The organism is Streptomyces sp. NPDC001914, from assembly GCF_042891215.1.
Taxonomy (GTDB): domain Bacteria; phylum Actinomycetota; class Actinomycetes; order Streptomycetales; family Streptomycetaceae; genus Streptomyces.
Genome location: NZ_JBIASW010000001.1, coordinates 425155 through 539115, shown reverse-complemented (window position 1 = coordinate 539115; position 113961 = coordinate 425155). Strand labels below are relative to the sequence as shown.

Below are 113961 nucleotides of genomic sequence, written 5' to 3'. Positions count from 1 at the left end.
CCAGGGACTGGCTGCCGACGGCGGGCGCGATCTCGTCCGCCACGAGCTGCACCACGTCCTGCACGCCCGCCGCCTCCGTCAGCGCGCTCGCCAGGCTCAGCACATGGGAGATGGTCACCAGGCGGGGGCTGCCGTCGCGCCGCTGCGGTCCGGCCCGCGTCATCTCCGACACCGGCCGGGCCCGCGAGATCCGCACGCTCAGCCCGCTCGTACTCGGATACAGCCGGAACGACAGCCACTCGCCCGGCGGACGCAGCGCGACGAAGGAGGTCACGTGCTGGCTGATCAGCGCCGCCCGGTAGCGGTCCTCGTAGACCGGGTCGTTCAGCCAGGGCACGGCCGCCCACAACTGGGTGCCCAGCAGAGCGCTGACGGGCACCCCGAGCAGCTCGGCCGTCGCCGTGTTGGCGAAGCCGACCCGCCCGTGCAGGTCGAGGGAGCACAGTCCGTACGGCAGGCGCCCTACCATCCGCGCGGCCTCCACCGAGCCGAGCGTGCCGGCCGGCGCCATCGGGGACGGCGTGAGCAGGTCCGGCTCCGGGTGCAGCGGGCGGTTCTCCGCGACGGCCCGCTCCAGCCGCAGAGCGAGCCGGTCGCAGGCCGCCGTGAGGCGATCGCGCTCCCGGTCGGAGAGGTCCGGCGGATGCGAGCCGGGCCAGGTCACGTAGACGGCGCCGTACACCGTGGCCGGCGTCGCCACCGGAAGCGCGACGAGGGCGAAGGGATACGGGAGAACCACCGCGATCCGCGGAAACCTGCGGGCCATCTCCTGCTCGCCACCCACCCAGACCAGCCGCCGCCCCCGTACCGCCTCGGCGACCGGGATCGGCGCGTTGAGCCCCACGCGCTCCCACGGCGCGGCGAAGGCCCGCGGCAGTCCCGCGGACACCGTCATCTCCAGCACGGGCTCGTGGGCGGACAGCAGATAGACGGCTCCCGAGTGGGCGTCCACGTCGTCGAGCATCGCGGCCAGCGCCAGCGACAGCAGCGGACGTCCCACGGGGGCCGGCCGACCGGCCGGCGCCTGCGCGGTCTCCTGTCCGTCGGACACGGCGACCACCTCCTCGCGGGGCCGTCCACGACCTCCGCCCTTCCAGGGGACAAGGCTCCTCCCTGTGGGCCGATCGCGCACGGCGAGCGGGCCCGTCCACCCCGGCGGGCCGCCGGGCCGGCGATCCGCGTGCCGGACGGCCCGGACGTGAACCGTCACCTCTGTCGTGAGCGCTGTCGTCGGAGCACCGTGTGAAACACCTGAACCCCGGCGGATTCGATTTCGTTCGATCGGCCGTCCCGCACGGCCTTCACCGCAGGCCCGACGCGTTCGGAACGGTCACAGGGGCTGCGCCCGAGCCCGGGAAGCGCTGTAATGACGGCGTGGTCAGTGAGGGTGCTGCGGAACGCGGAACGAGAACGTCGCGTGCCGAACTCGCCCTGAAGACGCTCACCGCGGATCTCGACCCGCGCGAACGGCTGCACCGCCTGCTGGAGCAGGCACTCGTCTTCACCGGTGCGACCGTGGCCGCCGTGTACTCACCGAGTGTGAGGGGCGGTGAACTGCATCTGGCCGAGTCCGCGGGGGTGCCCAGGACGCTGTACGGGCTCCGCGACAGCTACCCCCTGTCCGGCGGCTCCCCGGCCGCCGAGGCCCTGCGCACGGGACAGCCGTGCTGGCTCGGACCGGATGAGCTGGCCCGCTGCGCCGACGCCCGGCGACTGGCCTCCCAGGACTTCTCACTGGCCGTCCTGCCGCTGCGGGACGACGGCTGCCTGGTCGCCGTCAGCGACGATCCCGCCGGCTTCGGCGACGAGGACCGCGCCTGCCTCGGGCTCATCGCCGAAGCCGTCGTCGTCCCGCCCGCGCCGCCGCCCGACACGGCGGCGGACCTGCCCGCCAGCTCGTTCAGCCTCGCCATGGACACCGGACACGTCGAGGTCGACCACGACGTGCTCGAACTGTTCGGACTGTCCGCCACCGCCTTCGACGGCAAGGTCGAGACCCTGCTCTCGATGGCCGTGCCCGAGGACCTTCCGGCCCTGATGTCCGCGGTCGAACCGGACCACACCTCCGTCGGCGACCGCGAGCTGGAGTTCCGTATCCTCCAGCCGTCCGGCGATCACAAGTGGCTCCGGCTGCGCGCCCGGCTGCTGCCCTCCGCCGAGGGCCGCCCCGCACGGCTCGTGGGCACCGTCTCCGACGCCTCCAAGCTGCGCTCCGGCCTGAACGACGTGGGCCGCGTCCAGCGCCTCGCCGCGTCCCTCGCGACCGCCGGCACCGTCCGCGACGTCGGCCAGGCCGTCGTGGCCGCCCTGCGCAAGCCCCTCCAGGCCGACCGGATCGCCGTCGCCGAACTGGAGGGCGACCGCCTCGTCGTCACGCTCCTGGACCCGCCGCAGCCCGAGTTCTGGCCCGAACTGTGGCGCAGCGAATGGCGCTCGGAGTGGCCCGACGCCCCCGTCCGGGCCATGCCCACGCTCGCCGCGGCGCTGAGCGAGGGGCGGCCCGCGATCTGGCCCGCCGGCGCGGAGCTGGAGTCCGCGCTCGCCGAGGTAGGCCCCGGCGGCCTCGCCGTCCTGCCGCTGCCCGCGGGCGGCCGCATGGCGGGCGCCTGCCTGATCGGCTGGGACACCCCGCACGAGTTCGGTCCCGAGGAGCGGGCACTGCTCACCGCCTCCGCCGGCCTCGCCGGGCAGGCGCTGGTGCGCGCCCACGCCTTCGACGCCGAGCACGAACTGATCGGCATGCTCCAGCGGACCCTGCTGCCGCGCCGGCTGCCCCGGCTGCCCGGCGCGGTCGCCGTCGCCCGCTATCTGCCCACCACCTCCGGCCTGGACGTCGGCGGCGACTGGTACGACGTCATCCCGCTTCCCGACAACCACGTAGCCCTCGTCATCGGTGACGTCCAGGGGCACAACGCCTCCGCCGCGACCGTCATGGGCCAGATGCGCACCGCCCTGCGCGCCTACGCCGTCGAGGGCCACCCGCCGGACGTGGTGGTCTCGCACGCCAACCGGCTCCTGCTCGACCTGGAGACCGACCTCTTCGCCACCTGCTGCTATGTCGACATCGACATGGAGGAGGGGTCCGCCTGGTATGTACGTGCAGGACATATCCCGCCCGTGCTGCGTCACCCGAACGGCCGTACCGACGTCCCCGAGTCGGAGACCGGGCCGCCCCTCGGCGTCATCCGGCAGGCCGACTTCCCGATGAGCCCGCTCAGGCTCCAGCCCGGCACCATCGTCGCGCTGACCACCGACGGTCTGGTCGAGTCCGTCGAGGTCGACATCGAGGACGGCCTGAAACGTCTCGCCGAGGGCCTGGCGGGCTCCGACCCCGCCCACCTCGGTCTCGTCGCCGACGAACTGCTCACCAGCGCCAACCGCAGCGACGACGTGGCCCTCCTGCTGATGCGGTACGACGGCATGGAGGTGCTGCCGCTCCGCGAGAGCTGGACCGTGTGGCGCGTCCCCGAAGCGGTCCGGCACGCCCGCCGCTACACCCGGCGGGCCCTGCGGAGCTGGGGTGTCGGCGCGCACACGGACGCCGCCCTGCTGATCGTCTCGGAGCTCGTCACCAACGCCCTGGTGCACACCGACGGCCAGGTCAGGCTCGACCTCACCCTCGTCAACCACCGCCTGCGCATCGCCGTCGCCGACAACTCGCCCCGCACGCCGATCAAGCCGACCAGCATCGGCTGGGAGGCCACAGGAGGGCGGGGGATCCTGCTGGTCGAGGCGATGTCGGCGACCTGGGGCACGGTCCCGGTGAGCGGCGGCAAGCAGGTCTGGAGCGAGATCGCGCTCGACTGACGAGGTGCACGGGATCGGGCCGGACCGGCGAAGTGCAGGAGATCGTGCCGGACCGACGGGGTGCACGAGATGGGGCGCCGGACCGGCGAGGTGCAGGAGATGGGGCCGGCCCGACGGGGTGCAGGAGATGGGGTCGGACCGATGGGGTGCAGGAGATCGGGCCGGACCGGCGAGGTGAACGAGATCGTGCTCGACCGACGAGGTGGAACCGTGCGGCTGCTGCTCATGTCCGACACCCACCTGCCCAAGCGCGCCCGGGAACTCCCCGCCGCGCTGCTCGCCGAGCTCCCCTCGGCCGACGTCGTGATCCACGCCGGGGACTGGGTGGACACCGCCACCCTCGACCTGCTGGAGGCCCGGTCCCGGCGGGTCGTCGGGGTGTACGGCAACAACGACGGTCCGGCTCTGCGGGCCCGCCTTCCCGAGGTCGCCCGTGCCGAGCTGGGCGGCCTGCGGTTCGGCGTCGTCCACGAGACCGGCTCCGCGCAGGGCCGCGAACAGCGCTGCGCGCGGCGTTTCCCCGACCTCGACGTCCTGGTGTTCGGCCACAGCCACATCCCGTGGGACACCACGGCGCCGACCGGCCTGCGGCTGCTCAACCCCGGCTCCCCGACCGACCGCCGCCGCGAGCCGCACTGCACGTACATGACCGCGACGGCGGCCGACGGCCGGCTCACCGAGGTGACGCTCCACCGGCTGCCCCCGCGCACCGGCTGATCCCGCGCCCACCGGGCCGCACGCGGGTCACCCGGGGCGGGCCCTCGCCGTCGTGGCCGGGGAGCTCGCCGACGCCCTCGGGCACGCGGGGCGGGTCGCCGGCGGCCGGGGGCGGCGCTGCTCACCGCGGATGGATCGCCCCGCCCCTGGCCGTCAGGGGCAGCCCGCTGCCGCCCCAGCGCAGCGCGACGATCTCCGCGGCCACGGACACGGCCACCTCCTCGGGCGTACGGGCTCCGAGGTCGAGGCCGACGGGGGAGCGCAGCCGGGACAGCTCGCGCTCCGGCACGCCGGCCGCGCGCAGCCGCTCCATGCGGTCGTCGTGGGTGCGCCGGCTGCCCATCGCCCCGATGTACGCGGCCGGGCGGCGCAGCGCCTCCTCCAGCAGCGGCACGTCGAACTTGGGGTCGTGCGTCAGGACGCAGATCACCGTGCGCGCGTCGGTCGTCGTGCCGCTCAGGTAGTGGTGCGGCCAGTCCACGACGACCTCCACGGCCGCCGGGAAGCGCTCGGGCGTGGCGAACACCGGGCGGGCGTCGCACACCGTGACGCGGTAGCCGAGGAAGGCCCCGATGCGGGCCACGGCGGACGCGTAGTCGATCGCGCCGAAGACGAGCATGCGCGGCGGCGGTGCGAAGGAGTGCAGGAAAACGGTGACGGCGTCCTCGCGCCGCTCACCGTGCGGCCCGTAGTGCCGGCGCCCCGTCGTCCCCTGGGCCAGCTCCCCCCAGGCGTCGGCGACGACGGCGACGTCCAGCCCCCGGGCCCCGAGCGACCCGACGACCCCGACACCCGCCCCCTGCGGTCCGCCCGGCACCCCCTCCGCCCCACCCGCCCCGCCCGGGCCAGAGGCCATACCGCCCGGCCCTGCCGCACTGCCGACTCCTGCCGGGTCGACCGGTTCTGCCGCCCTGTCCAGACCGCCGGACCCGGCCGGGCCGGATGCCGCACCGCCGGGGCCGGTTGTGCCGTCCGGTCGTGCCGTGCCGCCCAGGCCTGCCGGGCTGCTCGGGCCCGCCGCCCCGTCCGGACTGCCGGACCCGGCCGGGTCGGAGGCCGCACCGCTGGGACCCGCCGTGCCGTCCGGTCGTGCCGTGCCGCCCAGGCCTGCCGGGCTGCTCGGGCCCGCCGCCCCGTCCGGACCGCCGGACCCGGCCGGGCCCGAGGCCTCATCGCCGGGTCCTGCCGTGCCGCTCGGTCTTGCCGTGCCGCCCGGTCCCGCCGGGCCGACCGAACCCGCCGCCCCGTCCAGACCGCCGGACCCGGCCGGGCCAGAGCCCGCGCCGCCCGGACCCGCCCCGCCGCCCGCGCCGCCCGGGCCGCCCGGGTCTGCCGGACTCGCCGGGCCGACCGGACTCGCCGGGCCGACCGGACCCGCCGCGCCCGCCTGCCCCGTGGTGGTCGTCGAGCCGGGCGTCCCGGTTCCGGCCGGGGGCTCGTAGGGCCGGACGGCCAGCGTCGCGCCTCGTGGCGCCGGGCCGTCCAGTACGGTCGCCAGCGTCACCGGGCGGCCCGCCGCCACCGACTCGGCCACCGCGCCGAAGGCCGGATCATCGGCGGCCGACACCCGGCGGATCAGCAGGGTGATCTCCCCGCCGCAGGTCAGGCCGACGGCGAAGGCGTCCTCGTCGCTGTACCCGAACGTCTCCAGGCGCGCCTCGCCCGATGCGATCACCTCCCGGGCCAGCTCGAAGACCGCGCCCTCGACACAGCCGCCGGACACACTGCCCACGACCTCGTCCCCGGGCCCCACCGCCATGGCCGCGCCCGGTTCGCGGGGCGCGCTGTCGCCGACCGCCACCACCGTGGCCAGTCCGAAGGACGATCCGGCCGCGTACCACGCGTGGAGCGCGGGGAGGATGTCACGCATCGTCCGCTCCTCTCGCGTACGGCCACGCCTCTCGGGTCACCTTCAAGGATCCGCCCCGCGACGAGTTTTCGTTGAGCGTTAATACGTTGCCGTCCCGGCCGGCCGCCTGCTGCACTGGCGGCGACACGTTCACCGGAACCGAGGAGCAGCACATGCGCGCACCGTTCATGTCCACCCAGGAAGGAATCTCTCTCATCTCAAAGGACATGACACCCGGTGCATATGCTCAACCTGGGAATCCTGGCGCACGTAGACGCCGGTAAGACGAGCCTGACCGAGCGGCTCCTGCACACGGTCGGGGTCATCGACGAGATCGGCAGCGTCGACGACGGGAACACCCGGACCGATTTCCTCGCGCTGGAGCGGCAGCGCGGCATCACCATCAAATCCGCGGTCGTCTCCTTCGCGATCGACGACCTCACCGTCAACCTGATCGACACCCCCGGTCACCCGGACTTCATCGCCGAGGTGGAACGGGTCCTCGGCGTGCTCGACGGCGTCGTCCTCGTGGTCTCGGCCGTGGAGGGCGTGCAGGCGCAGACGCGCGTGCTGATGCGGACGCTCCAGCGGCTGCGCATTCCCACGCTGATCTTCGTGAACAAGATCGACCGCCGCGGAGCCCGGCACGAGGAGACCCTGGCCAGGATCTCCGAACGCCTCACCCCGGCGGTCGTCCCGATGGGCGAGCCCGGCGAACTGGGCACGCCCGCCGCTCGCTTCGCGCCCTACTCCGCCGCCCGGCTGCGGCCGCGCCTGCTCGACCCCCTCGCCGCGCACGACGACGAGCTGCTGGCCGCGTACGTCGAGGACGGGGTGTCGTACGGACGTCTGCGCGCCGCGCTCGTCCGGCAGACCGGGCAGGCCCTGGTGCACCCCGTCTTCTTCGGATCGGCGATGACGGGCGCGGGCGTCACCGATCTGATCGCCGGGATCCGCGAGCTGCTGCCGGTGGCGACGGCGGACGCCGACGGGCCGCTGTCGGGCACCGTCTTCAAGGTCGAACGAGGGGCCGCCGGGGAGAAGATCGCCTACGCGCGGATGTTCTCGGGAACCCTGCGGACCCGCGACCGCCTGACCCTGCGCGACGGCGAGGAGGGGAAGGTCACCGCGATCAGCGTCTTCGACCAGGGCTCGGCGGTCCGTGAGGCGTCCGTGAGCGCGGGACGCATCGGCAAGCTCTGGGGACTCGGCGCCGTACGGATCGGCGACACCATCGGCGACCCCCGGCTCTCGCCGGCCGGTGGACACCACTTCGCCCCGCCGACCCTGGAGACCGTCGTCTCGCCCGGCCGCCCGGCCGACCGGGGCGCCCTGCACACGGCTCTCACCCAACTCGCCGAGCAGGACCCGCTGATCGGCCTGCGGCACGACGAACTGCGCGGGGAGATCTCCGTGTCGCTCTACGGCGAGGTGCAGAAGGAAGTCCTTCAGGCGACCCTGGCCGACGAGTTCGGCGTCGACGTCCTGTTCCGCGAGACGACCCCGCTCTGTGTCGAACGGCCCCTGGGCACCGGCGCGGCGGTCGAGTTCAACAAGAAGGACCCCAATCCCTTCCTCGCGACCGTCGGCCTGCGCGTCGAGCCGGCGCCGGTCGGCTCCGGCACGGACTTCCGGCTGGAGGTGGAGCTCGGATCGATGCCGTACGCGTTCTTCAAGGCGGTCGAGGACACCGTCGAGGAGACGCTGGGACAGGGACTGCACGGCTGGCAGGTCACCGACTGCGTCGTCACGATGACGCACTCGGGCTATTCGCCGCGCCAGAGCCACGCCCACCAGGGCTTCGACAAGAGCATGTCCAGCACGGGCGCCGATTTCAGGGGTCTTACCCCGCTGGTGCTGACCGCCGCCCTGCGCGCGGCCGGGACCCAGGTGTACGAGCCGATGCACCGCTTCCGTCTGGAGGTGCCGGCGGACACCCTCGGCGCCGTGCTGTCCCTGCTGGCCGGACAGCGGGCCGTGCCGCGGACCACCAGGATCGACGGGGCCTCGTGCGTGCTGGAGGGGGTCCTCCCCGTGGTGCGCTCGCACGAGCTCGAACAGCGGCTCCCGGGGCCGACGCGAGGAGAGGGCGAGCTGGAATGCGCCTTCGACCACTACGCCCCGGTGGCACGGGACGTGATCCCGGACCGCCCCCGGACCGATCTGAACCCGCTGGACCGCAAGGAGTATCTGCTGAACCTGACGCGCAGGGTCGGAGGTTGAGCCGGCCGGCCGCGTCCCCGGCCGGCGCGCCGAGGCGGGTGAAACGCGAAACTTACTCATGAGTCAGAGGTGTTGACGGCTCCTGACCTTCGCAGGATGTTGTGGACATGCCAATACTGCGTGCGCGTCTCTTCGGCGTCCTCGTACTCCTCACCGGTCTCCTCACGGCGGCGGGCACCCGGCCCGCCGCCGCGGACGGACTCCCCGACTCCCTCTGGTTCGACCAGCCGGCCGCCGCAACCCTCACGGTCGCGAACGGCCGCTTCACCGACGGCCTCGGGCGCGAGGTCGTGCTGCGCGGCTACAACGTCTCCGGCGAGACGAAGCTGGAGGAGAACGGCGGACTGCCCTTCGCCTCGGTCGCCGACGCGGTGAGGTCCGCGAGGGCGCTGCGTGCCCTGGGCGGCGGCAACTCCGTCCGCTTCCTGCTGTCGTGGGCGCACGCCGAACCGGTCCGCGGTCAGGTCGACGACGCCTATCTCGCGGCGGCCACCGACCAGATGCGCGCCTTCCTCGACGCGGGCGTCCGCGTCTTCCCCGACTTCCACCAGGACCTCTACTCCCGCCACCTCTTCAACCCGGGAAGCTGGTACTCGGGCGACGGCGCCCCCAAGTGGGCGGTGACCGCCGGTGGTTACCCGCAGGAGTCCTGCGGCATCTGCCTCTTCTGGGGCCAGAACATCACCCAGAACAACGCCGTCAAGGCCGCGCAGTACGACTTCTGGCACAACTCCTACGGGCTCCAGGACGCGTTCCTCACCACGGCCCAGGCCACCATGACGTACGTCCGCGAGCACCTCACCGCGGCCGAGTTCGCGGGAGTCGCGGGCTTCGACCCGTACAACGAGCCCTACGCGGGCAGTTACGACGCGGGCCAGACCAGCCGCACCTGGGAGCGCGACCTGCTCTGGCCGTTCTACGGCAGGTTCCGGGCCCGCATGGACGCGGCCGGCTGGCAGGACAAGCCCGCCTTCGTGGAGCCGAACCTCTTCTGGAACGCCAACATCTCCTCCCAGAAGCAGGAGGGCGGACTGCTCGACGCGGGCCCCTTCGGATCGCGCTATGTGTTCAACACCCACTTCTACGACCAGAAGGCCATCTCGGGCATCCTCATGTGGGGCAAGGCGTCGGACGGCCAGTACGCGAGCGACTTCGCCGCCGTCCGGGACCGGGCCTCGGCCGCCGGGACGACGGCGGTCGTCGGCGAGTTCGGCCATCCGCTCTCCGGAACGGTCTCGGACAAGGCCCCGACCGTCGACAAGGCCATGTACCAGGCCCTCGACTCCCGTCTGCCCGGCTCCGGTTGGTGGACCGGGGCGGCCTCCTCGGGACCGGTCCTGTCCGCTGCCCAGTGGCAGTGGGACATCTACAGCGGCCGTCACCACGAGCTGATGAACGACAACCCGGACAAGGTGCGGACCTCGGGTGACGCCTGGAACGACGAGGACCTCTCCGCCGTGCGCCTCGACGACTCGGGCACGGCCGTGCTGCGCCAGGACGCCCGGCTCCTGGACCGCATCTACCCCGGTGCCACGGCGGGCGCGGCCCTCGCCTTCACCTATGAGGACCGCTCCCGCGACGGCTCCACCACGCTGACCTGGAACCCGGTCCCCTCGACGCTTCCCCAGGTCTCCCGGCTGGTCGGAACGGGTCAGTACGGCCTGCTCGTCTGGCGCTCCGGCGGCGGCTCCGCCCCGACGGAACTCCATCTGCCGGCCTCGTTCCCCACCTCGGCCACGACGGTGGTGTCCGATCTCGGCGCGCTGGTCTCCCCGCCCGCCTACACCTCGGCCACGCCCGTCGCCGTGGCCCCCGAGCCGGGCGGCACCGGAAGCCGCCGCCTCCTGCTCACCGCCTCCGGCCCGGGAACCGTGCACTACGCGCTGGTCACGAACGGGGCGAGCGCCCCGTCCGCCGCGCTGCTGGACGGGGCCCGGTCCGAACTCGCCGCCTGGGCCGCCGCGCGGTTCGGCTGAACGCCCGTCAGCTGCCGTTTGTAACGGTCCAGTTCGCCTCGACATGGCCGAGCCTGACCCGCTGGGGGTGGTCGCCGACCGGCACCGACACGGTCTTCTGCCCGGTGGCGAAGTCGATGGCGGTGACCTGGTCGGCGCCGCTCTCGGAGACGACGCAGTTCTTGCCGTCTCCGCTCACGGTCGCCCAGTACGGCTTGGAGGCGGGGATCAGCGGCCCTTCCTGGAGGGTCGCGCGGTCGACGACCGTGGCGTAGTCGTCCATGGTCCCCGCGACGCACAACGCCGTGCCCGACGGGTTCATCGAAAGGCCGTGGTGGCGCGAGTCGTTGACCCAGGTCGTGCGGTCGCTGCTGGTGGCCGGGTTCTTCGGGAGGGTCTTCACCCGGGTGATCCTGTCGGTGGCCACGTCGTACTCCAGGAAGCCGTTGAAGAACGACACCTGGAAGTAGAGCTTGGACTCGTCCGGCGAGAAGACGGCCGGGCGCACGGCGTCCGAGTAGTCCCTGAGACCGATGGCGTCCAGGCGCTGGCGCATGTCGATCACCTTCACCTGCCGGAAGGTGGCCGCGTCCACGACCGTGATCTTCCGGTCGCCCTTCGTCCAGTCCAGCCAGGGCTCGTCGAGAGCGGTGGTCACGTCACCGATGGCCATGTTCCAGATGTACTTGCCGTCGTGGGTGAAGATGTTCTCGTGCGGCTTGTCGCCGGTGGCGAACGAGCCGAGCTGGCTGCCCGTCGTGATGTCGAGCACGTGCACGGTGTTCGCGGTGGACGCCGACACCGCGACCCGGGTGCCGTCGGGCGAGACGGCCATGTGGTCCGAACGGTAACCCGACACGGGGAAACGCCAGTTGATCCGTCCGGTGGCGAGGTCGATCGAGACCACGTCGGCGAAGCTCGGGCGCGAGACCACCACTGACCTGCCGTCCGGCGTGGAGTACATGTCGTCGACGAACTGGTCGTGTCCCTCGCCGACACCGTTGCGGATGCCCATGAAGTAGACCCACTTGATCGGATCGGCGTTGATCGCCGCCATCCGCTCCGCCTTGTCCGGGATGACGTCGATCCGGCCGACCTTCGCGAAGTCGCCGGTGGACTTGATGACGTCGGCGGTGCCTTCCCAGTTGTTGCCGACGAACATCACCTCGCGCAGGCCGGTGTCGGCGGCCCGGGCGCCGGCCGCGGAGGCGGCGGTCGCCGTGCCGCCGAGGGTGAGCGTGAGGGCCGCGGCGAGCGTGCAGAGGTGTCTGACTCTGAGCACGGACATGGAGGGTCCCTGTCGTAGTGGGGGCGTGCGGGGCAGGACACGGTGATCCGGGGGTGTGCGTCGTGCGCGCGAGGTGCAGCGTGGCGAGAGCATGACAAGCGGAAATCTGAACATGCGCGCTTTCAAAGTGTACTTACTGGAAAGTAAGGACTGGGAGACCTTCTCCACAAGGGCGGTGCACGAGAAAATCGCCGAAGGGGCGAACGCCGGTTCGGTCCGGCGCCGAGGGAGGAACGTGTGGCGGGCAGGCTCAGACAGCCCACCGGCCGATACGGCGGCAGGACGGCCGAGGAACGGCAGGCGGAGCGCCGTCGTCGCTTCCTCGACGCGGGGCTCGAACTGTTCGGTGCCGGTCCCGGATACCGGTCCACGACCGTGGCGGCCCTCAGCGAGGCGGCCGGCCTGTCCACGCGCCAGTTCTACGAGGCGTTCCGCAGCCTCGAGGACGTCCTGGCGGCCCTGCACCTCCAGGTCAACGACTGGGCCGAGCAGGCCGCCCTCGACGCACTCGGCGAGGCCCGCGACCTGCCGCTCGCCGAACGCGTCACCGTCCTCTTCCGCGCCTACGCGGCGAACGTGACGAGCGATCCGCGCCGCCTCCGCATCACCTTCGTCGAGATCATCGGCGTGAGCGCGCGGCTGGAGCAGCAGCGGCTCGCCCGCCGGGCCCGCTGGGTGGAGTTCATCTGCGGCGAGGCGGCGGCCGCCGTCGCTCGCGGGGAGGCGGCCCCGCGCGACTACCGGCTGGCCGCCACCGCCTTCATCGGCAGCGTGAACGGCCTGCTGCACGACTGGAACGCCGGCTGGGTGGACGCGACCCTGGACGAGGTGGTGGAGGAACTGGTCCGCCAGCTCCTGGCGATCCTGCGCCCCGCGGGATGGGGCGCGGACGGCGCCAGTAGCCCGTAGGCGGCCGTGGCGGATCTCGACCCTCACCGGGGCCGCGGGGCCGCGGGGCCACGGAGCCACGGGGGTGGCAGGAGCTGCCAGAGTCGGGGGAGAAGCCATCGCCGCCGGGACCACCACAGCCACAAGGGCCCGCCGTCACCGCCGAGGCCCCCGAACCACCGCCCGGGCCCTCGGGGTGGCTGGGGTGTTCGAGGCGGCGGGTATCGCCGGGGCGGTGGCGGGCCCGGGCTCTTCAGAGGTGGCAGGAGTGTTCGAGGCGGGCGGAGTGCCGCCAGGACGGCTGCGTGCTCGTGCTGCTCGGGGGTGGCCGGGTATTCGGGGCGGGTGGAGTGCCGCCGGGGCGGTGGCGTGCCCGGGCCCTCGGGGTGGCCGGGTGTTCGAGGCGGCGGGTAGCGCCAGGGTGGTGGCGGGCCCGGGCTCTTCAGGAGTGGCCGGGTGTTCGGGGCGGGCGGGGTGCCGCCGGGGCGGTGGCGGGCCCAGGCCCTTCGGGGGTGGCCGGGGTGGTCGAGGCTGTGGGTAGCGCCAGGGTGGTGGCGTTGCCCGGGCCCGTCAGGAGTGGCCGGGGTGTTCGAGGCGGGTGAGTGTCTCCGCGACCGGGGCCACCCCGTCCTCCGTGCGAAGGCGTTCCGCCAGGGCCCGCGCGTTCCGGCGGTACGCGGGATCCGTGGTCGCCCGGACCAGGGCCGGCGCCAGCCGCTCGGCGCGCAGTCCGCGCGGCGACAGGACGCCCGGCGCGACCCCGAGCGCGACGAGCCGCGCCGCCCAGAATCCCTCGTCGAACTGGACCGGCACGGGCACGGCGGGCACTCCGGCCCGCAGCCCCGCCCCGGTCGTTCCGGCCCCGGCGTGATGCACCACCGCCGCCGTCCGGGGGAAGAGCACGGAGTGCGGCACCTCGCCGACGGTGAACATGTCGTCGCCGGAAGCGTGCAGCTCTCCCCACCCCCGCTGGATCACTCCGCGCAGCCCGGCCGCCCGCAGGGCCCGCACGATCTCCCCGCTCAGCCGCCCGGGATCGGGGACGGTCGCGCTGCCGAGGCCCACGAAGACCGGAGCGGGTCCCGCGTCCAGGAAGTCCTCCAGCGCGGAGGGGAGCCGGGCGTCCTCGCTGGTGTACGGCCACCAGTAGCCGGAGACGTCGAGCCCGCGTCTCCAGTCCGGCGGCCGGGGCACCACCAGGGGACTGAACCCATGATGCACCGGCCAGGCCCGCCGCTCACGGGCGCGCCGGGCCGCGACGGTTCCCACGGGCGGCAGGCCGAACTCCTTGCGCAGGCCCCGTACCGTCTCCGCGAAGACCCGCTCGACGGCCAGGTTCACCCCGTACCCGGCGGCCCGGTTGACCGTGGGACCCCAGGAGCTGGCACCGGCCACCGGGGGTGCGAACTGCCTGGTCGGCGCCAGTGGCTGGAGGTGCACGCCCATGCTGGGCAGCCCCAGTCCCTCGGCGACGGCGTAGCCGAGCGGTTCCAGCGAACCGGACAGCAGGAGGACGTCGCCCGCCCGGGCGGCCGCGACCATGCCGTCGGTCAGCCGCCCGGCGAGCGACCGGGCCAGCCCGGCCAGCCTGACGATCTTCCCCGCGCCCGTGACGCTCCGGTGCAGCCGCCGCCCCCGCCCGGACTCCAGCTCGGCCCGCGGATCGACGGGCAGCGGGTGGAACCCCACCCCGGAACCCGTCACCAGGTCCGCGAAGCATCCGTGCGTCACCAGGGTCACCTCGTGCCCGGCCCGCACCAGGCCGTGCCCCAGTCCGGTGAACGGCGCCACGTCGCCCCGCGAACCCGCGGTCATGATCGCTACTCGCACGAGATCCAGTATGGCGAGGTTCGCGCTCCGGTGGCCCGACCCCGGCACGGCCGGGCACGAGGATTCTCAACAAACCGGCCATGGCGCAAAGTTGCTCTGGCTCGTCATCATGGCGAATGATCGAATCGGCGCTCGAACAATTCAGTGGTGGGGGTGGACTGCGTGCGAGCGAAGTCGTACATGGATCTGCATCGGGACATGGCCGCGGACATCGCGGCGGAGCGGAACGCCGCGCTCGACATGCTGGGACCGTCGGCCCTGTCCGTCCGGGCGGCGGTCGCCGAGCTACTGGAGCACCGGACCTTCGCCTACCCCCATTCCGTGCTGCCGATGATCGTCCACGCCGCGGAGACCGGGGAGCCCGGACCGGCCGTTCCGCTGGCCGTCGTCCATGAACTGTGGTGGACCTCCGCGTGCTACCTGGACGACCTCGCCGACGGCCAGGCTGTGTTCGCCGCCGGTGGTCTCCGCGAGAGCGAGGCGCTGCTCGCCACGGTCGTCAGCGGAATTCCCCTTCCGCTGCTCGTCGTTCAGTCGCCGCGGATACCGGAGAAGGTCCGCGGCCCGCTGTCGGCCGAGATCGTGAGCTGCTGGATCGACGCGACCGAGGGGCAGTTGAGGGACCTGCGCGCGGATCTGGGGGCGGCCACGCGCGACGCCGTCGTCACGGCGTATCTGGGGAAGTCCGGCGCGCCCTACAGCATGGTCACCGCCATGGCGGCGCGACTGGCCGGCTGCCCGGACGAAAGAGTCGACCTCTGGCGGGAGTTCGGCAACGTCTTCGGCATCCTGTGGCAGCTCTTCAACGACCAGCAGGACATCCTGACCGGCCGCAACGAAGACCTCGCGAACGGGACGGTCACCTACCTGCTGGCGTGCGCGCTGGAGGACGCCGGGCCCGCTGCCGCGGGCCGCCTCCTCGAACTGCACGCCGCCGGTCGCCGCTCGCCCGACGCCTGGGCGGAACTCACCGGCATCCTGCTCTCCCCGGACGTGCTGCGCCGGTACGAGGAGGACATCAGCGTCTTCACCGAACGGGCTCACCACCTCCTGCGCGAACTCGGGGGCGACCCGGCCTATTCGGCGGTGCTGCACGACTTCGTGGACCGGGCCTCCCCGATGCTTCTCAGGTCGGTGGAGCCAGCCGCCCGGGCGGTCACGCCCCGGCTCTGACCGCGACGTCGCGGCCCGGACGCCGGCCCGCGCGCGAGGCCGTGAGTCAGCGAGGCCGTGAGTCAGGGAGGCCGTGAGTCAGCGGGGCCGGATGCGCAGCCGGCGGGGGGACCGGGGCGCCGGAGGGCGCGGCTGAGAACGCGCGGTCCGCAGGAGCGAGTCCAGCAGGGAGGCGGACACCCGCAGGCCCGCCGCACGGACTCCCGTACGGCGGCGAGAGCGGTCGGGACGGGAACGACCCATCGCCGCGCCCGCGGAGAAGGTCCAGGTCAGACGAGACGTGACCTGGACCTTCGGCCAGTTTCTCCCTACTCGTCCCATGCCTGTACCAGCGTCTGTTCGACGATCTTGCCGTCGCGCAACGACATCATCGACGTGCTCATGACCCGCACCCCGTCCGCGTACACGCACGTCTCGGTGTAGGCGACGTGGTCGCCCTGGACGACGCACTGGTCCATCTTGTGCGTCATGTCCCGGCTGTAGACGTCGTTGAGCATCTCGGCGATCTCGGCGCGGCCGTGCTTGACCATCGGGTGACTGGGCTGGGTGTTGCGGTCGACGATGCGCAGTTCCGCGTCGTCCGCGTAGAGCGACAGCAGATCTGCCGCAGTGTGTCCTTCAATGCCCCGGCGCAGCGCCTCGGTGTCGAAGGCGGGGGCTGCCGCTGTGCCCATGGTGACCTCCTCGGGAAGGCGCGGACCGGCCACGAGCCGACCGCGAAGCGCCTCAGTATCGAGCGTCCTCCGCCTCGCGGCCCACGGCAAACGCAGGCGCCCGATGCGCCTCTCGGGTGAGCGCGGGTGCCGGGCCGTGTCCGCCCCGGGGCCGCGGCCGTTGCTGATTGCATGATCTCAACACGACGTATCGTCGCCGCCGTTGGTCTCGCCGTCGGCGTCACGGGGCTTGCCGCGCCGATGGCGGCGGCCGCGGGCTCCGAGGCTCACGACGCCGGCAAGGTGAGCCCCATGGCCACGCTCGACTCGCTCGCGACGAGCGACATCCCCGCCGCACACCAGGGCCAGCTGCCGATGCCCTCCCGCCAGCTCGCGGGACTGAACGGACTGTACGAGCTGAACCAGCTGCACCAGGTGACCGACCTCGCCGCCCCGGTGACCGGCCTGCTCCCGGGCATCCAGGCCTAGAACCTGTCCGGCCCTTCCCGTCCGCCCCGCGACGTCATGCCCGCACTCCCGGGCGCGGGCGACGACGGCCGCGGCCGAGGGCCGTCGGCCGGCAGCCGTGGGGTCTCCGGCGGAACCGTGACGTTCCGCCGGAGCCCCGGGCATGGCGGGGCGGACCTGGTGCCCTCGCGGATCACCCCGTCTCCACCCGTCCGCGTACCGCCGTGCGGAACGCGATGGGGGCCTGGCCGGCGCGCTGGTGGAAGTACTTGGCGAAGTTCGTGGCGCTGGAGAAGCCGAGCCGGTCGGCGATGCGGGCGGCGGCCAGGTCGGTGTGCGCGAGCAGCCTCTTGGCCTCCAGGATCACCCGGCGGTCGATGAACTCCTTGGCGCCGATCCCCGCCGATTCGAGGGCGGCCCGGGACAGGGTGCGGGCCGAGTAGCCGAGGGTGAGGGCGTAGTCGTCCACGCGCCGGGTGCGCACGAAGTCCCGCTCGACGGCCGCGCGGAAGCGAAGAAAGGTTTCGCTTGTTCCGGTGGCCGGGGTGTCGGCCCCCTCCAGATGGGCCAGGCGCAGGATCAGCACGTCCAGCAGATGACGCAGTACGGTGCCGTGCGCGTCGCGGGGCAGCCGCCCGGGTGCCCGGAACTCGTGCTCCAGGTGCTCGGTCGCCACCCGCAGCGAGGCGGCCGCCCCGTCCCGCGGGGTGCGCAGCACGCGCGCGTGCGGATCGTCGAGCCGGGCGGCGCGGACGGCGGCCACGCCGGGGAAGTCCCGCTGGAAGGCGATCAGGGTCCCCTCGGCCCGCGTGAGATCTCCCCACTGCAGGACCTGCCCCGGGCGCGTCCACAGCCAGGAGTCCCGCCCGACGTCATGGGCGGTGAAGTCCACGGTCTGGCGCAGGCTGCCGGAGACCAGCGTCAGCACCTGGTGGAAGCCGGGGCGCTGCGGGACGCCGAGGTCGGTGCCCTCGGCACGGGTCCGGGCGCGCAGCGCGGCCAGCGAGATCACCTCCAGGCCGGCGGGCGGGCCGGCGGGGGCCGCGGAGATGATCCCGGGGAGGGGCCGCCGGGCCGGGTCTCGGTTCTTGACCATGATCAGTCGCCTGCGTATCCGGGTGGGACGTGCTCGCCGCCCGGCCGGAGCCGGCCGTGCGCGGACGACCGCCCCCGGGGCGGAAAGAAGGGCATCACGATAGAGGAGAGCCGGAGCGTCGCCAAGGAAACCCCGCGGATTTCTCCGTCGCGGCGCGGCGCGGTGACGGCCCGGCGGTCACCCCGCGCCGGTCACGGCCCGGCGGTCATCCCGCGGCCGCGAGGTGGCCCGGCGGTCACCCCGCGGTCGCGAGGAACTGGGTGGCGGCCAGTTCGGCGTAGAGCGGATCCGCCGCGACGAGTTCGCGGTGGGTGCCCACGGCGCGGACGCGGCCCGCGTCCATCACGACGATGCGGTCGGCCGTCGTGACGGTGGACAGCCGGTGCGCGACGACCAGCACCGTGGTCGTACGGGCCACATCGGCGACCGTGTCGCGCAGCGCCGCCTCGTTGACCGCGTCGAGCTGCGAGGTGGCCTCGTCCAGGAGCAGCAGCCGGGGGCGGCGCAGCAGGGCCCGTGCGATGGCGACGCGCTGGCGCTCGCCGCCGGACAGCTTGGTGCCGCGATGCCCGACGAGGGTGTCCAGGCCGTTCGGCAGCCGGGACACGAGGCCGTCGAGGCGGGTCGTCCTCAGCACCCGTGCCAGTTCGCCCTCCTCGGCCCCCGGATCCCCGAGCAGGAGGTTGTCGCGCAGCGAGCCGGACAGCACCGGCGCGTCCTGCTCGACGTACCCGATGGCGGACCGGAGCCGGGGCAGCTCCCACTCCTCCAGCGCGCGGCCGTCCACGCTGATGACTCCCGCCTCGGGCTCGTAGAACCGCTCGATGAGCGAGAACACGGTGGTCTTGCCCGCGCCGGACGGACCGACGAACGCGGTGAGGCCCCGGGCCGGGACGGCGAACGTCACACCGTGGTGGACGTACGGCAGATCGTCGGCGTAGCGGAAGCGGACGTCCTCGAAGGCGAGCGTCGCGGGTTCCGCGCCCGGTGCCGGCAGCGGGGCGGGCGGGGCGGCGGGTTCGGCGGGCAGCCGCAGCGCCTCCTGGATACGGGCGAGCGCGGCGGCACCGGCCTGGTACTGCGTGACCGCGCCGACCACCTGCTGGATCGGTGACATCAGGTAGAACACGTACAGCAGGAAGGCGACCAGGGTGCCCACGTCGATGGCGCCGGTCGCGACCCGGGCGCCGCCCACCGCGAGGACCGTGATGAAGGCGACCTGCATCGCCAGACCGGCCGTGTTCCCGGCGGCCGCCGACCAGCGGGCCGCCCGCACGCTCTGCCGCCAGGACTCCTCGGCCGCCTCGTGGACGTTCCGCTCCTCACGGTCCTCGGCGCCCGACGCCTTGATCGTCCGCAGCGCGCCGAGGGTCCGCTCCAGGGAGGCCCCCATCACCCCGACCGCGTCCTGGGCCCGTCTGCTCGCCCGGTTGATGCGCGGCAGGATCACGCCGAGCACCGATCCCGCGCACAGCACCACACCCAGCGTGACGCCGAGGAGTACCGGGTCGACCAGGCCCATCATCACCACCGTCGCGACGAGAGTGAGGCCGCCGGTGCCGAGGCCGACCAGCGAATCGGTCGTGACCTCGCGCAGCAGGGTCGTGTCGGAGGTGATGCGCGCCATCAGGTCGCCGGGCTCGCTGCGGTCCACGGCGGGTATGCGCAGCCGCAGCAGATACGAGGAGAGCGTCCGCCGCGCGCCCAGCACCACCGACTCGGCGGTGCGCCGCAGAACGTACGAACCCAGCGCGCCCACGGCCGCGTTGGTCACGACCAGGGCCGCCATGCCGAGCAGGGCCCGTCCGATCGGGCGGTCGTGCGACAGGTCGTCGATGAGCCCGCGCGCCACCAGCGGCAGCAGCAGACCGGTGGCCCCGGTCGCGAGTGCCAGCAGCGCGCCCCCGAACAGGGCTCGGCGGTGCGGTCGTACGTACCCGAGCAGCAGGTGCCACGCGGGCACCTCGGGCTCGGCCTCGGTCAGGCTCACGGTGCTCCTCGCGGGAGTGGGGACGGGCACTCAGGCTACGTCGGCGGCCCGGACGGACCGGTCCCGACTGCCCCCGCTCCGCGCCGACTTCAGGACACGCGTTCCTCCAGTGCCGCGAGGGTGGCGTCGAGGTCCGCCGGACGGGGCCGGTTGTGCGGGAGCTTCGCGAGCATCGCGGCCATGCCGCAGGTGTCCGTGAGCGCCGAGAAGACCAGGCCGCCCGCGACGCCGGCGGAGAGCAACCGCCAGCCGGGGCGCAGGAGTCCGAGGCCGAGACCGGTGAGGACGACGGTGCCGGCGGTGAACCGGACCTGGCGTTCCATGGACCAGCCGGCCCGTGCGGTGGCGGCCGGGCGGTGCAGTGCGTGCCCGCGCTCCGCCCAGGCGCCGGTGCCGCCGGTGAGTGTGGCCGCCGCCACGCCGTGCTCGGCCAGCAGGGCGCAGGCGTTCGCCGAGCGGTTGCCGGAGGCGCAGACCATGAGCAGTCCGGTACGGGCCTTGCCGAGCGCGGGCAGCGCGTGGCGGAGCCGGTCCAGCGGGACGTTCAGGGCGCCCGGCAGGTGGCCGGAGGCGTACTCGCCGGGGGTCCGGACGTCGATGACGGTCAGCTCGCCGAGGCGGGCGCGGGCCTGGTCGACGTCGAGGGAGACGGGGGTGTTCATGGGGAGTGTCATCCTTGCTCTTCGGAGGTACCCCGCGAGGGCGGAGTAAGATACCCCTAGGGGTATGGACTGAGGAGTGTTCGTGGAACTGGAACTCGCGGGTGACGAGCTGAAGTCGGTGCTGAACCGGCTGCGCCGGGCGCAGGGACAGATCTCCGGCGTGATCCGGATGATCGAGGAGGGGCGCGACTGTGAGGACGTGGTCACCCAGCTTGCCGCCGCCTCCCGCGCCCTGGACCGGGCCGGTTTCGCGATCATCGCCACCGGACTCCAGCAGTGTCTGACCGACGTCGAGAAGGGCGCGGCGAACGGTGAGACCAGCGAGCAGATGCGGGCCCGGCTGGAGAAGCTCTTCCTGTCGCTCGCCTGAGCCTCACAGCACGACGTCCAGCAGCATCAGCGCCGCCACGGCCAGCAGGGCCCAGGCGAAGATCCGCTGAAGCGTGCCGCCGGACAGCCGGGCCGCGAGCCGCTTGCCGTCCCACGCGCCGAGGACGGCGGCCGCCGCGAACGGCGCGACGACCGCCCAGTCGATTCGCTGGGCCGATCCCGCGCGGGCGAGCAGCGCGGCGAGCGAGTTGGCCGTGATCACCAGCAGGCTGGTGCCGACGGCGGCCCGCATCCGCAGACCCACGACGTTCACCAGGGCCGGCACGGCGAGGAAGCCGCCGCCCACCCCCAGGACCCCGGTCACCGCGCCGAGGCCGGCGCCGGTCCCGGTGATCCGGCCGGTCCCCGCGGGCGCGGCTCCCGCCCCGCCGGCCGCCGGCCGGAGCATCCGGAACGCCGCCAGGCCTGCGATCAGCGCGAACGCGCCGGTCAGCACGGCCGGCGGCAGCAGTCCGGAGACCGCCCCGCCCAGTGCCGCGGGGACCAGCCCCGCCAGCGCGAACAGCGCTCCGGCACGCCAGCGGACGGTGCCCTCCCGGGCGTGCGCCGACAGCGCGGTCGCCGAGGTGAGGGTGACGATGACCAGACTCGCGGTGGTGGCCGCCGAGGGCGTGAAGCCGAGCAGGTAGATCAGGGCCGGCACGGTCAGCACACTGCCGCCCCCGCCCAGCGCCCCGAGTGCGATCCCGGTCACGGCCCCGGCGACGAGCGCGAGGATCAGAACACTCACGCCGAGGAATCCTCGAACACGCCGCCTGCGGCACCGGGGCCGTCGGGAGTGGGAGCCACCGGACCGGAGACGGCCGTGGGGGCGACGGGGCCGGCGGAGGCTGCGGGGGTGACCAGGCCCAAGAGAGCGCCGTGTTCGTCGTCGGGAGCGCCGGCGGCAGCGGGAGTCGCCGGGCCCGTGGAGGCCGCGACGGTGGCCGGGTCCGCGGGAGCGCCTGAGGCGGCGGCGCTGTGGGCCGGGTCGGTGGATCGTGTCATCGGCAGGCCGGATGTGGCCGCCGTGGCGAAGGTGTCGTCGATGGCCACGACGTCGCGGCCCGTCGCGTCGAGGAGTGAGGCGGCGACGGCGGCCCGCATGCCTCCGGCGCAGTGCACCCAGACGGTTCCGTCGGGTATCTCGCCGAGCCGGTCGCGCACCTCGTGGACGGGGATGTGCACCGACCCCGCGATGTGCTCGCCGGCCCGCTCGGAGTCACGTCGTACGTCCAGGACCACGGTCTCGCCGGGGGCGTACACCTCGGCCAGTTCGGCGAAGCCCGCGCGCCGGAAGGCGCGCGGCCGTTCCCCCTCGCGCAGCCAGTCGGCCGGCGAGCCGACCGCCGCCGCGGCCGGACGGTCCACGCCGACCTGCACCAGCTCGCGCTGCGCGCGGGCGAGCTGCTGCGGGGACTCGGCGAGCAGGGTGACCGGCTTGCCCCAGGGCAGCAGCCAGGCCAGATAGACGGCGAGCTGCCCGTCCGCCTCGAAGTTGACCGCTCCGGCGACATGCCCCGCCGCGAACGCGATCCGGCTGCGGAGGTCCACGACCCATTCGCCGGCCGCGAGCCGCGCGGCGATCTCACCCGCGTCCGCGGGCGCGGGCGGGGTCAGATCGACGGGGGCAGGGCCCCCGGCGTTGGCGGGGCCCATGTGGGCGTAGTACGCGGGCACGTCGTCGAGGGCGGCCAGCAGGTCCGCGACGAACGTGTCGACGTCCTTGACCAGGGCCTCGTTGCCGGCGCGCTCGCGCCCGACGGTGGTCGTGTCGCCGTCGGCGGTCCCGGCGGAGCAGAAGCTGCCGAAGCCATGGGTGGGCAGGACGGCGGTGTCGTCGGGCAGCTCCGCGGCGAGCCGGTGCGCCGACGCGTGCTGCGCCCGGGCCAGCTCCCCGGTCAGCCGCGGCTCCACCAGGTCGGGCCGGCCGACCGTGCCGATGAGCAGGGAGCCGCCGGTGAAGGCCGCGACGGCCCGCCCGTCCTCCCGGAGGACGTACGAGGTGTGGTGCGGGGTGTGGCCGGGTGTGGCCAGCGCCTCCAGGGTCAGCCCGGCGTCCACGCGGACGCTGTCGCCGTCGGCCACGGGCACCCGCTCGAACGCGACACGGGCACCGGCCGGGACCAGGTACGCGGCCCCGGTGAGCCGGGCCAGCTCCAGGCCGCCGCTCACGTAGTCGTTGTGCAGGTGCGTCTCGACGACGTACGCGATCCGCACGCCCCGCCGGGCCGCCGCGGTGATCATCCGCTCTACGTCCCTGGGCGGGTCGACGGCGACGGCGGTGTGCGGACCGCCGGCCAGATAGCTCCGGTTGCCCAGGCCCGCCACCTCGATGGTGTCGACGAAGAACACGGCAGCACTCCTCTCCCGCGGGAAGCCCGAAGGCTTCGCGGCTCGGTGAAAATTACCCCCGGGGGTATTTCAACCGTAGCAGAGGTACCCCCGGGGGTATCTGGGAGGAGGTGCCGGTGTGCCTCCGGGGGTATCCGCGGCGAGGTGCCGGGGTGCCCTCGGGGGTCTCGGAGACGAGGCGCCGGTGCGCCCCGGTGCCGGGCGAGGGCCGCGGGCGGTGGCGCGGCCGGTGGGCGCGAGTGACCGTCCGCGGCGCCCGGACCGGAGCCGCCGCGGGCCACCTGGCCTTCTACCGGCTGGTCACCCCGTAGGGTCGGTCGATGGAAGGTCCATCCAGCGAAGGGCTTACTCACATGGCGCAGGAAGTACGGGGCGTGATCGCACCGGGCAAGAACGAGCCGGTGCGCGTCGAGACCATCGTCGTGCCCGATCCGGGGCCCGGCGAGGCCGTGGTGAAGATCCAGGCCTGCGGGGTCTGCCACACGGACCTGCACTACAAGCAGGGCGGCATCAACGACGACTTCCCGTTCCTGCTCGGCCACGAGGCGGCCGGAGTGGTGGAGTCGGTCGGCGCCGGTGTCACCGACGTGGCACCCGGCGACTTCGTGATCCTCAACTGGCGTGCGGTGTGCGGACAGTGCCGCGCTTGTCTGCGCGGGCGCCCCTGGTACTGCTTCAACACCCACAACGCCAAGCAGAAGATGACCCTCAAGGACGGCACCGAACTGTCCCCGGCCCTCGGCATCGGCGCCTTCGCCGAGAAGACGCTGGTCGCGGCCGGACAGTGCACCAAGGTCGACCCGGCGGTCTCCCCGGCGGTCGCCGGACTGCTCGGCTGCGGAGTGATGGCCGGCATCGGGGCCGCCATCAACACCGGCAACGTCGGCCGGGGCGACACCGTCGCCGTCATCGGCTGCGGCGGCGTCGGCGACGCGGCGATCGCGGGCTCCCGGCTCGCCGGCGCGGCGAAGATCATCGCCGTGGACATCGACGACCGCAAGCTCACGACCGCCGAGAAGCTCGGCGCGACGCACACCGTCAACTCCCGTTCGACGGACCCCGTCGAGGCGATCCGGGAACTCACCGGCGGCTTCGGCGCCGACGTCGTCATCGAGGCGGTGGGCCGCCCCGAGACGTACAAGCAGGCCTTCTACGCCCGCGACCTCGCCGGCACCGTCGTCCTGGTCGGCGTGCCCACCCCCGACATGAAGCTCGAACTCCCGCTGATCGACGTCTTCGGCCGCGGCGGCGCGCTCAAGTCGTCCTGGTACGGCGACTGTCTGCCCTCCCGCGACTTCCCGATGCTGATCGACCTGCACCTCCAAGGACGCCTGGACCTGGGCGCGTTCGTGAGCGAGACGATCGCCCTGGACGACATCGAGGCGGCCTTCGAACGGATGCACCACGGCGACGTGCTGCGCTCGGTGGTGATGCTCTGATGACCGCGCGCATCGAACACCTGGTCACCTCGGGCACGTTCGAGCTCGACGGCGGAACCTGGGAGGTCGACAACAACGTCTGGATCGTGGGCGACGACCACGAGGCCGTCGTGATCGACGCCGCGCACGACGCCGACGCCATCGCGAAGGCGGTCGGCGACCGCCGCCTGCGCGGGATCGTGTGCACCCACGCCCACAACGACCACATCGACGCCGCCCCCGCCCTCGCGGAGCGCACCGGAGCCACCATCTGGCTCCACCCGGACGACCTGCCGCTGTGGAAGCTCACCCACCCCGACCGCATGCCCGACGCCTGGCTCCAGGACGGGCAGGTGATCGAGGCCGCGGGCACCGACCTGACCGTGCTGCACACCCCGGGCCACGCCCCCGGTGCGGTCTGCCTCTACGACCCGGGCCTCGGCACGCTCTTCTCCGGCGACACCCTCTTCCAGGGCGGCCCGGGGGCGACCGGCCGGTCCTACTCCCACTTCCCGACGATCATCGAGTCCATCCGCGACCGGCTGCTCACCCTGCCCGCCGACACGGTTGTCCGCACGGGACACGGCGAGACGACCACCATCGGAGCGGAGGCCCCGCACCTTCAGGCGTGGATCGCGCGCGGTCACTGAGGCCCGTCGCCCTACGGCGGTCGCGTCCGTCCGTCCGTTTCCGCCGCGCGGCGGAACGGCGGCGACGCCACACACATACCTGACAGAAGATGTCCGGCTTCCGCGAGACGCTCGGAGAAGCCACGGGCGAGCGCCCGTGGACGCTACGGCGCACGGAGGTCGGACATGTCAGGGCCGTTGGAAGGCACGCTGAGGGACAGGGTCGCACTGGTGGCGGGCGCGACCCGGGGCGCGGGCCGCGGGATCGCCGTGGAACTCGGCGCGGCCGGCGCCACCGTCTACGTGACCGGCCGCAGCACCCGTGAACGCCGCTCGGAGTACGACCGCCCCGAGACCATCGAGGACACCGCGGACCTGGTCACCGCCGCCGGCGGGCGGGGCATCGCGGTCCCCACCGACCACCTCGTCTCCGCCGAGGTGGCCGCGCTCGTGGAACGGATCGCGGACGAACAGGGCCGGCTCGACATCCTGGTCAACGACATCTGGGGCGGCGAGAAGCTCTTCGAGTGGGACGCGCCCGTGTGGGAGCACGACCTCGACAACGGACGCAGGATGCTCCGGCTCGCCATCGAGACCCACGCGATCACCAGCCACCACGCGCTGCCCCTGCTGCTGCGGCGTCCGGGCGGCCTGGTCGTCGAGATGACCGACGGCACCGCGGAGTACAACCGGGACACCTACCGTGTCTCCTTCTTCTACGACATCGCCAAGTCCGCCGTCCTGCGCATGGCGTTCGCCCTCGGGCACGAACTGGGCCCGCGCGGCGCCACCGCCGTCGCGCTCACCCCCGGCTGGCTGCGCTCGGAGATGATGCTCGAGGCCTTCGGCGTGACCGAGGAGAACTGGCACGACGCCGAGGAGAACCAGCCGCACTTCGCCATCTCCGAGACGCCGTTCTACGTGGGGCGCGCCGTCGCCGCGCTGGCCGCCGACCCCGAACGCGCACGCTGGAACGGGCAGTCCCTCTCCAGCGGTCGACTCGCCGGGGTGTACGGCTTCACCGACCGGGACGGCAGCAGGCCGGACGCCTGGCGCTACATGGTCGAGGTGCAGGACAAGGGGAAGCCGGCGGACGTCACCGGCTACCGCTGACGAACCACCCGTGAGTGCCGGCCTCTGTCGCTGCGACGATCATGGAGGTACCTTCCCAGCCATGACAGCGATGAGGCGCTTCGAGGGGTACGGGGTCCTGATCACCGGCGCGGCCCGCGGGATCGGCGCGGCCACCGCGCACCGCCTGGCCGCGGAAGGCGCTCAGGTCCTCGTCACCGACGTGGACCCGGCCGCGGCCGAGGAGACCGCCGCCGCACTGCGCGAACTCGGCTCGGTGGCCGAGGCGTTCACCTGCGACGTGGGACAACGGACCCAGGTAGAGGCGGCCGTGGCGTACGCCGTGGACGCCTTCGGCTCGCTCGACGTCCTGGTCAACAACGCCTACCGGTGCACCCCCGACGCCCCGCTCTTCGAGGACGAGAGCGACGAGGACTGGGCCGCCGACCTCGACGTCACCCTGACCGGCGCCTACCGGTGCGCCCGCGCCGCGCTCCCGCACCTGGTCGCCTCCGGACGCGGGGCCATCGTCACGATCGGCTCCGTCAACGGCATCCAGGACTTCGGCAACCACGCCTACAGCGCGGCCAAGGCGGGGCTCATGTCGCTCACCCGCACCCTCGCCGGCCACGCCGCCGACCGGGGAGTGCGGGTCAACCTGGTGGCCCCGGGCACGATCCGCACCACGGCCTGGGAGGGGCGCGAGGACGATCTCGCCTCCGCGGCCCGGCTGTTGTATCCGCTCGGCCGGGTCGGCGAGCCGGAGGACATCGCCGCCGCCGTCGCCTTCCTCGCCTCCGGTGACGCCGCCTGGATCACCGGCACGACCCTGTGCGTCGACGGCGGCCTGCTGGGTGTCAACAAGGGGTTCCGGCAGGTGGTCGGGGGAGTGGACGAGGACGGAAGCTGAGGCGGGCGGCAGGTGTGGTGCCGGTCCGTCCCGCGCCCTTCCTGACAGGATGGCCGCATGGAACGTGTACTTGGAATCGGCGGATACTTCCTGCGCGCCTCCGACCCGGCGGCCCTGAGCGCCTGGTACCGCGACAGTCTGGGCCTGGACGCCGACGAGAACGGCCTGTGGCGCCCGGAGGCCGGGCCGACCGTGTTCGCGGCCTTCGAGTCGGGAACCGACTACTTTGGGTCCCCCGCGCAGCAGACCATGCTCAACTTCCGTGTCCGCGACCTGGACGCGATGCTCGCGCAACTGCGCGCCCGGGGAGCGGAGGTGGCGGAGGAGACCCAGGACATGGACGGCGTCGGCCGCTTCGGCTGGGTCACCGACCCGGAGGGCAACCGCATCGAACTGTGGCAGCCCGCCTGACCCGAGCACGAGCCGACGCACCCCCTTCCTCCGGAACACCGCCGCCGGGAGCCCCCGGCGGCCGGTGGAGGCCGCCGGCCGCTCGGGCGCGTCGGCGCACGGTCCCGGCCGGGTGGGCGCCGTACGGCCGGGGGCCTCGAAAGCTCATGCCCGCGAGGCCGGGCCAACTCCGGCGCGGGCCGTCACCGGTGTGGCTCCGTGCCGTGCCGCTCGATGGCCGCGAACACCCGGTCCGTGTCCGCCTCGGACGTACGCCAGTTGCTGAACGCGGCGCGCAGCGCGTGCGTGCCGTCGTAGTACGTCGGTGTCACGAAGGCCTCGCCCGAGGCGGCGACCGCGTCGGCCAGGGCCCGCACGCGGCCCTCCGTCGGGTCGTCGGCGAGCGTGAAGCACACGACGTTCAGCCGCACCGGAGCAAGGAGCCGCAACGTAGGGGCACCGGCGATCCGTTCACCCAGCCGCCGGGCGAGCGCGACGTTCCGCTCGACGATCTCCCGATGCCCCTCGCGCCCGTAGGCGGCCAGCGAGAACCAGGCCGGGAGCGCGCGCAGCCGGCGTGAGTTCTCCGGCGTCAGGTGCAGGAAGTCGGGGTCGCCGCCCGGGAGTCCCAGGTAGGGCGAGGCGTTGTGGAACACCCGGACCTGGAGGTCCTGGCGACGGGTGAACTGGACGGCCGCGTCGTAGGGGACGTTGAGCCACTTGTGCAGGTCGACACAGACGGAGTCGGCCTCGTCCAGGCCGGCCACCAACGGGGAGTGCGCGGGCGACAGCGCGGCGAACCCGCCGAACGCCGCGTCGACGTGCAGCCAGAAGTCATGGCGTTCCCGGAGCGCGGCGATGGCCCGCAGATCGTCGAAGTCGACGGTGTTCACCGTCCCGGCGTTCGCCACGACGACGGCCGGACGCCCGTCGAGCGCGCCGAGCGCGGCATCGAGACGCTCGACGTCGACGGCCTCACGGTTGCCGGGCAGCACCGGCACCCCGCGCAGGCTGCCCCGCCCGAGGCCGAGCACGGACAGGGCCTTGGTGACGCTCGAATGGGGACTGCCCGACAGCACGTCCACCGGACCGAGCGCGCCGACTCCCTCCTGCGCGACCGACACGCCCCGGCGCTCGCCGAGCCACTCCCGCGCGATCGCGAGCCCGACCGTGTTCGCGACCGTCGCACCGCTCACGAACGCCCCGCGATGCTCCTCGCCGAGCCCGAACAGCTCACGCAGCCAGGCCAGCGTCTCGTGCTCCAGCGCGCTCGCGAAGGATCCGGCGGCGCCCGAGACGTTCTGGTCGTAGGCGCTGGTCAGCCAGTCCCCGGCGAGCGAGGCGGGCGTCGCGCCGCCCGTGACGAAGCCGAGGTAGCGCGGACCCGCGGAGCCGGAGAACCCGGGTGCCCAGCGCCCGGCGAACCGGGCCAGGGCTCCTTCGGCACCGGCGCCCTCGGCCGGAAGCGGGTCGGGTGCGGGCGCCTTGCCGAGCCGGGCGACGGGACGGCCGTCGAGGCCGCTCACCTCTCGGACCGCGAAGTCCCGGGCGGTCTGCAGGAGTTCGGGGAGCCGGTCGAGGTCGTCGGAGAGCGTCGAGTGCATGGCGGCAGCCTAAGAGGCACAGAGGCAGAAAGAGCGGTCCAATTCGGAGAAACCGGACTGATTCGCGGGGCGCCCGCAGTAGTGTCCGACAGGCCGGGTGTGCCGGCTCGCCGCCGGGGGACCGGAGCCGTCGCAGCGAGGAATGTCACGGTTTCGTGCCTGTCTGCCCGGCCGTACAACGCAATACCCTCTAGGGCGGTCTAGCAGAGCAGACACGAAGAAGAACACGAACAGGAAGGTCCGCCATGGGGGACATCGGCAGGCGGGGAGCCGTAGCGCTCGGACTCACGGGACTGGTGGCGCCGCTCACGCTCGCGCTGGGCGCGACGCCCGCGCAGGCCGCGAGCTGCACGACGGCCGCCGGCCCGTATCAGAAGCAGGTGGAGAAGTTCCTCGGGCGGCCCGTGGACGGCCGGCAGTCCACCGCGGACTGCAAGGCGATCCAGGCCTTCCAGAACAAGCACGGCATAACCCCGAACATCGGGTACGCGGGCCCCGTCACCTGGGGCGTGATGGATCTCATGAACAAGCAGAAGGCCGTGGGGACCAACCCCAACCGGGAGGGCAAGTGCCCGGTCAACAAGGGCCGGATCGCCTGCGTCAACCTCACGCTCCAGCTCAGCTGGATCCAGGACGGCAGCCGCCTCGTCTACGGTCCGGTCCCGGTCCGCACCGGCCGGAACGGCTACGAGACCCGCACCGGCCTGAAGAAGATCTACTGGCGTGACATCGACCACGTCTCGACCATCTACAACGTGGCCATGCCGTACAGCCAGTTCTTCGACGGCGGCCAGGCCTTCCACTCGGTGGGCCTCAGCATGTGGAACCCGCCCGGCTCGCACGGCTGCGTCAACATGACCCCGACGACGGCCAAGAAGTACTGGTCGCTGCTCAGGAACGGTGACGACGTCTACGTGTACGGCCGCAAGCCCGGCACGTGAGCGAGTGACGAGCTTCACGGTCCGTTATGTCGCCCGGTGGGTCTTTACTCACATCATCTTCACGTCAAGGGCCGTATGCTTCACGGCATGTGCACCACTCTTGACAACGAGACTCAGCGATCCGCTGCCGAAGTCAACGAGGAGATCCGGGCGCTCTGGTTCCGGGCAGGTGGGTCGCTGAACATGGACGAGCGGCGCGAGTATCAGCGCCTCGTCCTGGAGTGGGCGAAGGCCGCCCCGTCGTCCTCGGCGACCCGGGCCGCCTGACCCTTCGCGTCCGACGGGGCTCCCCTTCCACGGGAGCCCTCGCCTCGCACTTCGGCACAGGCCTTCGACGACCCGGACCCGGACACCCGGCTCCGGGTCCGAAGCGCTCAGCCCCAGCTCTGTGAATACTGCCGCCGGTAGGCGTTGCGGTCCTTCTCGGTCCGGATGAACCGGGTCGCCACCAGCGCGATGACACTTCCCCCGATGACCAGCAGGCCGGGGCCGACGTTCTGCGGGTCGATGAGCGCGGCGACGAACGTCGAGGCCGTCCCCGTGCCACCCACCGCCTCCACCGCGCCCGGAGCCGCCGCGCCCGGCGCCCCTCCCGGCGAGGCCATCGCCGAGGCCGTCGCCGACGGGGCGGCGGACGACTGGGCCGCACCACCGGCGCCCTGCGCCGGCTGACCCGCGAGGGTCACACCCAGCGCGGTCAGCGCCTTGGTGACGGGCTGGAAGAACGTCGTACCACCGCTCTGGCAGTCCCCGTTGCCGCCCGACGTCACCCCGAGCGCGATGCCCTCGGAGAACAACGGGCCGCCGCTGTCGCCCGGTTCGGCGCACACCGTGGTCTCGACGAGCCCGGTGACCGTGCCCTCCGGGTAGTTGACCGTCGCGTTGAGCGCGGTCACCTTGCCGTCGTGCAGTCCGCTGGTGCTGCCGCTGCGGAAGACCCGCTGGCCCACGGTCGGATCGGCGGCTCCGGTGATCCGTACGCCGTTGCCGCCGCCGATGGCCACGACGTTGCTCGCGTCCGAGGGCTGACGGCCGTTGTCGTACTGGATCAGCGAGAAGTCACTGCCGGGGAACGCCGTCGTGACGGTGCGGCCCTCCTGCTGGCGGCCCGTGTTGTCGGAGAACCAGATCGATCCCTCGGGGCCGCAGTGTCCGGCCGTGAGGATGAACTCACCTTGCGGGCTGGTCACGTTGAAGCCCGCCGAGCAGCGCCCGCCGGTCGAGAAGATCGCCTGCGCGCCGTTCACCCGGGTGGTGAACGTGCCCTGGGTCCGCTGCATCCGCACCGAGTCGCCGATGCCGTCGGCCAGCTTCGTCATGCGCGACCAGTCGGTGGCGGAGACCGTGCTGTCGGCCTGCACCACCACCTCGTTCTTCGTGTAGTCGACAGCCCACGCCGTACCCGGCACCCGGGGAGCCGAACTCAGCGTCTGCGTAGCGGACTTGAGGTCCTGCATGCTGTGCGTGACGACCTTCGGCCGGGCACCGGCCCGCTTCACCGCGTCCGCGGCGTCCGCGTCGGTGACCGCCACGACCGGACGCCCGTCCGCGGCTATCCAGTTGCCGGCCGTCCGGGAGGTACCCAGCCGGGACACGAGACCGGCCCCCGTGTCCGCCGCGGCCTGCGCCGGATTCGCCGTGGCGCGCGACGCGTCGGACGGTTCGCTCGCCACGGCGCGCGTCACCATGAACCCTCCGCAGAGCAGCCCGCCGACGGCCGCGAGTCGCGCCCCCCGTTGGACGATCCGTCGTCGTGCGTGCCTCATGCGTGGGCTCCCGAAACCGTACGGAGCGGCGACACCGCCGCCGAAGGCCCCGGTCGAGGGCCCTCCCCTCATACGTGCGCCCCGGCCCGGTTGTTCACCGCCGTCGGGAGCTGTGGCGGAGGTGGCCGGTTCGCGTCGGGAGCGACCGCGTCAGAGGCGTGCGCGGGTCCGGGCGGCCACCTCGTCCCGGGTCAGATACACATCCGTACGCTCGAAGTCGCGGAGGGTTCCCTTGCGGTCCGCGAGGAAGCCGGTGCGGACGAAGTCGTCGCCCGCGACGGCGTTGAGCAGCCAGTTGGCACCCGTACGGAACCGGGCGGAGCCCGTTCGCAGCGCGTACAGGTGGTATCCGCGGGCCACGAGCTGAGCGGGCGCGCCCTTGAGGCCGATGCCGAGCGGCTTGGACACGGCGTCGTGGCCGCCGAGGTCGACGACCAGCCCGAGGTCCCTGTGCCGGTAGGGCAGGGTGGGTTCACCGCGCAGCTTCGCCGCCAGGACCTTGGCCGCGTGGCGGCCCTGCCGGGCCGCGTGCTGCGCGGTCGGCGGGCAGGGAGAGCCGTCGCCCTTGGCCAGGTCGGGCACCGCCGCCGCGTCGCCCAGTGCGAACACCCCGTCAAGTCCCGGCACCCTGAAGTCGGGTTCGGCGACGAGCCGTCCGCGCACGGTCTCCGCGCCCAGCGAGTCGACGAGCGGACTCGCCGCCACGCCCGCGGTCCACACCAGCGTCCGCGACGGCAGCACCCGCCCGTCGGTGAGGGTGACCTCGTCCTTGGTGACCGAGGCGACGGACGTGCCCAGCGAGATCCGTACGCCGCGCTTGCTGAGCATCTCCAGCGCGCTCGCGCTCAGCTTGTCGCCGAGCTCGGGCAGCAGCTTCGGTGCGAGGTCGACCAGATGCCACTTGATGAGGCCGGGGTCGATCCGGGGGTGGTAGCGCTTGACCGCGGCGCTGGTCAGGCGCTGGAGGCAGGCCGCCGTCTCGGTGCCCGCGTATCCGCCGCCGACCACCACGAACTGGAGGCGCGCGGCCTGCTCGTCGTAGTCCGGCGTGGCCGCCGCCAGGTCGAGCTGGGCGATCACGTGGTCGCGCAGATAGGCGGCCTGGGCGAGCGTCTTCATACCGCGCGCCTCCTCCGCCAGCCCGGGGATGTCGAAGGTGCGGGTCACGCTTCCCGGAGTGAGCACCAGGTAGTCGTAGCGCAGGTCGACGAGTTCCCCGGTGATCTTCCGGACGACGCACACCTTGGCCTCGGGATCGACACCGATCACTCCGCCGGGCACCAGAGCGGTGCGCTGCAGGATGCGGCGCAGCGAGGGCGCGACGGACTGCGGGGTGACGACGCCGGCGGCGACATGGGGCAGCAGCGGCAGGTAGAGCTGATAGTCCGTGGGGCTGATCAGGGTGACCCGGGCCTCGCCGGGGGTCAGCGTCCGTTCGAGGCTTCTGGCGGCCTCGACCCCGGCGAAACCGGCGCCGACGATGACGATGTTCGGTCCTTGCATCAGAGCAGCCTCTTTCCACTGGTGTCAGCCGCGAGCCCAGGCTCACACGGGTCGCGGACGTGTGCCACTGCACCGCCGCGTACCCCGAAGCGCGCGAAGCACGATCTCTACCGATCGGTAACTACCTCTTCCCCCTCCGTACACGGGCTGCCAGGATCATTTCCGCCACGGCGACGGTCGCAGGCACCGTCGCCGTTTCGATGCGTGGGTTGGACCGACTCACGTGTTCCGACCGACAGATGTGAAATGGGGACAGGCATGACACGACGTGGTGTGGTGCGGCGGATAGGCGCGGTGTCGGCGGTTGTGGCACTCGGTATCGGGGGGACGGTCGGCGCGGCCGGTTCCGCCGCCGCGGCCCCGGCCCAGGTGGTCGCGAGCGTCTCCGCGAAGGCCGGTGTCGACTACGCCACCTGGCAGAACGACGTCCAGGCCGTCATCGACCAGGCGGTGCCGTACGTCGAGCAGCGGACGGCGAACGCCGGCGGCCAGAAGCTCGCGGTCGTCTTCGACATCGACAACACCGCGCTGGAGACGGACTTCCACCCCTGGTACGAACTGCCCACCCCGGCGGTCAGGGCCTCGCTGGCACTCGCCCGCTACGCGCACTCCCGTGGCGTGGCCGTCTTCTTCGTGACCGCCCGTCCGGGCATCATCGCCGGCGAGACGAAGTGGAACCTGAAGTGCGCCGGCTATCCGGTCGACGGACTCTACGTCCGTGACCTCCCGGACCTCTTCGACGAGGTCAGCACGTACAAGACGGGCAAGCGCGCCGAGATCGAGTCCCTCGGCTACACGATCATCGCCAACGTCGGCAACAACACCACCGACCTGGTCGGCGGGCACGCGGAGCGCACCTTCAAGCTGCCGGACTACGACGGCAAGCTGTCCTGACCGGGACGGCTCGGCCACCGCGGGGGCCGCGGACCGGCGCGCTTAGACTTCGGCCATGGACGAGGTCTCGCTGGACACGCTCGGATCGGGCAAGTACCTGCTGATCACCAGCTATCGCAAAAACGGCACGGGGGTCGCCACGCCCGTGTGGGTGGTGCGGGACGGTGCGGCGCTCGGCGCCTGGACCGTCGCGGACAGCTGGAAGGTCAAGCGCATCCGTAACCGGGCCGACGTCCTGGTCGGTCCGTGCGACGTGCGCGGCAGGCCGACGGGTGAGCCGGTCCCCGCCACGGCCGAGATCCTCGACGCGGCGGAGACGGCCCGCTACCGCAAGCTCCTCGCCCGCAAGTACGGGCTGATGGGCCGTCTCACCCTGTTCGGCAGCCGGCTGCGCCGCGGCCAGAGCGGCACGGTCGGCATCCGGATCACCCTGTCCTCGTGACGCCGTGACGCCGTGACGCCGTGACGCCGTGACGCCGTGACGCCCGTGACCCCGTGACATCCGGGGTCCGCCGTGCCCTTCCGCCGCGGACCAGGTCACTCCCGTCAGGCCGGCACGCCGGCCTGACGGGCAGTCGATTCCGCCGGCGCGAACCATGATGTCCTCCGCCGCGGCGGACCTGCCCGACCGCGAGGTCGCCACCGAAGGTGTCGTTCACGACCTGGGCGGCGGCCCGGCACCTCGGCCCCGGCACTCGACCCCGGCGCCTCGGCCCCGGTACCGCGTCCCGGGCGGGAGTTGGCCGGATGTGTGCTGCCGGAAGCGTTGACTAGAAAGCGCTTACCGTTTACGTTCCCGTTCAACAGCGTGACCCGTGCGTGACATCTCGTATACGAGACATCAGATCTCCGAGCCGCACCACCAGGGAAAGTGGCACCGCTCAAGCTCCCGTTGGACCCGTGGATGTCATGTCGCGCGCTCCGCGCCGTTCAGGTACAGGTACAGCATCCGAGTACATGTCCAGAGTCGCCTCTGAAGGGACACCCCCACATGCGTAGGCGTTCCCCACGCAAGCGCTTCCGTCTCGCCCTGCTGACGACCGGCGCCGCCACCCTGGCCGTCACCACGGCACTCGTGCTGCCGCAGTCGGCCGGAGCCGCCGAGACCGCGCCGGTCGGCTTCGGTGCCGGGACCACCGGTGGCGGCGGCGCGACCGCCGTCACCGTCACGACACTCGCCGCCTTCAAGACCGCCGTCACCGGTGACACGGCCAAGGTCGTGAAGGTCAACGGGCTGATCCCGCTCAGCGGGCAGGTCGACATCGGCTCCAACACCACGGTCCTGGGCGTCGGTTCGGCCTCAGGGTTCACCGGCGGCGGACTGCGCCTGAAGAAGGTCACCAACGTCGTCGTCCGCAACCTGAACATCAGCAAGCCGGTCGCGCCCGCCGACGGCATCACCGTGCAGGCCTCGACGAAGGTGTGGATCGACCACAACGCCTTCTCGTCCGACCGGAACCACGGCAAGGACTACTACGACGGCCTGCTCGACATCACCCACGCCTCCGACTACGTCACCGTGTCCTGGAACACCTTCAAGGACCACTACAAGGGCTCGCTCGTCGGCCACAGTGACAACAACACCAGTGAGGACACCGGGCACTTGCGGGTGACGTACCACCACAACTGGTTCAACAACGTCAACTCCCGTATCCCCAGCCTGCGTTTCGGCACCGGACACTTCTACGACAACTACGTCGTCGGCGCCGACACCGCGGTGCACTCCCGCATGGGCGCCCAGATGTTCGTCGAGAACAACGTCTTCCGGAGCACGGCGGTCGCCGTCACCACGAACCGCGACAGCGACGTGGACGGCTACGCCAACCTCAGCGGCAACGACCTCGGCGGAGCCACGACCGAGATCTCGCGGACCGGCACGTTCACGAAGCCGCCCTACGGCTACACCGCCGAACCAGCCTCGGCCGTCGTCGCCTCGGTCACCTCCGGCGCGGGCGCCGGAAAGCTCTGACGGATCCCGCCACGCAGTCGGATCCCCCCGCGCAGACGGATTCCCCCACACACACAGGAAGAAGGCATCGGGACATGACGTCATCAGCACGTCGGCGCGCCGGGCGGCGCGCCCTCACCGGCACCCTCGCCGCACTCGGCCTCACGGTCGCCACGGTGATGGCCGACGGCGCCCTGACACCGGCGAGCGCCGCCACCTGGCCCACCGCGACCGGCAGTCAGGCCGTCTCCTCCACCATCTCGGTCTCGGGCACCAAGGACTACGGGATGAAGCGCCTGTACGGAACGGGCGACCTGGGCACGGGCGGCCAGGACGAGGACCAGGGACCGATCCTGGAACTGGCCGCGGGAGCGGTCCTGAAGAATGTCATCATCGGCTCGCCCGCGGCCGACGGCATTCACTGCCTGGGCAGTTGCACCCTCCAGAACGTCTGGTGGGAGGACGTCGGCGAGGACGCGGCGACCTTCCTCGGCTCCTCGTCGTCCAACGCCTACACCGTCAGCGGCGGTGGCGCGAAGGAGGCCAGTGACAAGGTGTTCCAGTTCAACGGCGCCGGGACACTGGACGTGTCGAACTTCGCCGTGCAGACCTTCGGCACGTTCGTCCGGTCCTGCGGCAACTGCAGGACGCAGTACAAGCGGACCGTCAACCTCAGCAACATCGAGGCGACCTACAAGGGGAGCAGGCTCGTCGGCATCAACACCAACTACGGCGACAGCGCGACCCTGAAGTCCATCAGGATCGTCGGGGACAGCAGCAAGAAGATCGTCCCCTGCCAGAAGTACATCGGCAACAACACCGGCGCCGAGCCGAGCAAGAACGGCAGCGGCCCCGACGGCACCTACTGCAAGTACGCGACGTCCGACATCACCTACGGCTGACGTTCGCTCCCGGCGGCTGAACGGCCCGGTCCCGCAAGCCGGTTCGTTCAGCCGCCCACCCTGTCGTGCCCGGACTCCCTCGGCCTCCCTAGGCCCTGGATCCGGTGTCCGCCGGCGTGCCCCTGCGGACGTGCAGGACACTGCCGTCCAGCGGCAGAGGTGTCCGGTCGACCAGCGTGAGGCCCGCGTCGGCGAAGAGCCGGGCGTAGTGGTCGGCGCGCCGCTCGCGGCCCCCCACGTTGCACATCATGTGCAGGTCCCAGGCCGTCGCCAGGGAGGCCGAGCCGTCGTCGGGCAGGACCCGTTCGACGACGAGCAGATCGGCGCTCTCGTCCATCGCGCGGGCGCAGTGGCGCAGGATCTCGCGGCAGCGGTCGTCGTCCCAGTCGTGCAGGACGCGGGACAGGACGTACACGTCGCCGCCCGTGGGAACGTCCGCGAAGTCGCCCGCCCGGAAGGCGCACCGGTCCGTGTGCCCGGCGGCGCCGAGAAGGCGGCGGGCGGCCTCGACGGTGTGCGGACGCTCCAGCAGGAAGCCGTGCAGCCGGGGATGCGCGGAAAGGATGCGGCCGAGCAGTTCCCCGTTGCCGCCCGCGACGTCGACCACCGTCGCCCCCTCCGCCGCGGCCTGCAGGACCGGGTGGGCGGGGAGCGGGTCGAACATCCGTGAACCGGCCGCCATCGACCGGTCGAAGAGGTCGGCGAGCCGGGGATCGCGGGCGAAGTAGTCGAAGTGGTTCTCGCCGAAGCGCTGCTCGAAGGCGACCTGTCCGGTGCGGACGGTGTGCTCCAGCCCGGCGAAGGACTCGTAGAACGGTCCCCCGTACATCAGGGCCAGCGGCCGCAAGGACCCCTCGGCGTCCTTGCGCAGCAGGGCGCCGGTGTCCGTGAGCCGGAAGCCGGCGCGGTCCTCGCTCACCACTCCCAGCATGGTGAGGTAGCGCAGCAGGGTGGTCAGGTTCGGCGCGAGGGCACCGGTGTCCCGCGCCAGTTCCGACACGTCGACGCTCCGATCCCCGCTCAGCGCCTCGGCCACCTCCAGCCGCGCGAACGCGGTCAGGGCCTGCGTCGTCCACGCCCCGGTCAGCAGGTGCAGCAGGCTTTCGGCGGGCTGCCGCCGACGGTACTCGTCGAGGTGGTCGGCGAGGACGTCGCGGTGGTCGCCGGGGACGTACAGCTCCACGCGCCGGTACCCGGCCTTGGCCTCGGCGGGGGCGCCGAAGTAGAACACCGTGCCGTTCTCGTGGGGGTTGTAGCCGCCGCCGTCGGGGGTGGCGCCGTACCGTCCGAAGGTCGCGCACAGACCCCGCAGCACCAGCGGGTCCGCTTCCCCGACCTCGAAGGCGACGTGCGCCTCGTGCTGCAGCTCCCGCTCGTGCGCGGCGACGGCGGCGAGGTCCGAACCCGGCGGCACGGCCAGGGTGAACAGTTCGACCATCCGCCGCTCCCCGTCCAGGCACGCGACCGCGGGGCGCAGCACGCCGACGTCGAGCTGTGCCGCGGAGCGCTTGTGCCGTACGGCGAGACGCTCGCGCACGACGACGCTCGGCCGCGGCGGCGCGTCCAGGACGAGCCCGCAGTCGGCCAGCATGGCCGTCAGCGCCGCCTCGTCGGGCGGGAAGACGAGCAGCGCCGCGTGGGAGAAGGCGCAGCGCTCCACGACGCTCCGCAGCTCCGGGCCGTCGAGGCCGGGAAGCAGCAGCGGGAGCAGCGTGGCGGTGTCCTGCTGCCTGACGAAGTCGACCGTCGCGCGCAGGCGGGACGTTTCGCCCGACAATGCCGTGATCATTGTGGGGGATCCTCATTCCGGGGTTCGGATGGACGCATGCGGATGCAGGAGGGGGCGGAGCGGTGCGGCCGACGGGCGCCTATACGCCGACGTAGTGCTCGGCGAACCAGTTCTGCCGGCTGCGCGAGGTGCGCAGCGAGGTCAGGCGGGACCGGCGCAGGGAGTTGAGGAACAGCGACTCGCCGTCCGTTCCGGACGGGCCGTGCAGCAGCCCGATCATCCAGTGCGAGAACTCCTGCGCACGCCAGATGTGGGTCAGGCACCGCGCCGAGTAGGCGTCGAGGCCCTCGGAGTTCCCGGTGGTGAGGTCGTCGGTCAGGGCCCGTGCCAGGAGCGCCGCTCCGAGGACCGCGAGATTGGCGCCCTTCGCGGCGGACGGGCTGATCAGTGCGGCGGCGTCGCCGACGAGGAACAGCGCGCCGTGGCGCAGTGGTTCGAGCACGTCGGACTCCAGGCCGACGACGGAACGCTCGGCGACACGCCCGCGGCGCAGCGGGCCGTAGTCCCGCGCCCGCATCCGCAGGTCCAGCTCGTCCCAGATCCGTTCGTCGGACCAGGCGTCGGTCTCAGTGCCGCGCTCGCACTGGAGGTAGTAGCGGGTGACCTCGCTGGTGCGGGCCATGTGCCCGGCGAACCCGCGCTCGTGGACGGCGTACCCGACGGCGTCCAGGCTGGGCGGTGCCTCGGCGAGCAGACCGAGCCAGCTCACGCCGTGATCGCGGTGGTGGCGGACCGCGCCGGCCGGCAGGGAACGCCGTGCCGCGCCGTGCCGCCCGTCGCAGCCGGCCACGTACCGCGCCCGCCACGCTCCGGGCCGCCCGTCGGCCTCGCGCACGGCCACCTTGGGCCGTTCACCGTCGGCGTCGCGCACGGCCACGGCCTCGGTGCCGAAACGGATCCGTCCCCCGCGTGACAGGAACCGCGCGAGCAGGTCGGTCACCAGCTCCTGCTGGGGGTAGACGGTGTGCTGCTCCCGCTGCCCCAGACCGCTGTAGTCGAGACGGAACCGGCCGTCCTCGGTGCGGAACTCGCAGGTGCCGTGGAGCCGTCCGCGCCGGTGCAGCCCTTCGGACAGGCCGTGCCGGTCCAGGATCCGTACGGTTTCGGGTGCCAGGAATCCGGCGCGTGCCCGTGTCTCCACGTGCGCGCGCTCGGCCCGTTCCAGGACGACGCAGTCGATCCCGCGGTCCACGAGGATGTTGCCGAGCACGAGCCCGGCGGGCCCGGCCCCGAGGACGACCACATCGGCCGTGGGGCATGCCGGTCGCCGCTGACTGTTCCCGTCTGTCACGGAACCAGATACTAAGGAGCGTCAAGTGTTCGGTCGTACCGAAATCACCTGAATGCCAGACTTGAACGGCAAAGCCGTCCGGCCGTTCTCAACTCCAGGCGCTGTACGGGCCGTCGAGGAGCTGGAACACCGGCTGCCGGCGCACCGGGTCCTGGGCGGTGGAGAGCTGGACGCGGTCCCCGCTGTGGACGGCGGCGGGCGAACCCATGACCCGGCCCCGGACCGTGAAGCCCTCCGCCATCTCGATGAGGGAAACGTTGCGGGCGGCCGGGGTGTTGCGGTGGATCACCGTCGAGTGGCGTACGACGCCCGTGCCGGCGCTCGCCTCCGTGCGCAGGTCGCTGCCCGCGCACACGGGACACAGAAGGCGGTTGTACATGGCGGTGGCGCACCAGTGGCACCGCTGGAAGAGCAGTACGTCCCCGGCGCGTTCCGCCGAAGCGGTGTCCAGGCGCTCACCGGGACCGGCGTCGAGCACGTCCGTCGAGGCGTCGAGGCCCGGGTGAAGGGCGATTCCTGGGTGGTACACGATGGCATCTCCCTGCGCTCGGCCGGAATCTGATGTGCCCGGAACGCCGTGCACGACCACAGGTTATGGCACTGAGTGCCACACGTAAAGGCACTCCGTACCCTCAACTGAAATGAAGAGTGCCAGGGGTCGATCCCTGCTCAGCCCCGTGCGAAGGCCGACTCGATCTCCTGGACCACGCGCCACATGGGCGCCCCGCGACGCGAGACCACGACCACCACGTCCTCCGGTTGCTCGCGCGCCGGCTCGACGGGCACGGATCCGAACGTGTCCTGCACATAGCCGAGAGCCTTGTCGACGGCCAGTTCGGCGTCCCCGGTCCCGTCCGAACGCAGCCAGGAGCGCAGGGCGTTGTTGTGCGCGGCGACCACGGCCGCGGCGACGACGTCGGCGCGCAGGGTGTCCGCGCTGCCCCCCGCGGGGAGTCCGCGCAGATACTCCGCGAGGGCGCGCTCGTAGCGCCAGACGACCGAGAGTTCGTACGCCCGCAGGCCCGGCACCTTCCTGGTGAGGCGGTAGCGCTGGACGGAGAACGTCGGGTTCTCCGCGTACATGCGCAGCACCAGCCGGGCGGCGTCGCAGACGCGCTGCACCGGGTCCTGGGCGCCGGCGTCCTCGGCGAGGAACGCCGTCATGTCGGCCAGGCACCGCTCGTGGTCGGGGAAGACCACGTCCTCCTTGGACGGGAAGTAGCGGAAGAACGAACGCCGGCCGACCCCGGCGAGGGCGACGATGTCGTCGACGGTGGTCTCCTCGTAGCCGCGTTCCAGGAAGAGCTGGAAAGCGGCCCCCACCAGGGCGTCCCGCATCGGCGGTTTGACGGTGGTCGCGTCGGCGGGTTCGCGGCGCCCCGGTGCCTCGTTCATGGTCGGAAACTAGCACCGAAGCCCAGGTGGTGGCACTCGGTGCACGCCGGGGAGGGAACTGAGTTCCCTGGCCTTCCTCTCCCGGCGCGCGCACCGGGCTCGCCTCCCGATCGTGCGGCCCGCCCTCGGAGCGTGGCGTTCCCCATGTGGCTGATTCGTACACATGGGTGAACTCCCGCTGGAGGCAGTCAAGTTGACAGCCCATGGGCGGTGATCGACTATGAGGTCGAGCCATGGCCCGCCGCGTCATCACCCCCGGATGACGCGGCACGAAGAGCCTCGGCACTCGTTCCCGCACGAGTGCCGGGGCTCGATGTGTTCCCGCCGGTCCCGTCCTTCGAGGCGTCCGGGCCCGCCGGAGTACCGGTCAGCGGTCGTTGCAGGTCGCCGAGAAAATGTCGTCGCCCGCCAGGTGCCCGTTCCGGTGGGCCTGCAGGGCGACGCTCACCAGGGTCAGCAGGAGGTCGATGTCCGAGTCGACCTCGAGATGGATGGTCACCCAGCGGGAACCGGGCACCATGCGGACGGCCGTCGAGGTCCTGAGGTGGTCCTCGAAGCGTCGGATGGCCCGCTCGGTGAGGTGCAGGTCGACGTCGTGTTCGGAGTGGAAATGGACGATCTCGCACTGCGCCGCACACAGTGCGCGTCCCGTGCCGCAACTCGGCGGGGACTCCGCGAGGTCCGGCCACCCGGCCAGCCGCGTCATGGCTCTGGAGGCCAAGGTCATGCGCCCATCATGACGAGCACACTTCCCGGCCACCAGGACTTGGCGCGGATGTCATCCCTGCGCCGTCGGGGAATGTCCGGTTTTCGCCTGGTAATTGAGGACGCTTCAACCATTCACCCCGGGAACCCGGCCGGGACCGGTCCGCCTCACGCCATCCAGAAGAAGACGGCGGTCATCCGTTTGTCCTCCATGGTCGTCCCGCAGTAACCGGTGGCGCTGTGCATCAGATTGGCGCTGTAGAGGAGCAGCCGGTTGTAGCGGTGCGGGACGCGGACGTCCTCGACGAAGGAGTCCGGCGGGACGAAACGCGTACCCAGGGCCTCGACCAGATTGTTGTGCGGTGCGACGACGACGTTGCCGCCCAGCCGGCCACCGGGCAGGGACTGCCGGAAGAAGGCCGTGCCGCAGTCCTTGGGGACGTTGGGGTTGAGATAGAGCACCGCCGCGTAGCGGCACAGGGCGCGGGAATCAGTGTGCGGGCGCGGCTCGCCCTCGTCCTTGCCGACGACCTGGACGCAGTTGTGGTCGAGCGTGGCACCCGAGGGGGTCGACTCCTGCCACAGTTTCGCGGCACCGGTGGCCTTGCGCACCAGCCGTTCCACGTGGGCGAGTTCACCGGGTTCCAGCCCCGGCACCGTCCGCAGACCCGGCCAGCTCTCCGAGGTGTACGGGTGGCCCTTGGCCCAGTCGTCCCGGTCGACGCACCGGGCGCGTACGGCGTCCGGGTCGGGCAGCACGTCGTCGAAGACCCAGTAGTCCCGGTCACGGGTGGGTCTGCGGTAGGGGAGGACCGGCAAAGCGGCTGGCCGCGGGGGGTGTGGGGGCATGCGGCCGACCATATAGACGCATCCGTCAGCGATCTCCACGGAACGGGTCAACCTTCCGCCAACTCGGTTCATGGATAGGCCAATTCGGTTCATGAATCCGCCAAGAGGCGGGGCCGGCGGTGATCACCGGGACGCGGTTCGCGTGAACGCCCCCGCCCGCGCCCGCGTATCACTGCACAGGGACGGCGGGAGACCGCGTGTACGGAAGGAGAGCAGTGTGTCGACACGGCCCGAACGCGGGAGGTCCACCGGGCGCTCCGTGATCGAACCCACGCACGTCGAGCGCCGCCGCCGCTCCGAGTCCCTGGCGAAGCTGCTCCGGCAGGTGCGCGAGAAGGAGGGGATGACGGACGAAGCGGACGACGGCTTCGGGCCGGTTCCCGCTCCGGTGCCTCCCGTCCGGATCCTGCCCCTCCTGCAAGAGGAGGACGAGACCGAGGAACTGCCCCCGGTCCCGGGAGGCGAGGACTACACCGCCGACAACCCGCCGGCGTACGCGGCCGACACGGCCGCGGGAACGGCCGCCGGTGACGGAGTCCCGTACGAGAAGAGCACCGGAGGCGCCCACGGACCGGCGCGCGGCGTGGGTCTGCGCCGTGCCGCGATCGCGCTCGCCGTCGCGGCGGCGGGCCTGACCGGCTTCGCCCTCGCCCTCCTGGTGCCGGGGGCCGCCCGGGGCGACGCGTCCGGGACGGCCGCAGGGCACTCCTCCGCGTCACCGGCCGGCGGGGCCGCCGACCGACCCGTGGACCCGGACGGCGCCGGCACGCTCCGGGAGGGGGACAGCGGACCGGACGTGACGGCGCTTCAGCAGCGCCTGCTCCGCATCCCGGACGTGTACGACCACGGCAGCACCAGCGGCACGTACGACAGCGCGCTCACCGCGGCCGTCGCCCGCTTCCAGCTCTGGTACGGCATCCGCGGCGACGAGTCCGGCGTCTACGGCGACGACACCCGGGCCGACCTGGAATCCAGGACGGCGGCCCCCTGAGACGGCCGGGGCGGCGGCGCGGTGACGGTCGCTCCCTCCGCCCCGGCCTCCCCACACGCCCGTACCCGGCCCCGCGACGTCCGCGAGACGGCCCGCCGCTGTCGGCTCCCGCGACGTCCGCGAAGCCCCCCCGCTCCCGGCCCCCGCGCCGACAGCACCTCCGGTCTCACCGAACCTCTGGTCTCACCGAATCAGCCCTCACCGAATCTGCCCTCACCGAACCTCCGGTCCGCCCGCGGCCGTTCCGACGACCGCCGGACCGACCACGAGGTCCGCGCGGTCCCGGGTCGCGGCGACCAGCTCGGCGTTGCGCTGATCCGTCCCGAGCACCCACGCGACCGCCGTCTCGTGGTCCTTCCCGAACTCCTCGTGGCGCGCGACCAGCCGCCGGATGCGGTCCGTCTCGTCGAGCTCGCAGAACCACACCTCGTCGAGCTGGGCGCGGGCCCGCGCCCACGCGGCCTCGCGCAGCAGCAGGTAGTTCCCCTCGGTGACGACCAGACGGGCCGCCCGGGGAACCGCGAGGGCTCCCGCCAGGGGCTGTTCGAGGACCCGCTCGAAACCGGGCGCGTAGACGAGCTCCTCCTCGTCCTCGCGCAGCCTGCGCAGCAGCGCCGCGTACCCCGCCGGGTCGAACGTGTCCGGAGCCCCCTTCCGGTCCCGGCGTCCCAGCCGGTCCAGTTCGGCGTCCGCGAGATGGAACCCGTCCATCGGCACGTGCGCGACACGGAAGGGAGCGACCTCGCCGAGCCGCCCCACCAGCCGCTCGGCGAGCGTCGTCTTGCCCGCCCCGGGAGCGCCGGCGATCCCGAGAAGGGCGCGGCGGCCGGGCCGTACGAGCGCGGCGGCCCGCTCCACCAGATCGTCGAAGGACGGACCCGCCCCGGTCATACGAGCCCGGACAGGGGTGCGGGGGCGGCGATTTCCATGCCCCCAGTATCGACGAGGGTCCCTGGGCCAGGGCGGTGATGTGGCGCTCGCCACCCGCTGGAGACGCATCCCGGGGGCAGACTCCTCGTATGACTGAGCTCGGCCTGCCGAAACAGATCCTGGCCTGCCTCTTCGACCTCGACGGGGTCATCACGAAGACCGCCGTCGTCCACGCGGCCGCCTGGAAAAGGACGTTCGACGACTTCCTGCGGCAACGCGAGGGCGACGGATTCCGTCCCTTCGACGACGCCGACTACGCCGCCCACGTGGACGGCCTGCCACGCGCCGACGGCGTACGGTCCTTCCTCGCCTCGCGCGGCATCGAACTCCCCGAGGGAACCCCCGGCGACCCGCCGGACAGGGGCACCGTCCACGGACTCGGCAACCGCAAGAACGCGCTGCTCCTCGACATGATCCGCACCGAGGGGGTCGAGGCCTACGACGGCACCCTGCGCTACATCGAGGCCGTCCGGGCGCGCGGCCTGCGCACCGCGGTCGTCTCCTCCAGCGCCAACTGCCGTGACGTCCTGCGCTCGGTGGGGGCGGAGGACCTCTTCGACGTACGCGTCGACGGCGTCGTCGCGGCCGAACGGCGCCTGCCGGGCAAGCCGCGCCCCGACACCTTCCTGGCCGCCGCCAAGGACCTCGGCGTCGTGCCCTCCGAGGCGGCCGTCTTCGAGGACGCCCTCGCCGGCATGGACGCGGGCCGCTCCGGCCACTTCGGGTACGTCGTCGGCGTGGACCGCGTGGGCCAGGGCGACGCCCTGCGCGCCCACGGCGCCGACATCGTCGTACGGGATCTGGACGAACTGGGGGAGCGCCCGTGATCACCCACTCCTCGTACGGAGTCGAACCCTGGGCCCTGCGCGAGAGCGAACTGCACCTCGGACTGCTGCCCCAGAGCGAGTCCGTCTTCGCCCTCGCCAACGGCCACATCGGCTGGCGCGGCAACCTGGACGAGGGCGAACCCCACGGGCTGCCCGGCACCTACCTCGGCGGCGTCCACGAGACACATCCGCTGCCCTACGCCGAGGCGGGCTACGGCTACCCGGAGTCCGGGCAGACCGTCATCAACGTCACCAACGGCAAGATCGTCCGGCTGCTCGTCGACGACGAGCCCTTCGACCTGCGCTACGGACGGCTGCGCTCCCACGAGCGCGTCCTCGACCTGCGCACCGGGCTGCTCACCCGCACCTGCGAGTGGACCTCACCGGCGGGCTCCACGGTCCGGGTCCGCTCCACCCGGCTCGTCTCCTTCACCCAGCGGGCGATCGGCGCCGTCGCCTACGAGGTGGAGGCCGTCGACGGCCGGACCAGGGTGGTCGTCCAGTCGGAACTGGTCGCCAACGAACAACTGCCCGGCCGCGACGGCGACCCGCGGGCGGCGATCGCCCTGGAGTCGCCGCTGGAGGCGGAGGAACACTTCGCGGCGGGAGGCCGGCTGCGGCTCGTGCACCGCACCCGGCGCAGCGCCCTGCGGGTCGCCGCGGCCGCGGACCACACGGTCCACGGCCCGGAGGGGACCACCCTGAGCAGCGAGAGCAGCGACGACGTCGCCCGCCTCACGGTCACCTCCGTGCTGGAGCCGGGCCGGACCCTGCGCCTGGAGAAGCTCGTCTCCTACGGCTGGTCCGGCAACCGCTCCCTGCCCGCCCTGCGCGACCAGGCCGACGCGGCCCTCGCCGCCGCCCGGCACAGCGGCTGGCGGCAGCTCGTCGACGACCAGCGCGCCTACCTCGACGACTTCTGGGCACGCGCCGACGTCGAGGTGGACGGCGACGAGGAGATCCAGCAGGCCGTCCGCTTCGCCCTCTTCCACGTGCTCCAGGCCGGCGCCCGCGCCGAGCAGCGCGCCATACCCGCCAAGGGCCTGACCGGCTCCGGCTACGACGGCCACGCCTTCTGGGACACCGAGACCTTCGTCCTGCCGCTGCTCACCTACACCTCGCCCGGCGCCGTCGCCGAGGCACTGCGCTGGCGCCAGAACACCCTGGACGCCGCCCGTGAACGCGCCGCACAACTCGGTCTGCGCGGGGCCGCGTTCCCGTGGCGGACCATAGCGGGCTCGGAGGGCTCGGCGTACTGGCCGGCCGGCACCGCCGCCTTCCACGTGAACGCCGACATCGCCGACGCCGTCGTCCGCTACACGGCCGCCACGGGCGACACCCGCTTCGAACACGACACCGGCGTCGAGCTGCTGACCGAGACGGCACGGCTGTGGCGTTCCCTGGGACACCACGACCACCAGGGGAGGTTCCACATCGACGGGGTGACGGGGCCCGACGAGTACAGCGCCGTCGCCGACGACAACACGTACACCAACCTGATGGCCCGTGCGAACCTCCTGGCCGCCGCCGACGCCGTCGAGCGGTACCCCCGGCGGGCCGCCGAGCTCGGCGTCGACGAGGAGGAGAGCGCGGCCTGGCGCGACGCGGCCGAGGCCATGCACATCCCGTACAACCACGACCTGGGCGTCCACGAGCAGCACGCCGGCTTCACCCGTTACCAGCGGTGGGACTTCGCGGCCACCCGCCCCGACCAGTACCCGCTGATGCTGCACTTCCCCTACTTCGACATCTACCGCAAGCAGGTCGTCAAACAGGCCGACCTGGTGCTCGCCCTCTACAAGTGCAGCCCCTTCTTCGACGAGGAGCACAAGGCCCGCAACTTCGCCTACTACGAGCCCCTCACCGTCCGCGACTCCTCCCTGTCGGCCTGCTGCCAGGCCGTGATCGCCGCCGAGACCGGCCATCCCGGCCTCGCCTACGACTACCTGGTCGAGGCCGCGCTGATGGATCTGCAGGACCTGGAGCACAACACCCGCGACGGACTGCACATCGCCTCGCTCGCCGGGACCTGGACGGCCCTGGTCGCCGGCTTCGGCGGGCTGCGCCACCACGGGGACACCCTGGAGTTCGCGCCCCGGCTGCCCGAACGCCTCAGCCGCCTCGCCTTCTCCCTGGAGGTCCTCGGCCGCCGGCTGCGCGTGGAGATCGGACAGGACGCCGCCACCTACACGCTCGCGTCCGGTGACCCGCTGGAGATCAGCCACCACCGCGAACCCGTCACCGTCGACGCCGACAAGCCCCGCAGCCTGCCCATCCCGGCACCGAGGCTGCGTCCCGCCCCCGACCAGCCGCCGCACCGGCGGCCGAACCCCCGGGGGTGAGACGCGGCGCCGACCCCCGGTCCGTCAGTCGCGGGTGACGGAGGGCGCGATGTCCTCGTGCCGCTCGGCGGGCGCCGTGCCGGGAGCGGCCGTGCGCGCGGCGGACCTGGCCGCGGACGTGCCGCAGAAAGCGGGCTCCAGGACGCGGTACATGGTGTTGAGCACCGTGGTGTTGTTCGAGGTGTTGGCCAGGGCGGTGAGACTGCGCTTGCCGTCCTTCGTGGTGAAGGCGTACGTGTAGTAGCCCTGCACGGTGCCGGTGTGCCCGTACACGGAGATCCCGCACGACAGCTCGCGGCGGCGCAGCCCGAGGCCGTAGGACGTGGTGCTGTTGACCCGGGTCCACTTCGTCATCTGGGTGAGCTGGGCGGCGGACATGAGCTTGCCGCGCAGCAGCGCGGAGAAGAAGACGTCCAGGTCGTGCGGTGTGGAGATGATGGCGCCCGCGCTCTGCGCCCAGGAGGCCGTCTGCTTGGTGGAGTTCACCAGGGACCCCGCGGTCGTGTCCGACGTGAGGTAGCCCTGGGCGTGCCGGCCCGGGATCGTGGTGGCCGGGTGGACGTAGAAGGTGTCGGCCAGGTTCAGCGGGGTGAAGATGCGCTTCTGGTACTCGGTGGCGACGGTGTGCCCGGTCAGCTTCTCGATCAGCATCCCGGCGACGATGAAGTTGGTGTTCGAGTACGAGTAGGCGGCCCCCGGCGCGTTGGTGCGCGGCTTCTGCAGCGACAGCCGCACCAGGTCCCGGTAGCCGAACACCTTGTTGCGGACGGCCTCGAACCCCGAGACGGACCGGGAGAACATGTCGTTGGTGTAGTCGTACAGGCCGCTGCGGTGGCTCAGCACGTGCCGCACGGTGATCCTGTCGTCGGGCAGCAGGCCCGGCAGATACGTGTTGACCGGCTTGTCGAGCTTCAGCCTGCCCTCGTCGACCAGCTGCAGCAGCACCACGCTGGAGAACGTCTTGGTGACGCTGCCGACCCGGAACCGGTCGTTCGTGCTGATGCTCCGTCCGGTGGCCCGGTCGTCGACCCCCGTGACCAGCCGGTGCACCGTGCCGTTGTCGTCGATTCTCGCCATCGCGCCCGGTGCTCCCTGAGCGCGTGCCGTCCGCAGGATCGCCCGCAGACCCGCGTCGTCGGGCGCCGCGGCGGCGGCCACCGCGGTCCGTTCGCCGCCGGCGCCGGGCGCGCCCGGCGCCGGAAGGGCCTGGGCCGGGGCGGCCAGCAGGGATGCCACGACCGCGCCCAGCGCCGTCCCCGTAACCGCCGTTGCTGAGACCATCTGCTTCTCCCGAGTGCCATCTGCCGGTTGGACGTCCCGGCCCCGACCGCGCCGCGGATGCGGGCGACGGCACCATCTGTACGCGCTGACGGGCCGCACGGGTTGCATCGCCATGGCGATGGAGGGGAAACAGAGAGGTGGAATCGGCGAATTGGCGGAAAGCAGCCGTGCGCCGGGCCTGTCCCGGGCGCGGTCGGGGGCTGACGCCGGCTCAGCCGCCGAAGAGCTGGGTCCAGTACGTGCCCGCCCTGCCGCCGCCGGCCAGGCCGATGCCTATGTGGGTGAAGTCGCGCTTGAGGATGTTGGCGCGGTGTCCGGGGCTGTCCATCCAGCCCTGGACCACCTCGGCGGGGGAGCGCTGTCCGCAGGCGATGTTCTCGCCGATGGCGCGGTGGGCGGAGCCCGCGGCGGCGGCACGGTCCCACGGCCTGCCGCCCTCGGGGGAGGTGTGCGCGTAGAAGTCGCGGGCCACCATGTCGGCGCTGTGGGCCTGGGCGGCGACAGTGAGCTTCACGTCGGCGGTGAGGGGCGGCAGCCCGGCCGAGGCCCGCTCCGCGTTGGTGAGCGTCACGACCTCGCGGGCGGTCCGGTCCAGGCCCGCCGGGCTGAACGGCACGGCCCAGAGCGCCGTCCAGTACAGGTCGCCCGTGCGGGCGTCGGGGACGTGGGCCAGTCCCGCGTCGGAGAAGGCGGGATCGCACAGCGTGCGCCGTGACGGCGCGGCGGAGAGGCAGTACTCGACGAACTCGCGCGGGGTGCGCGGGCCGGAGACCAGGTGTTCGCCGACGGTCAGGTACGCGTAGCCCGCCGAGATGACGCGCTGGTGGACGAAGACGCCGTCCGGGGCCTCCGCCGCGAGCCTCCCGGAGGCCGCCATGGCGCCCGCGTGACTGCGTGCGGCGTCGGTCAGCCGGGCGTCGAGGCGGACGGGCGGGGAACCGGCGGCGGCTCGCGCGGAGTTCACCGGTCCCAGGAATCCGTCGGGGTCGGGGAAGTGTCCCGTTGCCCCCGGCGAACTGCCCCGGGCGGCCGCGTCCGGCCGGTCGCCCAGACCGTCGCCCCGCCCGGAACCCTGCGCGAAGGACGGTCCCCGGGCCGGCGTCCTCGGTGCCCCCGGGGGCCGCCCGCGTCCGGTGTCCGCCGCCGGGCCGTGCGGTGGCGCGGTGTCCTCGGTGACGTCGACCCCGAAGTCCCGTGCGATGCCCGCGAGACCGTCCGCGTACCCCTGGCCGAGGGCGCGGAGTTTCCAGGCCGGACCGCGCCGGTACACCTCGGCGAGCAGCAGCACGGTCTCCCGCTGCGGCCGGGGCGGGGTGAACCGGGCGAGGACCCGTCCGTCCGGCGCGGTGACCTGAAGCGTGGGGGAGGGCAGCCGGCCCAGGGGAGTCGTGAGGTCGGCGGGGCTGACGACGACGGTGACGCGGGACGCTCCGGGCCTCAGCCGCGGCGGATCGACGGTGAGACGGCCGCCGTCGAGCCGGACGCCGGGCGCGGTCGGCTGGTTGTAGAACACGAAGTCGGCGTCGCCGCGCACCTTGCCGCCGTCGTCCGTGACGAGCGCGGACACGTCGAAGGGGCCGGGGACCCTGAGGGTCACGGCCCCGTCCGGCAGGGGCGTGTTGCCCCCGGGAACCAGCTCGCTCATGCCGCCGCCCGTCGGTGTCGTGGTCCGCGCCCCGCGCCGGAGGTGCGGAGCACGGGCCGTCGACCGCTCAACGGACGGCCCCGCCGCCGCGGTTCCCGCCGCCGGGCCGTGTCGGACGGGCTCTAGGCCTTGCGTGACTCGCGTGAGGCCGGGCGGGCGCCGCGCACGGCGGCGGAGGCCTGCGCGCGGAGCGCCCCGGAGGGGACCGCCGCGCGCAGCGAGCGCAGGGCGAGCAGCATGACGCCGATGTCGTCCAGGTAGACGGGGTCGGGCAGCAGGTCGGCCGGGAGCAGGAGGTAGCCGACCGCGCCCCAGAACACCCAGCGGGGTCCGGTCGGCAGTCCGGCCCGCCGCAGGTCACGGCGGGTGCGTACGAGCCGGCGCAGGAGCACCAGCGCCACCGCGAGCGCGGCGGCCGCGAGTACCCCGACGATGACGAGGACCAGGGTCCACGAGTTCGAGTCCATGTGTCCGTCCAGAGAGGTCGTCGGGTGCGCTTCCTTCCCGTGTGCCCGCTCGCGCGTCGGCTATCGCCCGGGTGGGGCCGTCCGGGCGCGCGTTGCCTCACTCACGGGTGTCGCGGCGGCAGATGACGAAGTCGTCGAAGACGTGCCGGCCGGTCCGCGAGCCGACGGACCCGACGGCCCGGCGGATGTCCAGGAGCTGATCCGTGGTCATCTCGAGCGGCGGCTCGTCCGGCTGGTAGGTGGTGCGTACGGGGTAGTCCCGTCCCGGTTCCCGGGTCATCTCGATGTGGCAGCCGAGCACGTGGGTCACGGGGCGGCGCCCGCAGAAGTCGATCAGCCGGTCGACGGTACGGGTGAAGGCCGGCCAGTCCTCCACGTACAGGCGTCCGGGATAGACCGTGTCGCCGGTGAGCAGGAACCCGGTCCAGGGGTCGAAGAACGTCACGGCGGCCTCGTGGTGCCCGGGTGTGGCCAGGCACTCCAGCACGCGGTCGCCGAGGTCCACGAGGGCGACGGCGTCGGGATCGTCGTGGAACCCGAAGAAGTCCCAGGCGCTCTCGAGGGACGCGTCCACGACCTCGGTGCCGGGACGGCCGGTGAACTGGCCGTCCCCGGCGATGTGGTCGCCGTGCGGGTGGGTGTGCAGCACCAGCAGCCCGTAGTCGTCACGCGGGTGCCCGGCGAGCCAGGAGTCCATCACCTCGTCCACGACCCGGCGCAGCGGGAAGTGGTCGGCCGAGGCCGTGGCGCCCGTGTCGATCAGGACGGCCCGCGCCGTCCCGAACAGCAGGAACATGAAGGGCGCCTCGTAGTCGATCGCCTTGTTCTGGCGAAGGATGACCGTGTGCTCGTCGTAGGCGTGGACCTGGATGTCGGGGTCCGTGTTGTGCTTCGCCGAGGGCGAGCCGTGGATCCACCGCACGCCGAGCGGTGCGGCCGCCGCGGAATCGTCGCCTCTACGGGTGCTGTCGGTCTGCTGCCCGGCACTGTCCACGCTGTCTCCCTCGGCCTCGGTCCCGCCGGGCCAGTGGCGGGGCCCGGGACCTCAGTGTCGCGGGTGCGCGTGGTCCACGAGTGCCTGGGACACCGTACGGATGCTGCGGGCGATGTGCTGGAGCTGCATCACCTCGGCGGCGTACATCTTGATGGAGTGCTCGATGACGCCCTCCTGCAGGCCGAGGCCGGGCAGCTCGGAGCGGGCCGTCTGGAGTGCCGTGCGGGCGACCCGTATCTCCTGCTGAACCTGGAGGTGCGCGTGGCGGGCCAGCAGGACGGGGTGCTTGTGCAGGACGGGGTAGCTCGCGTAGCGGCTCGGCACCAGCTCGCGCAGCCATCTCACCGCCGATCGCTCCCAGTCGAAACTGCCGGGGGTCTTGACCTGGCACGGCCAGTCCGAGGTGATCGGTGAATACGTCAGGGCCATGTTCATCGCTTCCGGGGTACGTCGGCGGGGGACTCTGGGGGCGGCCCCGGCATAGGGGTACCGGGGCCGCCGCCACGGGTCTCGCACGCGAGACCCGTTCGAACACCCGGGGCCCGATGCGGGTAGGAGCGGACGGCCCCCGGTGCTCATGGGTCGTGACCTGGAATCCTCCGGGGCACGATCCGAAAGAAGTATTTATATATGCCGCCAGAAGCGCAAGGACATGAAAACATTCATGCGTGCTTTGTTGTGAATGATCCCGTGATGCCGTGCTGGGAGCGGGTGCGGACGACACGTCCGCGTGATACAGGGCCCCTGTCCGTGACGGGGCCCGTCCGCGGGACGGCGGAGCCTCTCCCGCGTCCGCCGCGGGGGCGGACGCGGGCCGGGGGTCAGTCCCTCAGGAAGAACTGGTGCTGCTCGGCGACCTGCTCGTACTCCTCCAGGCGCGCCTGGGTGCGTTCCGGGTCGGCGTCGGTCATGGCCTGCAGCAGCGCCGCCGACAGCACCACGGGCGCCGCGTAGGAGTCGAACACGAGACGGGATCCGGTGCCGGTGGCGAAGGTGACATCCGCCTCGTCCGCCAGCGGGCCGAGACCGAGGTCGGTGACCAGGGCCACCCGCAGGCCCGCGCTGCGCGCCACCCGCATCGCCGTGAGCGTCTCCTGGGCGTGCCGGGGCATCCCGAACGCCAGGACCCAGCTGCCGCCCGCCTCCCGGGACTGGAGCAGCGCGTCGTACGCGACCGAGCCGCCGCGCGTCACCACCCGCACGTCGGGGTGGATACGGCGGGCGGCGTAGGCGAAGTACTCGGCCAGCGAGCCGGAGATCCGCAGCCCGAGGACCGTCAGCGGCGCCGACTCCGACAGGGCCCGCCCGACACGGATGATCTGGTCGGGATCGGTGAAGTCGCGCCGCAGGTTCTCCAGGTTCTCGATCTCGGCGTCGACCGCGGCCTGGAGCTCGTTGCTCGTGACCTCGGCGAGGGTGCCCGGGGTGCTGCTGCCCAGGGTGCTGAGCGCGATGGCCTGAAGGCTCTCGCGCAGCGCGGGGTAACCGCTGAAGCCCACGGCCGCCGCGAAACGGGTCACGGAGGGCTGGCTCACCCCCACGCGCTCGGCGAGGTCGGTGATCGACAGGAAAGCGGCTTCGGTGATGTGCTCGATCAGGTACTGGGCGATGCGCCGCTGCCCGGGCGAGAGCCGGGGGCCGTCGAACAGCTCCCTGAGCTGGGACGCGGGCGCCACGCCCGCCTCGGGAGCCGTCTTTCCCGAGGTGATCGCGGATGCCTGCGCACGTGCCTGCTGCGGCGACGGCACCGGTGTGTCTCTTTCACGTCCCACGAGAACTCAACATAGCTCACGGACCTTTCTGACCTGGGCCGGTCCGGACGCAAGCAATGCGTGCGTTCCTCGTTTCGCGTGTGGTCCCGGGGTACTCGCACAACCGTCACGACGTGCTCGTCCGTGGGCGCGCCTGCCTGTTTCACCGACGCGAGGGAGAGGGTTTTCATGAGTGTGCAACAACTGCCTGCGTCAACGGTTCACGTGATGCTCGGGGACTGTTCCGCGGCCGACGCAAAGAGTGTGCTCTCCGTCCTGTGCGGCCGCTTCACCGCCGACCGGGAGAGGGCGGACGAGCCCCACGAGTCCGGGAGCGGCCGCCCGACGGTGTGGACGGTGCTGTTCGACACCGCCGGTGATCCCAGCGGCACCGCCGGGCCTGTCGGGGAACTTTCGGGGCAGCCGGTCGTGGAGGCACAGGGCGGTCCTCTGGCGACACAGCGTCTGCGGGAGGTCCTCGCTGCCGCCTTCACCGTGCACGAACTGGGCACGGAGGCCGGTGACCAGGAGGTTCAGATGAAGCTGCGACTGGATTCGAGTACCGCGCACGAGACGCGGTCCGCGTGAACGCGGGGTCGGTGGCCCGCGACGGACAGATCGGCGCCCGCCGTGCGGCGACCGGCTCGGCGCGAGAGGGGGCCGCTCGCGCGGGGCTGGTGGCCCGCGGGGTGATCTACGTCCTGGTCGGCCTGCTGGCCCTGCGCATCGCCTTCGGCGACAGCGGCGGGCGGCAGGCCGACCGGGGCGGGGCCCTTCAGGAGATCGCCACGAAGCCGTTCGGCGCGGCCCTGCTGTGGGCCCTGGGCGCGGGGCTCGTGGGCATGGCGCTGTGGCGGCTGTCCGAGGCCGTGTTCGGTGCCGCGGGAGAGGACGGCGGCAAGGCGGGCAAGCGGCTGATGGCCGCCGGGCGGTGCGTGTTCTACGGGTTCGTCGCGTACTCCGTGCTGGCCTTCGCGGCCGGCGCGCGCGGCAGCGGTTCGGGCGACCGGCAGTCCCGGGACGTCACCGCCAAGGCGCTCGGCCTGCCCGGCGGCCAGTGGATCGTCGGCGCCGCGGGCCTGGGGCTGGTCGCCGCGGGTGCCTGGATCGCCGTACGGGCCGTGATGCGCAAGTATCACAAGCACCTCAAGCTCGGCGAGATGTCACGCCGGGTGCGCCGGGCGGTCGACACGACGGGCGTGGGCGGCGGGGCCGCGCGGGGCGTGGTGTTCGCGGCCGCGGGAGTCTTCGCGGTCCGGGCCGCCGTGGAGTACCAGCCGGACAAGGCCAAGGGGATGGACGGCACGCTGCGGTCCTTCGCGAACGCGCCGATGGGCCCGTGGCTGCTGGCCTGCGTGGCCGCCGGCCTCGTCCTGTTCGGGGTGTTCTCGTTCGCGATGGCACGGTGGCGGAAGGTGTGAGACCGCCCGGCAGGGCGCGTCCGCCGCCCGCATGGCGGCGGACGCGCCCTCACATGCGTTCTCCGGTCAGGGCTGTGCGGTGAGGGCGAAGCTCTGGGCCGCCGATCCGTCACAGCCGCGCTGGGTGAGCTGGACGCCGTTCGCGGCGGAGCCCGCCGCGCTCAGGCACTTGCCGCTGTGCCGGGCGACGAAGTGGTACCGCCCCGTGCTCTCCTTCACCGGCTGCCACTGCTGGTTCTGGCCGCTCGACCAACTCCACAGTTGCAGAGGGGCGTTGTCGGCCGTCGAGCGGTCGGTGACATCGACGACCTGCTGCGGACTTTGGCGCAGCGTGATCCGCGTGTAGCCGCTGTCCGTGGCGCGGAACTGGAACTGCTGGGCCTGCGTGCCGTTGCAGGTGTACTGCTGGATCGCGGTCCCGTTCGCCGTTCCGGCCGAACGGGCGTCCACGCAGGTGCCGTTGCCGGAGTTCGCGAGGGAGTACCAGGTGGTCTCGGAGATCGGGTCCGCCGGCGGCACCGACGTACCGGCCCCGCCGAGCCACTTGAGTCCGTCCAGCAGGAACCGGTTCTGGGCCGTGCTCGCGAACGTCGACGACAGCGTGGTGTTCGTCGCGTAGTCCATCGCGTTGTGGCCGAAGTTCGCGTACAGCATCCGGTACTTCGTGTTGGTCCACACGACCGGGTAATAGCCGCTGTACCAGGTCTGGTTCGGGTCGGTTCCCAGCGGGAAGCTGCTGGGGTCGATTGAGGCGAGGACGCGGATGTCCGGGTTCTGCCGCAGGTCGTTGGACCAGCTGTACCACTCGCTGACCGACGAGGTGAACGTCGCGGGCAGGTTCGCGGTCGAGGGGTGGGTCCGGTCCTCGGTCCGCAGGACGGCCGTGGTCGGCCCCCACGTGTTGGACCGGAAGTTCCCGCTGCCCAGGAACTGGTTGTGATACCAGGACCAGCTCTGCGCGTCGGTGGTGAAGGCGGAGACGTGGAAGCCCATCCAGCCGCCGCCGGCGCGCATGTACTGCTCGAATCCGGTGCGTTGGGCCGCGGTCTGCGGCAGGTCGTCGAGGAACAGCACGACCTGGTACGCGTTCACCCCGCCGTTGGCGAGCAGGTCCCAGTTGTTGCTGGCCGTGTAGGTGAAGCCGTTCGCCGCGGCCTGCCTCGGGAACCAGTCGTTGGCCTCGTGGACGAAGCTGATGTGGGCGGCGTCCCAGGTTCCGTTGTAGAGGGCGAGCACCCTGAACGGGGTCGCCGTGGTGCCCGCGTGCGCGGCCGGCGGTGCCGCGAGGCCGAGCAGGGCCGCCAGCAGGACGAGGACCCGCAGGACTCCGCGCGCCGGCACGGACTGGCTGATGCGCATCAGGTTCTCCTTCCGGTACGTGTCAGGGGTGCTCACGGGTAGCTGACGAGGTCGGCGACGTTGGTGGAGGAGTTGGACGGACCGCCCCGGTCGTTGACGACGTGCCGGATGGTGCCCGTGCCGCCGAGGGAGACGGTCACCATGTCCTTGAAGCGCACGCCCGCGTTGTTCGGTGCCTCGATGGCGTGCTCGGCGGCGACCGCGGGGTTGACGTTGAAGTAGCAGTAGCTGCCGAACCCGTACACCTCGTGACGGGTCACGGAGGGCGCGACCTTGTAGGCGGCGTAGCCCTGTGTCGAACCGTTCATCCACGCCGCCTGGCCGGGCGGGTCGTAGGGCATCTCGTTCTGGTAGAAGTACGTGCGGCCGCCGTTGCCGTTCCAGATCGTCTGGTACTTCTGGTAGTGCTCGACGAACAGGCCGTACATGGTCACGTCGTCGCCGTTCACGACCAGTCCGGTGTCGGCCGTGTTGCTGGTCCAGCCGACGCCGCTGCCGTGGTCCGCGCGCCACAGCCACAGGTGGTCGCCGATGACGTCGTCGCTGTTGACGGTCAGGCTGGTGGTGGCCCTGCCGACGCCCGCGCCGCCGACGCGGAAGAACACGTCGTGCAGGGAGCTCGGGTCGGCGCTGTGGTCCGCGGAGGAGCCGCTCGGGCCCATCTCCAGCAGCTGCGCGGAGTTGGTGGTCCCCGCGTCGATCAGCAGCCCGGCGAGCTGGACGCCGTTCACGTCGGCGACCGTCATGGCGGTGATGCCGTTGTCGGGGACGAGGGTGGCGAGGCCGAGGCCCAGGACCACGGTGTCGGCCCGGGTGACCCTGAGCGTCTGGTCGAGGTGATAGACCCCCGGTGTCACCAGCAGGTTCTTTCCCTGGGCCAGCGCGTCGTTCATCTGGGCCGCCGTCGCGCCGGGCTTCACGACGAAGAAGTCGGACAGCGGCAGGGACGTCCCCGCCGGGGTGCCCGAACTCCACGTCGTGCCGGTGGAGTCGGTGCGGACGGACGGGACGAACACCTTCCAGGCGCCCGCCGTGTCGACGTACAGGAAGGGCTTCTCGCGGGAGACCGGTGTCCGGTCCACCGTCGTGTACGGGGGGTTCGGGAAGCTGTTCGCGGGCGCGTTCCTGGCTCCGACGAAGACCATGTTCCAGTTGGAGCCGGTCCAGTTCGACCATTCGGTGTTGCGCGACAGCCACTGCTGCTGCGAACCGGAGTTCACCTGGCCGTCGATCTTCGTGTCGGCCATGTAGCCGCCGCTGGACCAGCCGCCGTCGTCCAGCGCCAGGTTGCCGCGCAGGTGCACGCGCCGGTAGGGCGCGGCCTGCGACACCGCCCAGCGGTCCGTCCCGGACGTGGGGGTCACGGACAGGTTCTCCGCCGAACGCCAGAAGTTCTGGGTCGCGTTGCCCTGGAACCAGTCGGCCTCCGCGTGCACCGCGCCCCGGATGTTCACGTCGTCCGGGGACAGGCCGAGTCCCGCGACCTGGGTGTAGAAGCCGACGTTCGCGTCCGCGCCGTAGGTGCCGGGCTTGAACAGGAAGGCCTTGCGGGCGGTGCCGAACTGGTTGGTCTGCTGCTGGGAGAAGGCCGCGTCGAGGCTGCTCTGGATCGTCGCGGCCGGGGTGGACGGGTCGAAGACGGTCACGTTCGGGCCCAGGTCCGGTGTCCCGGGCGGCTGTTGTGTGTCCACGGAGTCGAGGCGGAAGGACTGTGCCGCCGTGCCGTTGCAGGTGTACTGCTGGAGCTGCACGCTGTCGGCGGTGGAGGCGCTCGGCACGTCGAGGCACTTGCCGCTGCCCCGGTTCACGAAGTGGTAGGTCCCGCCGGCCTCGGCCACGGCCTGCCACTGCTGGTTGGAACCGCCGCCGTACGTCCAGAGCTGGACGGGCGCGCCGTCCGCGGTCGAGACGTTCGTGACGTCCCAGGCCTTGGTGGCGTCGGCCCGGTTGCCGACCTGGGAGTAGCCGCCGGACGTGGCGGCGAACTGCCACTGCTGGGCCTGGCTGCCGTTGCAGGCGTACTGCTGGACCACCGTGCCGTCGGCCGTTCCGGCGGCGCGGGCGTCGACGCACTTGCCGCTGCCGGCGTTGACGACGGTGGCCCAGCCGGCCGGCACGGCGGCGGCCGCCGCGGAGTCCGGGGCGGCGGCGCCCTGCGCGGTGGCCGTCAGGCCCGACAGCGTCGTCGCCACGAGCGCGGTCACCGTCAGCAGCCTGGCCGTTCGGTGACGCCCGGAGTCCCTTCGGGATCCGGGCAGGGGGAATCTGGACATGCGGGACACTCCTGAACTGGGTGGGGGGTTCATGTCCGTGAACATTGAATGCATGCGTGGAGGTGGGGCGATCGGTGAACCTAAAGGTCTGCACCAAAGTCGTCAAGGCATGAAACAAAGAACGCTCCCAATTCCCTCTCAAACGCGATGAGTTGAAGATCCTCGGGCAGGAGACCCGTGAACTCGGCTCCGGGGCAGAGGTGTTCACCTGCCTGACGTCGTCCGACGCCGCCGTGTCCGGCGATTCACTTCTTGAAGGGCCCGTGGCCCCGGCAGGAGGACCGCGTGCCCCGTGTGGAGTTCCTTACAAGGCGATGACATGAAGGCGAACCCCACCCACCCCACCCGTATCTCAGGGCACTCTGGTTCCGGGCCGGTGACTCCTGTCCTGGAGAGACTCGGAAATCCACCGGCCACCGCGCCGACCGGCATCGCCGGTTCGTGTCCCGTGGCAAGGGAAGCGGCAGCCGCGGAACAGCGCCCCGGAGCACCTCCGGGGCGCCGTGCGTGCCCGGCGGTTGCTCCGCCGGAGGGACCCGCCTACTTCCAATGGCCGAGCGGGGCGAGTCCGCCGTCGCCGACCTCCCGCAGGAGTGATTGCCTCGGTGGGGGACCGCCGAGAACCCTGAGCCGGCCCGGCGCGGCGGACGGCGTAGGGACGAACGGGAGACGGCAGTGACCTCAGGCACGGACACCGGTGCGCAGCTCGCGGGGCTGCCGTTGCTGCGGGGCCAGAAGGCCCTGGTGACCGGGGCGAACTCCGGCATCGGACTGGCGACGGCGATCGCCCTGGGCCGGGCGGGTGCCGACGTCGTCGTCAACTACGTCTTCGGGCAGGAGGCCGCGGACGACGTGGTCCGCCAGATCCGGGGCTTCGGGGTGCGGGCCTTCGCGCACGAGGCGGACGTGTCCGACGAAGCCCAGGTCGTCGGCATGTTCGCCCGCATGCTGGAGGAGTTCGGCACGATCGACATCCTGGTGGCCAACGCCGGTCTGCAACGGGACGCGCCGGTCACGGAGATGACCGTCGAGCAGTGGCACAAGGTCATCGACGTCAACCTCACCGGTCAGTTCCTGTGCGCCAGGGAGGCGACCAAGGAGTTCCTGCGGCGCGGTGTCGTGCCGGAGGTCTCCCGTTCCGCCGGGAAGATCGTCTGCATGAGTTCCGTGCACCAGATCATTCCGTGGTCCGGTCACCTGAACTACGCCGCGTCCAAGGGCGGCGTCCTCATGCTCATGCAGACGCTGGCACAGGAACTGGGCCCGCACGGAGTCCGGGTCAACGCCGTCGCGCCCGGCGCCATCCGGACCCCGATCAACCGCAGCGCCTGGGACACCCCCGAGGCGGAGGCGGAACTGCTCCGGCTGATCCCCTACCGCAGGGTCGGCGACCCCGACGACATCGCCGCCGCCGTGACGGTCCTGGCCTCCGACCTCATGGACTACGTGGTGGGCACGACCCTGTTCGTCGACGGCGGGATGACCCTCTTCCCCGGCTTCGCCACCGGCGGCTGAGGCGGTGGGCGCCCGCGTTCCCGTGGCCCTCCCCGGCATTCCCCCCACCCGCGTCCACCGCCGGCACCAGCCAATGAGGCCCGTATGAACAAGGCATTCGTCCTCCTGGCCGGCACCCCCGAGCAACTGCTGCCCGCGCGTGAGCTGATGGCCTTCACCCTGGCCTCGCACATCATCCTCGTGCCGCTGGGCGTGGCCCTGCCGTTCATCACCCTCGTCATGCACCACCGCGCCCTGCGCCGCAACGACCCCGTCGCCCTGCTGCTCGCCCGCCGCTGGTCGGCCGTCATGGCCGTGCAGTTCGCCGTCGGCATCGTCACCGGCACGGTGCTCTCGTTCGAGTTCGGGCTGCTGTGGCCGAAGATGATGGGCACCTGGGGAGACGTCTTCGGCCTCGGCTTCGGAGTGGAGGCCTGGGCGTTCTTCCTGGAGGCGGTCCTGATCGCCGTCTACCTCTACGGCTGGCGCCGCCTCCCCGCCCGGACGCACTTCTGGCTCGCCACCCCGCTGCCGTTCGCCGCGCTGATGGGCGCGTTCGGCATCATCGGCGCGAACGCGTGGATGAACACCCCGCAGGGCTTCACCCTGGACGCCCAGGGCAGGCCGACGGACGTCGACATCAGATCGGCCGTGTTCACGCCGATGTTCGGCCCCCAGTACTGGCACTTCGTCGTCGCGATGTTCCTGACGGCGGGCTATGTCGTGGCCGGTGTCTACGCCGTCGGCTGGCTGCGCGGGCGGCGGGACCGGTATCACCGGCTCGGGTTCTGCGTGCCGTTCACCGTCGCGGCGATTCTCACCCCCGTGCAGTTCTTCCTCGGTGACAACATCGCCCGGGAGGTCTACCAGAAGCAGCCGGTGAAGTTCGCGGCGATGGAGCTGGTCTGGAAGTCCGGCTCGCACGTCCCCGAGTACCTCTTCGGCCGGCTCCAGTCCGACGGGACCGTCAAGGGCGGCATCAAGATCCCCCAGCTCGACTCGATCCTGGCCGGCGGCAGCCCCGGCACCGAGGTCACGGGACTCTCCTCGGTGCTCGCCGCGGACCGCCCCACCGCGAGACAGGCGACCATCGCGCACTGGGCCTTCGACATCATGGCCGGCATCGGCAGCGCGCTGATCCTGCTCGCGGTCTGGTACGGCTGGTGCTGGCTGCGGCGCCGTGACCTGCCGCGGTCGCGGTGGTTCTTCCGGTGCGCGGCGGTCGCCGGGGTGGCCAGCGTGGTCACGGTCGAATGCGGCTGGATCACCGCCGAGGTGGGCCGCCAGCCCTGGATCGTCTACGAGCACATGCGCGTCTCCGAGGCGGTCACCCCCACCTCGGCCGGCTCGCTGTGGACGATGTTCGGCGTCGTGGTGGTGGTCTACGTGCTGATGTTCGGCGCGTTCCTGGGCGTCGTGATGAAGATGAGCCGGCGCTGGCGGCTCGCGGGCCCCGCCGATGAGGAGGGCCACGGGCCGGAGGCCGACACGCCCTACGGTCCCCGCCGGGAGAGAGCCGGCGCGGCACACGGTCCCACCACGCCACCGGAGTCCGGACCCGGGCAGGGGGACGCCCGATGACGGCCACGGTGGCCGCCTGGATCCTGCTCCTGGCGACCGCCGCCTACGCCTGCGGCGGCGGGGTCGACTACGGCGCCGGATTCTGGGACCTGGTGGCCGGCGGCACCCGGCGCGGCCGGCGGCCGCGCCGGCTCATCGACGACGCGATGGAACCGGTCTGGGAGGTCAACAACGTCTGGCTGATCTTCGTCTTCATCCTCATGTGGACCGGTTTCCCGGTCTTCTTCGAGGCGGTCTTCAGCGCCCTGTGGCTGCCCCTGGCGCTGGCCGCCGTCGGGCTCGTGCTGCGTGGCGCGGGCTTCGCGCTGCGGAAACCCACCCACCGGCTGTCCCGGCGCCGGATCTTCGGAGCCGTCTTCGCCGTCGCGTCCGTGCTGACCCCGTTCTTCCTCGGCGCGGCGGTCGGCGGGGTGGCCTCCGGCCGGGCCGCTCCGGGCACCACCGCCTCCGCCGACGCCTGGGCCAACACGACCTCCCTCGTCGCCGGGTTCCTGGCGGTCGCGGCGGCGGCGTTCCTCGGGGCGGTCTTCCTCACCGCGGACGCCCACCGCTTCGACGCCCCGGACATGGTCGTGTACTTCCGGCGGCGCGCCTGGTGCAGCCTCGCCGCCGTCGCCGTCCTGGCGCTCGTCGGCCTCGCCGAGACGCGCGACCACACCGCGTACGTCTACCACGGCCTCACCCACGGCCTGGGGCTGCTGCTGGTGATCCTGTCGGCGGTGTCGGCCGCGGCCACCGCCTGGCTCGTCGCCGGACGGGCCGCGGGCTGGGCCCGGTTCACCTCCGTGGGCGCGGTGGCCCTGGTGATCGCCGCGTGGGGCGCGGCGCAGCGGCCCTACCTCGTGCCCACCTCCCTCACGGTCCAGGAGGCGGCGGGCGCGCCGGCCTCGCTGCACTGGCTGCTGGTCGTCACGGTCATCGCGATCGTGCTCGTAGGGCCCGCGCTGGTGGTGCTCTACCGCCTCGACACACGAGGGCTGCTCGAAGCCCAGACCGACGCCGACGTCGAGGGCGGCGCGGGCCGCCCCGACGCGACCTGACGGTCCGGCACCCCGGAAGGGCAGGGAGACCGCCGTGACGGAGAACCAGATCCTCCAGGGCCTCGGACTGATCGCCGTGATGGCCGTCGGCTCCCAGCTCCTGGCGAGCCGGCTGCGGATCCCCGCCCTGATCGTGCTGCTGCCGGTCGGCTTCGCCGCGGGCGCGCTCACCGACATCGTCAACCCCGACAAACTGCTCGGGGACGCGTTCTCCCCGATGGTCTCGCTCGCCGTCGCCGTGATCCTCTACGAGGCCGGGCTCGGCCTGGACATCAGCAGACTGCACGGACACATGCACCGGGTCGTGGCCCGGCTGATCTGGATCGGCGTCCTGATCACCTGGGGTGCCACCGTCCTCCTCGCCGTACCGCTGCTCGGCATGTCGACGAGTTCGGCGGTCATGCTCGGCGTCATCCTCGTCGTCTCGGGCCCCACCGTCGTCGGACCGCTGCTCCACTTCGTGCGTCCGACCGAACGGCTGCAGCGCATCCTGATCTGGGAGGGATCGCTGATCGACCCGGTCGGCGGCATCCTCGGCGCGCTCACCTTCCACGCGGTCGTTGCGAGCGGCGGCAGCGACCTGGCCGGCAAGATCGGCCAGTTCGCGCTGAGTTCGGCCGTCGGACTGATCGGGGGCGCGGTCGGCGCCGCCGTCCTGTGGTTCCTCCTCGGCCGGCTGCACCTGGGCGAGGTCCTCGGGACGACGGCACAGCTCGCCGCCGCGGTGGGGGTGGCGGCCCTCTGCGACGCGATCCGCGACGACACCGGGCTCATCGCCGCGATCGTGATGGGGATGGCCCTCGCCAACCTGCCCGGCGTCTCCCTCCCGGCACGCCGCCCCTTCCTGGAGACCCTGGTCTCCCTGATCATCGGGCTGCTGTTCATCTCGATCTCCGCCACGGTCACCCCCGCGTCCCTGCGGCACGTCGTCCTGCCCACGCTCGCACTCGTCGCCGCCCTGGTCCTGGTGGTCAGACCCCTGGTCGCGCTGCTGTCGACCGCGCGGACGGACCTGCCCCGCGGCGAGCGCGCGTTCATCGGCTGGATGGCACCCCGGGGCATCGTCGCCGCGTCCACCGCCTCCACCTTCTCCGCCACGCTCGTCGCCGACCACGTCGCGGGCGCCCAGAAGATCCTGCCCGCCACCTTCCTGGTCATCGTCGCCACGGTGACGCTGTACGGGCTCAGCGCGCACCCCGTCGCCCGGCGCCTCGGCGCGCTGCGACCGGCCCGGGCCCGCCCGCTGCTCGTCGGTGGCGACCCGTGGGCGATCGACCTGGGCCGCGCGCTGCACTCCGCCGGCCTGGACGTGCTGATGTGGGCCGGACGGGAGGAGCAGCGCGACCTGATCGGGGCGGCCGGACTGCGCCTCGCTCCGGGTGAGCTGCTGGCCGCCGCCACCGGCGAGGGAGCCGAACTGGAAGGCATCACCGGCGTTCTGCTGCTCACCGAGGAGGACGACTTCAACGCGCTGGCCTCGGAGACCCTGCGCGGCACGGTCGACGGGTTCGTCCACCGGCTGGGGCCGCCCGGTCTGAGCCACGGCGTGGTGGCGCCCTACACGACCGGTGACACCCTGTTCGGGGCCGGGCTGAGCAGACCGGAGCTGGCCCGCCGCTACGAGGCCGGCGCCCGGATCGTCTCCCGCTCCACCGCCGACGGAATCCCGGACGGACACGCGCTGCTGTTCCTCGTACGCCCCGACGGGCGGCTGGATCCGGTCACCGGCAGCCGCACCCCGCGGCCGGGCCCCCGGGACACCGCGATCCTGCTCGGTCCGGTCCGGACACCGGGAGGGGCGCGGACGCACTGACGGAGTGCGGCCAGGGAGATCGGGGACCCCGTCGCGCACCCGTACGACACCAACGGGCGCGTGCGGATTGCGGTCCGCCGCACGGCTGGATCTCATGGATTCCATGCAGCGACAAGTTTCCGAGCCCGACGACCTCGTACCGCCGATGGAACGCTCGCACTGGGTGGCCTTCGCCGGGATCCTGCTGATGGTCAGCGCTCTGTTCAACCTCCTGACCGGCTTCGTGGCGGTGTTCAACCACGGCTACTACTCGAAGGTGTACTCCCAGGGCAACCGGCTGCTGATCCTCAACTACACGGCCTGGGGCTGGATCTTCGTCGCCGTCGGCATCGTCATGGGCGTGCTGAGTCTCGGTGTGCTCGTGGGATCCAGGGGAGCGCGGCTGGCGGGCGTCTGCCTGGCCGTGTTCGGTCTGGTCGCGCAGATGATCTTCCTGCCGGTCTACCCGTGGTGGTCGCTGTTCACGATGCTCGTCTCCCTGCTGGTCATCTACGGCCTGCTGGCGGAGCCGAAGCACGTGCCCGGGGCGCGGGTGTAGGCGGCCGGGCGTCCCCGTCCGGCCGCGTGGCCGGTCAGTGGACCGGCCGTTGCGCGTTCAGTCGCGCAGGCGGTCCAGGGCCTGGTCGAGCGTGTTGGCGGCCATGATCAGCGACAGATGGGTGAACGCCTGCGGGAAGTTGCCCAGTTGCTCGCCGCTCGGGCCCACCTCCTCCGCGAAGAGACCGACGTGGTTCGCGTACGTGTGCATCTTCTCGAAGGTGTAGCGGGCCTCGGCCAGCCTGCCGGAGCGGGCGAGCGCGTCGACGTACAGGTACGTGCACAGGCTGAAGGTGCCCTCGGAGCCGCGCAGGCCGTCCGGGGAGGCGGCGGGGTCGTAGCGGTAGACGAGGCTGTCGGAGACCAGCGTCCGGCCCATCGCGTCGAGCGTCGCCAGCCACGTCGGGTCCTTCGCGCCCAGGAAGCCGATGCGTGGGATGAGCAGGAGCGAGGCGTCCAGGACGCCGCCGTCGTAGTGCTGGACGTACGCCTTCTCCTTCGCGTTCCAGCCGCGCTCCATCACCTGCTCCAGGATGGTGTCCCGCGCCCGGGTCCAGCGCGCGGTGTCCGCAGGCCGGCTCCAGTCGCGGGCCAGCCGCAGACCGCTGTTGAACGCGGCCCAGCACATCACCCGGCTGTACGTGAAGTCCTTGCGTCCGCCGCGGGTCTCCCAGATGCCCTCGTCGGGCCGGTCCCAGTTGTCGGCGAGCCAGTCCAGGGTGTGCGTGACGGCCTTCCAGCCCGCGTAGTCGGCCTGGACTCCGATCTGACGGCACTCCGAGAAGCCGTAGAGGGCCTCGCCGTAGATGTCGAGCTGGAGCTGGTCGGCGGCGGCGTTGCCGACCCGTACGGGGAAGGAGCGGCGGTAGCCCTCGAAGTGGTCCAGGACCTCTTCGCCCAGCAGGGGCGTGCCGTCCACCCGGTACATGATCTGGAGCGCCTCGCCGTCCTGGTCCAGGCGCTCCAGCAGCCGCTCGCGCAGCCAGTGGGCGAACGCCGTCGCCTCCTCGGTGAACCCGAGGTCCAGCAGGGCGTGCAGCGACAGTGCCCCGTCCCGTACCCAGGTGTAGCGGTAGTCCCAGTTGCGTTCGCCGCCGATCTGCTCCGGCAGTCCCATGGTGGCCGCGGCGACCGGGGCGCCGGTGGGCGCGTAGGTCAGGAGCTTGAGCGTGATGGCGGAGCGGTGCACCATGTCGGGCCAGCGGCCCCGGTACGTGGAGTTGCGCACCCAGTTCTGCCAGAACTCGACGGTCTCCGTCATGTTCTCCTCGGTCCCGGGCACGGTGGGCGGCGCCGGCGCGGCGGCGTCCGGACCGTCCACGGTGAACACGGCCACCGCCGTCTCGCCGGCCTCCAGGGTGACCGTGCTGCGGACGTCCTGGCCGTCCCGTTCCAGGGGGAAGGTCGTCTGCAGGAACGCGCTGATCCCCGGGGCCCGGAACGCGGCTCCGTCGGGGCCGACGGACAGTTCGTGACCGGCCCGCCCGTAGTCGAAGCGCGGGCGGCACTCCAGGGCGTACTCCATCGTTCCCCGTACCGTCCGCGCGGTGCGGACGAGACGGTGCCGGGCGGAGGCGCTCCCGGAGCGGTCGGGGGGCATCCAGTCGAGGATCTCGCCGACACCGTCGGGTGACATGAACCGGGTCACCAGGACCGCCGTGTCCGGGTAGTAGAGCTGCTTCCAGGTGCCTTCCTGACGGGAGGGCGCCAGCCGGAAGAAGCCGCCGCGGTCGTGGTCGAGCAGCGCGGCGAAGATGCTGGGGGAGTCGAAACGCGGGGCGGCGAACCAGTCCACGACGCCCTTGGCGGAGACCAGAGCGGAGCACTGGAGATCCCCCACCAGGCCGTGGTCGGCGATGGGCGGATAGCGGTCCATGGTGATCCAATCTCGAGGATCCGGGCATCTTCACTATCCGGCATGCCGGTCGTGCGCGCTTGTCCGCCCGCGGAGGGCCGCATCGGGGGCGCCAGCGCCCCCGATGCGGCCGGATTGCCGAACCGCGGGTGGCCGGAGTTACTGGAGGGGACCGCTCCACGTCCACGCGGCGCGCGCCGGTGTCCCGGGAGGTACCCGCATGGACCTGATCCATGTGCGCATGGTGAGTCCCGCCCGGCTGACCGACGCCGTGGTCACCGTGCTCGCGGCCGACCCCCGCGTCGTCAACGTCGTGGTGCAGCCGGGCATCGCGCGCAAGCCGGAGGGCGACGCCCTCTCCTGCGACGTGCTGACCGGAGGGGCGAACGACGTGCTGCGCGCCCTGCGGGAGCTGCGGCTGGACGAGGTGGGTTCCATCGTCATCGAACCCGTCGACATGGCGATCGTCGGACACGCCCTGACGGCCGGTGCCGAACGTCCCGGTCTGCTGTCGCGGGCGCCGGTCTGGGAGGAGGTGGAGGCCCGCATCCGCGCCCAGGGCAGGTACGCGCCGAGCTTCTACCTCTACCTGGTGGTCGCCGGGCTCATCGGAGCCGTCGGCATCGTCACCAACTCGCAGATCCTCATCGTCGCGGCGATGGTCGTCGGGCCCGAGTACGGCGCCATCGTCAGCGTCGCGCTGGGCATCGACCGGCGCTCGAAACAGCGTGTCCGCGACGGGCTGACCGCGCTGACGGCCGGGTTCGCGCTGGCCATCGCCGTCACCTTCCTCTTCGGCCTGGTGATCCGCGGCTTCGACCTGCAGTCACGGGCGTTCGAGCTGAACGTACGTCCCGTCTCCCATCTCATCTCCACTCCCGACTTCTTCTCCGTGGCGGTCGCGACGCTGGCCGGGATCGTGGGGGTCGTCTCGCTGTCCGAGGCCAGGACGAGCGCTCTGCTGGGTGTCTTCATCTCCGTCACCACCATCCCCGCCGCGGCCGCTCTCAGCGTCTCCGCCGCCTTCGGGAGCTGGACCGAGGCACGCGGGGCGATCATCCAACTCCTCATCAACGTCACGGTGTTGATCGTGGTGGGCGCGCTCACGCTCCGGGGGCAGCGCGCCATCTGGCGCAGGGTCGGCCGGCGCGAGGCGCGGCCCGCCGACGGATGAGGGCCCGCGGCGGGCGAGGACGCGCGGAGCGGGGGCGTCCGCTCCGGTCGGGTGAGGTGACAGACTGACGCCATGGACGAGCGCGCATTCGACAGGTCTGGCCAGCATGCTTCCGTCATCGGTCTCGGCACCTGGCAACTGGGGGCCGACTGGGGCGAGGTGAGCGAGAAGGACGCCCTGGCCGTGCTGGAGACGGCGGCGGAGACGGGAGTGACCTTCTTCGACACCGCCGATGTGTACGGCGACGGGCGGAGCGAGGAGACCATCGCCACGTTCCTGCGCGGCCGGCCGGACCTGCACGTCATGGTCGCCACCAAGATGGGCCGCCGCGTCGAGCAGATCCCGGAGAACTACGTCCTCGACAACTTCCGCGCCTGGAACGACCGTTCCCGCCGCAACCTCGGCGTCGACCGCCTCGACCTGGTGCAGCTCCACTGCCCGCCGACGCCGGTGTACTCCTCGGACGCGGTGTACGACGCCCTCGACACGCTGGTCGAGGAGGAGCGGATCGCCGCGTACGGAGTGAGCGTCGAGACGTGCGACGAGGCGCTGGCCGCCATCGCCCGGCCGAACGTGGCGAGCGTCCAGATCATCCTCAACCCGTTCCGCATGAAGCCCCTGCGCGAGGTCCTGCCGGCGGCCCGGGAGGCCGGCGTCGGCGTCATCGCCCGGGTCCCGCTGGCCTCCGGGCTGCTCTCCGGCAAGTACACCAAGGACACCGTCTTCGCGGCCGACGACCACCGGACCTATAACCGTCACGGCGAGGCCTTCGACCAGGGCGAGACCTTCTCCGGGGTCGACTTCGCGACGGGCGTGGAGGCGGCGGCCGAGTTCTCCGCCCTCGCCCCCGAGGGGTACACGCCGGCCCAGCTCGCCCTGCGGTGGATCGTCGCACAGCCCGGCGTGACCACGGTCATCCCGGGGGCCCGCTCACCCGAACAGGCCCGTGCCAACGCGGAGGCCGCGAGGCTGCCCGAGCCGTCCCGGGCGACGCTGGACGCGATCGGCGAGCTCTACGACCGGCGGATCAAGGACCAGGTGGAAAACCGCTGGTGACGGCGGAACGGGCTCCGGCGCCCCGACGCCGGAGCCCCGCGCGGCCGACGGTCTCGGCCCCGGAGCCCTGCGCGACCGACGTCGTCAGCCCCCGGAGCCCGCGCGGCCGGCGGTCTCAGCCTCCGGAGTGCCGTGCCGCCGTGAGCGCGTCGAGCTGACGGTCGTGCACGCGGCTGAGCACCAGCACCGAGACCGTGGCGCCGATCAGGGCGCAGAACATGTCCCACTGGGTGTCCCAGACGTCCCCCTGGGTCGCAAGGAAGGCGTCCGCGCCGTGCCCGCCGATCACCGCGGCCGCCCACTCGAACATCTCGAAGAGGGCGCTGAAGGCGAGGCACGCGCACACCGTCAGCGGCGCCAGCCACCTGCTGCCGCGCAGCGGTGAGGTCCTGCTGAGCAGCTCCCGCACCAGGACGGCCGGCACGAAGCCCTGCATGAGATGCCCGAACCGGTCGTACGGATTGCGGTCGAGCCCGAACGTGTCGCGCACCCAGTCGCCGAGCGGCACCTGCGCGTACGTGTAGTGCCCGCCCACCGCGAGCACCAGCGCGTGGGCCGCGAGCAGGCAGTACAGCAGGTTCGTCAGCGGGAACCGCCGTCGGCCGAGGACCACCAGCGGCAGCCCCACGAGCACCCACACGGTCTCCAGCAACCACGTCATCATGTCATGCGCATGCCATGCAGAGAGCGCCATGCCCGCCACCACCACCGCGAGGAGCGCGGCGGGGAGGGCGCTGCGCGGTGCGCGCTCGGGGAAAGCGCGGTGCGGACCGGTCGGTGCGAGGGCTGATCCGGGCATGACGGGCTCCTTCGTCCAGGTGGCCCCATCGTGGTGGAGCGCCGGGGCTCCGGCATGAGTACGCGTACTCACCCGGGTCTGCGTGTCGTCTCCACCCGGGTCGCCGTCGCCATGACGAACATGTTCGTGACGTACTTGTTCGCAACGAACATGTTCGTTATCGTGGAGGAGTGACAGGACAACCCGCCTCCCGCCCCAGCCGCCGCGAACGCCCGGCCAAGCCGGCCCTGACCAGGGACGGCATCGTCGGCACCGCCGTCGCGCTGATGCGCGCCGAAGGGCTGCGGCGCGTCACCATGCGCCGCCTGGCACAGGAACTCGACACCGGACCGGCCTCGCTCTACGTCTATGTGCGCAACACCGCCGAGCTGCACGCGGCCGTGCTCGACGACCTGCTCGGCGGTGTCGACCTGGGCCCGGCGCGGGCTGACGGCGACTGGCGCGACCGGCTCGTGCGGGTCCTCACCTCGTACACGGCCGTCCTGTTCGAGCACCCGGGGCTCGCCCGCTCGGCTCTCGTGGCGCGCCCGTCCGGTGAGCGCTATCTGGATCTGGTCGAGGCACTGCTGTCCCTGCTCGACGAGGGCGGTGTCCCCGGCGACCGGGCGGCGTGGGCGATCGACCTGCTGCTCCAGTTCGCCACCGCCACCGCGGCCGAACACGCCGCGGGCGAGAAGGACGCGACGGAGTCCGAGGGCGAGTGGGCGGCGCTGGCCGCGGCGGTGCGCGGCGCCTCCCGCGAACGGCACCCGCACATCGCCGCGCGGGGCACGGACCTGCTCTCCGGTCCGGGCGAGGCCCGTCTGGACTGGGGCTTCCACGTCCTGATCAACGGCGTTCTGGGCACACCCCGCCCCGGCACGCCCGGGGAGCCCGCAGAGCCCGACACGCCTGCAGAGCCCGACACGCCGTGAAAGTCCCCCGCCGACGGCTGCCATCGACGGCCGCCTCTGACGACCGCCCCTGATGACCGCCACCGGCGGCCGCCGCCGGCGCCGGGAGCCGACGCACACCCTCGTACGGAGGAGATCCGCCATGACGAACACCCACCACGCCGTCGCCGTGATCGGCGCAGGTCTGGGCGGCCTCACGCTCGCCCGCGTATTGCATCGGAACGGCGTCGAGGCCGCCGTGTACGACCTGGAAGCCTCACCGGACGCCCGCCCCCAGGGCGGCATGCTCGACATGCACGAGGACGGGGGCCAGGCCGCACTCCGCGCCGCGGGTCTCCACGACGGGTTCCGGGCCCTCATCCACGCCGGCGGCGAGGCCATGCGCATCCTGGACCGGCACGCCACCGTCCGCATGGAGGACGACGGCGAGACCGAGTCGCGCCCGGAGGTCTCCCGGGGCGCCCTGCGCGACCTGCTGCTCGGCTCGCTGCCCGAGGGCACCGTCCGCTGGGGTGCCAAGGTCGTCGCGGCCCGCCCGGCCGGGGACGGCCGGCACGAGGTGACCCTCGCCGACGGCGGCACCTTCACCACCGACGTGCTGATCGGCGCGGACGGCGCGTGGTCGAGGGTGCGGCCCCTGGTCACGGACGCCACCCCGGTCTACTCCGGGCTCTCCTTCGTCGAGATGCACCTGCTCGACGCCGACACCCGCCACCCGAGGGGAGCGGAAGTCGTCGGAGGCGGCGTCCTGTTCGCGCTCGGCGAGGAGAAGGGCCTGCTCGGCCACCGTGACCCGGACGGCTCCCTGCACGTCTACGCGGCCCTGCGCACGCCCGCCGACTGGGCGGTCTCCGGCGCCGTCGACTTCAGCGACACCGAGACGGCCAGGCGAAGCCTCCTGGAGCACTTCGACGGCTGGGACGAGAGTCTGCGCTCCCTCATCGCCGAGGCGGACGGGGCGCTCGTCGCCCGGCCGATCCACGCCCTGCCTCCCGGCCTGCGCTGGGAGCGCGTCCCCGGGGTCACCCTGCTCGGTGACGCCGCCCACCTCATGTCGCCGTTCGCCGGTGAGGGAGCCAATCTCGCGATGCTCGACGGCGCCGAACTCGCCGCAGCCCTCGTCGCCCACCCCGGCGACACCGAGAAGGCCCTCACCGTGTACGAGGAGGCGCTCTTCCCGCGCTCCGAGGCCTCGGCGACCGAGTCCGCGGCGAACCTCGCCGTCTGCTTCGGCCCGGACGCTCCGCAGAGCCTGGTCGACCTGATGAACCAGTACCGGGGCGACGACGCCAACTGAGCCTCGGACAGACCGATGTGACGGTCCGGCACAGCGGTGGCCCCCGCTTCCGAGGGCCCGCCGCCGTGCCCGCGCGGCCGTGCCGGAACGCATGGTCCCGTTCGGCCGCGCGGTCGGTTCATCTCCGTCCGACCGCCCCGCGGGGCGGGCTCATTCCCGGTTCGCCGCGCCGCGCAGTGCCGTGATGGCGGTACCGATCGCCTGCTGGAGCTCTTCCAGACGCTGCACCATGTCGTCCTCGTAGATGTCGTCGGCGTCGTCGAAGGTCAGCTCCTCGAAGACCTTCGTCGCCTTCTGCAGGCTGCTGTAGAACTTCGTCCGGCGTTCCTGGACGCGCAGTTCGGGGTCGGCCTCCACGGTCTCCACGACGAGGTTCTTCATCGTGTCGTACGCCTCGGTGGCCCACTCGCCCGCGTCCTCGCCCTCGTCGAGCTCGTCGAGGAGGGACAGATGCCGTTCGGCCTCGGAGCGCAGCTCCGCCGGAGCGTCCAGGGTCTGTCCCGCCGGTGTCCTGATCTGCCCCTTCTCCGCGATCTGGCGCACGTAGCCGATGCGGTCGGCCGCCCTGTTCTCGGTGGCGACCGCCTTCTTCAGCTCGTCCGTGCGGGCGATGTCGCGGGCCAACTCCGTCTGGAGCGCCGGGTCTTCCTTCACCCGGTCCAGGAGCGCGGCCCGCGCCGCCTTGGCCGTCGAGGGGTCGGCGAGGATCGCGGCCCGCAGCGCGGTCGGGTTCTCGGCGACCTCCAGGGCCTTGGTGGGACGGATGCCCTCGGCCTCGGCGGCCTCGGTGATGGCGACGCCGCGCTCCGAGGCGGCGCTGGAGCGGGAGGCGTAGTAGGCCGACCAGGCGTCCCCGTCCGGCAGTTCGACGTCCGCTCCGGGGGCCAGCGTCTCGAAGTGGGGGACCAGGCCGTCGTCGGCGGCCCTGTCCCAGGCCTTGTAGTAGCGCATGACGCGCTCGGGCGAGCATCCGGCCAGCTCGGCGAACTCCTTCGCGGACACCTTCCGCGTGTCCTCGGCCGGCTGTCCGCCGGGTCGGACACTGCGCGCCACCTTGAGCGCGAACGCCCACCCGCCGTTGCGCGCGTAGGCGCCGAAGTCGTGTGCGTCGCGCTCGATGGGGTCCGGAACGCCGGAGTGCGTGGCGGCGTCTTCGGACGTGGTGATGGCTGCGGTCACCGGGAACTCTCCTGGGGTGGTGGGGCGTTGATGTCACGGAGGATGAAGCTATGGCCTAAGGTCTGCGTGGAATCAAAGGTGACACTCGGAGACCGCGGCCCAGCGGGCACCCCAGTAAATCCGAAATGTGCAAGCTCAGAAACGACGCGATGTGATGACCTTCACCCCGATGTGGCAGAAAGTGATGAATTCCTTACGGCCGTGTCACGTACGGGTGTGTATTGGCCATCGCGCGACCGCGGGAGGATCTTTCGTGCGACCGTTCACTCTCAACTACGCCCGGCCCTCAGGGCAGTCGGCCGCAATACCCCCGTACCACTTCGACGTGTCCCTGCAACTGAACGTGCTGCCCGACGGCAGACCGGCCGTCAGTGATCGCGCGTTGCTGATGGCGACCGGCACCACGACCTCGACGGCCGGTTCCCAGACGCACTTCGACGACTGACGGATGCCGCGCGCATGACGGTTCTCATACTCACGGCCGAACAGGACGTCACCGCCGACATGGTGGTGGCCAGACTGCACGAGCGGGGCGTGCCCATGGTGCGCCTCGATCCGGCCGACCTGCCCGGCAAGGCGGTCCTGTCCGCCGACTACGCCCACGGCGACTTCGACGGATATCTGTCGGTCAACGGCCATGTGCTCAGCATGGGAGGCCTGCGCTCCGTGTGGGTGCGCAGACCGGGCGAGCCGGCGGCCCATGCCGCCGAACCTTCGGCATGGCTCACCGCCGAGACCAGGCAGGCCCTGTTCGGCATGCTCTACTCCGCCTCGACCCGCTGGATGAACCACCCGCGCCGCGCCGAGCAGGCCCGGCACAAGCCCTGGCAGCTACGCGTGGCCCACAGCAGCAAGTTCGCCGTGCCGCCCACCGTCATCACGACCGCTCCCCGGGTGGCCGAGCAGTTCGTCCAGGAACACGGGGACGTGGTGGTGAAATCGGCCTCGGGGCCGCCCCCGGGCCAGCCTCCGGCGGCCCTGCCCACCACGCTGGTCGGACCCGGCACGGACTTCTCCGGTGTGGCGGCCGGACCCGCCCTCCTCCAGCGCTACATACCCAAGCGAGCCGACATCCGGCTCACCGGCATCGGCACCCGGCTGTTCGCCGCCCGTAAGGCCGCCGAACCGGGCCAGGTCGACGGCCGGTTCGGCGAGACGGAGAACGGCTGGGAACCCACACCCGTGCCCCACCGCATCGCCCGTTCGGTCCACGACTACCTCGCCTTCACCGGACTCGCCTACGCGGCCTTCGACTTCGCCGAGGACGCGGACGGCATCTGGTGGTTCCTGGAGTGCAACCAGGGAGGCCAGTTCGGCTTCATCGAGCTGGAGACCGGACAGCCGATCGCCGACGAGGTCGCGGTGTGGCTGGCGCAGCGAAGGCCCGGCCTGCGCATCCCGGAAGGACACTGACATGAGCGCTCGGTGACGGACGGTCACTCCGTGCCCGTGCGGAAGGAGTCGAGGAAGACCTTCAGCGCCTGCCGGTCGGCGGCGCTGTCCCACTCGTCCGCCGGGGTGGTCCAGCGCAGCGAGAAGCCGCGGTGGTCACCGATGAGGAAACCGCGGCCGAGGGTGCGCACCCGCACACCCCCGACCACGGAGTACCACTCCATGTCGGCGCCCTTCATGCCGTGATACGTCACCGGCCGGATGGCGCCGACGCGTTCGTAACCGGTCGACACGGCACGCAGGTTCGGCTCCAGGGCGCTCCAGACGGCGACCGGGTCCGGGCCCAGCTGGGTGCTGTACGTGACGGCCAGGGTGCGCGCGTCGCCGCTCGCCCCGAACGTCACCCGGTAGGCGAGGTCGTCGGAGGACTGGGTCTCGACGGGTTTCCAGCCCTTCGGCAGGGCGACGGAGAAGCCCTGGGGCGCCCGGTAGAGGGAGAAACCGGAGGGCAGCGCCGTGCCCGCGGTGGCCGAGGCGGAGGGGGAGGGGGAGGGCTTCGCGGACGCCGTGGGCGTCCGGCCCGAGGGCGTGCCGGCGGCGGTGGGAGCCGCGGACGGAGCACCGGCGGCGGTCCGTGAGGGTGCCGCGCCGGACGCGGCGGCGTCGTCCCCGTCCGGCCCTCCGCCGAGCGAGGCGAACACCAGGGCGCCGGCGACGGTGACGACGAGGGCCGCGCCCAGCAGGACCGGCCGGCTCACGGGCAGGCCTTTCGAGGCGTGCCCCGTACCCCTCGCACCGCCGTCCTCCGCGCCCCGGGGCTGGTGGTCCCCGGCGGGGTCGAACAGGTCGGGCAGCGGCTCCGGAGGCGTGACCTCCTCGAAGTTCTGCCGCAGGACGCGTGTCAGCGACTCCCGCACGACGGCTTCGGGCACCCGCTCCACGGGGTCCCACCGCAGCAGGCCGAGGATCGCGGGCGCGACCGGGCCCGCGCTGCGGGGCGCCCTGACCGGCAGCCGCTCCACCGCCCGGAGCGTGGCCTCCGCCTCGCCCCGGTCCCGTACGACGGGCCGCCCCTCGACCAGCGCGTACATCATCGCGCCCAGGGCCCAGAGGTCGGCCGCGGGTGCGGCGCCCTCGCCGCGGGCCTGTTCGGGGGAGGCGTACGAGGGAGCGGTGACGCGGGGCGCGTCGGCGGACGCCGTCAGGCCGAATCCGGTGACCGTGACCCTGCCGTGCTCGTCGGACCACACCTGGCTCGGGCCGAGTTCGCCGTGCGTGACCCCCTCGTGGTGCGCGGCGGTCACGACGTCGAGGACGCCGAGCCCGACAGCGGCCGCCAGCACGTGATCGACGGGACCGTGCTGGAGCAGTTCGGACAGCGGTGCGCCCGGGGGCCGCTCCGTGACGGTCCACACGAAGCCGGGTTCCTCGGTCACGTCGAGGACCGCGGCCACTCCTCCGCGGCAGGCCGGACCGAGGACCTTGGCCGTGCGCAGGATCCGGTCGGCGGCGGGCTCCGGGGGCTCCTCACCCCGGTGCCCGGCGGCACGCGACCGCGTCACGACGACGGGCCGTCCGAAGGCGGTGTCCTCGCCGTGCCACAGCTCCCGGCCCTCCTCGCGCAGGAGGACGTCGAGCAGCCGGTATCTCCCGGCGATCAACTCGCCCGCGGAGTCTTGCGCCTTGGCCATCGTCATCCCTCGTCGTGTACCGGACACTCGCCTTTTCCAGAAGTACGCGTGAGGTGACGAAGAGTGTTCAACGGGAGAGGCCGGAGACGGGTTTTTTTTGCGCGGCCATGTCGTCGTCGCGCGTCCGTACGAACAGTTCAGGACCCTGTTTCCGGTGGGTTCACCACCCGGCCGCCTTGCCGCGGTAGCCGCCCGGAGTCCACATGGAGCATCAACTCCCTTAGTAGTGAAGGCAGTTGTCGCGATGGCCGGAACGCGGGTGTGCCGGGGCCTCCGGGGCGTGGACACCGGGGAGCCGTCCGGGAAAGATGCCGGATGCACCCAACACAGTCCGACCGCCGTACCCCAGTTCGTTGCCCCGTAGCCCGTAGCCCGTAGCCCGTAGCCCGTAGCCCGTAGCCCGCCGTCCGTCGCGTCGCCCGAACCACCCGGAGGCCGTCCGTATGAGTGCCCGACCGCTGCCCCAGAGCCCGCCCGCCGAGCAGGGAGTCGACGCCTCGGGCATCACCGCGTTCCTCGACGCCGTCGAGGCCGACCCGGACATCGAACCGCACAGTCTCATGATCCTGCGCCACGGGCACCTCGTCGCCTCCGGCTGGTGGGCGCCGTACACGCCCGGGCGCCTTCAGCTCCTCTACTCGCTCAGCAAGAGCTTCACCTCCACGGCCGCCGGATTCGCCGTGACCGAGGGCCTGTTGGACCTCGACCGGCCGGTGATCTCGTACTTCCCCGAGTTCGAGGCCGAGATCACCGACCCGCGCAGCCGCGCGATGCTCGTCCGGCACGTCGCGGCCATGGCCAGCGGCCATCTCACCGAGACCTGGGGCGACGCGCTCCGGCTCGACCGGACGGAGACGGTACGCGGCTTCCTGCTGATCCCGCCGGACCGTGACCCCGGCACCGTCTTCGCGTACAACCAGTCGGCCACCTACACGCTCGCCTCGATCCTCCAGCGCGTGACCGGTCTGTCGCTGACCGCGTACCTGCGGCCCCGCCTGTTCGACCCGCTGGGCATCGGCGAGACCGCCTGGACCCGGAACCGGGCCGGCCGGGAGATCGGCTTCAGCGGACTGCACGCCGCGACCGACGCGATCGCCCGGCTCGGCCAGCTCCATCTCGACGAAGGCGTCTGGGAGGGCCGGCGGCTCCTGCCGGCCTCCTGGATCGCCGAGGCGACGCGCGCGCACGTCGCGAACGCGGACGGCACTCCCGAGGGCACCCGCTCGGACTGGCAGCAGGGCTACGGACTCCAGTTCTGGCGCGGACGGCACGGATACCGCGGGGACGGGGCGTTCGGGCAGTTCTGCGTCGTGCTGCCCGAGCACGACGCCGTGATCGCGACGACCGCGGCGACCGACCTGATGCAGGAACTCCTGGACCTGATGTGGCGTCATCTGCTGCCCGCGTTCGGGCCGGCACCCCTGAAGGACGCGAGCGAGCGCGACGAGGCGCTGAGCCGACGGCTAGGCCGGCTCGCCCTGCCGCCGGTCGAGGCCGCGGCCGAGCCCTCGGAACCCCTGGACGCCTGGTCGGGGGCCGAGTTCGTGCCCGCCGGGGGAGCCTGCGCGGCCCAGCGGTCCCTGACGGGCGTGCTCGTCGCCGGGGGAGAGCGGGGCACCCGCGTCACCCTGGTCGAGGGCGACCGGCGGCTCGAGCTGGAGATCGGGGGACCGGGCTGGAGCGTCGGTCCCGGCCCCACGCCCACGGCGGTGAGCGGTGGCTGGACCGCCCCCGGCACCCTGCGCGTCGACGTGCTCTTCCTGGAGACCCCGCACCGGCTGACCGTGGAGTGCGTCCTGCCCGGCCGCACCTTCACCGCCCGCTGGCACACGATCCCGCTGCACGCCCGCTCCCTGGACTCCCTGCGCGCCCCGTCGCGACCGGAGTCAACCGGTCCCGGGAAAACGCCACACCTCGCCACCCCTTCCGCCACGTAGAGATATCCACCACCATGCATATGCCGAGGTCCTGACGGGCGGAGGCGGGTTGTCGACCCGCGCCGCCCGCGTGCCTGCCGAGCGGAGAGAACCGACTCCGGGGTGATGCATGACGAACCTGATGTGGACGCGGAGCGTGGAGTGGCTGGCCGCGGCCGCCACGAACCCGAGGGTGTGCAAACGCCAGTGGGACCAGGGGAGCGGCGGAGTGCTCCTGGAGGCCGGGCGCTACTGGGACGTGCTGAGCGTGCCCGAGCAGCTCGGCCTGCTCGCCCTCGACATCCTGTGGTCCGACCCGCTCCGGTTACCGGGGCCGACGCTGGTCGACTGCGCGGCCCAGCGGGTGGGCTTCTTCCTGCCGCCCGACCCCGCGTGCCGGTGGGAGGGCTCGGGGCTCCGTCATCTCGGCAGGGGCTCCTGGGTCGCCGTACCGCCGCCGTACCGTTCGGCGGGACCGCTCGAGTGGATCGTGCCGCCGGACGGGACCGGCGCGCTGCACCCCGCACTCCCCCTGGAACTGGCCCTGCGCCAGGCCAACGGCACACTCGCCGTCCTGGCACCGCCGGCCGGTCAGCCGGTCCCGTAGAAGTGCGCCTGGCCTCCGCGCCACTTCACCCAGGCCGGATCGTCCAGCAGATCCTCCGCGTCAGGCAGCCCCGCCCGGCCGAGGAACTCCAGCAGATCCTCGTCCGAGAACGCCACGCCGAGGTTCTCACCCCGCGCGGTCACCTCACGGCCACTGGTATCCAGGGCCGGATGCACAACCAGAGGAGCCCGTCCGGACATACGTCCAGGATCGTCCTTCTCGCCGCGCCGCGCATCCCGGCGGACGGCGTGAAGGTGGTTCCATTCAGTTCTGAGTGCGTTTCCCGTTCCCCGGGGTGAGGAGCTTGCGATGGGTGCCACCGACCTGCCAGCGATCGAAGCGGAGCGTCAGCGGATCAAGGACGCCCATCTGATGCCGGAGAGGCCGCCGAGCACGGCCCGCGGCGTGCACCACGTGGCGCTGCTCTCCGCGGACGTGGAGCGGACCGTACGGTTCTACCAGGGTGTCCTGGGCTTCCCGCTCACCGAGATGATCGAGAACCGGGACTACAAGGGGTCGACCCACTTCTTCTTCGACCTCGGCAACGGCAACCTGCTCGCCTTCTTCGACTTCCCCGGCCTCGACGTCGGCCCCTACGCGGAGGTCCTCGGCGGGCTGCATCACCTCGCCATCTCGGTGGACCCCGCCACCTGGCGCGACCTGCGCGACCGGCTCGACGCCGCCGAGGTCGCGTACATGGAGGAGAGCGGCACCTCGATCTACTTCCGCGACCCCGACGGCGCCCGGATCGAACTGCTCGCCGATCCGCTCGGCGAGATGTACGGCAACAAGGTCCTCTGAGGCCGCGGCCACGCGGCCGGAGCCCTCGGGGTCCGGCCGCGGGACCTCAGCGCAGCAGCTCGGCCCAGTTGCCCGGAACCCGTCCGGCGGGGCCGGGCGCGGGCTGGTCGAGCGGGTGGCTCACCGGGGGAGCGAGTTCGGGACCGGCCTCGTACAGCTCCGAGGTGTCGTAGTCCCAGAACCAGTTCTCGCCCGGCTCGAAGCTCTGGATCACCGGATGCCCGGTGCCGCGCGCGTGCGCGGTGGCGTGCTTGGCCGGGGAGTCGTCGCAGCAGCCGACGTGCCCGCACTGGGCGCAGCGCCGCAGATGGAACCACCATCCGCCGACGGCGTCGCACTCGGTGCAGCCGGAGCCGCTCGGCGGTACGGACGGGTCGATTCCGTTCGGGGTGGTCATGACGGCTCCTCCGGGGATTCCGCGGCGGTGTCGGCGGCGGTCAGGGGCAGGCGCACCTGGAAGCGGGTGTCGCCCGGAACGGACTGCACCATCAGGCTGCCGTGGTGCTTGTTGGCGACGATCCGCCAGGAGATGTCCAGGCCGAGCCCGGTCCCCTCACCGACCGGTTTGGTGGTGAAGAACGGGTCGAAGATCCGGTCGCGGATCTCCTCGGGCACTCCGGGGCCCGTGTCGCGGAACTCGACGAGCACATGGTCGCCGTCGGCGGCGGTGTGCACCGTCAGCGTGCCCTCGCCGGCCATCGCGGAGGCGGCGTTGTCGATGAGGTTCGTCCACACCTGGTTCAGCTCACCCGGATAGGCGGGGATGCGGGGCAGCGTCCGGTCGTACTCCTTGACGACCTTGATGCCGGAGCCCATCTTGCCGGCGAGCATCATCAGCGTGCTGTCGAGCAGATCGTGGACGTCCGCGACCTGGTAGGGCGCGCGGTCCATCTGCGAGTACTGCTTGGCCGCGTCCACGAGATGCGAGATACGGGTGGTGGAGTCCTCGATCTCGTTCATCAGCAGCTCGGTCTCGACCGTGTAGTTGAGCCACCGGACCGCGCCTTCGAGGGTCGACCCGTCCACGGCCGCCGCGACCTGGTCCAGCCAGTCGGTGTCGAGCCCCGCCTGCACGAAGGTCGGGGCGAGCTGCCAGCCGCCCGCGATGTCGTGGTCGTCGAGCCAGTCGGCGAGCGCGTCCTCCCGGTCGGAGGCCTCCAGCGGGGTCAGCGGGGTGGCCTTGGCGACCTGTTCGGCGGTCCGCTCCTGGATCTCGACCAGCGTCTCCAGGGCGTCGCGCGCGTACGGTCCCGCGGCGATCATCCCCAGCTTCTTGCGCATGTGGGCCACCCGGTCACGCAGCGCCGAGGTGGCCCGTACGGCCGCCGCGGCCGGGTTGTTGAGCTCGTGCGTGAGCCCGGCCGACAGTGAGCCGAGGGCCAGCAGCCGCTCACGCTGCCCGACGGTGCGCTGGGCGTTCTGGCTGCCGAAGAACATGCCCTCCAGCAGATGCACGGCCATCGGGAACCAGTCCCGCAGGATGGCGGCGAACGTCGCCGCGGGCAGCACGAAGAACCGCGACGGTTCGGTGACGCGCATGGAACCCTTGTACTGGGCGTCGCCCGGGTCGCTCAGATAGGCCTGCATCGCGCCCGCGTACACCCCGCGCTGCGAGGTGCGGCTGATCTCCACGTCGTCCGCGCCGACCCGGCGCGACATCACGACCGTGCCCTCCAGGAGCACGTAGAAGCAGGTGGCCGGATCACCCTCGGTGTACACCGGCCCCGGGTCGAACTGTTCCGTCCGGCCCTCCCGGCACAGCCGGTCCAACTGGTCGGCGTCGAGCTTCTCGAACAGGAACAGCGTGCCGAGTTCCGCCGCGTCGCACGGCACCGGCCGCCCGCTCACGACTGCTCCAGATAACGGTGGACGAGCATGACGGCCATGGCTCCCTCTCCGACCGCGGACGCGACCCGCTTCGCCGACTCGGCACGGGCGTCCCCGGCCACGAACACGCCGGGCACGTTGGTCTCCAGGTGGTACGGCGGCCGGTCCAGCTCCCAGCCGCGCGGCGGCTGCCCGTCGGGTGTCATGTCGGGGCCCGCCACGATGAATCCGCGGGCGTCCCGCAGGACCGTGCCCTCCAGCCAGTCGGTGAGCGGGGCCGCGCCGATGAACACGAACATCCACTGCGCGTCGACGAGTTCGGTGTGGCCGCTCTCCACATCACGCAGCGTGAGCTGTTCCAGGTGGCCGTCGCCGTGCGCGGACTCCACGACCGTGCCGGTGCGCACCGAGATGTTCGGCGCGTCCGAGATCTGCTCGATCAGGTAGTGCGACATCGAGGCGGACAGGGAGGAGCCGCGCACCAGAATGGTGACGGACTTGGCGCCCCGGGCCAGGTACATCGCCGCCTGGCCCGCCGAGTTCGCGCCGCCGACGATGTACACGTCGTGGCCCTGGCAGGCGGCCGCCTCGGTCAGCGCCGAACCGTAGAAGACGCCGCAGCCCGTGAGCTCGGCGATGCCCGGGGCCTGGAGCTGGCGGTAGGAGACCCCGGTCGCGAGGATCACCGCGTGCGCCGAGATCGCGGAGCCGTCGGAGAAGCGGATCGTGCGCGAGGCGCCGGTGACCTCCAGACCGGTCACCTCCCGCGCGGTGAGGATCTCGGCGCCGAACTTGGCCGCCTGCCGCCGCGCCCGGTCGGTCAGCTGTCCCCCGGAGACGCCGTCGGGGAAGCCGAGGTAGTTCTCGATCCGTGAACTCTGGCCGGCCTGTCCACCGGTCGCGGACCGCTCCACGAGCACGGTGCGCAGCCCCTCGGACGCGCCGTACACGGCCGCCCCGAGCCCGGCCGGACCGCCGCCGATGACGACGAGGTCGTAGAACTCGGAGGTGGGGGTCGTGGCGAGCCCCACGTGCGCGGCGATCTCGGGGTCCTCGGGCTCGACGAGCGGTGTGCCGTCCGGGGTGACCACCAGCGGCAGCCGGTCGCCGTCCTGTCCGGCGGCGCTCAGCAGCCGCTGTCCCTCGGGGGTGTCGGAGGAGTACCAGCGGTACGGCACCTGGTTGCGGGCCAGGAACTCCCGCACGCCCGAGGAGCGGGCCGACCACCGGTGTCCGACCACCTTGCAGGCGCCCACGGGCCGGTAGTCGCTGGCCCGCCACGCGTCCAGGAGGTCGTCGACGACCGGATAGAGCTTCTCCTCCGGCGGGTCCCAGGGCTTGAGCAGATAGTGGTCGAGGTCGATCACGTTGATCGCGTCGATCGCCGCGTTGGTGTCCGCGTAGGCGGTGAGAAGCACCCGGCGGGCGCCCGGGTACACGTCGAGGGCCTGTTCCAGGAACTCGATGCCGTTCATCTGCGGCATGCGGTAGTCGGCGAGGATGACCGCCACCTGGTCGCCGCGCAGCTTCAGCTCGCGCAGGGCCTCCAGCGCGGCTTCGCCCGACTCGGCGCGCACGATCCGGTGGCCCTCGCCGTAGCGGCGCCGGAGGTCGCGGGCGACGGCCCGCGAGACTCCGGGATCGTCGTCGACGGTCAGAATGACGGTCCGCGCCGGACTGGCGGCCTGGGTCATACCTCTCCCACCCCGAGCAGGTCAGTTGCGTTCCGGCCGGGCGGACGCCCGGGGCGCCGCGGGGCCGGTACAGAGTCAATCGTATGTACGATCGGTCACCTTTGCTCGGGAAGCGGGCTATCCGCGGGGCGGCTCCAGCGCCTCCACGGGGTCCGGCAGGGGGTCGCGGACCTTCGGGAGGATGTTCGTGACGTAGTCCTTCACGGCCGCGTCCAGACCGATGTCGTGCTGGGCACGCTCGGACAGGAACCAGCGGTGTTCGAGGAGCCCGTGGTACAGCTCGGCCGGGTCCATGGAGCCGCGCAGGTCCGCCGGCACCGCCCGGACCGTCGGGCGGAACACGTCCCGCACCCAGCGGTGGGCCAGCACCTCGGGCCGGGCCGCCCGCGGACGCGCTCCGCCCCGGCCGGTGACGGTTCCGGGGGCGGCGGAGCCCGGAGCGTAGTCGTCCTGGGTGGCCATCCAGCTCTCCAGGTCGTTCAGCAGCCTGCGGGCCTGGTTCTCCTCGGTGTCGAGCCCGGTCAGCCGCAGCAGCTGGCGCTGGTGGTGGCCCGCGTCGACGACCTTGGGCACGAAGGTGACGGTGTCGCCGTTGGACGAGCTCGCGATGTGCATCTCGGCGACGTCGAATCCGAGGTCGTTGAGCCGGCGTATGCGGCGGTCGATGTAGTGGTACTTGCCCGCCGGGTAGACGGAGGTGCGGGTCAGCTCCTCCCACAGGCCCCGGTAGCGGGCGCAGATCTCCTGGCCGAACTCGATCGGGTCCACCGAGGGGTGCAGGGCGCCGGCCGCCTCCAGGTCGAGCAGCTCGCCGCTGATGTTCACCCGGGCGAGATCGAGGTCGTACTCGCGCTGGCCGTCGCTCAGCCGCTGGTGAAGTTCACCGGTCTCGGCGTCCACCAGATACGCGGCGTACGCTCCCGCGTCGCGCCGGAACAGGGTGTTGGACAGCGAGCAGTCGCCCCAGGCGAAGCCGGCCAGGTGCAGCCGCACCAACAGGACGGCCAGCGCGTCCATCAGCCGGTGCATGGTGGCCGGCCGCATGGTCGTCTCGAACATCGACCGGTACGGGAGCGAGCCGCCGAGGTGCCGGGTGATCAGGACCGACTCCAGAGGCTCGCCGGCCGCGTCCGTGCGGCCGGTGACCACGGCGAGCGGGTCGACGGCCGGTATCCCGAGCCGGTCCAGGCCCAGCAGCAGTTCGTACTCGCGCACCGCGGGCCGTTCGGCGAGTTCCTTGACGGCCACGACCTCGTCACCGGCGCGCGCGTAGCGTACGACGTGCCGGGAGATGCCGCGCGGCAGCGGCACCAGATGCTCCTCGGGCCATTCCTCCAGGGGCAGGTGCCACGGCAGTTCGAGCAGGAGCGCGGGATGCTCCGGGTTGGTCGCGCTGAACTGCAGAGCCATGGCGGGGCTGCCCTCACCTCGGGGTCGGACGCTGGTCGGGGCCCCAGCATCTACGAATGATCGTCCAGACGGAAGACGCGCCGGGCGTTGCCCGCGAGGAAGAGCGAGGTGGTCTCCTCGTCCAGTCCCAGCTCGTCGAGGTGCTCCAGGGCCCGACTCGGCTCGATCATGGGGTAGTTGGAGCCGAACAGGACCTTCCGCCGTCCCCGGCCGCGCAGATAGGCGACCAGTTCCGGGGGATAACGGCGGCTGGTGTAGGCGCTGGTGTCGATGTACACGTTGGCGTGCTTGTCGGCGACCGCGATCATCTCGGTGGTCCACGGATAGCCGATGTGCCCGCAGACGATGGTCAGTTCGGGGAAGTCGAGAGCGACCTGGTCGATGTACGGGATGGGCCGGCCGGTCTCGGAGGGACGCAGAGGTCCGGTGTGCCCGACCTGGGTGCAGAACGGGACGCCCAGTTCGGCGCAGGTGGTGTACAGCGGGTAGTAGAGCCGGTCGGTGGGCGGCAGTTGCCACAGCCACGGGATGATCCGCAGGGCCACGAAGCCCAGTTCCCCGACGGCCCGCCGGAGTTCGCGCACCGCGGCGACGGGGCGGGTGAGGTCGGCGCCCGCCACCCCGCGCAGCCGTCCGTCCGACCGGGCCACGAACGCGGCGACCTCGTCGTTGGTGATCAGGGCGCCCTGAGGTCCGTACCAGGCCGAGGCCAGACCGGTGTCCACGCCGGCCTTCGCCAGCGCGGCCAGCGTGACCTCGACCGGCAGCTCCTCATCCAGCGTCGCCATGCCGGTCCAGCGGCGCAGGGACTCGAACATCTCGTGGTTGGAGTGGCGGAGAGTGGGGTGCTGCATCCACGCGTCGACGACCGGCATGGTCCTGTGCCCTCCCTGAGGCGGTGTCTGAGCGCTTGCTCACCCCCGACCCTAGGTCGCCCACCCCTCCCTGGCCACCCACCCGCCCAAGGCCACCCGCGGTTACACGCCCACGGCGTCCACGAGCGTGGTCAGGGCCGCGGCCAGGCGCGCGAACCCGGGACCCACCGGGCCGCCCGGCTCCTTCATGTACGTGTCCCGGCGGATCTCCACCATCAGCGCGGTGACCCCCGGCTCCCGTTCGTAGTGCCGCAGGGGCACGTACGCACCCGAGAACGGGCTGTCGATCCCGACACCGCCGAGCCCGGCGAACGCCTTCTCCGCGAGCGCGACCAGCTCCGGCGGCGTGTGGAACGAGTCGGTCCCCAGGCACACCGGCGGCCGCGGCCCGTCCCCGTGCAGTTCGTAGGGCAGCCGGGCCGTCGGATACGAGTGGACGTCGATGATCACGGCCCGCCCGGTGGCGGCCAGCCGGTCGCTCACCGCGGCCGTCATCGCCTGCGTGTAGGAGTGGAAGTAGCGGTCGATCAGCGGCCGGGGATCGGCGCCCGCGGGCCGCAGCGGTGCCCGGTGCGTCGTGCGGGTGTAGACCGCGCCCATCCCGACCGCGAGCATCTCCTCGCGTTCGTCCGGGAAACGCTCGGGATCGACGACCAGCCGCGACAGCCGGTTGACGAACCGCCACGGCGTCAGCCCGGCCGCCTCGGCCGCGGCCGAGGCGAGTTCGGCGGTGTGCGCGTCGGTGATGTGGTCCAACTCGCTCTCCAGCGCCGGGTCGTCGAGGAGGATGCCCGCCCGGACCGGCGCGGGGATCTCCCGTGAGGAGTGCGGCACGTGCAGGATCACGGGCGAGTGGACCGCTCCCGGCAGGAGCGCGAAGGAGTCCGGGCCGTCCGGGGAAGCGAGGATGTCGTTCATAAGAGATCACTGTCGCAGCCGGGTACGACAACGGGCAGGACCCGACGGCCTCGCCACGTGCGGGCGGCCGCTCCGGGCACACCCGGGGATGCCACCCGCACCCGGCCGCGCCGCATGGATCAGCCGCTGCCCCCGCGGCGCGCGTAGTGCTCGATCAGCGCCTCCCGGGTCGTTTCGAGACGGTGGGCCAGGATCGCGCCGATCGTCCGCGTGAGCGCCAGCTCCAGTGTCGGATCCTGGTCGCACAGCGTCCGCACCTCGGTGGCGTCGAACTCGTAGGCACGCACCGGACTGAAGGCCTCGGCACCGAAGTCCCAGGTGTGCGGGCGGAACAGCCAGGACCAGCCGAGCAGGTCGCCGGGCCCGAGCTGGGCGACCGTGATCCGCCGGTCGGCGAGGACCCGCTGGTACAGCGAGACCGTTCCGGAGCGGACCACCCAGAAGCGGTCGGCGGTGCCTCCCTCCTCGAAGATCGGCCCGTCCGCGGGGAAGGACACCTCGCGGGCCACGCTCATCAGCCGATCGCGGTGTTCGGGGGAGAGCGCGTGCAGGAGCCGGAGAGCAGTGGGCATCGCGGACCTCCATCGGGTCGCCGCACGGCCCAGGAGGCCGGCGGCGCCTGTCGTACCGGTGGTATCCCGTCATCCTCTATTGGAGCCCGAACGGAGTAATCCGGCGCGGCGGATGCCGGCCGGGTCCGCCGTGCGGCGGTCGCGGGTGTGTGGTCCGGCGGGTCATCCGGCGTTCCGGGCCGTCACCGAGAAGCGGGCCCCGTCGGGGTCGATGATGAGCGCTTCCACCGAGCCGATGCCCTGCTGGTGCGCCGCGCCGCCGTGGGCACGCGCCGCGCGGACGCAGGCCTCCACGTCGTCGACCGCGAAGTGGATCTGCCAGTGCGGCCTGAGACTCGGGTCGGGGGCCGCGCCCAGCGCGCCGGAGTGGATCCGGGCCACCACGTCGCCGAAGCTGCGCAGGACGACCTCGTTCTCCTCGTAGTCGACCTCGCAGCAGCCCGGGACGGAGGAGGCCCAGCCCAGCACCTCGCCGTAGAAGATGGCGGCGTCGAACGCGTCACGGGTGTGCAGGCGGATGAACGAGGGCGCCGCGTTGCGCCAGCGTTCCCATCCGGAGACCAGGTCGCCCTCCCAGATCCCGAAGACCGCGCCGTCCCGGTCGGCCAGCAGCGCGGCCCTGCCCGGGGGCAGCGAGATCGGGCCCACCGCGGTCGTGCCGCCGCGCTCCTGGCTGCGCGCGACGGTCTCGTCGGCGGAGGCGACGGCGAAGAGCGCGGTCCAGGCGACCGCCGCCTTCGCCACGAAGTCGACCTCCGCGACCCCCGCGACCGGAACCCCGCCGACACTGGCGATGCGGTACTGCTCGCCCATCCGGGTGCCCGAGGCCCACCTCCAGCCCAGAACCGCGCTGTAGAAGGTCTGGGCGACCTGCAGATCGCGGGTGGTGAGACTGACCCAGCACGGCGCGCCGAAGACCGCCTTGCTGGTGACGACACCGGTGTCGAGAGTTCCGTCGCTCTTCATCGCCGCCCGTCCTGACGCGATCGGCCGACAGCGGTCTCGCGGGGTGCGGGGCCCCTCATGGGGGCTCCCCGGCGTGAACTCAGCCGTGAGAGGCCCTCCGTACCGGAAGGCCCCCGACGGCGTCAGCAGCACCTGCGGATCCGCTGTCCCATCACCAACAGCATCTCCCGCATCGGCGCCGCGCGCACCACGCGGCCGTCAGGCGCGCGGCCGCTCCAGGGTGAGGAGCAGGCCCTCCACGGCGCCGGGGCCTATGCGGCCCTTGACGTCCGCGGCCGTGATCGCCTTGAGCGCCCACCCGTCCTCGGCATGCTTGTTCAGGACCTTTTCCAGCTTGTCGCTGTCCAGAGCGTCGCCGATCAGCGATTCGCGGAACGTGACGACCTTGTATTCGAAGGTGTACGGGGTGCCCATGGTTGCGGAGCTCTCCTGCGTGTCGGTGGACATGGCCGGGCCCACCCAATCACTCTTCGCGGCCGTGGCACAGGGGCGAACCGGACCGTAGGGATACCTTTGTTGAAACTTCATGAAGTGCCGTGCCGGGGAGGCTTCCTGACGGCCGGCCGGAGAGGGGGGCCCGGCCGGGGCGTCGTAGCGTGGACGCGGGCCTGTGGGAAACCCGTGACGGCGGATTCAGGGAGCGCGATGTGCTGGAGTGCGACGGCCGATCTCGCGGCCGGTGCCGGGGTCGCCGCGGTCGGGGCGCTCTGTGTGATCCGGGCGCGACGGAGGACGGATCTCCCGCTGGCCGCGCTGCCGCTGCTGCTCGGCGCCCACCAGATCGTCGAGGCCCGGGTCTGGGACACCGGCGGCGGTACGGGCCCCGCCACCGTGGCCTGGGCGGTGATCGCCCTTCCGCTGCTGGCCGTGTGGGTGCCGGCGGGTGTGCTGTGCGCGGCGCCCAGCCGCGCCCGGCGCCGACTGCTGCTGCCGCTCGCGGCCGGTGCCGCGACCGCGGCCGCCCTCGCGCACGCCATGACCGTCCGTCCCGTCAGGGCCGAGATCCGCGGCCACACCATGGGGTACGTCGTCGACCTGCCCCGGCCCGGACTCGTCATCGCGGGCTACCTCTTCGCCACCGTCGGCGCGCTGCTGATGTCCGGCGACCGCGGACTGGTGCTGCTCGGCTTCCTGACCGGCGCGGGGGCGGTGATCTGCTGGTCGCTGTGGGAGCAGGAGTTCGTCTCCACGTGGTGCGCGTGCGCCGCGGTCGTCTCGGTGACCCTGCTGGGCTGGGTCACCTCGCGGGAGGCCGTCGCCCCACCGGAACGGGTACGCCGGACGTGAGGTGACACGTCGTACGGGATCGGGGTGATCCGGTGCGGTGCGCCAGGTCGGGGTGATCAGGTGCGTCGCGCGGGATCGGGGTGATCCGGTGCGTCGCGCGGGATCGGGGCGACCCGGCGCGATGGGCGGGGATCGCGGTGTTCCGGTGTGTTCCGGTGCGAGGCGCGGGACTGCGATGCGCGGGATCCGGGGTGATCGGGCCGGGCGCTGGACCGTCGTCGCACTCCGGCGGGGTGAGAGACCGGTGATCCGTCGCATCCCGGGTACGCGGCGAAGCGTGGATGACCTGACGAGTTCCTCATATGTGTCGGCCAGGGTCGAGGCATGATCAACCCCGCACACCGCGCTCGCGCGGCGATCGTCGCCGCCTCCTTCCTGCTCGCCGGCTGCGGCGGCATGGCCGAGAAGCACGTGCCCGGTGCCGGCGGCGCGCCCGAGCGTCACGCCGGCGCGACACGGACGCCCGCACCGACCGCCCCGGGCACGGCCGCCATGCGGCGGCTGCCGGGACTCGGCCCCAGGACCCTGGCCGCGATCCCGTCACGGACCCGGCAGGCCGTCGTGGTGACCGGCAGCGGAAGGAACTCCTCGCGGTCGACCGTGGTGCTGTACGAGCGCACAGAGGCCGGCTGGCGGGCAGGCCCGAGCCGGCCCGCGCACAACGCCCTCAAGGGCTGGACCGACCACCATCGAGCCGGTGACCTGCGTTCCCCCACCGGCGTCTTCACCCTCACGGACGCGGGCGGGCTGCGGCCCGACCCCGGCACCCGGCTCCCGTACGACCGCTCCGGCGCCTTCACCTCGCCCGGCACCGGATTCGACGGCGAGCCGTTGGCCGGATCCTTCGACTACGTGGTCGCCATCAACTACAACCGCAGGCCCGGCACCACACCCCTGGACTGGACCCGGCCGATGGGCGCGGGCCGCGGCGGGGGCATCTGGCTCCACGTCGACCACGGCGGCCCCACCCACGGATGCGTCGGCCTGCGCGAGAAGGACCTGGTGGAGCTGATGCGCGCCCTGGATCCCGCCCTGCACCCCGCGGTCGTCATGGGGGACGCCGCCTCCCTGGCACGCTGACTTCCCCAGGTCCGGGACCGGCCACCCGGACCCCCGGCCCGCGCCGGACCCGCCCGCAGTGTCCCGGGCGGATGTCAGGAAGGCGTCAGGGTGTGGGAAGCCCCTCTCACCGGCCGCGATGTGGCCGGCAGCCCCTACGATCGGCCGCGTGTGCGCATACGTGCTGGTCGCGGAGGACGACGAGATGCAGGCGGAGCTGATACGCCGTTCGCTGCTGAGCGAGGGGCATACGGCGGCCGTGGTCCACGACGGCGCGGCGGCGCTCGACGAGGTCCGGCGGCACCGGCCCGACCTCGTCGTCCTGGACCTGATGCTCCCGGTGGTCGACGGCTTCGGGGTGTGCCGGGTGCTGCGGGAGAACGACGACATCCCCGTCCTGATGCTGACCGCCCGCTCCACCGAGGACGACGTCCTGCTCGGCCTGGAACTCGGCGCGGACGACTACATGACCAAGCCGTACAGCCCGCGTGAGCTCATGGCCCGGATCCGCACGGTCCTCCGGCGCGGCGGGCGGGCGGCGGGCGACCGGCAGCCCGATCCGGTCGTCAGGGCAGGGGGGATAGTGGTGGACCCGCTGCGGCACACGGTCTCGTGCGACGGCTCGCCGGTGGACTGCACCCCCGGCGAGTACGAGATCCTGCTCGCGATGGCCGGCGAACCCGGACGGGTCTTCTCCCGGCGGCAGTTGCTGCACCACACCCGGGGCATCGACCGGGCCTCGACCGAACGGGCCATCGACGTGCACATCATGAACCTGCGCAAGAAGATCGAGGCGGACCCGCGCAGACCGGCGCGTCTGGTGACCGTGTTCGGCGTCGGGTACAAGCTCAGGGGCGAGAGGCCGTGAGTCGTGCCGTGCCGCTGCGCAAGAGCCTGCTCGTCAGGCTGCTGATCACGTCCGTGCTCATCGCCCTGTGCTCGGTCGCCGCGACCGCCTGGCTCGCGGTGCAGACCACCACCCGGGCCATCCAGGAGGAGCAGGGCCAGGTGCTCGCCGAGGACATGGACATCCTGCGGCAGCTCAGCGGCTACGCAGCCACCCACGCCGACTGGTCCGGTGTCACCGGGACCCTGCGCACGATCTCGCGGCAGACGGGCCGGCGCATCGCCCTGACCGCGGGCGACCGCACCCCCTTCGCCGACTCCGCGGCCCGCGGGACCTCCCTGCCGCCCCGGGCCGCCGCCACCGTCGACCCGCTGCGCACCGACACCTCCACCGAACCCGGAGCGCAGCTCACCGGAGTCGACCCGCGTGCCGTGGGCCCGTACCGGCTGACCACGAACGAGCGCCTGAGGGTGGCCAAGCTCGCCACGGTGCGCCAACTCTGCTTCGCCCGCAACGGCGTTCGGACCCGGGCGGAGCGGATGCCCAGCGGCCGGACGGTGTTGAAGGACGTGGACGGGACGACCGACTCCGGCTACGTGCCGACCGAATGCGCCGACGGCCTGCTCAACACCCCCACCCCGACCGAGAAGAAGGCCCTGGACGCCCTGTCGGCACTCACCCGGACCTGTCTGGACCGGCACGACGTGCACCTCGACCACTCGGTGGCGCTGCCGCTGGAGGCGGCGAGCGGAGCCGTCCCCGTCCCGTACCTGACGGGAAAGCGACCGGCCGACCAGGACGGACCCCTGGCCCGTACGGTGAACACCTGCGTCGCCGACGCCCGGCGGGTCCAGCTCGACCCCTACGTCGCGCCGGTCGCCCAGCTCTTCCTCGGCACGGGGGACAGACCCGTCCCCCGCTTCGCCATGTCGGCCGCGGGCAAGGCCAAGGTGTTCGGCGTCGCCGGACTCGTCCTCGCCATCACGGTGGCCGTGACCGTGCTGGTCGCCACCCGGCTCGTCCGTCCCCTGCGCGCGCTGACCCAGGCCGCGCGGCAACCGCCCGAGCGGCACGTACGCGTGCCCGTCACGACCCGGGACGAGACCGGCATCCTGGCGCTCGCCTTCAACGAACTGACCGAGCGCCGCGAGCGGTTGGAGGCCCAGCGCAAGGCGATGGTCAGCGACATCGCGCACGAACTGCGCACACCGCTCACCAACATCCGGGGCTGGCTGGAGGTGGCCCGCGACGGCCTCGTGGACCCCGACCCGGAACTGCTCGCCTCCCTGCACGAGGAGGCCGTGGTCCTGCAGCGCGTCATCGACGACCTCCAGGACCTCGCGGCCGCCGACGCGGGCACACTGCGGCTGCACCACGAGGAACTGCGCGCCGACGAACTGCTCGAACAGGTCGCCGCGGCGCACCGCGTCGGGGCGGAGGCCGCCGGCACACGGCTGGTGACCGAGGCGGCGGGCACACCGTGGCTGGACGCGGACCCCGTACGGATGCGGCAGGCGCTCGGCAATCTGGTGTCCAACGCGATCCGGCACACCCCGGCCGGAGGCACGGTCACCCTGTCCGCGCGGCACGAGGGGGACGAGGTCGTGTTCGCGGTGGCCGACACCGGCGGCGGTATCGCCCCGGGGGACCTGGCCAGCGTCTTCGACCGGTTCTGGCGGGCTGAGAAGTCCCGCAGCCGGCGCACCGGAGGCAGCGGCCTGGGCCTCGCCATCGTGCGTCAGCTGGCCGCCGCCCACGGCGGAACCGTCTCCGTCACCAGCGAGATCGGCACCGGCTCGGTCTTCACCCTGCGACTGCCCCGCACCCGTCATCCGGCCCCGGCCGCCGGTCCGGGCTGACCAGGAGGCGTCCGGTCACCGGAACACGTTGTCGGAGTCGTCCAGGATCGACGGATCGCCGATCATCGCCTCGCGCGGTACCCGCGTCGAGGTCTGGTACATCGCCTCGATCTCGGCCGCGTACCGCTGGGCGATCGCGTCCCGGCGCAGCTTCAGCGACGGCGTCAGCAGCCCGTTGGACATGTCGAAGGGTTCCGGGAGGACCCGGAAGACCCGGATGGACTCGGAGCGGGACACCGTGGAGTTGGCCGCCGCGACCGCGCGCCTGACCTCCTCGCGCAGCTCGTTCTCCTCGCGCGCGTCCCGGGCCGGTGTCTCCCCCTTGGCCCGGGCGGCGCGCCAGTGCGTCACGAACTCCGGGTCCAGGGTGATGAGAGCGCCCACGCAGGGCCTGTTGTCGCCCACGACGGCCGCCTGATGGATCAGCGGATGGACCCGCAGCCGTTCCTCCAGCGCCGCGGGGGCCACGCTCTTGCCCCCGCTGGTGATGATGATGTCCTTCTTGCGCCCGGTGATGGTCAGATAGCCCTCGGAGTCGACCCGGCCGATGTCCCCGGTCGCCAGCCACCCGTTGCGGAACGAGGCCGCGGTCGCCTCGGCGTCGTTGATGTATCCCTGGAACACCGAGGGCCCCCACACGAGGATCTCCCCGTCGTCGGACACCTGGATCTCCGTGCCCGGCAGGGGGCGTCCGACGGTGCCGAACTTCTCCCGTCCGACCGGCTGGGCGGTGATCCCCCCGCTGGTCTCGGTGAGTCCGTATCCGTCGTGCACGAAGATGCCGATCCCCGCGAAGAACAGGGCGAGTTCACGGTTCAGCGGGGAACCGCCGGACACCGCGCCGCAGACCCGCCCGCCGAGCGCCGCGCGCAGCCTCCTGTAGACCGTCTTCTCGTAGAGGGAGTGCTGGAGCCGCAGATCGAAACCGGGGCCCGGCCCCGTGCCGAGCCGCTGCTGCTCCTCGGCCCGGGCGAAGTCCTGGGCCGTGCGCACGGCACGCTCGAACAGCACGCCGCGGCCCGCCCGTTGGGAGGCCCGCACGAAGTTCTTGTAGATCCGCTCGAACACGGACGGGACGGCGTACAGATACGTCGGCCGGAACGACAGCATGGCCTCGGAAAGGGTCTCCTCCCGCAGGTCCGGCTCGTGACCCATCAGGATGCCGCCGCGCAGACAGATCCCCTGGATCATCAGCCCGTAGGCGTGGGAGAAGGGAAGGAAGGCGAGCACGGCCGGCTGCGTGTCCGGCGGGGCCGCCGTCTTCCGCCAGCCTTCGAGCAGCGTGTCGCACGGGCTCGCCAGGCTGCGGTGCGACAGGGCACACCCCTTGGGCTGTCCGGTCGTGCCGGAGGTGTACGCGATGACCGCGGTCGAGTCGGCCAGGACGATCCGGCGCAGCGAGTCGACCGCGGTCGCGGGTATCGCCCGGCCGCGCTCCACGAGCTGGGCCATCGCCCCGGCGTCCAACTGCCAGACGTGGCGCAGGAACGGGAGCGCGGCGCACGCCGAGCCGACCGTCATGATGCCCTGCTCGTCCTCGACGACCACGCCCACGCAGTGCGCGTCCTGAAGGATCCACGCGACCTGTTCGTGCGACGACGTCGGGTAGACCGGCACGATCTCGGCGCCCACCGACCACAGGGCATAGCTGAGCACCGTCCACTCGTACCGGGTGCGCGCCATGATGGCCACACGGTCGCCCGGCCGGATGCCGGAGCGGACGAACCCCCGTGCCACGTCGACGACTTCGTCCCACAGCTCGATCGCCGTCACCTGCACCCACTCGCCCCGCGAACCCTCGGCGCGGCGCGCGAGCTGCGGCAGATCAGGGGTGTTGAGCGCCGTTTCGCGGAGGCTGTCGGCAAGTCCCCGCTGGGTGGGCACAGTCGGGGGTGCGGAAAGGTGGGACTGATGCATTCGCCGCTCCGGAATTCTCCTCGACGCGACCTCACCCCCGGAGGCGCCGATGCCAAGGATTACTGAATGTAGCCCACTGGGGAGCGTTCCGTGTCCTAATCCGGCATGCGGCCGCCCGCCGCCCGCCGCCCGCCCCCCGCCGCCCGCCGCCCGCCGCCCGCCGCCCGCCGTCCGTCGCCGGCCGCCCGTCGTCCGGGCGCTCGCCCCGCGGCACGCCCCGTCGTTTCGCCGCGACACCGTCGGCAGGGCGTCCGGGCCCGCTCGGACGCTCCCCGGCGAGGACGGCGCAGCGCCCGTGCGCTTCATCCGTCACTCGCGCGACCGATTGACCGTTCACCCTTCCGGGAAGCGGCCCCGGGCTGACAGACTCCGTTGGTGCGCGACTTCGACATGCTCGTCATCGGATCCGGCCCGGGTGGACAGAAAGCCGCCATCGCAGCGGCGAAGCTCGGCCGTCGGGTCGCCGTCATCGACCGCCCCGACATGGTCGGCGGGGTCTCCATCCACACCGGGACCATTCCCTCCAAGACGCTGCGCGAGGCGGTCCTCTATCTCAGCGGCATCGGCCAACGGGACCTGTACGGCCAGAGCTACCGGCTCAAGGAGGACATCACCGTCGCCGATCTGACCGCTCGCACCGAGCACGTGGTCAGCCGCGAGGTGGACGTCATCCGCAGCCAGCTCTCGCGCAACCACGTGTCCCTGTTCGCCGGCATCGGCCGCTTCGTGGACGACCACACGGTCGCCCTGGTCGAGGCGAACGGCAACGAGAAGCGGCTGAGCGCCGACCACATCGTCATCGCCACGGGCACGCGTCCCGCGCGGCCCGGCACCGTCGAGTTCGACGGGCGGACGATCATGGACTCGGACAACGTCCTGAACCTGGAGCAGGTACCGCGTTCCATGGTCATCGTCGGCGCCGGCGTGATCGGCATGGAGTACGCCTCCATGTTCGCCGCCCTCGGCTCCAAGATCACGGTGGTCGAGAAGCGGCCCGGGATGCTCGACTTCTGCGACGTCGAGGTGATCGAGTCGCTGAAGTACCACCTGCGGGACCTCGCCGTCACCTTCCGGTTCGGTGAGACCGTCGCCGCCGTGGAGCGGCACGCCCGGGGCACGCTCACGGTTCTGGAGAGCGGCAAGAAGATACCCGCCGACGCGGTCATGTACTCGGCCGGACGGCAGGGCCTCACCGACGAACTCGACCTCGGCAAAGCGGGGTTGTCCGCCGATCCGCGCGGACGGATCAAGGTCGACGAGCACTACCGCACCGAGGTGCCGCACATCTACGCCGTCGGTGACGTCATCGGCTTCCCCGCGCTGGCGGCCACGTCGATGGAACAGGGCCGTACGGCGGCGTACCACGCCTGCGGTGAGCCGGTGAACCGGATGCACGACCTCCAGCCGATCGGCATCTACACCATCCCGGAGATCAGCTTCATCGGCCGGACCGAGGACCAGCTCACCGAGGACTGCGTGCCGTTCGAGGTGGGCATATCCCGCTACCGCGAGCTGGCCCGGGGGCAGATCATCGGGGACTCGCACGGCATGCTGAAGCTCCTCGTCTCGCCCGAGGACCGCAAGCTCCTCGGCGTCCACTGCTTCGGCACGGGCGCGACGGAGCTCATCCACATCGGCCAGTCGGTCATGGGCTGCGGCGGAACGGTCGACTATCTGGTCGACGCCGTCTTCAACTACCCGACCCTCGCCGAGTCCTACAAGGTCGCCGCACTGGACGCGACCAACAAGATCCGCCAGATCGACCGCCTCAGGGACTGAACCACCGTACGGGACTTCGCGAAGGTACTGCGCGACACGGTCCCGGCATGGCACCGTGGACCCAGGGTCTGGCCCGTCGCTCCCCCCGTGGTGACGGGTCAGACCTCTTTGCCGTCCGGCAGGAAAGCCACCGGTCCCGGAACTATCGTGAAGAGCGGCCGGTCCGTGCCGGAGCCCCGGGGAACCGGCGGGACCGACTCGACGGCGGCCCTGTGCCGTCCCGACGAGGAGGAGCCGGATGAACGCCACGATGCGCGCGGTACGCGGTCATCGGCGGGGCGGTCCCGAGGAACTGATCTACGAGGACGCGCCGAGGCCGGTCCCCGGTCACGGCGACGTGCTCGTCGAGGTGCGGGCGGCCTCCGTCACGCCGGGCGAGCTGAGCTGGGACGCGACCTGGACCGACGACTTCGCCGACGGCGACCCGCGCCTGCCGGTCGTGCCGTCCAAGGAGGTCTCCGGGATCGTGGCCGAGCTCGGCCACGGGGTCACGGACCTGCGGCCGGGCAAGGCCGTCTACGGCCTGATCCCCTTCACCCGGGACGGAGCCGCGGCCGAGTACGTGACCGTTCCCGCGGCGGTGCTCGCCGCGAAGCCGGGGTCGCTCGACCACGAGCGGACGGCCGCGCTGCCGCTCGCGGGCCTCACCGCGTGGCAGGGTCTGGTCGACCACGCGGGCGTCACGGCCGGAGCGCGCGTGCTGGTGCACGGCGGCGCCGGCGGCGTGGGCTCGCTCGCGGTGCAGGTCGCGGCCGCGCTGGGGGCCGAGGTGACGGCCACCGCCTCGGCCGGGGACGCGGACTTCGTACGGGGCCTGGGCGCGGACGAAGTGATCGACTACGCCGGACAGCGCTTCGAGGACGAGGTGAAGGACGCGGACGTCGTCTTCGACACCGTCGGCGGCGACACCCAGGACCGGTCCTGGGCGGTGCTGCGTCCGGGCGGAATCCTGGTCAGCGTCGCCGAGCCGCCCACGCCGCCGGCGGGGACGGACGCCCGCGCGGTGTTCTTCGTGGTCGAGCCGGACCGCGCCGGTCTCGAGGAGCTGACGGCACTCGTCGAGGCGGGCCGGCTGATCCCGCAGGTCGACCGGATCCTGCCCCTGGAGAGCGCCCCGGGGGCCTACGCGGCCCTCGAACGCGAGCACCGGCGGGGCAAGATCGTCCTGCGGGTGTCCTAGCGGGGCCCGGGGCCCCGGGCCCCGTCCCGATGACGTCGCAGGGCCGGGCGCCGCATCGCCGTGCCGTTCGGTCCGTGGGGGCCGTCACACGTGACAGCGAGGGTGAACAAGCGCTTAGATAGTGCGTCCGACCTCGTTCGCGCGTGCTGGAGGCCCCGTTGCTGTTCACATCCGTCGACGACGTCTCCGCACGCCTCGCCGACACGGGCTATCTGGCGTCGCCCGCCGTCGCCACCACGGTCTTCCTGGCCGACCGGCTCGGCAAACCCCTCCTGGTGGAGGGCCCCGCGGGCGTCGGCAAGACCGAACTCGCGAAGGCCGTCGCCCAGGTCGCCGGGGCCCGGCTCGTCCGCCTCCAGTGCTACGAGGGCGTCGACGAGTCACGGGCGCTGTACGAGTGGAACCACGCCAAGCAGCTGCTGCGCATCACCGCGGGCCGGGACGAGACGTGGGACGAGACGCGCACGGACATCTTCTCCGAGGAGTTCCTGCTCCCGCGCCCGCTGCTGACCGCCATCCGCGGCGACGACCCCAAGGTCCTGCTCATCGACGAGACCGACAAGGCCGACATCGAGGTCGAGGGCCTGCTGCTCGAAGTGCTCAGCGACTTCCAGGTCACCGTCCCCGAACTGGGCACGATCACGGCCACCAGCCGCCCCTTCGTGGTGCTCACCTCGAACGCGAGCCGCGAACTGTCCGAGGCCCTGCGCCGCCGTTGCCTCTTCCTCCACATCGGCTTCCCCGACGAGGAGCTGGAGCGCCGGATCGTGACGCTGAAGGTGCCCGGACTCGACCAGGCGCTCACCGAGTCCGTCGTACGGGTCGTCGGGGCGCTGCGGGAGATGGACCTGCGGAAGGTCCCCTCCGTCGCCGAGACCATCGACTGGGCCCGCACCCTGCTCGCGCTGGGCGCCACGACGCTCGACGAGAACGTCGTACGCGACAGCCTCGGCGTGATCCTCAAGCACCAGGACGACGTACTGAAGGCGACGGCCAAGCTCGACCTGGGCGCCGTGTGAGCGCCGCCGCGCCGGTGGACGGTGTCGCGGACCGGCTGACCGGACTCGTCGGCGCACTGCGCTCGCACGGCGTGCGGATCGGCACCGGTGAGACCGTGGACGCGGCCAGGGCCGTGGCGGCGCTGGGCTTCGCGGACCGTGACCGGCTGCGCGAGGGGCTGGCGGCCACCCTCCTCCACAACCCGGGACAGCGCCGGGTGTTCGACCCCGTCTTCGACGTGTACTTCCCGCGGGGCGTGGGCGGGCCGGACGGCTCGGCGCCCGCGGACCGGGACGACCTGCGCGCGCGCCTGGCCGACGCCCTGGCCGCCGACGACCAGGCCCTCATGGGCCGATTGGCGATCGAGGCCGTCGACGGTTTCGGCGGCTACGGCGGTACGACGGCGACGGACGGCTGGTCGTCGTACCAGACCCTCGACCGGCTGCGACCGCAGACGCTGCTGGCCCGTGTGCGCGACACCGTCCGGGCGCGGGGCGGCGGGGCGGGGTTCACCGACCGGCTGCTCGAGGACGAGATACGCCGGCGCATCGAGGTGTTCCGCCGGCAGGTCGCGACGGAGGCGCGCCGCCGGATCGCCGAGCGGCGCGACCGGGACGAGATCGCCCGGCGCGCGGTGGCCCCCACCGCCGACCGCGTCGACTTCCTGTTCGCCGGCCGGGACCGGCTCGCCGAACTGCGCAAGGCCGTGCAGCCGTTGGCCCGCAAACTGGCCACGCGTCTCGCCGCGCGCCGCCGCCGCGCGCACCGCGGCACCATCGACCTGCGGCGCACCCTGCGTGGATCACTGTCCACGGGCGGGGTGCCGATGCGCCCCGTGCTGCGCAGGCGCCGCCCCGTGCGGCCCGAACTGGTGCTGCTGTGCGACGTGTCGGGGTCGGTGTCGGGCTTCTCGGACTTCACGATGCTGCTCGTCCAGGCGCTGCACGACCAGTTCAGCAAGGTGCGGGTGTTCGCCTTCGTCAACCGGGTCGACGAGGTGACCGGTCTGATCGGGCCGGGCGCCGCCGACCCCGAGGGGCTGAGCGCCCGGATCCGCGGGGAGGCGGCGATCACGGGCTGGCACGGCAGCAGCGACTACGGTGTCGCCCTCGGCGAGTTCGCCGAGCGGTACACCGGCGCGGTCGGCTCCCGGACGACCGTCTTCGTCCTCGGTGACGCCCGCACGAACAACAGCGACCCCAACCTGCCCGCCGTGCGGCAGCTCACCCGGCAGGCCCGCCGGCTGTACTGGCTGAACCCCGAGGCGCGCTCGCAGTGGGGGACGGGCGACTCGGCCGCCCTCGCCTACGCCGACCTCGTGGAGATGCACGAGTGCCGCAACGCCCAGCAGCTCAGCGCGCTGATCGGCCGCCTGCTGCCCGTCTGAACCGCCCGCGGGCGCGCGGGTCTTCGGCCGTCAGCGCGCCAGGAGCCTGCGCAGCCAGGCCATCCGGGCGGCGCGGGCGGCCCGGGCGAGCACGGTGTGCGGGGCGAAGGCGTCGAAGCCGTGGAAGCCGCCGGGCCACACGTGCAGCTCGGCCACTCCGCCCGCCTGCCAGATCCGCGACGCGTAGTCGACGACCTCGTCCCGGAAGGTCTCCGCGGAGCCGACGTCGAGGAAGGCCGGAGGCAGCCCGGACAGGTCCGCGGCACGCGCCGGGGCGGCGTAGGCGGGCACGTCCGGTCCGCCGCGCGCCGCGCCGAGGACTGCCGTCCACGCGGTCTCGTTGGCCGTACGGTCCCAGGCGCCGACGCCCGCCATCTGGTGTGCGGACGGCGTGTCGTTGCGGTCGTCGAGCATCGGATACATCAGGACCTGCCCGAGCGGCCGCGGTCCTTCCCGGTCCCGGGCGAGCAGGGTGAGCGCCGCGGTGAGGCCACCGCCCGCGCTGGCGCCCGCGACGACGATCCGCTCCGGATCACCGCCGAGTTCCCCGGCGTGCCGGGCCGTCCACAGCAGACCGGCGTAGACGTCCTCCACCCCGGCCGGATACGGGTGTTCGGGTGCCAGCCGGTACTCCACGGACACCACGACCGCGTCCAGCTCCTTCGCCCACTCCAGGACGACCTCCACCCCGGCCCGGTTGTCGCCGAGGACCATTCCGCCGCCGTGGGAGTGGTAGATCACCGGGCGCGGTCCGTGCCGGGGCGGAGCCAGGGGCCGGATGACGAACAGTGAGACGTCGGGGGCGTCCCGCGGCCCCGGTACCGTCAGCTCCGTGGTGGTGAAGGCGCCGCCGCCGGTGAGGTCGTACGCGGGTGCGGCGGGCCGCAGCTCGCGCAGGGCGGCGATGTCCGCGAGGCTCGGCCCGGAGGGCTCGGACGGTCCGACCGCCGCGAGGGCGGCGTCCAGCTCGGGGTCGAACGGTGGCGGTACCAACAGCATGACGTCTCCTCGCGCCGAGCCCGGCGGCTCCCGGATCCCATGATCGGGTGCCGTGCTCCCGGACCGGGAGCCGCCGTACGGCGGAAACCTGCCCCCGACCCGGCCCGCCATGCGCCTCGCGGTGACGCCCGAAGGCGTCACCGCGAGGGACCGGAGAGCGGCGGGCCGGGCAGGACCCGTCAGCCCAGGATGCGGTGGGTCGTCCAGAACGACGTCAGGTCCGTGGTCGTCGCGGCCTGGGCGGCCGCCTTGAACTCGGCCGTGGTCGAGACGCCGTACCAGTGCGAACTGGCGTAGCTCTTCAGCAGGTTGGCCATGGCGGTGTCGCCGAGCACGCGCCGCAGGTCGTGCAGGGCGCACTTGCCGTAGCCGTACACGACGGTGGAGTAGCGGGACGAGTGCGCGTCCCAGTAGGCCATCGAGTTGGTGATGTTCTCCGCGCTCGACGCCCAGGAGACGCTGCTCCAGCAGCTCGTGCCGGTCTTGCCCTGCGCCAGGTCGGTGGCGTAGTCCGTGAACGACTCGTCGAGCCACGGGCTGGTGTACTCGTCGTCGCCGACGATCCCGTAGAACCACTGGTGGGCGATCTCGTGGGTGAGCGCCGTGGTGCTGACCAGGTCGAGGACGAAGCCGGGGTACTCCATGCCGCCGAACCAGTAGTTGTTGTCGATCACCGCGTCCAGTTCGCCGTACGGGTACGCGCCGAAGCGGGCGGCGTGGGCGTCCACCGCGGACTTGGCGGTGGAGAGCATCGACTGCGCGTCGGAGGAGCTGATGCCCGAGACGGAGTAGATGTTGATCGCGGTGCCGGCGGTGGAGGTGCCGGAGATCTTGGTGAACGGCCCGGCGGCCCAGGCGAAGTCACGGACCTTGGAGGCCGTGGCCGTGGTGACCGTACGGCCGCTCGAACCCGCGGTGTCGACGGAGGTGCCGGTGGCCGGGACCAGGAGGCTCGTCGGGTGGTCGAGGGTCACCTTGAAGTCGGCGGCCAGGGAGTAGAAGGACTCGCCGTTGTTCGTGTACGGGTCCAGATGCCAGCCGGCGCCGTCCTTGACCGCGAGCACGGGCAGCGCGTTGCCGATGTTGACGAAAGCGCCGTCGTAGCCGAAGCGGTCGGCGCCGCTCGGCACGGTGATGGCCAGGTCGAAGCCGATCGTCGCGCTCTGGCCCTGCGCCAGCGGTGAGGCCAGGCTGATCTGGAGCGCCGTGCAGCTCACCGAGAGGGAACCGGCCGTGCCGCCGGTGACGTTGCTGACGACGATGGGCATCGCGGAGCAGGTGCCGTGGTAGTTGTCCCACAGCCTCAGGTACACCTCGCTGAGCGCGGTGGAGGAGGCGTTGGTGAAGGTCACGCTCTCGTGACCGGTCCAGCCCTTGCCGGTCGAGTTGCTGGTCAGGCTGACCGTGTACCCAGGGGCGGCGGGTGTACGGGTGGAGTCGGCCGGCGGGGTCGTGTCGCCCGAGGTGTTGAGGGCGATGTCGTCGAGGACGAAGCTCGTCTGGAGGCTGGAGTCCTCCGTGCCGGTGAAGGCGAGGGTGACGGTCTGGCCCGCGAAGGCCGAGACGTCGAAGGTCTTCTGGGCGTATCCCGAGGCCTTGTTGAGGTTCGAGTACGTCGCCAGGGTCGTACTGCCGATCTTCGCCGTCAGCTTGTCGTAGGCCGTCGACGACGTCGTCTCGGTCGTGTCGATGTGCAGCCAGAACGTGAGACTGGCGCTGCTGCACCCGGACGGGATCGTGACGCTCTGCGAGAGCGTGTCCGTGTGGGTGCTGCCCACGCCGTCCAGCCAGGCGAAGGTGGTGCCGCCGTGGGCACTCTGGCCGGTGCGGCTGGTGATCACGGAGGTCGAGGACTGGGTCCAGGGTGAAGTACCGCTCTCGAAGCCGCCGTTGGTCACGACCTGGGCGGGCGTGCAGGCCGCCGCGGCGGCCGGTGCGGTGCTCGTCTCGGCGACGGCGGGGGTGCCGGGGAGCGAGACGGCGGCCAGGGCGGCGACGGTGATGACGCGCGCCGCCAGGGCCTTGAGGGGGGTCGGTCTCACACGAAACTCCTTTGAGGCGGCCGGGATTCCGGCCTGCTCGGTGGCCGCCCGGGACGACTGGGGTGCGTCGCGGGGTGGCCGCGATCCGCGCACGGGTGCGCGCGGTCGCCTGGTGAGATTTCCGTACCGTCACCCTGGGGTCAGGGCGACGGCACCGGAAAGCCTCGCAGATTTGACCTAGACATGCCATCAATGCGCGGCAAAGGAGAGGGCGCGGGCCGCCGGGAACGCGGGCCCGTCAGGAACCCGGCCGGCACAGGGCGGGTGTCAACCGCGACCAGGGGTTGGGGAGTTCACCGGTCACCGGTCCGGCCACCGCCGCACCGCGATCGCGCGCGGTGCGGACGGCCAGCGGGACCAGCACCTCGGGGACGCCGTAGACCAGATGACAGAACAGCTCCGGCGGGTGCCGCAGGGTCCACGCCGGTCTGCTGAACGCCGACACGTAGGTGGACCAGTGGCCCTCGAACGTGACGAGCAGATCGGCGCAGCGGGCGTACCCCGGCGCCGGATGGACCCCCATGTTCAGCACGACCGGGGCCGAGCCGGTCCGGCGCAGCTCCCGCACCAGCCTCCGGCAGTCGGGCAGCGCCTCCGCGGTGGGCGCCACCCGGTCCAGGAAGCACCCCTGCGTCCCGTACCAGTCCCGGTGCCGCAGGACCTCGTCCGCGACGAGATCCGGATCGCGCGCGCCGTAGTCGGTGTCGACATAGCCGAGCAGCCGGGCACCGGCCGAACTCAGCGCGTCCGCCGCCGCGGCGAACGCGGGATCCGGGCCCCGGCCGGGCCCGTCGGCCGGGTTGATGACGACCCCGTACGTCCGGTCGGCCGCCGCGATCAGCCGGTGCCAGGCGCCCGGGTCCTGTGCCGGGTGGACGTACAGCGGAATCAGCAGGCTCATGCAGTGCGGTCGCCTTCGGCCCGCGGGAGGGGACCGGGCCCGCTCGTGGCCGTCCAGAGCGCGGCCAGCGAGTCGTCGAGCGTCAGCGTCGGCCGCCAGCCGAGCGCGTCGCCCGCCGCGGTGATGTCGGAACACTGCCACGACACCTCGCCCGAGCGGGCGGAACCGCCGCCGTTCTCCTCGATGCGCCCCCGGAACCCGGCGACGCGCGCCAGCCCGCCGACCAGGTCGCGCACCGGGACCGCCTTGCCGCCGCCGATGTTGAGGACCCGCGGCAGTGTCGTGGGGGCCGTCGCCGCGGCGGCGGCCGCCCGTGCCACATCGCGTACGTCCACGAAGTCGCGGTACGCGGAGAGGTCGCCCAGCCGCACGACCGCGTCCGGGTCGGGTCCGGCCTCGCGGAGCAGCCCCGCGATCCGGCCCGGCAGCCCCGTGGACGGCGCCCCCGGGCCCACCGGATTGCCGACCCGCAGCACCACCGCGTCGAGGCCGGAGGTGGTGACGGTGACCGTGCCCGCGAGCTTGGTCGCCCCGTACGGGGTGAGGGGGCAGGTGGCCGCGGACTCGGCCACGGCGGTGTCCCGTACGCCGGGACCGTACTCGGCGGCCGAACCCAGATGGACCAGCCGGGCGGTCGGCGCCGCCTCGCGCAGTGCGGCGCAAAGGGCCGCGGGGCCACGGGAATTGACCTCGGAGAGGGTCACGGCGTCGCCGCCGGTCGCGCCGGCGCAGTTGACGACGGCGTCGGGCGCGGCCGCGGCCAGGGCCGGGACCAGCCGTTCCCGGCGGTCGGTGGCCAGGTCGATGCCGAACTCCGCGGCGGGCGAGCGCCCGCCGCCCAGCACCCGCACACCCGGAAGGGTGCGCAGGTGCTCGGCGACATGGCCGCCCAGATAGCCGGTGAAGCCCAGGACGAGAATGCGCATGCGGTGGTCAGGCTCCCTTGAGCAACAGCGACTTGCGGGTGGTGAACTCGGCGTTGGCCCGGTCGTAGTCGTCCGGGCGGCCGATGTCGAGCCAGTACCCGTCGAACGCGTAGGCGTGCGGCTCGCTGCCGCTGCGCAGCAGGTCGAGGACGAGCTCGTCGAAGCCCAGCGGCAGCCCCGGGGTGTAGCCCTCGAGCGTGGAGCGCGACAGGCCGTACACGCCCATGGAGACGCGGTAGTCCATGCTCGGCTTCTCGGTGAAGGCGACCACCTTGCGGTCGTCGGTGGTCAGCACGCCGAAGTCGATGCGCACCTTGCGCGCGTACGTCGCGATGGTCAGCGGCGCGCCCGAACCGCGGTGCCGCAGCAGGAGGTCGCCGAAGTCGAGATCGGTGAGCACGTCGCCGTTCATCACCAGGAACGACTCGGGCAGCCGGTCGCGCATGGTGAGCAGCGGGCCCATGGTGCCGAGCGGGCTCTCCTCGGTGGAGTAGTCGATGGCCAGGCCCCACTGCGAGCCGTCGCCGACGTAGGCGCGGATGATCTCGCCCAGGTGGCCCACGGCGATGGTGCAGCTGGAGAAGCCGGACGAGGCGAGCTGGCGGAGCACGATCTCCAGGATGGCGTGCTGGTCGCCGATGGGGACGAGAGGTTTGGGCAGGGCGGTGGTGTAGGGCCGCAGCCGAACGCCCTTGCCTCCCGCCAGAATCACTGCGTGCATGGGGTGCTTTCCTTCGTGGGACGTGCCGAACGGGGTCAGATGTTGTAGATGCCGGTCTTGTAGCGGGCCAGGTTCGCCGGCTCGCGGAAGAACTCGACGGTCCGCGCGAGCCCTTGCTCCAGGTCGTGGGCGGGGCTCCAGCCGGTCGCCCCGGTCAGCCGGGTCGCGTCGGCGACCAGCCGCATCACCTCGGAGTTGGCCGGCCTGATGCGGCCGGAGTCCTCGCGCACGTCGAGGGCGGTGTCCATCACCTTGCCGATCAGCGCCACCAGGTCGCCCACCGAGATCTCCCCGCCCGTACCGGCGTTGAAGGTCCTGCCCACGACCCGGTCCGCGGGGGCCGTGCCCACCGAAAGGAACGCCTGCGCGGTGTCCTTCACGAAGGTGAAGTCGCGGGTGGGCCGCAGATCGCCGAGCGTGATGGTGCGTTCGCCGGCGGCCACCTGACCGATGACGGTGGGGATGACCGCGCGCATCGACTGGCGCGGGCCGAAGGTGTTGAACGGCCGCAGTGTCACCACCGGCGTGCCGAAACTGGCGTGGTAGCTGTCGGCCAGCCGGTCCGCGCCCGCCTTCGAAGCGGCGTACGGGGACTGGGTGTTGATGGGGTGGTCCTCGGTGATCGGCACGGTCCGCGCGGTGCCGTACGTCTCGCTCGTGGAGGTGTGCACGAGCCGCGGTGTGCCGAGCGCGCGCACCGCCTCCAGCACGTTGAGGGTGCCGGTGACGTTGGTGTCCACATAGCTGTGCGGTGCCTGGTAGGAGTACGGGATCGCGATGAGGGCGGCCAAGTGGTAGACGCAGTCGGCGCCTTCGGCCAGGCCGCGCACCGAACCCGGATCCCGGACATCGCCCAGCACGATGTCCACCTGGTCCAGGACATCGGGGTGCAGGGTCTCCAGCCAGCCGTACGAGGAGAAGGAGTTGTACTGCGCCATGGCCCTCACCCGGTGTCCGGAGGCGACCAGCGCCTCGGTGAGGTGGGAGCCGATGAAACCCTCGGCCCCGGTGACGGCGGCGAGCGGTTGGGTGGTCAACTCGTTGTTCCTTCCGGTTGGTTGTTCGTGTGACGGTTGATGCGGACGAAGGCACGGCGGCCCTCCGGATCGGTCCGGACGGGCTGTGCGGGACGGTTCAGGCGTGCGGGGCCGGCCGCCCCAGCAGCCGTACGGCACAGACCGCCAGACACAGGCAGGCCGCACCGCAGGACAGGGTCAGCACCTGGGCGCCCGGCAGGGAGCGGAGCAGGACGGCCGAGGCCGCACCGCAGGCCGCCGCCAGACAGACCACGGCCGGCTGCCAGGCGGCCCCGAACGCCTGGAGCAGCAGCGCGGTCCACAGCGTGGCCGCGAGCAGCAGCAGCGGGGCCGGCTCCGAGCCCGTGAGCAGGGCGGCGGGCAGCAGCGGGAGCACGTAGAGCAGCAGACAGAGGGAGAGGACGCCGGACGAACGCAGCAGGAAGGCGGCGGGCGTCGCGGTCGCCCGCAGGACCGACACCGACATCCCCCGGTACCGGTACAGCAGCCACTCCGCCGGCCCCATGCTCACGGTCAGCACGACCACGGCCAACGGATGCTGCCGGCCCTCCAGCAGCACCAGCACCCCGGCGGCCAGCCCGAACACGCCGTACGGCAGTGACCGCAGCAGCGATGGACGGGCCGCGTCCGGGACCGGGGAGGCGGCGAGCGCGGTCCGCAGCGCCCGGCCGGCCGCCGCGAGAGCGCCGAGCACGGACAGCAGCGCCAGGCCGATCCGCGGCAGGGCCCCGGGGTCCCACCAGGGCAGCGCCGCCGCGCCGGCGATCAGCGGGGTGAGCGCGGCCAGCAGCGGCCTCTCCCCGCCGAGGACGAGCAGCACCCCGGCCGCCGCGAGATACGCCGACTGGGCCGCGGCGACCCCGATCGCGGTGCCGGACCCGGCGGTCAGCGCCCCGGCCCCCGTCGCGGCGAGCGCGCCGAGCGGCGCCCCCGTGAGCAGGGTCCGGCCCGCTTCCCCGCGGCCGGTGGCCATCCGTACGTAGGCGCGGTGTCCGAGAGCCTGGCCCCAGGCCCAGGAGACGAGCCCGGCCACCACCAGGACGCGGAGATCACGGCCCGCGTGCCACAGCGGCGCGGTCAGCAGGTAGCCGAGCCCCGGCAGAGCGAACAGCGCCCCGCGCAGGGCGCAGCGCACATGGTCCGGACGCCAGGGGTCGGCGGGCCGCGGTGGCTCCGGAAAGGCGCGCGGCACCCGCTCGTACAGCGCGGAGGCGAGGGAGAAGAGATTCGGATGCCCGTACCGCTCCTGGATCACCTCGGCGGTCAGCCCCTCCGACTCCAGCAGGGCCGCCACCTCGTACGGGTGGACCGCGGGACCGATGCCGTCCGCCAGTTCGGCGGCGAGCCGGTCGACCGCGTCCCGGTCCGCACCCGGTCCGGGACCGGACCGGGCGGGCGTGCGGGCGTCGGCGAGCCGCAGGGACAGCGTGTCGCCGCCGGTGCCGCCCGGTTCCAGCGCCATCGGTCCGCTCATCCGGCCAGGCTCCTCGATCTGGACGCGGCCACCCGGCCGACCGGTACCGCGTGCGGGGCGTCGGCCCGCGCGGGAACGCGCGGTACGGCCCGGCCGAGCGCCGACAGTTCGAGGTAGATGGTCCGGAACGTGTCGACCGTCTGCCGCAGCGTGAACTGCTCGATGACACGCAGCCTGGCCGCCTCGCCCATCGAGGCGCGCCGCCCGGCGTCGCCGAGCAGTTCGAGGGCGGCGGCGGCCATGGCGGCGGGATCGCGGGGCGGGACGACGAGACCGCTGTCGCCGACGGCCTCGCGCACCCCGCCCACGTCCGTGGAGACGGTCGCCCGCCCGCACGACATGGCCTCGATCAGGGTGAACGGGAAGCCCTCGCTGATGCTGGAGAGCATCACGACACTGCCCGCCGCGTAGGCGTCCTTGATGTCGTCCACGCGGCCCTCGAAGGTGACCGCTTCCGCCTGTCCCAGCTCACCGGCCAGCGCCTCGCACCGCTCGCGGTAGGCCTCTCCGCCGCGCGGAGTGCCGCCGAACAACCGGAGCCGCGCGTCCGGGAGTTGGGTCCGTACGAGCGCGAACGCCCGGATCAGGGTCTCCAGGTCCTTGATGGGGTCGACGCGCCCGGCCCAGCTCAGTGTCGGCCGCTCCGGCTCCGGACCGGCGGGCGGGAAGGCGGCCGGGTCCACGCCGTTGTAGACGGTACGGATCGACTCGGGCGCGGCGCCGCCCTGCTCCTCCCACAGCCGGTTGTAGCGGTTGCCCGGGGTGATCAGGGCCGCGCGCCGGTACGTCTCCTCGGCGAGCAGCCGGAAGAAGCCCAGCACGAGCGCCTTGACCGGCCAGCGGTAGGGGGCCGTGCGGTAGCCGAGGTAGCGCTCGCGCAGATAGACACCGTGCTCGGTCAACAGCAGCGGGACGCCGTGCCGTTCGAGCGCGGCCAGTCCCGGCAGTACGGCGACGCCTCCGCTGACCGCGTGCGCCACCCCGTGCTCGGGCAGCGGCGCGGTGAGCGGGCGCAGCGCGTGTTCCAGCAGTGCGGTCGCGGTGATGGCGTCGTGCAGGGTCGGCCGGGCCTCGCGGACGGCCAGACCCGGGCGGTTCCACACCCCGGTCAGGACACCGATCGCCCGGTCGCCGCGCAGGAAGGGACTCAGCGTCCCGGCCGCCGCGGCCCCGGCCATCGCGTGCAGCGCGGGGGCGAACCCGTCCTCGGCGCACGGATCGAGCAGAGCGGTCAGGAACTGCTCGTAGGCGTCGGCGAGTTGCCTGCGCCGCCGGCCGCGCGGAGGGCGGCCGGCGGGCGCGGTTCCCCACAGGGGGACGGCGACGACGTCCGCGACCTGTGCGGGAACGTCCCACACGATCGGTTCACGTCCGGTGCCGGTCACGGCGATGACGTCGAAGTCGAAGTCGGGCATGCCGTCGACGAGTTGGTCGCACCAGACACTGACGCCGCCGTGACTGTGCGGGTAGGTGCCTTCGGTGAGAAGGGTGACGCGCGTCGTGCCGATGCCGCGCGCGCCGCGGGGAACGTGCATGGTTGTGCTCCACGGCCGAGGTTGGGGTGGTCGGGCCCGTCCCGTCCGCGAAGGCGCGGACGGGATCTTCGGTCGGTGCGCGGCTCAGTCGTCCGGGCTGCAGGCGGCCCGCTCGGGCAGGCCCGTCGGCCGGTCGTCGCTGACGGGTACCTGCGCGGTGTTCGCGTGCGTCGTTCCGGCCGGCGGGCCGGACGAGGCGATGAGCGCGCCGGCCGTGGGCGCGGTCGCGCGAATGGTCCGCTTCATGCGGTGAAGTCCCCTCCCCGGGCAGGGGTGAGTGCTGCTCCCGTGGAGCCGGTCACCCCCTGGCGCGACGCCACAGCCCCCCTCAGACGTGGTCGTCGACGCGTTCGTCGCGTCACATAGTGGTCTGTCTGTGGAGCTTTCGTGTGCTTGCCGCGAGACATGACGAAAAAGCACGTCAACCGAACGGGTGGCCATCGAGCACCACGTCGACGGGGCGGTCATCACTGTGAGCTTCCGGGCAATTACCTAGTGAAACGTTACTGTGCCTGCCCGGAAAGGGGTCCTCGGCATTCGGAACGTCGCGGTCCGCCCCGTCCGGGCGCCAGTGGCCGCCGGCGCGACGACTTCCGGCTGAATCGTCGGTTTCAGGCCACCGCGAACCGGGTCTGTGAAGAATCCGTGTGCCGGGGGTGTCAGCGGCCCGGAAGGGGACACCCGTCGATCTTCAGCGGAAAGCAAGAGTGGGAGGACTTCTTCGTGAACGAGAACCTTTGGGGCTACGCCCCTACCAGCGGGCACACGCCCGACGCCGACCTGTCCGGCTACCGGGTGGAGGCCTCCGACGGCCACATCGGCAAGGTCGACAAGCACTCCGACGTCGTCGGTTCTCAGTACATCGTCGTCGACACCGGCATCTGGATCTTCGGCAAGGAGGTCCTGCTGCCCGCCGGAACGATCACGTCGATCAGCCACGAGGACAGGACGGTCCACGTCGCCCGGACCAAGGACGAGATCAAGGCGGCACCGGAGTTCGACAAGGAGAAGCATCTCGGAGACCCGCACTACCGCGACCAGCTCGGCGGCCACTACGGCTCCGGTCACTGACGCCGTACATACAGGGGACCCCGGCTGGACGGGGGAGACCAGCCGGGGCCGCTTACCTGGTGTGCGGAGGCCGCTCCGCGTCACATAGGGGCCAACATCCGGCCATGCCGATCTATTCCAGCCAGGGCGTCTCCCCGTCCCGGAATCCCGGAATCGGGCATCCCGAAGACCGGAGCCCGTAGCCCCGGAGCCCGTCCCCCGAACCTCGCGCCGCGTCGCGCGACGGCCTCCTCCGGACGCGGGGGCGATCACCGGCGTGGCCCCGCATCCGACCGGCGGGCCCGGCGGGAAGATCGGTTCAGGAGGGCGCGTGCGACGGCGCGGGGCCGCCGTCCTGTGCCCGGACCACCCCGCCGCGCCACCCGGCGCGCGGACGGACCGGCTGCTCGGAGGATGGTGCCCATGACCGCGAAGCGCGGTGTGCCCGATGTCCTGATCGTCGGAGGCGGGCTCGCCGGCCTGGCGTGCGCCCGCGATCTCGCCGGGTACGGCCTCGGGGTCCGGGTTCTGGAGGCCTCGGACGGCGTGGGCGGCCGGATGCGCTCCGACGCGCACGACGGCTTCGTCGTCGACCGCGGCTTCCAGGTCTTCAACACGTCCTACCCGCAGGTCCGGCGCCGGCTCCCCCTGCGCGAGCTGCGGCTGCGGCCCTTCACGCCCGGCGTCCTCGTCCACACGGAGGACGGGCCGATGCGCTTCGACGACCCCACCCGCGGCCGAAGGCGACTGGGCGACCTGCGCCCGGGGCGTCTCGCGGGGACCCGTGACCTGATCGCGCTGGCCGCGCTGTCCGGCCGGGACATGCTCGCCCCCGCCGGATGCCTCAAGCGAGGGGAGGACCGGACGACCCGCACCGCGCTGGCCGCGGCCGGGTTCTCCGAGGAGTTCGTCGAGCGGTTCTTCCGGCCCTTCCTGTCCGGGGTCTTCCTGGAGGACCAACTGGAGACCTCCGGCCGCGTGTTCCATCTCGTCTGGCGCAGCATGCTGCGCGGGACCCTGTGCCTGCCCGGCGCCGGCATCGGGGCGGTACCGCGCCTGCTGGCCGAGGGGCTGCCCCCGGACGCCGTACGCCTCGGCACCCCGGTCACGCGGCTCACGGACGACGGGGTCGAGGTGGACGGCGGGGGCGAGATCGCCGCGCGGGCCGTGGTCGTGGCCACGGGTCCGGGTCCGGCCGCCCGGCTGCTGCCGGGGCTGGGCCTCCCGGACTACCGCGTCGTGACGACGTACTACCACGCGGCGACCCGTACGCCGCTGGCCGAACCCGTCCTCCTGACGGACACCAGAAGGCGTTTCCTCAACACCTGCGTCCTGAGCGAAGTGGTGCGCGGCTATGCCCCGCCCGGGATGTCGCTGATCGCCACCTCGGTCCTCGGTCACGACCAGGAGGGCCGGGAGACATGGCTGCGCGAGGCGCTCGCCGACGTGTACGGCACCGACACCGGGGACTGGGACCTGCTGACCCTCCGCACCGTTCCGGACGCCCTGCCGGCGATGCCGCCCCCGCAGCCGCTCAGCCGGACCGCCCGGGTGGCCCCCGGCCGCTATGTGTGCGGGGACCACCGGGCCACGGGTTCGGTCCAGGGCGCACTGGCCTCGGGAGCCCGCGCGGCACGCGAGGTCGCGGCCGACCTGGCACGGTAGTTCTCGGACCTCGGACCTCGGACCTCGGACCTCGGACCTCGGACCTCGGACCTCGGACCTCGGACCTCGGGCACCCGGGCCCCGGACCCCAGGCGCACGCACTCCTGACCCCGGCTTCAGACCCCTGACCCCGGACCCCGAGCCAGCGTCTGTTCCGTCCAGATCGTCTTGCCCGGGGCGGAGTAGCGGATGCCCCAGTTGTGGCTCATCTGCGCGCAGATGAACAGGCCGCGGCCGCCCTCGTCGGCGGTACGGGCGTGCCGCAGACGCGGTGCGGCTCCGCCGGCGTCGCTGACCTCGC

At 72.3% G+C, this 113961-nt stretch carries 101 protein-coding genes and 1 pseudogene (2 of these 102 cut by a window edge); 48 read left to right on the top strand and 54 right to left on the bottom strand.

What is annotated here, in order from left to right; all coding sequences use genetic code 11:
• Positions 1–1060, bottom strand: partial view of a SpoIIE family protein phosphatase gene (locus ACFYYF_RS02450; RefSeq protein WP_388770495.1) — the 5' portion only. 1109 nt of this gene lie to the left of the window's left edge; only the first 1060 of its 2169 coding nucleotides appear in the window; it begins with the start codon at positions 1058–1060; the stop codon falls past the left edge of the window.
• 314 nt (positions 1061–1374) lie between these two features.
• Here ACFYYF_RS02450 and ACFYYF_RS02445 point away from each other — a divergent pair, with 314 nt between their 5' ends.
• Complete coding sequence (locus ACFYYF_RS02445; RefSeq protein WP_388770493.1) at positions 1375–3807, top strand: SpoIIE family protein phosphatase; 2433 nt, start codon at positions 1375–1377, stop codon at positions 3805–3807.
• Between the two features lie 210 nt (positions 3808–4017).
• Entirely contained in the window at positions 4018–4524 is a 507-nt protein-coding gene (locus ACFYYF_RS02440) for a metallophosphoesterase (protein WP_361676245.1), read from the top strand.
• Positions 4525–4645: 121 nt separating this feature from the next.
• Here ACFYYF_RS02440 and ACFYYF_RS02435 read toward each other — a convergent pair whose 3' ends face one another.
• Together ACFYYF_RS02435 and ACFYYF_RS02430 are read right to left on the bottom strand one after the other, a co-directional pair.
• On the bottom strand, positions 4646–5776 hold the full coding sequence (locus ACFYYF_RS02435; RefSeq protein ID WP_388771534.1) for an XdhC family protein: 1131 nt from the start codon (positions 5774–5776) through the stop codon (positions 4646–4648).
• Between the two features lie 396 nt (positions 5777–6172).
• A pseudogene (locus tag ACFYYF_RS02430) lies at positions 6173–6394 on the bottom strand (XdhC family protein); the annotation flags it as partial.
• Between the two features lie 216 nt (positions 6395–6610).
• On the opposite strand from ACFYYF_RS02430, the gene ACFYYF_RS02425 reads away from it, so the two are divergent.
• On the top strand, positions 6611–8596 hold the full coding sequence (locus ACFYYF_RS02425; protein WP_388770490.1) for a GTP-binding protein: 1986 nt from the start codon (positions 6611–6613) through the stop codon (positions 8594–8596).
• 107 nt (positions 8597–8703) lie between these two features.
• Entirely contained in the window at positions 8704–10572 is a 1869-nt protein-coding gene (locus ACFYYF_RS02420; protein WP_388770488.1) for a cellulase family glycosylhydrolase, read from the top strand.
• 7 nt (positions 10573–10579) lie between these two features.
• Here ACFYYF_RS02420 and ACFYYF_RS02415 read toward each other — a convergent pair whose 3' ends face one another.
• Positions 10580–11839 carry a YncE family protein gene (locus tag ACFYYF_RS02415; protein WP_388770485.1) on the bottom strand — a complete coding sequence of 420 codons (1260 nt, stop codon included), beginning with the start codon at positions 11837–11839 and terminating at the stop codon, positions 10580–10582.
• Positions 11840–12076: 237 nt separating this feature from the next.
• Here ACFYYF_RS02415 and ACFYYF_RS02410 point away from each other — a divergent pair, with 237 nt between their 5' ends.
• Positions 12077–12748 carry a TetR/AcrR family transcriptional regulator gene (locus ACFYYF_RS02410; protein ID WP_388770483.1) on the top strand — a complete coding sequence of 224 codons (672 nt, stop codon included), beginning with the start codon at positions 12077–12079 and terminating at the stop codon, positions 12746–12748.
• Between the two features lie 549 nt (positions 12749–13297).
• On the opposite strand, the gene ACFYYF_RS02405 is transcribed toward ACFYYF_RS02410, so the two are convergent.
• Positions 13298–14542 (bottom strand): glycosyltransferase, encoded by a 1245-nt coding sequence (locus ACFYYF_RS02405; protein WP_388771532.1) that lies wholly within the window; start codon positions 14540–14542, stop codon positions 13298–13300.
• Between the two features lie 195 nt (positions 14543–14737).
• Between ACFYYF_RS02405 and ACFYYF_RS02400 the strand changes: the two genes are divergently transcribed.
• The gene (locus ACFYYF_RS02400; protein WP_388770480.1) at positions 14738–15730 is read left to right on the top strand and encodes a polyprenyl synthetase family protein; all 993 of its coding nucleotides are present in this window, start codon (positions 14738–14740) and stop codon (positions 15728–15730) included.
• A 308-nt stretch (positions 15731–16038) separates the two neighbouring features.
• On the opposite strand, the gene ACFYYF_RS02395 is transcribed toward ACFYYF_RS02400, so the two are convergent.
• Complete coding sequence (locus tag ACFYYF_RS02395) at positions 16039–16404, bottom strand: nuclear transport factor 2 family protein (RefSeq protein WP_361675274.1); 366 nt, start codon at positions 16402–16404, stop codon at positions 16039–16041.
• Positions 16405–16575: 171 nt separating this feature from the next.
• On the opposite strand from ACFYYF_RS02395, the gene ACFYYF_RS02390 reads away from it, so the two are divergent.
• Entirely contained in the window at positions 16576–16872 is a 297-nt protein-coding gene (locus ACFYYF_RS02390) for a hypothetical protein (protein ID WP_388770477.1), read from the top strand.
• A gap of 172 nt (positions 16873–17044) precedes the next feature.
• On the opposite strand, the gene ACFYYF_RS02385 is transcribed toward ACFYYF_RS02390, so the two are convergent.
• From ACFYYF_RS02385 to ACFYYF_RS02375, 3 genes are all read right to left on the bottom strand, one after another.
• Entirely contained in the window at positions 17045–17947 is a 903-nt protein-coding gene (locus ACFYYF_RS02385; RefSeq protein ID WP_388770475.1) for a helix-turn-helix transcriptional regulator, read from the bottom strand.
• A gap of 235 nt (positions 17948–18182) precedes the next feature.
• Positions 18183–19931: an ABC transporter ATP-binding protein gene (locus tag ACFYYF_RS02380; RefSeq protein ID WP_388771530.1), complete on the bottom strand. Its 1749-nt coding sequence runs from the start codon at positions 19929–19931 to the stop codon at positions 18183–18185.
• A gap of 95 nt (positions 19932–20026) precedes the next feature.
• On the bottom strand, positions 20027–20599 hold the full coding sequence (locus ACFYYF_RS02375; protein WP_388770473.1) for a rhodanese-like domain-containing protein: 573 nt from the start codon (positions 20597–20599) through the stop codon (positions 20027–20029).
• A gap of 82 nt (positions 20600–20681) precedes the next feature.
• Between ACFYYF_RS02375 and ACFYYF_RS02370 the strand changes: the two genes are divergently transcribed.
• On the top strand, positions 20682–20969 hold the full coding sequence (locus ACFYYF_RS02370; RefSeq protein WP_361675259.1) for a metal-sensitive transcriptional regulator: 288 nt from the start codon (positions 20682–20684) through the stop codon (positions 20967–20969).
• Between the two features lie 3 nt (positions 20970–20972).
• Here ACFYYF_RS02370 and ACFYYF_RS02365 read toward each other — a convergent pair whose 3' ends face one another.
• Positions 20973–21719 (bottom strand): sulfite exporter TauE/SafE family protein, encoded by a 747-nt coding sequence (locus ACFYYF_RS02365; protein ID WP_388770470.1) that lies wholly within the window; start codon positions 21717–21719, stop codon positions 20973–20975.
• On the bottom strand, positions 21716–23323 hold the full coding sequence (locus tag ACFYYF_RS02360) for a rhodanese-like domain-containing protein (protein ID WP_388770468.1): 1608 nt from the start codon (positions 23321–23323) through the stop codon (positions 21716–21718). Before ACFYYF_RS02360 ends, ACFYYF_RS02365 begins: the two co-directional genes overlap by 4 nt.
• 353 nt (positions 23324–23676) lie before the next feature.
• Between ACFYYF_RS02360 and ACFYYF_RS02355 the strand changes: the two genes are divergently transcribed.
• The 5 genes from ACFYYF_RS02355 to ACFYYF_RS02335 all read left to right on the top strand — a co-directional run bounded on the left by ACFYYF_RS02355 (position 23677) and on the right by ACFYYF_RS02335 (position 27762).
• On the top strand, positions 23677–24762 hold the full coding sequence (locus tag ACFYYF_RS02355) for an S-(hydroxymethyl)mycothiol dehydrogenase (protein WP_388770465.1): 1086 nt from the start codon (positions 23677–23679) through the stop codon (positions 24760–24762).
• On the top strand, positions 24762–25391 hold the full coding sequence (locus ACFYYF_RS02350; protein WP_388770463.1) for an MBL fold metallo-hydrolase: 630 nt from the start codon (positions 24762–24764) through the stop codon (positions 25389–25391). Before ACFYYF_RS02355 ends, ACFYYF_RS02350 begins: the two co-directional genes overlap by 1 nt.
• A gap of 165 nt (positions 25392–25556) precedes the next feature.
• Positions 25557–26483, top strand: coding sequence for an SDR family oxidoreductase (locus ACFYYF_RS02345; RefSeq protein WP_361675243.1), 927 nt, complete (start codon positions 25557–25559; stop codon positions 26481–26483).
• Between the two features lie 61 nt (positions 26484–26544).
• Positions 26545–27351: an SDR family NAD(P)-dependent oxidoreductase gene (locus ACFYYF_RS02340; RefSeq protein ID WP_388770460.1), complete on the top strand. Its 807-nt coding sequence runs from the start codon at positions 26545–26547 to the stop codon at positions 27349–27351.
• 57 nt (positions 27352–27408) lie between these two features.
• The gene (locus ACFYYF_RS02335; RefSeq protein WP_361675238.1) at positions 27409–27762 is read left to right on the top strand and encodes a VOC family protein; all 354 of its coding nucleotides are present in this window, start codon (positions 27409–27411) and stop codon (positions 27760–27762) included.
• A 182-nt stretch (positions 27763–27944) separates the two neighbouring features.
• On the opposite strand, the gene ACFYYF_RS02330 is transcribed toward ACFYYF_RS02335, so the two are convergent.
• The gene (locus ACFYYF_RS02330; RefSeq protein ID WP_388770457.1) at positions 27945–29345 is read right to left on the bottom strand and encodes a pyridoxal phosphate-dependent decarboxylase family protein; all 1401 of its coding nucleotides are present in this window, start codon (positions 29343–29345) and stop codon (positions 27945–27947) included.
• 245 nt (positions 29346–29590) lie between these two features.
• On the opposite strand from ACFYYF_RS02330, the gene ACFYYF_RS02325 reads away from it, so the two are divergent.
• Positions 29591–30286, top strand: coding sequence for a L,D-transpeptidase family protein (locus ACFYYF_RS02325; protein ID WP_361675232.1), 696 nt, complete (start codon positions 29591–29593; stop codon positions 30284–30286).
• A gap of 75 nt (positions 30287–30361) precedes the next feature.
• Positions 30362–30553: a hypothetical protein gene (locus ACFYYF_RS02320; RefSeq protein WP_361675229.1), complete on the top strand. Its 192-nt coding sequence runs from the start codon at positions 30362–30364 to the stop codon at positions 30551–30553.
• A gap of 107 nt (positions 30554–30660) precedes the next feature.
• Here the strand turns inward: ACFYYF_RS02320 and ACFYYF_RS02315 are convergent, their stop codons facing one another.
• Together ACFYYF_RS02315 and ACFYYF_RS02310 are read right to left on the bottom strand one after the other, a co-directional pair.
• Complete coding sequence (locus ACFYYF_RS02315) at positions 30661–32052, bottom strand: S1 family peptidase (protein WP_361675226.1); 1392 nt, start codon at positions 32050–32052, stop codon at positions 30661–30663.
• Between the two features lie 150 nt (positions 32053–32202).
• Positions 32203–33555 carry an NAD(P)/FAD-dependent oxidoreductase gene (locus ACFYYF_RS02310; RefSeq protein ID WP_361675223.1) on the bottom strand — a complete coding sequence of 451 codons (1353 nt, stop codon included), beginning with the start codon at positions 33553–33555 and terminating at the stop codon, positions 32203–32205.
• 258 nt (positions 33556–33813) lie between these two features.
• Between ACFYYF_RS02310 and ACFYYF_RS02305 the strand changes: the two genes are divergently transcribed.
• The 4 genes from ACFYYF_RS02305 (at position 33814) to ACFYYF_RS02290 (ending at position 37299) form a co-directional block, all read left to right on the top strand.
• Positions 33814–34449 (top strand): HAD family acid phosphatase, encoded by a 636-nt coding sequence (locus tag ACFYYF_RS02305; RefSeq protein WP_361675220.1) that lies wholly within the window; start codon positions 33814–33816, stop codon positions 34447–34449.
• Positions 34450–34504: 55 nt separating this feature from the next.
• Complete coding sequence (locus tag ACFYYF_RS02300) at positions 34505–34891, top strand: PPOX class F420-dependent oxidoreductase (RefSeq protein ID WP_361675217.1); 387 nt, start codon at positions 34505–34507, stop codon at positions 34889–34891.
• A 549-nt stretch (positions 34892–35440) separates the two neighbouring features.
• On the top strand, positions 35441–36418 hold the full coding sequence (locus ACFYYF_RS02295; RefSeq protein ID WP_388770454.1) for a polysaccharide lyase family 1 protein: 978 nt from the start codon (positions 35441–35443) through the stop codon (positions 36416–36418).
• Between the two features lie 74 nt (positions 36419–36492).
• Positions 36493–37299 (top strand): pectate lyase, encoded by an 807-nt coding sequence (locus ACFYYF_RS02290; protein ID WP_388770451.1) that lies wholly within the window; start codon positions 36493–36495, stop codon positions 37297–37299.
• Between the two features lie 88 nt (positions 37300–37387).
• On the opposite strand, the gene ACFYYF_RS02285 is transcribed toward ACFYYF_RS02290, so the two are convergent.
• The 6 genes from ACFYYF_RS02285 to ACFYYF_RS02260 all read right to left on the bottom strand — a co-directional run bounded on the left by ACFYYF_RS02285 (position 37388) and on the right by ACFYYF_RS02260 (position 43328).
• A complete protein-coding gene (locus ACFYYF_RS02285; protein WP_388770449.1) occupies positions 37388–39088 on the bottom strand; it encodes a methyltransferase in 1701 nt (566 codons plus the stop codon).
• Between the two features lie 79 nt (positions 39089–39167).
• Positions 39168–40331 carry a 4-hydroxybenzoate 3-monooxygenase gene (locus tag ACFYYF_RS02280; RefSeq protein ID WP_388771527.1) on the bottom strand — a complete coding sequence of 388 codons (1164 nt, stop codon included), beginning with the start codon at positions 40329–40331 and terminating at the stop codon, positions 39168–39170.
• Positions 40332–40467: 136 nt separating this feature from the next.
• Complete coding sequence (locus tag ACFYYF_RS02275; protein ID WP_388771524.1) at positions 40468–40830, bottom strand: Zn-ribbon domain-containing OB-fold protein; 363 nt, start codon at positions 40828–40830, stop codon at positions 40468–40470.
• Between the two features lie 218 nt (positions 40831–41048).
• Positions 41049–41717 (bottom strand): TetR family transcriptional regulator, encoded by a 669-nt coding sequence (locus ACFYYF_RS02270; RefSeq protein ID WP_388771521.1) that lies wholly within the window; start codon positions 41715–41717, stop codon positions 41049–41051.
• 424 nt (positions 41718–42141) lie between these two features.
• Positions 42142–42501, bottom strand: a complete 360-nt coding sequence (locus ACFYYF_RS02265; RefSeq protein WP_361675205.1) for a luciferase family protein — start codon at positions 42499–42501, stop codon at positions 42142–42144.
• Between the two features lie 146 nt (positions 42502–42647).
• On the bottom strand, positions 42648–43328 hold the full coding sequence (locus tag ACFYYF_RS02260; RefSeq protein ID WP_388770447.1) for a DUF6445 family protein: 681 nt from the start codon (positions 43326–43328) through the stop codon (positions 42648–42650).
• A gap of 217 nt (positions 43329–43545) precedes the next feature.
• On the opposite strand from ACFYYF_RS02260, the gene ACFYYF_RS02255 reads away from it, so the two are divergent.
• The gene (locus ACFYYF_RS02255; RefSeq protein WP_388770445.1) at positions 43546–44319 is read left to right on the top strand and encodes a peptidoglycan-binding protein; all 774 of its coding nucleotides are present in this window, start codon (positions 43546–43548) and stop codon (positions 44317–44319) included.
• A 213-nt stretch (positions 44320–44532) separates the two neighbouring features.
• Here ACFYYF_RS02255 and ACFYYF_RS02250 read toward each other — a convergent pair whose 3' ends face one another.
• On the bottom strand, positions 44533–45210 hold the full coding sequence (locus tag ACFYYF_RS02250) for a nucleoside/nucleotide kinase family protein (RefSeq protein WP_388770443.1): 678 nt from the start codon (positions 45208–45210) through the stop codon (positions 44533–44535).
• A 128-nt stretch (positions 45211–45338) separates the two neighbouring features.
• On the opposite strand from ACFYYF_RS02250, the gene ACFYYF_RS02245 reads away from it, so the two are divergent.
• Positions 45339–46076: an HAD family hydrolase gene (locus tag ACFYYF_RS02245; protein ID WP_388770441.1), complete on the top strand. Its 738-nt coding sequence runs from the start codon at positions 45339–45341 to the stop codon at positions 46074–46076.
• Positions 46073–48418 carry a glycoside hydrolase family 65 protein gene (locus tag ACFYYF_RS02240; RefSeq protein ID WP_388770438.1) on the top strand — a complete coding sequence of 782 codons (2346 nt, stop codon included), beginning with the start codon at positions 46073–46075 and terminating at the stop codon, positions 48416–48418. The genes ACFYYF_RS02245 and ACFYYF_RS02240 overlap by 4 nt, the downstream gene beginning before the upstream one ends.
• 24 nt (positions 48419–48442) lie before the next feature.
• On the opposite strand, the gene ACFYYF_RS02235 is transcribed toward ACFYYF_RS02240, so the two are convergent.
• The 6 genes from ACFYYF_RS02235 to ACFYYF_RS02210 all read right to left on the bottom strand — a co-directional run bounded on the left by ACFYYF_RS02235 (position 48443) and on the right by ACFYYF_RS02210 (position 54553).
• Positions 48443–49699, bottom strand: coding sequence for a serine hydrolase domain-containing protein (locus tag ACFYYF_RS02235; protein ID WP_388770435.1), 1257 nt, complete (start codon positions 49697–49699; stop codon positions 48443–48445).
• Between the two features lie 211 nt (positions 49700–49910).
• Positions 49911–51344 (bottom strand): CAP domain-containing protein, encoded by a 1434-nt coding sequence (locus ACFYYF_RS02230; protein WP_388770432.1) that lies wholly within the window; start codon positions 51342–51344, stop codon positions 49911–49913.
• Positions 51345–51466: 122 nt separating this feature from the next.
• A complete protein-coding gene (locus ACFYYF_RS02225; RefSeq protein ID WP_388770430.1) occupies positions 51467–51811 on the bottom strand; it encodes a DUF1232 domain-containing protein in 345 nt (114 codons plus the stop codon).
• A gap of 97 nt (positions 51812–51908) precedes the next feature.
• Positions 51909–52805 (bottom strand): MBL fold metallo-hydrolase, encoded by an 897-nt coding sequence (locus ACFYYF_RS02220; RefSeq protein ID WP_388770428.1) that lies wholly within the window; start codon positions 52803–52805, stop codon positions 51909–51911.
• 51 nt (positions 52806–52856) lie between these two features.
• Entirely contained in the window at positions 52857–53240 is a 384-nt protein-coding gene (locus ACFYYF_RS02215) for a hypothetical protein (RefSeq protein WP_361675176.1), read from the bottom strand.
• A gap of 386 nt (positions 53241–53626) precedes the next feature.
• Positions 53627–54553 (bottom strand): MurR/RpiR family transcriptional regulator, encoded by a 927-nt coding sequence (locus ACFYYF_RS02210; RefSeq protein ID WP_361676231.1) that lies wholly within the window; start codon positions 54551–54553, stop codon positions 53627–53629.
• A 192-nt stretch (positions 54554–54745) separates the two neighbouring features.
• On the opposite strand from ACFYYF_RS02210, the gene ACFYYF_RS02205 reads away from it, so the two are divergent.
• Both ACFYYF_RS02205 and ACFYYF_RS02200 read left to right on the top strand, forming a co-directional pair.
• The gene (locus tag ACFYYF_RS02205; protein ID WP_388770425.1) at positions 54746–55144 is read left to right on the top strand and encodes a hypothetical protein; all 399 of its coding nucleotides are present in this window, start codon (positions 54746–54748) and stop codon (positions 55142–55144) included.
• Positions 55141–55977, top strand: coding sequence for a DUF1206 domain-containing protein (locus ACFYYF_RS02200; protein WP_388770423.1), 837 nt, complete (start codon positions 55141–55143; stop codon positions 55975–55977). Before ACFYYF_RS02205 ends, ACFYYF_RS02200 begins: the two co-directional genes overlap by 4 nt.
• 66 nt (positions 55978–56043) lie before the next feature.
• Here the strand turns inward: ACFYYF_RS02200 and ACFYYF_RS02195 are convergent, their stop codons facing one another.
• A complete protein-coding gene (locus tag ACFYYF_RS02195; protein ID WP_388770420.1) occupies positions 56044–57336 on the bottom strand; it encodes a ThuA domain-containing protein in 1293 nt (430 codons plus the stop codon).
• 32 nt (positions 57337–57368) lie between these two features.
• The gene (locus ACFYYF_RS02190; RefSeq protein ID WP_388770417.1) at positions 57369–59609 is read right to left on the bottom strand and encodes an RICIN domain-containing protein; all 2241 of its coding nucleotides are present in this window, start codon (positions 59607–59609) and stop codon (positions 57369–57371) included.
• Between the two features lie 720 nt (positions 59610–60329).
• On the opposite strand from ACFYYF_RS02190, the gene ACFYYF_RS02185 reads away from it, so the two are divergent.
• The 5 genes from ACFYYF_RS02185 (at position 60330) to ACFYYF_RS02165 (ending at position 66075) form a co-directional block, all read left to right on the top strand.
• Complete coding sequence (locus ACFYYF_RS02185) at positions 60330–61124, top strand: SDR family oxidoreductase (protein WP_361676228.1); 795 nt, start codon at positions 60330–60332, stop codon at positions 61122–61124.
• A gap of 84 nt (positions 61125–61208) precedes the next feature.
• On the top strand, positions 61209–62684 hold the full coding sequence (locus ACFYYF_RS02180; RefSeq protein ID WP_388770415.1) for a cytochrome ubiquinol oxidase subunit I: 1476 nt from the start codon (positions 61209–61211) through the stop codon (positions 62682–62684).
• The gene (locus tag ACFYYF_RS02175) at positions 62681–63724 is read left to right on the top strand and encodes a cytochrome d ubiquinol oxidase subunit II (protein WP_361675160.1); all 1044 of its coding nucleotides are present in this window, start codon (positions 62681–62683) and stop codon (positions 63722–63724) included. Before ACFYYF_RS02180 ends, ACFYYF_RS02175 begins: the two co-directional genes overlap by 4 nt.
• 34 nt (positions 63725–63758) lie before the next feature.
• Positions 63759–65537, top strand: coding sequence for a cation:proton antiporter (locus ACFYYF_RS02170; RefSeq protein ID WP_388770413.1), 1779 nt, complete (start codon positions 63759–63761; stop codon positions 65535–65537).
• A gap of 103 nt (positions 65538–65640) precedes the next feature.
• Positions 65641–66075: a hypothetical protein gene (locus ACFYYF_RS02165; RefSeq protein ID WP_388770411.1), complete on the top strand. Its 435-nt coding sequence runs from the start codon at positions 65641–65643 to the stop codon at positions 66073–66075.
• A gap of 57 nt (positions 66076–66132) precedes the next feature.
• On the opposite strand, the gene ACFYYF_RS02160 is transcribed toward ACFYYF_RS02165, so the two are convergent.
• Positions 66133–67950, bottom strand: a complete 1818-nt coding sequence (locus tag ACFYYF_RS02160) for a glycoside hydrolase family 15 protein (RefSeq protein ID WP_388770408.1) — start codon at positions 67948–67950, stop codon at positions 66133–66135.
• A 199-nt stretch (positions 67951–68149) separates the two neighbouring features.
• Here ACFYYF_RS02160 and ACFYYF_RS02155 point away from each other — a divergent pair, with 199 nt between their 5' ends.
• Entirely contained in the window at positions 68150–69103 is a 954-nt protein-coding gene (locus ACFYYF_RS02155) for a DUF389 domain-containing protein (protein ID WP_388770405.1), read from the top strand.
• 72 nt (positions 69104–69175) lie between these two features.
• Entirely contained in the window at positions 69176–70159 is a 984-nt protein-coding gene (locus ACFYYF_RS02150; protein WP_388770403.1) for an aldo/keto reductase, read from the top strand.
• Positions 70160–70274: 115 nt separating this feature from the next.
• Here ACFYYF_RS02150 and ACFYYF_RS02145 read toward each other — a convergent pair whose 3' ends face one another.
• Positions 70275–70958, bottom strand: a complete 684-nt coding sequence (locus ACFYYF_RS02145) for a DUF2238 domain-containing protein (RefSeq protein ID WP_388770401.1) — start codon at positions 70956–70958, stop codon at positions 70275–70277.
• Positions 70959–71128: 170 nt separating this feature from the next.
• On the opposite strand from ACFYYF_RS02145, the gene ACFYYF_RS02140 reads away from it, so the two are divergent.
• Together ACFYYF_RS02140 and ACFYYF_RS02135 are read left to right on the top strand one after the other, a co-directional pair.
• Positions 71129–71872: a TetR/AcrR family transcriptional regulator gene (locus ACFYYF_RS02140; protein WP_388770398.1), complete on the top strand. Its 744-nt coding sequence runs from the start codon at positions 71129–71131 to the stop codon at positions 71870–71872.
• A gap of 121 nt (positions 71873–71993) precedes the next feature.
• A complete protein-coding gene (locus ACFYYF_RS02135; protein WP_388770396.1) occupies positions 71994–73148 on the top strand; it encodes an FAD-dependent oxidoreductase in 1155 nt (384 codons plus the stop codon).
• Positions 73149–73298: 150 nt separating this feature from the next.
• Here the strand turns inward: ACFYYF_RS02135 and ACFYYF_RS02130 are convergent, their stop codons facing one another.
• Complete coding sequence (locus tag ACFYYF_RS02130) at positions 73299–74327, bottom strand: hypothetical protein (RefSeq protein WP_388770393.1); 1029 nt, start codon at positions 74325–74327, stop codon at positions 73299–73301.
• Positions 74328–74580: 253 nt separating this feature from the next.
• Between ACFYYF_RS02130 and tgmA the strand changes: the two genes are divergently transcribed.
• Positions 74581–74772: a putative ATP-grasp-modified RiPP gene (tgmA, locus tag ACFYYF_RS02125; RefSeq protein WP_037617579.1), complete on the top strand. Its 192-nt coding sequence runs from the start codon at positions 74581–74583 to the stop codon at positions 74770–74772.
• A 14-nt stretch (positions 74773–74786) separates the two neighbouring features.
• Positions 74787–75740 carry an ATP-grasp ribosomal peptide maturase gene (gene tgmB / locus ACFYYF_RS02120; protein ID WP_361675142.1) on the top strand — a complete coding sequence of 318 codons (954 nt, stop codon included), beginning with the start codon at positions 74787–74789 and terminating at the stop codon, positions 75738–75740.
• Positions 75741–75763: 23 nt separating this feature from the next.
• On the opposite strand, the gene ACFYYF_RS02115 is transcribed toward tgmB, so the two are convergent.
• A complete protein-coding gene (locus ACFYYF_RS02115; RefSeq protein ID WP_388770389.1) occupies positions 75764–77410 on the bottom strand; it encodes a serine/threonine protein kinase in 1647 nt (548 codons plus the stop codon).
• Positions 77411–77853: 443 nt separating this feature from the next.
• On the opposite strand from ACFYYF_RS02115, the gene ACFYYF_RS02110 reads away from it, so the two are divergent.
• Together ACFYYF_RS02110 and ACFYYF_RS02105 are read left to right on the top strand one after the other, a co-directional pair.
• On the top strand, positions 77854–79347 hold the full coding sequence (locus tag ACFYYF_RS02110) for a serine hydrolase domain-containing protein (protein ID WP_388770387.1): 1494 nt from the start codon (positions 77854–77856) through the stop codon (positions 79345–79347).
• Between the two features lie 109 nt (positions 79348–79456).
• A complete protein-coding gene (locus ACFYYF_RS02105; protein WP_361675133.1) occupies positions 79457–79933 on the top strand; it encodes a hypothetical protein in 477 nt (158 codons plus the stop codon).
• Here ACFYYF_RS02105 and ACFYYF_RS02100 read toward each other — a convergent pair.
• Complete coding sequence (locus ACFYYF_RS02100; RefSeq protein ID WP_384241284.1) at positions 79918–80076, bottom strand: hypothetical protein; 159 nt, start codon at positions 80074–80076, stop codon at positions 79918–79920. The two genes, ACFYYF_RS02105 and ACFYYF_RS02100, sit on opposite strands and share 16 nt — an antisense overlap.
• A 166-nt stretch (positions 80077–80242) precedes the next feature.
• Between ACFYYF_RS02100 and ACFYYF_RS02095 the strand changes: the two genes are divergently transcribed.
• The gene (locus ACFYYF_RS02095; protein ID WP_388770383.1) at positions 80243–80734 is read left to right on the top strand and encodes a VOC family protein; all 492 of its coding nucleotides are present in this window, start codon (positions 80243–80245) and stop codon (positions 80732–80734) included.
• 46 nt (positions 80735–80780) lie between these two features.
• Here ACFYYF_RS02095 and ACFYYF_RS02090 read toward each other — a convergent pair whose 3' ends face one another.
• The 9 genes from ACFYYF_RS02090 to ACFYYF_RS02050 form a co-directional block, all read right to left on the bottom strand.
• A complete protein-coding gene (locus ACFYYF_RS02090) occupies positions 80781–81131 on the bottom strand; it encodes a UBP-type zinc finger domain-containing protein (protein ID WP_365488279.1) in 351 nt (116 codons plus the stop codon).
• On the bottom strand, positions 81128–82582 hold the full coding sequence (locus ACFYYF_RS02085; RefSeq protein WP_388770380.1) for an ATP-binding protein: 1455 nt from the start codon (positions 82580–82582) through the stop codon (positions 81128–81130). Before ACFYYF_RS02085 ends, ACFYYF_RS02090 begins: the two co-directional genes overlap by 4 nt.
• On the bottom strand, positions 82579–84255 hold the full coding sequence (locus ACFYYF_RS02080; RefSeq protein ID WP_388770377.1) for an FAD-dependent oxidoreductase: 1677 nt from the start codon (positions 84253–84255) through the stop codon (positions 82579–82581). The genes ACFYYF_RS02085 and ACFYYF_RS02080 overlap by 4 nt, the downstream gene beginning before the upstream one ends.
• A 117-nt stretch (positions 84256–84372) precedes the next feature.
• Positions 84373–85665 carry a DUF4032 domain-containing protein gene (locus ACFYYF_RS02075; protein WP_388770375.1) on the bottom strand — a complete coding sequence of 431 codons (1293 nt, stop codon included), beginning with the start codon at positions 85663–85665 and terminating at the stop codon, positions 84373–84375.
• A gap of 50 nt (positions 85666–85715) precedes the next feature.
• Positions 85716–86540 (bottom strand): amidohydrolase family protein, encoded by an 825-nt coding sequence (locus ACFYYF_RS02070; protein WP_388770372.1) that lies wholly within the window; start codon positions 86538–86540, stop codon positions 85716–85718.
• 102 nt (positions 86541–86642) lie between these two features.
• A complete protein-coding gene (locus tag ACFYYF_RS02065) occupies positions 86643–87458 on the bottom strand; it encodes an N-formylglutamate amidohydrolase (RefSeq protein WP_388770370.1) in 816 nt (271 codons plus the stop codon).
• Positions 87459–87577: 119 nt separating this feature from the next.
• Positions 87578–88030 (bottom strand): cyclic nucleotide-binding domain-containing protein, encoded by a 453-nt coding sequence (locus ACFYYF_RS02060; RefSeq protein ID WP_365488297.1) that lies wholly within the window; start codon positions 88028–88030, stop codon positions 87578–87580.
• A gap of 162 nt (positions 88031–88192) precedes the next feature.
• On the bottom strand, positions 88193–88996 hold the full coding sequence (locus ACFYYF_RS02055) for a VOC family protein (RefSeq protein WP_388770367.1): 804 nt from the start codon (positions 88994–88996) through the stop codon (positions 88193–88195).
• Positions 88997–89194: 198 nt separating this feature from the next.
• Entirely contained in the window at positions 89195–89443 is a 249-nt protein-coding gene (locus ACFYYF_RS02050) for a DUF4177 domain-containing protein (RefSeq protein WP_361675102.1), read from the bottom strand.
• Between the two features lie 198 nt (positions 89444–89641).
• Here ACFYYF_RS02050 and ACFYYF_RS02045 point away from each other — a divergent pair, with 198 nt between their 5' ends.
• The 4 genes from ACFYYF_RS02045 to ACFYYF_RS02030 all read left to right on the top strand — a co-directional run bounded on the left by ACFYYF_RS02045 (position 89642) and on the right by ACFYYF_RS02030 (position 94048).
• Positions 89642–90283 (top strand): DUF6629 family protein, encoded by a 642-nt coding sequence (locus tag ACFYYF_RS02045; protein ID WP_388770365.1) that lies wholly within the window; start codon positions 89642–89644, stop codon positions 90281–90283.
• Positions 90284–90607: 324 nt separating this feature from the next.
• A complete protein-coding gene (locus tag ACFYYF_RS02040) occupies positions 90608–91363 on the top strand; it encodes a L,D-transpeptidase family protein (protein ID WP_388770363.1) in 756 nt (251 codons plus the stop codon).
• Positions 91364–91511: 148 nt separating this feature from the next.
• Positions 91512–92210, top strand: a complete 699-nt coding sequence (locus ACFYYF_RS02035) for a response regulator (RefSeq protein ID WP_388770360.1) — start codon at positions 91512–91514, stop codon at positions 92208–92210.
• Positions 92207–94048 carry a sensor histidine kinase gene (locus ACFYYF_RS02030; protein WP_388770358.1) on the top strand — a complete coding sequence of 614 codons (1842 nt, stop codon included), beginning with the start codon at positions 92207–92209 and terminating at the stop codon, positions 94046–94048. Before ACFYYF_RS02035 ends, ACFYYF_RS02030 begins: the two co-directional genes overlap by 4 nt.
• A 15-nt stretch (positions 94049–94063) precedes the next feature.
• Here the strand turns inward: ACFYYF_RS02030 and ACFYYF_RS02025 are convergent, their stop codons facing one another.
• The gene (locus ACFYYF_RS02025) at positions 94064–95965 is read right to left on the bottom strand and encodes an AMP-dependent synthetase/ligase (protein WP_388770356.1); all 1902 of its coding nucleotides are present in this window, start codon (positions 95963–95965) and stop codon (positions 94064–94066) included.
• Positions 95966–96340: 375 nt separating this feature from the next.
• Here ACFYYF_RS02025 and sthA point away from each other — a divergent pair, with 375 nt between their 5' ends.
• From sthA to ACFYYF_RS02005, 4 genes are all read left to right on the top strand, one after another.
• Positions 96341–97744, top strand: a complete 1404-nt coding sequence (sthA, locus tag ACFYYF_RS02020) for a Si-specific NAD(P)(+) transhydrogenase (protein ID WP_388770353.1) — start codon at positions 96341–96343, stop codon at positions 97742–97744.
• 238 nt (positions 97745–97982) lie between these two features.
• Positions 97983–98924, top strand: coding sequence for an NADP-dependent oxidoreductase (locus ACFYYF_RS02015; RefSeq protein ID WP_388770351.1), 942 nt, complete (start codon positions 97983–97985; stop codon positions 98922–98924).
• Between the two features lie 161 nt (positions 98925–99085).
• Complete coding sequence (locus tag ACFYYF_RS02010) at positions 99086–99943, top strand: AAA family ATPase (protein ID WP_388771517.1); 858 nt, start codon at positions 99086–99088, stop codon at positions 99941–99943.
• Complete coding sequence (locus tag ACFYYF_RS02005) at positions 99940–101310, top strand: VWA domain-containing protein (protein ID WP_388770348.1); 1371 nt, start codon at positions 99940–99942, stop codon at positions 101308–101310. Before ACFYYF_RS02010 ends, ACFYYF_RS02005 begins: the two co-directional genes overlap by 4 nt.
• Positions 101311–101340: 30 nt before the next feature.
• On the opposite strand, the gene ACFYYF_RS02000 is transcribed toward ACFYYF_RS02005, so the two are convergent.
• From ACFYYF_RS02000 to ACFYYF_RS01960, 9 genes are all read right to left on the bottom strand, one after another.
• On the bottom strand, positions 101341–102309 hold the full coding sequence (locus tag ACFYYF_RS02000; RefSeq protein WP_388770345.1) for an alpha/beta hydrolase: 969 nt from the start codon (positions 102307–102309) through the stop codon (positions 101341–101343).
• Positions 102310–102488: 179 nt separating this feature from the next.
• Positions 102489–104351 (bottom strand): M1 family aminopeptidase, encoded by a 1863-nt coding sequence (locus ACFYYF_RS01995; protein WP_388770343.1) that lies wholly within the window; start codon positions 104349–104351, stop codon positions 102489–102491.
• 238 nt (positions 104352–104589) lie between these two features.
• Entirely contained in the window at positions 104590–105252 is a 663-nt protein-coding gene (locus ACFYYF_RS01990) for a spherulation-specific family 4 protein (protein ID WP_388770340.1), read from the bottom strand.
• Positions 105249–106178 carry an NAD-dependent epimerase/dehydratase family protein gene (locus tag ACFYYF_RS01985; RefSeq protein WP_388770338.1) on the bottom strand — a complete coding sequence of 310 codons (930 nt, stop codon included), beginning with the start codon at positions 106176–106178 and terminating at the stop codon, positions 105249–105251. Before ACFYYF_RS01985 ends, ACFYYF_RS01990 begins: the two co-directional genes overlap by 4 nt.
• A 7-nt stretch (positions 106179–106185) precedes the next feature.
• On the bottom strand, positions 106186–106899 hold the full coding sequence (locus ACFYYF_RS01980; RefSeq protein ID WP_361693753.1) for a sugar phosphate nucleotidyltransferase: 714 nt from the start codon (positions 106897–106899) through the stop codon (positions 106186–106188).
• A 35-nt stretch (positions 106900–106934) separates the two neighbouring features.
• On the bottom strand, positions 106935–107936 hold the full coding sequence (locus ACFYYF_RS01975; RefSeq protein WP_361693751.1) for a GDP-mannose 4,6-dehydratase: 1002 nt from the start codon (positions 107934–107936) through the stop codon (positions 106935–106937).
• Between the two features lie 97 nt (positions 107937–108033).
• Positions 108034–109410 carry a hypothetical protein gene (locus tag ACFYYF_RS01970; protein WP_388770335.1) on the bottom strand — a complete coding sequence of 459 codons (1377 nt, stop codon included), beginning with the start codon at positions 109408–109410 and terminating at the stop codon, positions 108034–108036.
• Positions 109407–110945: a GT4 family glycosyltransferase PelF gene (pelF, locus tag ACFYYF_RS01965; RefSeq protein WP_388770333.1), complete on the bottom strand. Its 1539-nt coding sequence runs from the start codon at positions 110943–110945 to the stop codon at positions 109407–109409. Before pelF ends, ACFYYF_RS01970 begins: the two co-directional genes overlap by 4 nt.
• Before the next feature lie 84 nt (positions 110946–111029).
• Positions 111030–111191 (bottom strand): hypothetical protein, encoded by a 162-nt coding sequence (locus ACFYYF_RS01960; RefSeq protein WP_361693745.1) that lies wholly within the window; start codon positions 111189–111191, stop codon positions 111030–111032.
• A gap of 477 nt (positions 111192–111668) precedes the next feature.
• On the opposite strand from ACFYYF_RS01960, the gene ACFYYF_RS01955 reads away from it, so the two are divergent.
• Positions 111669–112016 carry a PRC-barrel domain containing protein gene (locus ACFYYF_RS01955; protein ID WP_361693743.1) on the top strand — a complete coding sequence of 116 codons (348 nt, stop codon included), beginning with the start codon at positions 111669–111671 and terminating at the stop codon, positions 112014–112016.
• Between the two features lie 402 nt (positions 112017–112418).
• Entirely contained in the window at positions 112419–113660 is a 1242-nt protein-coding gene (locus ACFYYF_RS01950) for an NAD(P)/FAD-dependent oxidoreductase (RefSeq protein ID WP_388770330.1), read from the top strand.
• 116 nt (positions 113661–113776) lie between these two features.
• Here the strand turns inward: ACFYYF_RS01950 and ACFYYF_RS01945 are convergent, their stop codons facing one another.
• Positions 113777–113961: the 3' end of a SpoIIE family protein phosphatase gene (locus ACFYYF_RS01945; protein WP_388770328.1), read on the bottom strand. The gene runs 2188 nt beyond the window's last position; the window shows 185 of its 2373 coding nt (coding positions 2189–2373); its start codon lies off the right edge, out of view; the stop codon is at positions 113777–113779.

Coding starts and splice junctions, on each gene's coding strand:
- ACFYYF_RS01950 (WP_388770330.1), top strand. CDS start 112,419: ATGACCGCGAAGCGCGGTGTGCCCGATGTCCTGATCGTCGGAGGCGGG.
- ACFYYF_RS02260 (WP_388770447.1), bottom strand. CDS start 43,328: ATGCCCCCACACCCCCCGCGGCCAGCCGCTTTGCCGGTCCTCCCCTAC.
- ACFYYF_RS02060 (WP_365488297.1), bottom strand. CDS start 88,030: ATGCCCACTGCTCTCCGGCTCCTGCACGCGCTCTCCCCCGAACACCGC.
- ACFYYF_RS02070 (WP_388770372.1), bottom strand. CDS start 86,540: ATGCCGGTCGTCGACGCGTGGATGCAGCACCCCACTCTCCGCCACTCC.
- ACFYYF_RS02055 (WP_388770367.1), bottom strand. CDS start 88,996: ATGAAGAGCGACGGAACTCTCGACACCGGTGTCGTCACCAGCAAGGCG.
- ACFYYF_RS02190 (WP_388770417.1), bottom strand. CDS start 59,609: ATGTCCAGATTCCCCCTGCCCGGATCCCGAAGGGACTCCGGGCGTCAC.
- ACFYYF_RS02295 (WP_388770454.1), top strand. CDS start 35,441: ATGCGTAGGCGTTCCCCACGCAAGCGCTTCCGTCTCGCCCTGCTGACG.
- ACFYYF_RS01985 (WP_388770338.1), bottom strand. CDS start 106,178: ATGCGCATTCTCGTCCTGGGCTTCACCGGCTATCTGGGCGGCCATGTC.
- ACFYYF_RS02065 (WP_388770370.1), bottom strand. CDS start 87,458: ATGAACGACATCCTCGCTTCCCCGGACGGCCCGGACTCCTTCGCGCTC.
- ACFYYF_RS02310 (WP_361675223.1), bottom strand. CDS start 33,555: ATGCAAGGACCGAACATCGTCATCGTCGGCGCCGGTTTCGCCGGGGTC.
- ACFYYF_RS02285 (WP_388770449.1), bottom strand. CDS start 39,088: ATGATCACGGCATTGTCGGGCGAAACGTCCCGCCTGCGCGCGACGGTC.
- ACFYYF_RS01980 (WP_361693753.1), bottom strand. CDS start 106,899: ATGCACGCAGTGATTCTGGCGGGAGGCAAGGGCGTTCGGCTGCGGCCC.
- ACFYYF_RS02340 (WP_388770460.1), top strand. CDS start 26,545: ATGACAGCGATGAGGCGCTTCGAGGGGTACGGGGTCCTGATCACCGGC.
- ACFYYF_RS02320 (WP_361675229.1), top strand. CDS start 30,362: ATGCTTCACGGCATGTGCACCACTCTTGACAACGAGACTCAGCGATCC.
- ACFYYF_RS02230 (WP_388770432.1), bottom strand. CDS start 51,344: ATGAGCGAGCTGGTTCCCGGGGGCAACACGCCCCTGCCGGACGGGGCC.
- ACFYYF_RS02090 (WP_365488279.1), bottom strand. CDS start 81,131: ATGACCACCCCGAACGGAATCGACCCGTCCGTACCGCCGAGCGGCTCC.
- ACFYYF_RS02270 (WP_388771521.1), bottom strand. CDS start 41,717: ATGCGGGACGCCCTGGTGGGGGCCGCTTTCCAGCTCTTCCTGGAACGC.
- ACFYYF_RS02315 (WP_361675226.1), bottom strand. CDS start 32,052: ATGAGGCACGCACGACGACGGATCGTCCAACGGGGGGCGCGACTCGCG.
- ACFYYF_RS02225 (WP_388770430.1), bottom strand. CDS start 51,811: ATGGACTCGAACTCGTGGACCCTGGTCCTCGTCATCGTCGGGGTACTC.
- ACFYYF_RS02330 (WP_388770457.1), bottom strand. CDS start 29,345: ATGCACTCGACGCTCTCCGACGACCTCGACCGGCTCCCCGAACTCCTG.
- ACFYYF_RS02405 (WP_388771532.1), bottom strand. CDS start 14,542: ATGACCGCGGGTTCGCGGGGCGACGTGGCGCCGTTCACCGGACTGGGG.
- ACFYYF_RS02040 (WP_388770363.1), top strand. CDS start 90,608: ATGATCAACCCCGCACACCGCGCTCGCGCGGCGATCGTCGCCGCCTCC.
- ACFYYF_RS02050 (WP_361675102.1), bottom strand. CDS start 89,443: ATGTCCACCGACACGCAGGAGAGCTCCGCAACCATGGGCACCCCGTAC.
- ACFYYF_RS02150 (WP_388770403.1), top strand. CDS start 69,176: ATGGACGAGCGCGCATTCGACAGGTCTGGCCAGCATGCTTCCGTCATC.
- ACFYYF_RS02235 (WP_388770435.1), bottom strand. CDS start 49,699: ATGGTCTCAGCAACGGCGGTTACGGGGACGGCGCTGGGCGCGGTCGTG.
- ACFYYF_RS02305 (WP_361675220.1), top strand. CDS start 33,814: ATGACACGACGTGGTGTGGTGCGGCGGATAGGCGCGGTGTCGGCGGTT.
- ACFYYF_RS02250 (WP_388770443.1), bottom strand. CDS start 45,210: ATGACCGGGGCGGGTCCGTCCTTCGACGATCTGGTGGAGCGGGCCGCC.
- pelF (WP_388770333.1), bottom strand. CDS start 110,945: ATGCACGTTCCCCGCGGCGCGCGCGGCATCGGCACGACGCGCGTCACC.
- ACFYYF_RS02215 (WP_361675176.1), bottom strand. CDS start 53,240: ATGAACATGGCCCTGACGTATTCACCGATCACCTCGGACTGGCCGTGC.
- ACFYYF_RS02115 (WP_388770389.1), bottom strand. CDS start 77,410: ATGGCCAAGGCGCAAGACTCCGCGGGCGAGTTGATCGCCGGGAGATAC.
- ACFYYF_RS01990 (WP_388770340.1), bottom strand. CDS start 105,252: ATGAGCCTGCTGATTCCGCTGTACGTCCACCCGGCACAGGACCCGGGC.
- ACFYYF_RS02415 (WP_388770485.1), bottom strand. CDS start 11,839: ATGTCCGTGCTCAGAGTCAGACACCTCTGCACGCTCGCCGCGGCCCTC.
- ACFYYF_RS02265 (WP_361675205.1), bottom strand. CDS start 42,501: ATGACCTTGGCCTCCAGAGCCATGACGCGGCTGGCCGGGTGGCCGGAC.
- ACFYYF_RS02000 (WP_388770345.1), bottom strand. CDS start 102,309: ATGCTGTTGGTACCGCCACCGTTCGACCCCGAGCTGGACGCCGCCCTC.
- tgmB (WP_361675142.1), top strand. CDS start 74,787: ATGACGGTTCTCATACTCACGGCCGAACAGGACGTCACCGCCGACATG.
- ACFYYF_RS02105 (WP_361675133.1), top strand. CDS start 79,457: ATGACGAACCTGATGTGGACGCGGAGCGTGGAGTGGCTGGCCGCGGCC.
- ACFYYF_RS02160 (WP_388770408.1), bottom strand. CDS start 67,950: ATGGACCGCTATCCGCCCATCGCCGACCACGGCCTGGTGGGGGATCTC.
- ACFYYF_RS02390 (WP_388770477.1), top strand. CDS start 16,576: ATGATCTCAACACGACGTATCGTCGCCGCCGTTGGTCTCGCCGTCGGC.
- ACFYYF_RS02015 (WP_388770351.1), top strand. CDS start 97,983: ATGAACGCCACGATGCGCGCGGTACGCGGTCATCGGCGGGGCGGTCCC.
- ACFYYF_RS02180 (WP_388770415.1), top strand. CDS start 61,209: ATGAACAAGGCATTCGTCCTCCTGGCCGGCACCCCCGAGCAACTGCTG.
- ACFYYF_RS02165 (WP_388770411.1), top strand. CDS start 65,641: ATGCAGCGACAAGTTTCCGAGCCCGACGACCTCGTACCGCCGATGGAA.
- ACFYYF_RS02400 (WP_388770480.1), top strand. CDS start 14,738: ATGGATCTGCATCGGGACATGGCCGCGGACATCGCGGCGGAGCGGAAC.
- ACFYYF_RS02155 (WP_388770405.1), top strand. CDS start 68,150: ATGGACCTGATCCATGTGCGCATGGTGAGTCCCGCCCGGCTGACCGAC.
- ACFYYF_RS02045 (WP_388770365.1), top strand. CDS start 89,642: ATGTGCTGGAGTGCGACGGCCGATCTCGCGGCCGGTGCCGGGGTCGCC.
- ACFYYF_RS02375 (WP_388770473.1), bottom strand. CDS start 20,599: ATGAACACCCCCGTCTCCCTCGACGTCGACCAGGCCCGCGCCCGCCTC.
- ACFYYF_RS02325 (WP_361675232.1), top strand. CDS start 29,591: ATGGGGGACATCGGCAGGCGGGGAGCCGTAGCGCTCGGACTCACGGGA.
- ACFYYF_RS02205 (WP_388770425.1), top strand. CDS start 54,746: ATGAGTGTGCAACAACTGCCTGCGTCAACGGTTCACGTGATGCTCGGG.
- ACFYYF_RS02420 (WP_388770488.1), top strand. CDS start 8,704: ATGCCAATACTGCGTGCGCGTCTCTTCGGCGTCCTCGTACTCCTCACC.
- ACFYYF_RS02350 (WP_388770463.1), top strand. CDS start 24,762: ATGACCGCGCGCATCGAACACCTGGTCACCTCGGGCACGTTCGAGCTC.
- ACFYYF_RS01970 (WP_388770335.1), bottom strand. CDS start 109,410: ATGAGCGGACCGATGGCGCTGGAACCGGGCGGCACCGGCGGCGACACG.
- ACFYYF_RS02355 (WP_388770465.1), top strand. CDS start 23,677: ATGGCGCAGGAAGTACGGGGCGTGATCGCACCGGGCAAGAACGAGCCG.
- ACFYYF_RS02385 (WP_388770475.1), bottom strand. CDS start 17,947: ATGGTCAAGAACCGAGACCCGGCCCGGCGGCCCCTCCCCGGGATCATC.
- ACFYYF_RS02135 (WP_388770396.1), top strand. CDS start 71,994: ATGACGAACACCCACCACGCCGTCGCCGTGATCGGCGCAGGTCTGGGC.
- ACFYYF_RS01960 (WP_361693745.1), bottom strand. CDS start 111,191: ATGAAGCGGACCATTCGCGCGACCGCGCCCACGGCCGGCGCGCTCATC.
- ACFYYF_RS02080 (WP_388770377.1), bottom strand. CDS start 84,255: ATGACCCAGGCCGCCAGTCCGGCGCGGACCGTCATTCTGACCGTCGAC.
- ACFYYF_RS02335 (WP_361675238.1), top strand. CDS start 27,409: ATGGAACGTGTACTTGGAATCGGCGGATACTTCCTGCGCGCCTCCGAC.
- ACFYYF_RS02290 (WP_388770451.1), top strand. CDS start 36,493: ATGACGTCATCAGCACGTCGGCGCGCCGGGCGGCGCGCCCTCACCGGC.
- ACFYYF_RS02395 (WP_361675274.1), bottom strand. CDS start 16,404: ATGGGCACAGCGGCAGCCCCCGCCTTCGACACCGAGGCGCTGCGCCGG.
- ACFYYF_RS02300 (WP_361675217.1), top strand. CDS start 34,505: ATGGACGAGGTCTCGCTGGACACGCTCGGATCGGGCAAGTACCTGCTG.
- ACFYYF_RS02025 (WP_388770356.1), bottom strand. CDS start 95,965: ATGCATCAGTCCCACCTTTCCGCACCCCCGACTGTGCCCACCCAGCGG.
- ACFYYF_RS02345 (WP_361675243.1), top strand. CDS start 25,557: ATGTCAGGGCCGTTGGAAGGCACGCTGAGGGACAGGGTCGCACTGGTG.
- ACFYYF_RS02145 (WP_388770401.1), bottom strand. CDS start 70,958: ATGCCCGGATCAGCCCTCGCACCGACCGGTCCGCACCGCGCTTTCCCC.
- ACFYYF_RS02175 (WP_361675160.1), top strand. CDS start 62,681: ATGACGGCCACGGTGGCCGCCTGGATCCTGCTCCTGGCGACCGCCGCC.
- ACFYYF_RS02095 (WP_388770383.1), top strand. CDS start 80,243: ATGGGTGCCACCGACCTGCCAGCGATCGAAGCGGAGCGTCAGCGGATC.
- ACFYYF_RS02075 (WP_388770375.1), bottom strand. CDS start 85,665: ATGGCTCTGCAGTTCAGCGCGACCAACCCGGAGCATCCCGCGCTCCTG.
- ACFYYF_RS02245 (WP_388770441.1), top strand. CDS start 45,339: ATGACTGAGCTCGGCCTGCCGAAACAGATCCTGGCCTGCCTCTTCGAC.
- ACFYYF_RS02195 (WP_388770420.1), bottom strand. CDS start 57,336: ATGCGCATCAGCCAGTCCGTGCCGGCGCGCGGAGTCCTGCGGGTCCTC.
- ACFYYF_RS02110 (WP_388770387.1), top strand. CDS start 77,854: ATGAGTGCCCGACCGCTGCCCCAGAGCCCGCCCGCCGAGCAGGGAGTC.